Here is a 114415-nt window from a genome sequence, read left to right as displayed (position 1 = left end):
GGCGCTGGAGTTCCCGGACCTGGTGTCCCGGGTCGCCTGCCAGTCCCCGTCCTTCTGGTGGGCCCCCGGCGCCGCGGACCTCGCCGACCCGTTGGCCGGGCCGCTCGGGGGCGCCGTCGCGGCGCGCCTGCGCGAGCGCGTGGACCTGTCGGGGCTGCGGGTCGCCTTCGACGCGGGGGAACACGAGACGCGGATGCTCCCCCACTGCGCACGGGTCGAGACCCTGGCCGCCCAGGCCGGCGCGACCGTGCGCGTATCGCGCTCCCCGGCGGCCCACGACCGCGCGTCCTGGCGCCACGCCCTCCTCAGGGACGTCGCATGGGCTCTGGGTTGAGCCTGCCGGCCATCAACTCCGCCGGTAATATCTGAACTTGGGTTTCAGGGATTACTCGGAGGGGGTCCGGATGTGGGAGCTCGCGCGGTCGTGGGTCGAGGGGTGGGCCGTCTCCCGGCGGGTGGCGAGGCCGGTGGACGAGCCGTGGGGACTGAGCGTCCAGGTCGGGCTGCCGGAGCAGGCGGTCCGCCACGTCCTGCTCGATGCGGACGCCGGCACCGCCCGCGGGCTCGTCGGAGCGGTCACCGAACCGGCCACCTGCATCAAGGGCTTCCTGGAACCGGAGGTGATGGAACCGTGGTTCCCGGCCGAGTGGGAACCACTCGATCCCGGCTTCCTGATGGCCGTCGACCTGCGTCCGGCCGTCGTACGGGCGCCTGACGGCTACACCGTCGGCGCCGAGACCTCCGGCGGTGTCGTGAGCGTGCGCGTCCTGGCCCCCGGCGGGGAGCTCGCCGCGCGCGGGCAGATCGGTCTGGCGGGTGCCGCCTGCGTCTTCGACCAGATCATCACCGAGAAGGCCCACCGGCGCCTCGGGCTCGGAACGCTGGTGATGGGCGCACTCACCGCCGCGGCCGTCGACAACGGTGCGGCGGCCGGCACCCTGGGCGCGACCGTCCAGGGCCGGGCGCTCTACGAGACGCTCGGCTGGAAGGTCCTCGCACCGCTGACCGGATTCACCCGCACCCCCGTCGGCCCCTGAAACCGCCTATGCGATTTCCGGAGGATCACCGAGGATTCAGCCGTACCCGATCATCTTTCACGATCAAGGAATCTTCATGACATCGTCCCAGGCCAGCCGCCGTACCCTCCTGGCCGGATTCGTGGCCGCCGCCGCGGGCGCCCCGCTGCTGAACGCCTTCACCGCCGCACCGGCGTACGCCGCCGACTCCTACCTCTCCAACACCAGGCTGTACGCCGACCCCGCCAACGTGGAGGGCGTGGACTTCGCCCGCCGCTTCAAGCGCCACGAGATGCTCGACACCAGCAGAGCCACCACCCCGGGTCCCCGGCTGAGCACGGTCATGGCCATCCACGGCGGCGGGATCGAACCGGGCACCTCCGAGCTGTGCCTGGCCATCGCCGGGTACCGGCCCGACACCCTCGAACCGGCCGCCGCGGGCGCCCCGCTCCACGACTACTGGATGTTCGAGGGCCTGCGGTCCTCCGGCGCGGTGCCGGGCAACGGCGACCTCCACGTCACCTCCACCCACAACGACGACCCGGTGGCCCGCTCGCTGGCCGCCGGCAGCGCCAACGTACTCAGCCTGCACGGCTGCACGGCCGTCCAGGCCGGACTCCCGGCCGGCACCAAGGGCCTGGTCGTCGGCGGTGGCAACGGCCGCCTGCGCACGATCCTGGCCGACAAGCTGGACAGGGCGGGCTTCGTCGTCGCCCCGGGGGACCCCGAGCAGCTCAACGGGGACCTCCCCGAGAACATCTGCAACCGGACCCTGACCGGGGAGGGCGGCGGCCAGCTGGAGTTGACCTACGAACTCCGCAGGAGCCTGTTCGGCGACTTCGCCGGCGCCCCGAACGCGAGCAGCCCCACCAAGCGCGCCCAGAGCACCAACACCGACTTCTGGAAGTTCACCGACGCCTGCCGGGCCGCCCTGGCCCAGATGGAGTCCGAGCAGCTCGCCCGTGCCAGCATCTTCGACCGCCCCGCAGCGGGCTGATCCGCCCCTCATCTGGCCACCGCCAGGCAGTAGTTCCGGTCGGTGGCGAGCAGGTTGCGGTGGGTGTCCTCCGCCGTGATGACACCGTCGTCCAGGACCAGGACCCGGTCGGCGGCGTCCAGGAGGGCCGGGCTGCTCGTGATCACGAGGGTGGTCCGGCCCCGGCGCAGCCGCGCGATGTTGCGCGCGATGAGCTGTTCGGTGACGGCGTCGACGGCCGTCGTCGGATCGTGCAGGACGAGGACGTCGCTGTCCGCGGCCAGGGCCCGGGCCAGGGAGAGCCGTTGGCGCTGCCCGCCGGAGAGGTTCGCGCCGCGGTCGCGTACGGCGTAGTCGAGCCCCTCCCGGTGGAGGGCGACGACATCGGTCAGCATGGACGCCTCGACGGCCTCGGGGACCGTCCGGCTGCGGCCCGACGGGTCGATGTTCGTACGCAGCGTGCCCGCGAAGATCTCCGCGTCGTACGGGTTCACCAGCATGTGCTCGCGGACCGCCTCCACCGACAGCTCGGCGACCTCCTGCCCGCTGACGCGTACCGCTCCCTCGTACGCGTGGGGCGGGACCCGCACGGCCAGGACCGCGGCGAGGTCGGCGGCGGCGGACGGCTGGTAGGCGGCGATCGCCGTGAACCCGCCCGCCGGAACCTGGAACTTCAGGCCGCGCAGGGCCCCGTGGCGGATGCCGTCGATCTCCAGGCCGCCGCCCGCGGCCGGGCGCCGGGGCCCCGGGACCGAGACCGGTGGCGCCGTCAGCACCAGCGCCATCCGCTCGGCCGACGCCCGCGCCATCATCACGTACTTGGGCATGTCCGAGAACAGCTTGAGCGGTTCCATGATGAACTGCGCCAGGCCCACGGCCATGACGAGCTCGCCGATGGTGATACGGCCGTCGAAGGCCAGCCAGCCCGCCGTCAGGGTGACGGCGACGGCCAGGGCCGAGTTGAGGGCCATGGCCGTGCCCGCGTACGCGCCGTTCACCCCGGCCACGGTGACCGCCTGGCGCTTCGCCTCCGTGCTGACCTTCCGGTAGGACCCGAAGGCCGCGTGGTTGCCGCCGAAGCCGTGCAGCGGGCGCAGGCCGGTGATCAGGTCGGCCACCTTCGCCCCCGCCCGGGCCACCCGGGCCTGCTGTTCGCGCGTGCTGGAGCCGATCCGCCGGGACATCACCGACAGGATCGACAGGATCGCGACCGTGCCGACGATCACCAGCAGGCCGAGCCTGAGGTCCGCCAGCCCCAGCGCGACCGCGGCGACGAGCACCGCGACCAGCGAACTGATCAGCAGGGGCACCACCTCGATGATGTCGGCCGTCTGGTCGGCGTCCTCGGTGGCGATGGTCAGCACCTCGCCCGACTTGAGGTCGACGTCGCGGGCCACGGGCTGGAGGCCGCAGTCGGCGACCCGCACCCGCCAGCGGTGCGCCTCGGTGGTGTTGGCCTTCTGCAGGACGCGCATGCCGAAGCGCCACGACAGGGACACCGTCGTGATGATCACGGCCAGGGCGGCGATCGAGAGGACCAGGGCGCCGGGGCTGCGGTCGCGCATCGTGTGCTCGACGATCAGGCCGAGCGCGATGGGGAAGGCGGTCTCGCCGGCCTGGTACAGGCCCATGAGGACGGTGCCCCAGGCCATGGCGCCGGTGTTGCGGCGCAGGGCGGTGCGCAGGATGTCGGACCCCGAGCGGGGCCGCTGCGTGTCAGGAGTTGTCATCGAGGTGGCGGGCAATCGCTTCCGGGGTTCGCAGGGTGAACAGATCGCGGATCGTGATGACTGGACCGTACTCCCGGCGGAGCAGCCCGATCAGCCGCACCGCCAGCATGGAGTGTCCGCCGAGGGACACGAAATCGCTCACGGCGCTCACCTCGTCGTCGTCCAGGTCCAGCGCCTCGGCGAAGAACTCGCAGACGGCGCTCTCGGTCGCGGTCTGCGGGCCGCGCTCCCCGGCCGTGGTCAGCGCGCCCAGCGGCCGGGCCTCGGGCAGCGCCTTGGTGTCGGCCTTCCCGTTCACCGTCAGGGGGATGCCGTCGACCCGGGCGTAGTGCGTCGGGCGCAGGAAGTCCGGGAGCGCGGCGCCCACCTCTGCGGCCACCGTCGCCAGGTCTCCGCCACCGTCCAGTACGAGGTAGGCCGCCAGCCGGTACGCGCCGTCGACCTGGGGGTCGGGCTGGGCCACCGCGGCGACGAACCGGACCTGGGGGTGGGCCGCGAACGCGGCCTCCACCTCGCCCGGTTCGACGCGGTGTCCGCGGATCTTGACCTGCTGGTCGGTGCGGCCCAGGTACGCCAGATTGCCGTCGGGCCGCCGGGCCACCAGGTCGCCGGTGCGGTACATGCGCTCACCGGGCTCGCCGAACGGGCAGGCGACGAACCGGTGCGCGGTCTGGGCGGCCTGGCCGAGGTAGCCGCGCGCGATGCCGATGCCCGCCACGTACAGCTCGCCGGGGACCCCGTCCGGCAGGGGGCGCAGCCACGGGTCCAGCACGTACACGTCGGTGTTGTCGATGGCCACGCCCACCACCGGGTCCTCGCATTCGAAGGTGCCGACGCCGAGGGTGTTGATGGTGTACTCGGTGGGTCCGTACAGGTTGTAGCCGGCCGTGCCCTCCGTCTCGGCGAGCTGCTGCCACAGGGTGGGCGTGACGGCCTCGCCGCCCAGGAGGACGAGGGCGGGCCGCCGGTCCGGATCGTCGAGCAGGCCCTCGGCCACCAGTTGCCGGGCGTAGGTCGGGGTCACGTTGATGACGTCGATGGCCTGCCCGACGCAGTACTCGACCAGCCGGGGGGCGTCGCGGCGCAGTTCCTCGTCGCAGATGTGGACCTCGTGGCCGTCGGCGAGCCACAGCAGCTCCTCCCACGACATGTCGAAGGCGAAGGACACGGTGTGCGCGATCCGGAAGAGCCGGTGGCCGTGCTCCGCCAGCACCGGCTCGAAGATCCGGCGCCGGTGGTTGATCAGCATGTTGGTCAGGCCCGCGTACTCGGTCACCACGCCCTTGGGCCGGCCGGTCGAGCCGGAGGTGTAGATCGTGTACGCGGGGTGCCTCAGGCGGTGCGGGTCGTCGGGGGCGAAGGTCGTGAAGGGCGCTGCCTCGGGCAGGGGCCGGTCCAGCTCGATCAGGTCGCCGGGCAGCCGGGCGAGCCGGGGTGACACGGCGGCGACGGTGAGGATCACCTGCGGGCGGGCGTCCGCGACGATCGCGGCGATCCGCTCGTCGGGGTGGTCGAGCTCCAGCGGCACGTACGCCGCGCCCGTGCGCAGTACGGCGAACAGCGCCACGATCGAGTCGAGGGAGCGCGGGATCGCGAGGCCCACGGTGGTCTCGGGGCCGATGCCGCGCCCGGCGAGGACGCCGGCCACGGCGCGGCTGCGGTCGCGGAGTTCGGCGAAGGTCATGGTGAGCCCGTGGGCGACGAGCGCGGTCCGCCCGGGGTCGCGGTCCGCCGCCCGGTCGAACCGGTCGACGACGGTGTCCGTGCCGACGTCGGTGCGCTCGGCGGGGCGCGGCAGCGGCGCGAGGCCCCGCAGGGAGCCCACCGGTCCCGTGGCCCGGGCGAGGTCGTCGAGCAGGCGCAGGTAGTCGTCCAGGAGGCGCCGGGCCGCCGGGGTGTCGTGGTCGCGGTACTCCAGCTTGACCGTGAGCCGGTCGCCGGGGGTGACCACCCAGGTGTACGGGTAGTGCGTGGAGTCGTCGGCGCGTACGGCGGTGATGCCGTGCCGGGCGTTCATCTCGGCGAAGGCGTCCATGTCCAGGAAGTTCTGGAGCACGAACAGGTTGTCGAAGAGCGTGTCGTGTCCGGCGGCCCGCTGGATCTCGCCGAGCCCGATGTGCTCGTGCTCCATCGCCTCGACCCGGGCGGCCTGCACGGCCGACAGGTACGCGCGGACGGTGTCGCCCGGACGTGCCCGCGTCCACATGGGCACGGTGTTGAGCAGGACGCCGACGATGCCGGACAGGCCTTCGGCCTCGCGGCCGGAGACGGTGACGCCGAACACGGCGTCGCCGCGGCCCGTCCGGGCGCCCAGCAGGAGGCCGAAGGCGCCGGTCAGTACGGAGTTCAGGGTGACGCCGTGGGTGCGGGCGGCGTCCCGCAGCAGCCGCGACTGATCGGCGGTGAGTGTGTGCACGAGGGTGCGGGGCAGGCCGTCGGCGAGCGCCGGGGCCGGTCCCGCCAGCAGGGTCGGGCCGGGCAGGCCGGCCAGGTGTCCCGCCCAGAACCGTTCCGCCGTGGCCGGGTCCTGGGCGGCGAGGGCCCGGGCGTGGTCCTCGAAGCTCGGGGAGGCCGGGGCGGGCGCCGTCAACCCGCCCGCGACGGCGGCTTCGTAGGCGTCGAAGAGGTCGCGGAGCACGATCTCCCGGGACCAGCCGTCCCACAGCAGCAGGTGGTAGCTGAGCAGGAGGCCGTCGCGGCCGTCGGGCCGGCGCACGACGGTCAGCCTGATCAGCGGCGGCCGGCCCGTGTCGAACCCGGTGTCGCGGTCGCGGGCCAGCAGGTCGTCGACCTCCGCGTCCGTCGTGAGGTCGAGCGTGCGGACGCCGACGCGGCGGCCGGCCGCGAGGACCTGCACGGCGTTGCCGTCGTCGTCGGTGGTGAAGCCCGCGCCCACCGCCGGGTGGCGTGCGATCACCCACGCCATCGCCTCGGCCAGGGCGTCGGTGTCCAGGCGCCGGTCGAAGGTGAACCAGCTCTGCGCGACGTAGTGTCCGGCCGGTCCGGCCAGCTGGGCCTGGAAGAACAGGCCGCGCTGGAGCGGGGTGACCGGTGCGGTGCGCTCGGCGGTCGCGGAGGCCTGCGCGATGTGCTCCAGTGCGTCGCGCCAGTGCCCGGTGATCGCGTCGGGGACGCCTTCGGCGAGGGTGAAGACGGCGTGCAGGCTGCCGGTGGCGGCGTCCGTCCAGGCGTTGACCTCGACGGCGTAGGGGCTGCTCGCCGCCTCGTCGCCGCCGGTGATGTGCAGGGCCTGCGACTCGTCGCCCCGGCCGAGGTAGTTGAACAGCACCTGCGGGTGGGCGTCGAGCAGCGGGGCCGTCTGCGGGTCGAGGTGGCGCAGTCGTCCGTAGGCGAGGTGGGCCCGCTCGTCCGGCCGCCGTGCGGCGACCTCGCGGGCCGCCGCCACGGGGTCGGTGTGCGCGGTGAGCCGCACGGGCGCGATGGAGGTGAACCAGCCGACGGTACGGGTGTAGTCGTGGTGGGGCAGGACCGGGTCGCGGCCGTGCCGCTCCAGGTCGATCGCGAGGTCGGTGGGCGTGGGCTGGACGCGGGTCAGCGCGGTGCGCAGCGCGCCGCACAGCAGCTCGGTGAGGCCGACGCCGAGTGCGGCGGGCGCGGTGCGGGTGACGAGGTCGCCGATGTGGGGCGGGAGCACGACGGTGGTGTCGCGGAGTGCCCGGACGGCGGGCAGCAGCGGGGGCGCCTGGAGCGTGGTGATCCAGTGCCCGAGGCCGTCGTGGGCCGGGTGCCCGTCGTGGGCCGCCGGGTCGTCGCCGGGCGGGTGGGCCGACGGGTCCGTGAGGGCCCGCGCGTACGCGGCGTAGGAGGTGGTCGGCGGCGCCGGGGACGTCCCGCGCAGGGCCGCGTCCAGGTCGTCGAGCAGGATCAGCCAGGACACCGTGTCGACGGCGAGGTGGTGCACGGCGACCACGAGGGTGCGGGTCGCCTCCAGCCACGAGAACGCGATGACGTTCCCGGCCTCGGGATCGAGGCGTCCGGCGGCCTCGTCGGCGGCGGCCGCCGGGTCGGTGGTGTCCGCGCGTACGACGCTCACCCCGCGGGCGGGTTCGGTGCGCAGGGCCCACACGCCGTGCTCGATGCGCAGGCGCAGCCGCAGGGCCGGGTGGGCGGCCACGACGGCGTTCGCGGCGCGCTCGGCGTCGGCGAATCCGGTGCCCTCGGCCGCGGCCACCGCACGGGCCTGGGCGAACCGGGCGAGCGAGCCGCCCAGGCTGCGCAGGCGCAGGATGATCGGGGTCGGGGCCAGCGGGCCGTCCTCGGGGGCGGCGGGCGCGGGTGCGGGCGTCGCGGCCTGCGGTGGGCTCGTCGCCAGATGTGCGGCGAGGGCGCGCGGGGTCCGGAGCAGGAACACGTCCCGCGGCGCGATCGTGAGGCCGAGGGCCCGGGCCCGGTTGACGACGGTGATGGCGAGGATGCTGTCGCCGCCGGCCCGGAAGAAGTCGCAGTCGGCGTCCACGGCGGTACCGGGCAGCGTGTCGGTGAAGATGCCGACCAGTGCCGGGAGGGCGGTGTCGGGGGCCACCGCGGGCGCGCCGTGCTCCGCGGGCGCCGCACCGACCCGTCGGGCCTGGTCGGTCCGGTCGGCCTGTTCGGCCCGGTCGGTGAGGGCCTCGCGGTCCAGTTTGCCGTTGACCGTCAGGGGCAGGGCGTCGAGCGCCAGCACCCGGGCGGGCACCATGTGCGCGGGCAGTTTCGACGCCAGCGGGCCGGCGAGGTCGGCCGGCGGCCTGCCCACGACGTGCGCGACGAGGTGGTCGCCGCTGCCGGCCACGGTGACGGCCACGTCGACGACGCCGTCGAGTTCCCTGATGGCGGCCTCCACCTCGGCCGGCTCGATGCGGAAGCCCTTGAGCTGTACCTGGTCGTCGGCCCGGCCGGTGAACTCCAGCTCGCCGTCGAGCGTGCGGCGGGCGAGGTCGCCCGTGTGGTACATGCGGGAGCCGTCGCCCGCGAACGGGTCGGCCACGAACCGGCCGGCGGTGAGCCCCGGCCGGCCCAGGTAGCCGAGCGAGACCTGGTCGCCCGCGACGTAGATGGCGCCCACCCGGCCCGGCGGCACCGGCCGGAGCCGGTCGTCGAGGAGATAGGCGGCCAGGCCGCGGATGGGGCCGCCGATCGGGCTGGCGTCGCCGCCGTGGCGGAAGTCCTCGTCGGTCAGGACCCGGTGGGTGACGTGGACGGTGGTCTCGGTGATGCCGTACATGTTGACGAGCTCGGGCGCGGCGGTGCCGTGCCGCTCGACCCAGCCGCGCAGCCGCCCGAGGTCCAGCGCCTCACCGCCGAAGACGACCCGGCGCAGTGCGGGCAGCGGCTCGCCCGCGTGCCGGTCGGCCTCGATGAACTGGTAGAAGGCGGAAGGGGTCTGGTTGAGCACGGTGACCGCGCGTTCGCGCACGAGCCGGTGGAAGTCGACCGGGGAGCGGGTCAGCGCGTACTCGGGCACCAGCAGCTCGCCGCCGTGCACCAGGGCGCCCCACAGCTCCCAGACCGCGAAGTCGAAGGAGTACGAGTGGAATTGCACCCACACGTCGCGCGGGCCGAAGTCCATGGCGGGGCGGGTGTTGGCGAGCAGGGTCACCACGGCGGCGTGCGGGACGACGACGCCCTTGGGCCGGCCGGTGGAGCCGGAGGTGTAGATGACGTACGCGGGGTCGTGCGGGCCGGGAGCCGGCGCGGGGCCCGGCTCCCCGGTGGCCTGCGCAAGCGGCTCCTCCCCCTGGACGAGCACGCGGGCGGGCACGCCCGCCCGGGCCAGCAGCCGCGTGAAGCGGTCCCGCTGCTCGGGGGCGACGAGGACGGCCTGTGGAGCGGCGTCGGCGAGGACGTACTCCAGCCGGCCGTCCGGGTAGGCCAGGTCCAGTGGTACGTAGGCTCCGCCCGCGGTGACGACGGCCACCAGCGCGACGACCTGCTCCAGGGAGCGCGGCACGGCGACCGCGACGCGCTCTCCCGGTCCGACGCCGGCGGCGCGCAGGGTGGCGGCCAGTTCGTCGCGTGCCGCGGACAGTTCGCCGTAGGTCAGCGAGCGGGTCGCGCCGTCGAGGGCGCACTGGGTGACGGCGGTGGCCTCCGGGTCCCGGCGGGCGGCGGCGTCGAAGAGGGCACCGAGAGTGTCCGCGACGGTGGGGGTGGGGGTGGTCGGCGCGGTCCGGGCCGGGCGTCCGGCGTCGCCGGGTGCGAGGTCGTCGACCAGGGCGTCCGGCCTGGTGAGGAGGCCGGCGAGGGTGCGGGTGAAGGCCGACAGGATCGTGCGGGCGGTCGCCTCCCGCAGGAGTGCGCCGTCGTAGATCAGGTTGAAGCGGGGCCGGTCGTCGGAGGTGCGCTCCACCACGAGGGTCAGCGGGTAGTGCGGGGCCCCTTCGTTCACGATGCCCGTGATGAACAGCGAGTGGCCCGGTTCCCGCAGGGCGGCGGTGTCGGTCGCGACGTCGAAGACCACGAGGGTGTCGAACAGGGGGCCGGCGCCGGCGTGGCGGCTGATGCGCGCGAGCGAGACGTGCTGGTGCGGCAGGACGGCGCTCTGGTGCTCGCGCACCGCGGAGAGCAGGTCGCGGGCGGTGGTGGCGGCGGTCCACCGGGCGCGGACGGGGATGGTGTTGATGAAGAGGCCGACCATGTCCTCGATGCCGGGCACGTCGGCGTCGCGCCCGGACACCGTGGAGCCGAAGACGACGTCCCGGTCGTGCAGGAGGCCGCCGAGGGCCACCGCCCAGGCGCTGTGCACGGCGACGCTCAGGGGTGTCCCGGCCGAGCGGGCCGTTTCGTCGAGGTCGTCGTCGGGTTCCACGGCCGTGTCGGCGAACCGGTCGGACGGTGTGTGGCCTTCGGCGACCAGCGAGGGGCCGGGCAGGCCGGCGAGCTGTTCGCGCCACACCCGGTCGCTCTCGTCCTCGTCGTGCCCGGCGAGCCGGCGCACGTAGTCGGTGAAGCCGCCGACCGGGTGCACGGTGCCCGGAGCGTGGTATTCGGCGAGCAGCGCGCGAAGCATCGGCGGCACCGACCAGCCGTCGGCGATGATGTGGTGCACGGTCTGGACCAGGACGGTCCGGCCGGCTCCCGCACGGATGAGCGTGTACCGCATGAGGGGGCCGGTGGCCAGGTCGAATCCGGCGCGGCGGTCCCGTTCGGCGTGGTCGCTGATCTCCTCGTCGGTGATGCCGGGCCGGTCCAGGACGGTGAAGGGGGCCCGTACGCCGCTTTCCAGTACGGAGACCACGCGGCCGTCGGCGAGGGGGACGAAGCGGGCGGCGAGGTTGGGGAAGAGGACGAGCAGACGGGTGGCCGCGGCAGCGAGCCGGTCGGCGTCCACCTCGCCCTCCAGGGTCAGCAGCTGCTGCTCGACGTAGTTGCCCGCGGAGTCGTCGTCGAAGACGGAGTGGAAGTACAGGCCCTCCTGGAGCGGGGTCATCGGCAGGATGTCGCGCAGGGCGGGGCCGTCGAGTTCGTCGACGTCGGCCTGGGTGAGGGCGACCATGTCGAAGTCGCTGGGAGAGTGGCCGCCGGCGTCGAGCGCCGCGATCGCGGTCAGGGCCTGGCGGAAGTACGCGCCGATGGTCGCGACGTCCTCGTCCGTGAACAGTCCGTCGGGCCAGGAGATGGTCGTGACCAGTTCGTAGGCGCCGGTCGCGTCGGGTTCGGCGATGGCGTTGAACTCCAGGGCGCGCGGCAGGCGCATCCCCGGGTCGCGCCTCTCCCCCAACTGGCCGGTGGTGCCGCTGAGTTCCCAGTCGCCGGCGGATCCCGCGTCGAAGCGGCCGAGGTAGTTGAAGAGCACCTGGGGTGCGGGCGCGTCGAAGCGGGCGCCGGCCAGGTGGCGCAGGACGCCGTAGGAGAGGCCGCTCCGCGGGACGCGGGCGAGGTCTTCCTTCACGGACTTGAGGGCGGCGGCCAGGTAGGCGGGGTCGCCGAGGTCGGCTGCCGTGCCGGGGTCGACGGTGACCGGGAACAGCGTGGTGAACCAGCCGACGGTCCGGAAAAGTTCCGGTTCGAAGCCGGCGCCGTCCGCCACGAAGCGGGCTTCGCGGCCGTGGCCCTCCAGTTCGACGTGGGCGAAGGTCTGGTCCTGGCCGAGGTCGCGGCGCCGGCGGGCCAGCGTGACGGCGAGCGCGGTCAGCAGCACGTCGTTGATGCCCGCGTGGAACGCGGCGGGGACGCGGCCGAGCAGTGCGGCCGTGGTGTCGGGGCCGACCGAGACGGTCGTCGTCCGCTCCCGTGCGACGGTGTCGGCCGCGTCGAGCGGGCGCCGGCTCAGTGGTGCGTCCGCCCCGGGCAGGGCGCGCCGGAAGTGGGCGCGGTCGTCGTCGAACACGGCGTGTTCCAGCAACTGGGTCCAGCGGCGGAACGAGGTTCCCACCGGGGGCAGTTGGACCGGTGTGCCGGCGGCGTACTGCCGCCAGGCGGTGGCGAGGTCCTCCATCAGGATCCGCCAGGACACGCCGTCGACCACCACGTGGTGGGCGACGAGGACGAGCTGGCGGGCGTCGCGGCGCCACACGGCGCGCAGCATCGCTCCGGCCTCCGGGTCCAGAGCCTCCGTGGCGAGCGTGACGCACTCGTCGAGCGGCCGGTCGCTCTCCTGCCATCCGGCGGCGGTGCGGTCCCCGGGCGCCGGGACGTCGAAGCCCCAGCGGTCGTCGCGGACCAGCCGGGCGCGCAGCATGTCGTGGCGTGCGACGACGGCGGAGAGGATCGTGTCGAGCGCGACGGCGGTCAGGTCCGCGGGGGTGTTCAGCACCACGGACTGCACGAAGCCGTCGACCGCGTCGGTGGTCTCGCCGAGCCAGCGCACGATGGGTGAGCCGGTGACGGGCCCGGTCGCGATGTCGTCGTGGTCCTCGGCGGCGGCGTCGACGGGGCTCGCCACCGCGGCCAGCGAGCCGATCACGCTGTGGGTGAAGACCTGTCGCGGGGTGACGTGCAGGCCGGCCCTGCGCAGGGCGCCGAGCAGGGAGATGGCGAGCAGGCTGTCGCCGCCGAGCCGGAAGAAGTCCTGGTCGACGCCGACCCGGTCCAGCCGCAGCAGGGTCGCGACCGCCGCGCACACCAGGCGCTCGTTGTCGGTGGCGGGCAGGGCGAGCGGGCCGGTGGCGGACTCGGGCTCGGGCAGCGCGCCGCGGTCGAGCTTGCCGTTGGCGGTGAGCGGGAACTCGTCCAGGACGACGATGCGGGCGGGCACCATGTACTCCACCATGTGCCCGGCGGCCCAGTCCCGGACCTCCTCCGCCCGCAGGTCCGCGGCTCCGGCGGCCGGGATCACGTAGCCCACCAGGTAGGTGCCGCCGGCCGTGTTCTTCTTCGCGACGACGCAGCTGTGCCGTACGCGCGGGTGTTCGGCGAGGCCGGCCTCGACGTCCTCGATCTCCAGCCGCATGCCGCGGATCTTGATCTGGTTGTCGGCCCGGCCGAGGAAGTCCAGCGATCCGTCGGGCGCGTACCGGGCCAGGTCACCGGTCCGGTAGAGCCGGGAGCCGTCGTCGGCGAAGGGGTTGGCGACGAACCGGGAGGCCGTCAGGCCGGGGGCGCCGGCATATCCGCGGCCGAGCAGGAAGCCGCCCACGTACAGCTCGCCGCCGACGCCGACGGGGACCGGGCGCAGTTCGTCGTCGAGGACGTAGAGCTGGGTGTTGGGGTTGGCCCGGCCGATGGAGGTGGACAGGCGTTCCGCGGCGCCCCGGTAGATGACGTGGGAGACGCCGATCGTCGTCTCGGCCGGGCCGTAGCCGTGGTACATGGGTATGTCGAGCCGGGTGCGGAACCGCTCGTACAGTTCCGGGGTCAGCACCTCGCCGCCGCACCACACGTGCCGCAGGCTGTCGAGCCGGCCGGTGTCGCCCGCGATCTCCAGCAGCACGTCCAGCATGGAGGACACCAGGTACGTGAAGGTGACGCGCTGCTCGGCGATCACGCCGAGCAGGTGGTGCGGGTCGCGTTCGCCGCCGGGCCGCAGGACCACGAGCCTGCCGCCGGACACCAGCGGCAGGAAGATCTCGTTGATGGAGATGTCGAAGGAGAGCGGCGCCTTGAAGAGGGAGGCGTCGTCGTGGCCGAAGCCCAGGATCTCCTCGACCTGCCACAGCAGGCGCTCGCTGATCGCCTCGTGGCGGATCATCGCGCCCTTGGGCCGGCCGGTGGAACCAGAGGTGAAGATCACGTAGGCCAGGGCGTCGCCGGGGGTGGTGATGCCGGGGTCCCCGCCGGGGCGGGATCCGTGGCGCCAGTCGCCGAGGTCGACGGGCACGGCGGCGGGTTCCCCCGGAGGGTGTTCGCCCGAGCCGTTGAGCTGGAGCACGACGCCCGCGTCCTCGATGACGACGGCCCTGCGTGCGGCGGGCCACTGCGGGTCGAGGGGGACGAAGGCGGCGCCCGCCCGGAGCACGCCGAGCAGGCCGACGACCATGTCGGCGGAGCGGTCCAGTGAGATGCCGACGACCTGTTCGGCGGTGATGCCGCGTTCGACGAGGTGGTGGGCCAGCTGGCCGGAGAGCTCCGCGACCTGGCCGTACGTCAGAGAGCGGTGCTCGTCGACGACGGCGACGGCGTCGGGGCGGGTGCGGGCCTGCTCGCGGAACATCTCCACGACGGTCGGGCGGACCCGGTCCGCGCCGTTGTCGTTCCACTGGGCCAGGGTCTCGATGCGCGCCGCCACGCTGGACGGGGCGATGGTGCCGAGGGGCCGGTCGGGGAAGTCGGCCAGGTCGTCGAGCGCGAGCTGCGCCTCGGCCGGGGGGACGCCTTCGGGGAGGGCGATGGTGCGGGCGTCCGCACCGATCTCCCAGCCGGCCGCGCCGGCGCCGCCGTTGTCGACCCAGCCGAGGACGTCGGCGAAGAGGGTGGCGGGGGTGAGTTCCATGCCGTCGGGGCTGCGGCCCGTCGCCCAGTACGCCAGACCGATCGAGCACGCCGAGGCGATGGTCCGGTCGCAGTAGTCGCCCGTTCGCCGGCGCACTCCGGCCAGGCGCGTGGGAGAAAGCCGCACGAGACGAGCGGTCGGTTCCGTCATCGAAGACTCAACGCCCCTTCAGTGTCCGCGGGTCGCCCCACCCGGTTCCGGGTGGGGCCGGCCCAGGCCGTGTCCTAACTTCCCTCGCGCCATGCGCGCCACAGTTGCGCGTAGCGGCCGCCCAGGGCCACCAGTTCCTCGTGCGTGCCGTGCTCCACGACGCGGCCCGCGTCGAGCACGGCGATCCGGTCCGCCGCCATGGCCTGGGTCAGCCGGTGCGCGACGAACAGGGTCGTGCGGCCGGCGCACGCGGCGAGCACGGCCCGCTCCAGCTCGGCCGCGCCCTCGCTGCCCGCCTCGGCCGTGGACTCGTCGAGCACCACAACGGGCGAGCGGGCGAGTACCAGTCGGGCGAGTGCGATCTGGGCCACCTTGGTGACGTCCAGGCGCTCGCCGCCCTCGCCGACGAGGGTCTGCAGACCGTCGGGCAGGGCGTTCACCCAGCTCTCGGCGCCGACCGTGCGCAGGGCGTCCGCCAGCTCGGCGCCGGTCGCCTCCGGTGCGGCCAGCCGCAGGTCGTCGGCGAGCGGGCCGGAGAACACGTGCGTCTCCTGCGTCAGGATGCTGACCAGGGCGCGCGCGCCGGCCTCGTCCAGTCCGGCGAGGTCGGTCCCGCCGATGCGGACCGATCCGGCCTGCGGGGTCCCGATGCCCGCGATCAGTGCGGCCAGCGTCGATTTGCCGGCGCCCGTCGCCCCTACGAGGGCGAGCGAACCGCCGGCGGGGATGGCCAGGTCGACGTCCTGGAGAACCGGCTGCTCGGTGCCGGGATAGCTGAAGGTGAGGCCCTTGACGGTCACCGGGTACGGCACGTCTGCCGCCGGCGCGTCGGCCGGAACGCCGACCAGGCGGTCCTCGGTGTCCTCGCCGAGCACCCCGACCAGCCGGGTCAGGCTCGCGCCCGACTTCTGCGCCTCGTCGAAGGTGAACATGATGGAGCCCAGCGGGGTGAACAGCCGGTGGAAGAGCAGCGGGGCGGCGGAGACCTCGCCGAGGGTGGCGGCGTCGGCCTCCAGCAGGGCGTAGCCCACCACGATGATGAGGACGAGTCCGATGAACTCGGCGCGGTTCTCACGGCCGACGAACCGGCCGAAGAGCCGGAACACCTCGATGCCGAGTTCGCGGACCCGCCACGACTCGGTGGTGACCTTCTCGCGGACGGCGCCTTCCAGGCGGTAGGCGCGGACCGTGTCGATCCCGTTGAGTCCGCTGATCAGCGCCTGTGCACGGTCGGCCTGGACGGCCCGCTGCTGCTTGTACAGCGGGGCGGAGCGGGGCAGGTACCAGCGCAGGGCGAGCGCGTACGCGGGCAGCGCGCAGGCTCCCGCGAGGCCGAGCCGCCAGTCGAGGCCGAACATGCCGAGCGTGGCGATGACGACCAGCACGCCGGCCGAGAACACGGTGGGGACGGCCGTGCGGATGCCCCTGGACAGCACGGCGACGTCGTCGCCGACGCGGGACAGCACGTCTCCCCGGCCGACCTGTTCGATCCGGGCGCTCGGCATCCCCAGCACCGCCCGGACGGCGCCCTCGCGCAGCCGGGCGAGGAGGTCCGCGCCGAGCCGCCCGACCAGGTAGGTGGACAGGGCGGTGGCCGCCGCGCCGAGGAGCGCGGCGGCCACCATCAACACGCCCGTGGTGACGAGGATCGAGCGCGGTCCGCCCGCGACCACCCCGTCGACGACCCGGCCGAGCAGGAGCAGCGGGAGTACCTGGAGCGCCGCCCCGGCCACCGTCGTCAGGGCGGTGGCGGCCGTCAGCCAGGGCACCTCCCGGCAGTGCGCGACCACCCAGCGGGTGGCCTCGCGTCCGGTCGTGGTGCGCAGGGTGGCCGGGGCGACGAGCGTGTCCGTGGCGCTCACACTCAGCCGGCCGACTTGACGAGTTCGTCGATCGCGTAGGGCAGGGAGAGCAGGGTGCCCTGGGACATGGCCGCGCCGACGGCCGGGCCCTCGCTGTCCAGGAGGTAGGAGACCTTGCCGTTCTTGACCGCGTTCAGGTTGGTGAAGAGTTCGAACTTCTTCAGCGCCTCCTGGTCGGCCTTGTCGGCGATGACGAAGATGCGGTCGACGTCGACGAGGTCCATGCGCTCCGGGGAGAGCGTGGTGTAGAACTTGCCGTCGGCGATCTTGTCGATCTCGGTCTGGCCCTTGTAGCCGATGCCCGTCACCAGCCGGCCGCGCACGTCGGTAGTGGTGAAGGGGGCCACCGAGTCCTTGTACCAGGACAGCGCGACGGCGGTCTGGTTCGCGAAGTCGGGGTGCGCCTTCTTGGCCGCGTCGAGCTTGTCCTGGATGCCCTTGACCAGTTCGGTGCCCTTGGCCTCCTGGCCCAGGGCCTTGGCGATGTGGACGGCGTTGTCCTGCCAGGGGGCGCTGAACGGCTCCTTCTCGGCCTTGGTCCGGCCCACCGTCGGTGCGATCTTGGTGAGCTTGTCGTAGGCGGCCTGGTCGATCTCGGAGTAGACCGCGATGATCAGGTCCGGCCGCAGGGCGGCGATCTTCTCGTAGTTCGGGCCGGCGTCGCCGTTGTTCATGACGACCTCGGGGCGGGCGTCGCCCCACTTGTCCTTCGTCCAGGGCCACTGGGTGTTGATGTCGGGACTCGTGCCGGGCGGGTTGGGGTACTGGTCGACCATGCCCACCGGCTTGATGCCGAAGGCGAGGATGGCCTGGTCGTCGGTGTAGCCGACGGAGACGACCCGCTGGGGGGCCTTGTCGATCTTCGTGGATCCGAAGGCGTGCTCCACGGTGACCGGGAAGGTGCCGGCCGCGGCGGCCGGGGCGTCACCGCTCTTCTTGTCGGCCGGGTCCGCCGTGTCGGATCCGCATCCGGCCAGGAGGCCCACCCCGAGCGCGGTGGCGGACACCGCCGTCGCGACCCGCGCCCAGGGGTTCGTGACTGTCGTTCGATGGAGAAGCATCCGCAATCCCTTGCTTTCGTGCTGTCCATTGCACCCCCGGCCGAGGGCAGGCACACAGTATCGCCATCAAGTGAGGCTAGCCTAGCCTTACTTCAACCGTATCTTTGTCCATCTGTTCCGGCCGCACGTGGGCACGGCCGATGGGCACGATGAGGGGCCTGTCCCCCACCGGGTCCTCGATCACCTTGGCACGCAGTCCGAAGGCTTCGTGCAGCAGATCTGCGGTGATGACGTCGCGCGGGTGCCCCTGCGCCAGGATCGATCCCGCCTTCATCACGATGAGGTTGTCGCTGTAACGGATGGCCAGATTCAGGTCGTGCAGCACCAGGACCACCGTGCACCCTGACTCGTGGAGGTCGTCCACCAGATCGAGCACGTCGATGGCGTGCGCCAGGTCCAGGTACGTGGTCGGCTCGTCGAGCAGCAGCAGGTCGGTGCCCTGGGCCAGGGTCATGGAGATCCACACGCGCTGGCGCTGGCCGCCGGACAGCGCGTCGACGGGGCGGTCGGCCAGGTCGGACACCCCGGTCATGGCCAGCGCGCGCTCCACGACAGCGGCGTCGTCCGAGGACCACTGCCGCAGCCAGCTCTGGTGCGGATGCCGGCCCCTGGCGACCAGGTCGGCCACCGTGAGCCCCTCCGGGGCCACCGGGGCCTGCGGCAGCAGGCCGAGCTTCTTGGCCACGTCCCGGGTCCTGAGCCTGGCGATGTCGTCTCCGTCGAGGACGACGGACCCCTTGGTCGGCTTGAGCAGCCGCGACAGCGTCCGCAGCAGGGTCGACTTCCCGCAGCCGTTGGAGCCGATGATCGTGGTGATCACCCGCGGCGGGACGGCCACGTCGAGGTCGTCGATGACGACCCGGCCCCCGTACCCGACCGTGATTCCTCTGGCGGCCAGCCGTGCGGTGTCCCCGCCCCCGGCCGCGCTCCCGGTGACGTGCTGAGTGGCCACGGTTCCCCCTTGGTTCATGCCTGCCCGAACATGTGTCGATCAACGAAGATTGGCCCGCACCAGGAGGTAGACGAGGAAGGGGCCGCCGATCGCTGCGGTGACCACGCCGACGGGCAGGGTGATCGGCAGCGCCGTGCGCGCGACCAGGTCCGCGCCGATCAGCAGCAGGGCCCCGGTCATGCCCGAGGCGGCCATCGGCGGGGTCGGGCACCTCGTCAGGCGCATCGCCACCTGCGGCGCCACCAGCGCGACGAAGGAGACCGGCCCGGCCGCGCTCACCGCGACCCCGGCCAGCAGCACCGCGCACAGCAGCAGCACGGCGCGCACCACCGTGTAGCGCACGCCCAGGCCCGCGGCCACGTCGTCGCCGAGGTGCAGCGGCTTGAACTGGAACGCGAAGCACGCCACGACGACCGACAGGACGAGCGTGCACCAGAGCGCCACCCGTACGTCGTCCCAGGAGCGGTTGTCCAGCGAGCCGATCAGCCAGGCCTGCGCCCGGGCCACGTCCCTGATGTCGGCGGTCACCAGCAGCCAGGTCGTGACGGCCTCCATCACCGCGCTCACGGAGAGGCCGATGAGGATGAGCCGGAAGCCGTCGATCCCGCGGCGCCATGCCAGGACGTAGACGAGGAGCCCGGTGCCGAGACCACCCGCAAGGGCGGCCCCGGACAGCCCCACGGAGTTGACGACGGCGGTGGCGGTCCCGCCCGACACCGTCACCAGGAACACCGCGACCGCGCCGGCGCCCCAGGTGATCCCGAGGATGTCCGGGCTGGCCAGCGGGTTGCGCGCGACGGACTGGGTGATCGCCCCGGACATGCCCAGCGCGACGCCCACCACGCATCCGGCCAGGGCCCGGGGCATCCGCAGGTCCATGACCACGAACTCGTCGACCTGCTCGCCCCGGCCCAGGATCGTGGCGACCACCTGGGGCAGGCCGATGGGGAAGTCCCCGACGCCGATGGACAGGCAGAAGAGGAGGAACGTCGCCGCAGCCAGCAGGAGCGTGACGCAGACGAGCCACGGCCGCCAGACGAACGACACCCGGCCGAGCCTCACCCCGGGGGCCACCGACGGCTTCACCCGGGGCACGTTCACGTCGGTCGCGTCCATGCCCGTCACGTTCATGTCGGCCCCGTTCATGCGCTCTTGAACTTCCCGCGCCACACCATGACCGCGAAGAAGGGGGCGCCCAGGAGCGCCACGACGACACCCGCGTCCAGCTCGCCCGGCCGCACCAGCAGGCGCCCGGCGATGTCGCAGACCAGCAGGACGATGGCGCCGAGGAGACCCGCGTACGGCACCAGCCAGCGGTAGTCCGGCCCGGTCAGGTAGCGGGCCACGTGGGCCACCATGAGTCCGAGGAACGCGATGGAGCCGCATGCCGCCGTCGCGGCCCCCGCGAGCAGGGTGATGGCGATGATGCCGATGGTCCGGTGCAGGGCGATGTTGACTCCCAGGCCCCGGGCCACGTCGTCGCCCAGGTTGAGCAGGTTGATGGCGGGCAGTGTGGCCAGCGCCAGCAGCAGCCCGGCCGCGATGAAGGCGGTCACCGGCCAGATGACGCCGAATCCGACGCCGGCCACCGAGCCCGCGTTCCAGAAGCGCAGCGCGTTCAGCGACGCCTTGTCGGACAGTGCGACCGCCGTGGTCATGGCCGCGAGGAACACGGTGACCCCCTGTCCGGCCAGGGCCAGCGTCAACGGATTGCCGGCTCCGCGCCCGATGCTGGCCAGCCCGAACACCAGGACGCCGGCGACCGCCGCCCCGGCGAAGGCGAACCAGACGTACTGGAACGGGTTCGCGAAGCCGAAGACGGCGATCACCGAGACCACGGCGAACGAGGCGCCCGCGTTCACACCCAGCAGGCCGGTGTCGGCGATCGGGTTGCGCGTGTAGCCCTGGATCAGCGCCCCGCCGACCCCCAGCGCGACTCCGGCCACCGTGGCGAGCACCGTGCGGGGGACCCGTACGGTCTGCACGATGAGCCGGATCTCGGTGAGCCGGTGGTCGCCGCCGGGCCCGGCCGACAGCCCGTACCAGACCTCGGACGGGCTGAGCCCGCGCGCACCGACGCCCAACGACACCACCATCGCGGTCAGGAGGATCAACAGAAGCGTGGCCGAACCGACAACTCGCCTCTTGCGCGCCCGCGTTGTGCCCTGGGGCACGGGGCGTTCCACTGCAATCGTGCCCATGTCGCCGTACGTCATCCCTTCGGTCCACCGGTGGACTGGAGTCAGTGGAATCGGCGCCGGTCAGCGGGCGGCGGCGCTGCCGGTGCCCCCGGCGACCGTACGGGCCTCGTCGGAACCGGACTTGAGGCCGCGCCCGAGGAGCGAGTCCAGGATCTCGCCGACCCTGACGGCGGTGTTGGACAGCAGGGACGAGGTGATGCCGTGCGTGTGTTCCGTCCCGCCCTGCACGTAGATGCCGCAGCGCAGCGCGGAGTCGGTCGCGATGCGGTAGTCGCGCTCGACCCGGAGGCGGCCCGCCTCGTCGCGCAGGCACCGCTCGGCCGCCTCGCCGAGCAGGCCGAGCGGGTCGGCGGGGCGGTACCCGGTCGCGAAGACCACGACGTCCGCGTCCAGCCGGGTCTCCTCACCGGTGACGAGGGACTGCACGGTCGCGTGGACGCCCTCCGGGCTCTCCCGGACGTTCGTCAGCCGGGAGACGTTGAGGAAGCGGAGCCGCTCGGTGCCCAGGACCTTCTCCTGGTACATCTGCCGGTACAGGTCGTCGATCAGGTCGATGTCGACCACGGAGTAGTTGGTGTTGCCGTGGTAGTCCATGAGCCGGCGCTTGACGTCCTCCGGAGCGGCGAAGAACTCTCCCACGGCGTCCGGGTCGAAGATCCGGTTGGCGAAGCCGCTGTCGTCGGCGGGGCTGTACCCGTAGCGGGAGAAGACGGCGCACACCTCGGCGCCGGGGAAGCGGCGGTGCAGGTAGGCGACGTTCTCTGCGGCGCTCTGCCCGGCGCCGACGACGACGAAGCGCGAGGGGGCGGCGGCGTCCAGGCCGTCGACCTTCGTCAGCAGGTCGGAGTTGTGCCAGACGCGGTCGGTTCGCTCCACTCCGTCCGGCATGAAGGGGCGCAGGCCCGTGCCTATGACGACGTTGCGGGCCCGGTGGAGGGCGAGCCCCTCCCCGGAGCGGACGGTGACGTCCAGGTGCTCCACCACTCCGTCGCGGGCGACGGGCGTGACCCCGACGACCTCGTGGCCGTAGGAGGCCATGCCGTCGACCTTGTCCGCGGCCCATTCGAAGTAGTCGTGGAACTCGACGCGCAGCGGGAAGAGGTTCTTGTGGTTGATGAAGTCGATCAACCGCCCCTTGCTCTTGAGGTAGCACAGGAAGCTGAACTCGCTCGCCGGGTTCCGCAGCGTCACCAGGTCCTTGAGGAAGCTGACCTGCATCGTCGCGTCGTCGATGAGCATCCCGCGGTGCCAGCCGAAGCGTGGCTGCTGTTCGAAGAAGTGGGCGTTGATCGCTTCCCGTCCGCCGACGCGTAAGTTGTGCTCGCTGACCGCGATCGCCATGGCCACGTTGGACGGCCCGAAGCCGATTCCAATGAGATCGTGGACCACCGGGGCTTCGCCAGGACGAACCTGTGCCATGTCACTCCCATCCTGCGAGGGCGGCCGCCGCACCGTGGGGACGCGCGGCCGTCGGTCGGGCGACGCCGGGCCCGGAATGCGGGCATGCCGACGAACCCACGACCATGAGACTTAGGCAAGGCTAAGCTCATTACGAGGGCACTGTCGATAGACAAAACGGACGGTCACCCTTCCGGGTGATCTTCAACTGCCCTGCAAATACGGGCCATTGCACGCTTAGGCAAGCCTTGCTTTACTCGACATGACCAACCCCCTGCGATGAGGAGGAACCCCATGCGGGTCGTCATGTTCGGTTACCAGACCTGGGGGCACCGCACCCTGCAAGCCCTCCTGGACTCCGAGCACGACGTGGTCCTGGTCGTGACGCACCCCAAGAGCGAGCACGTCTACGAGAAGATCTGGAGCGACTCCGTCGCCGACCTCGCCGAGGAGCACGGGGTACCGGTCCTGCTCCGCAACCGCCCCGACGACGACGAGCTGTTGGCGCGCCTCAAGGAGGCCGACCCCGACATCATCGTGGCCAACAACTGGCGGACCTGGCTCCCCCCGCGCGTCTTCAACCTCCCGCGCCACGGCACCCTGAACGTGCACGACTCGCTGCTGCCGAAGTACGCCGGCTTCTCGCCCCTGATCTGGGCGCTGATCAACGGCGAGACCGAAGTGGGCGTCACCGCGCACATGATGAACGACGAGCTCGACGCCGGCGACATCGTGCGGCAGGAGGCCGTACCGGTGGGGCCGAAGGACACCGCGACCGACCTCTTCCACCGCACCGTCGACCTCATCGCGCCGGTCACGGTCGGCGCGCTCGACCTCATCGCCTCCGGGCAGCGGGAGTTCGTCCGCCAGGACCGCTCGCAGGCCAGCTTCTTCCACAAGCGCTCCGTCGAGGACAGCCGCATCGACTGGACCTGGTCCGCGCAGGAGCTTGACCGCCTGGTCCGCGCCCAGTCCGAGCCGTACCCCAGCGCCTTCACCTTCCACCGGGGCAGGCGGATCGAGGTGCTGGCCGCGTTCGTGTCGGAGGGACGCTACGGCGGCACGCCCGGCCGCGTCTTCTACCGCGAGGGCGACGGCGTGGTGATCGTCGCGGGCGCCGACGCCCGCTACGGCCGCAGCCACGGACTGGCCATCACCCGGGTGCGGACCGAGGACGGCCGCGAGCTGCCGGCGGCCGAGTACTTCACCTCCATGGGCGGGTACCTGACCGCGCGCCCCTGAGCGCCCGCTCCCCCGTCGCGCCGCCGCCCGCGTGCGGCCGGGCTCCGCTCAGCAGGCCGGCGGCACCGGGACCGGGCGCCGGCGGGGCCCGTCGTACGAGGCCAGCGGGCGGATCAGGGCGTTGCGGGCGAGCTGTTCGGTGATGTGGGCGGTCCAGCCCGTGACCCGGCTCATCACGAAGATCGGCGTGAACGCGGGGATGTCGGGGGCGGTACGGGTCACGTCGGGCCTCCGGTGGGTCAGGTCCCGGGCGGGAGGGTGAAGTCGAAGACGGCCGAGTCGAAGGCCGCGTACTGCTCGTAGCCGAGTACCTCGTACAGTCGTGAGCGGCTCTGCATCCGCTCCAGCAGCGGTTCCTGGGTGCCTTCGGCGGCGAGGGTGCGCAGGCCGTCCTCGACGGCGCCCATGGCCAGCCGGAAGAGGGTGACCGGGTAGAGGGCGATGTTGTAGCCGAGGTCCTCCAGGGTGCGGGTGTCCAGGAGGGGGCCCTTGCCGAACTCGGTCATGTTGGCGAGCAGGGGTACGTCGACCGCGTTGCGGAACGCCTCGAACTCGGCCTCGTCGGCGAGGGCTTCGGGAAAGATCGCGTCGGCCCCGGCGTCCACGTACGCCTTGGCCCGTCCGATCGCGGCGTCGAGCCCTTCCACAACGCGCGCGTCGGTGCGGGCCATCAGCAGGAAGTCGGGGTCCCGGCGGGCGTCCACGGCGGCGCGCAGGCGGCGGGTCATCTCCTCGCGCGGCACGACGCGCTTGCCGTCGAGGTGGCCGCAGCGCTTGGGGTTGACCTGGTCCTCCAGGTGGAGTCCGGCCAGGCCGGCGTCCTCCATCAGCTGGAGGGTGCGGGCGGCGTTCATCGGCTCGCCGAAACCGGTGTCGGCGTCGACGAGCGCGGGCAGGTCGGTGACGCGGGTGATCTGCCGGGCCCGGTCCGCGATCTCCGTCGCGGTGGTGAGGCCGATGTCGGGCAGGCCCAGGTCCGCGGCGAGGACGGCGCCGGAGAGGTAGACGGCGTCGAAGCCGGCGTCCTGGATCAGCCGGGCCGAGTACGGGTTCACGGCGCCGGGGATCCGCAGCAGGCGTCCCGAGGCGAGCGCCTCCCGGAAGGTGCGCCGCCGGTCCCCCGGCGTGGTGCGGGTGTGCAGCATCAGAACAGGCCCTTCGGGAGGGTGGCGTCGTACGCGGCGACCGCCGCGGTGTCCACGGCGGGGAAGAGGCCGTCCAGGCCGGCGGCGTCCAGGTCAGCGAGCCGGGTCGCCGTCTCCAGGAAGCGGTCCGCCTCCGCGGTGCCGACCACGCCTTCGGTGAGGGTGCGGAACTTGGCCGTGTAGCCGGACCGGTCGAACCGGGCGGCGCCGGCCGGGTGGGCGTCGGCGACGGCCAGCTCGTCCTCGACCACCGAGCCGTCCCTCAGGGTGATGACCGCGCGTGCGCCGAAGGCCCGGCGGTGCGGACGCAGCAGTGAGGTGACGGCGACCGAGGCGTTGTCGGTGATCCGGTTGACGGCCGTCGCGGCCGCCTCGGGGTCGAGGGCCGGGGCCTCCTGGGTACCGGTGGCGACGGTGGCGAGCTTCCAGGCGAGCTGTTCCTCGCGGGGCAGCCGGGCGGCGCTGGGGTGCACACGGACGTGGTGCTCGATCATCGAACTCCTCGTGGTGCGGGCGGTGGCGATGCGTAGGAATCTGTACCGAGCCTGCCCGTGCGCAACACGTCGGACCACCGCTCCACGCTGCGGAATCCGTACAGCGCCGGCGTGTGGATCTGTGAAATTCTGCGGATTCTGCGGATGGTATGTTCGCTGGCCTGTCGCTCCCGCGGGCGGCGGCAGGACGGAAGGCGGGCGGCCGCCTCCGTCGACCCCGACCGCCGCACGTACGTCCCCTACCCGGTGGACACCCCCGCCGGCTGAGGCCCACCGGCCGGCCGCGCGGGCCGCGGGCGCCGGGCGGAAGCGCCGTGGGGTGCGGCGGACACCACTGCGCCGCACCCCCGCTCACCGCACGCTGCCGGGCCCCTCAGCCCGGCGGCGGACCAGGGTCCCTCATCGGCCCTGGTCGTACGTGTGGAACCCGCGGCCGCTCTTGCGGCCCAGCAGTCCCGCCTGCACCATCCGCGACAGCAGCGGGGGCGGGGCGTAGAGGGGTTCCTTGAACTCGTCGTAGAGGGATTCCGCGATGGCGGCGACGGTGTCCAGGCCGATCAGGTCGGCGAGCCTGAGCGGTCCCATCGGGTGGGCGCAGCCCAGTTCCATGCCCGCGTCGACGTCGGGCGCGGTGGCGAAGCCGGACTCGGTCATGCGGATCGCCGAGAGGAGGTACGGGACCAGCAGGGCGTTGACGACGAAGCCGGCCCGGTCGGTGGAATGGACGACGGTCTTGCCCAGTGCGTCGCGGGCGAAGGCCTCCACCGCCTCGACGGTCTCCCGGGAGGTGTGGAGCGAGGAGACGACCTCCACGAGGGGGAGCACGGGGACGGGATTGAAGAAGTGCAGTCCCACGACCCGGTCGGCGCGGCCCGTGGCCATGCCCAGGCGCATGACCGGCAGGGAGGAGGTGTTGGTGGCGAGGACCGCCGCCGGATCTTCGACGATCTTGTCGAGGGCCGCGAAGGTCTCCGTCTTGACCCCGGCGTTCTCCGTGACGGCCTCGATGACCAGCTGCCGGTCGCCGAGTTCGTCGAGGCTGCCGGAGAAGACGAGCCTCGCGAGGGCGTCCTCGGCGGAGATCCGGTCCAGTTTGCCGCGCTGGACGGCTCGTTCGAGGGACACGGCGACCCGTTCGCGGGCCGCCAGGGCGGTGGTGGCGTCTGCCTCGCAGACGACGGTGTCGAGACCGGCGCGGGCGCAGACCTCGGCGATGCCGGCGCCCATCTGCCCGCCCCCCACGATGCCGACCCGGCGGATCGGGGCGGTCACGACGCCGCCCCCGCCCGGCGGACCAGGTGACGGCTGTAGGCGTCGGAGGTGAAGAAGGGCGGCAGGTCCCGTTCGAGAGCGGTCCGCTCCAGGACGGCCCGGGCCTGCGGCACCAGGGCGCCCGGCTGCTCCGCGGCGAACGCGGCGCACTCCTGGTCGAGGACGGCGAGCAGGTCCTCACGGGCCACGGTGCGGTGGCGCAGCCACTGCCACAGCTGGACCCGGGCGATCTCGGCGGTGGCGGCGTCCTCCATCAGCCCGTGCAGGGCCACGGCCCCGTGACCGCGCAGCCAGGCCTCGAAGTACCGCAGGGCGACGGTGACGTTGGCGCGGACGCCCTCCGGGGTGGGCGGGCCGCCGATCCGGCGGACCGCGAGCAGGTCCGCGGCGGCGACGTCGACGTCGTCGCGGGTACGGTCGAGCTGGTGCGGGCGGTCGCCGAGCACGAGGTCGAAGACCTGCCGGCAGACGGGGACCAGGCCGGGGTGGGCGACCCAGGAGCCGTCGAAGCCGTCCTCGGCCTCCCGTTCCTTGTCCAGCCGCACCTTCGCCAGGGCCGCCCCGTTGGCCTCGGGATCCTTGCTGGGGACGTGGGCGGCCATGCCGCCGATGGCGTGGGCGCCGCGCTTGTGGCAGGTCCTGACGAGCAGTTCGGTGTAGGCCCGCATGAAGGGGGCGGTCATGGTGACCTTCGCGCGGTCGGGGAGCTGGAAGTCGGTGCGGTGGCCGAAGGTCTTGATCAGGCTGAAGAGGTAGTCCCAACGCCCGGCGTTGAGCCCGGCGCTGTGCTCGCGCAGGGCGTGGAGGATCTCCTCCATCTCGAAAGCGGCGGTGATCGTCTCGATGAGGACCGTGGCGCGCACGGTGCCGCGCGCAATGCCGAGGAGCTCCTGGGCGAGGACGAAGACGTCGTTCCAGAGCCTGGCCTCCAGCGCGTTCTCCAGCTTGGGGAGGTAGAAGTACGGGCCGTGGCCGGCGTCGATCTGCCGCTGCGCGCAGTGGAAGAAGTAGAGGCCGAAGTCGACCAGCGAGGCGGAGACCGGGCGGCCCCCCACCCGCAGGTGCTCCTCCAGCAGGTGCCAGCCGCGGGGGCGGACCATGATGGTCGCCAGGTCCGTGCCGAGGCGGTATGACTTGCCGTCCCCGGTGGTGAAGTCGATGCGCCGCTCGATCGCGTCGAGCAGGTTGAGCTGGCCGCCGACGACGTTGTCCCAGGTGGGTGCGGTGGCGTCCTCGAAGTCGGCCATCCAGACGCGGGCGCCGGAGTTGAGCGCGTTGACCGTCATCCGCCGGTCGGGCGGGCCGGTGATCTCGACGCGGCGGTCGGTCAGGCCGGGGGCCGGGGGCGCCACCCGCCAGTCGGGGTCGGCCCGGACGGCGGCCGTGGCGATCGAGAAGTCCAGCGGGGTGCCCGAGACCAGGCGGTCCTTCCGGCGGCGCCGCTCCTTGAGGATCTCCAGCCGGCGGGGCTCGAAGGCCGCGTCGAGCCGGCCGATGAACTCCAGGGCCTCGGGGGTGAGGATCTCGCCGTGGCGTTCGCCCGGTGCCGCGAGGACCAGGACCCGGTGCGTGGTTGCGGTGGTGGACATGCGGTCTCCTGACGGAGGCGGGACGGGAGCGGAGGACGGGGAGCGCGGGGCCGGGGGCCGCAGCGGGGAGCCGGGAGCGGGAGCCGGGGGTCTTCCGGCTCCCGGGACCGGCTAGTGGAACTGCTCCTCCTCGGTGGAGCCGGCGAGGGCGGTGGTGGAGGAGGCGGGGTTGACGGCGGTGGAGACCAGGTCGAAGTAGCCGGTGCCGACCTCCCGCTGGTGCTTGACCGCGGTGAACCCGTGCTGCTGGGCGGCGAACTCGCGCTCCTGGAGGTCGACGTAGGCCGTCATGCCGTGGTCGGCGTAGCCGCGGGCCAGGTCGAACATGCCGTGGTTGAGGGAGTGGAAGCCGGCCAGGGTGATGAACTGGAACTTGTAGCCCATGGCGCCGAGTTCGCGCTGGAACTTGGCGATCTGGTCGTCGTCGAGGGCGGCCTTCCAGTTGAAGGAGGGCGAGCAGTTGTAGGCCAGCATCTTCCCGGGGAACTCCGCGTGGAGGGCCTCGGCGAACTCGCGGGCCTGGGCGAGGTCCGGGGTGCCGGTCTCCACCCAGATGAGGTCGGCGTACGGGGCGTAGGCGAGGCCGCGGGCGATGACGGGGGCCATGCCGTTCTCGACCCGGTAGAAGCCCTCCGCCGTGCGCTCCCCGGTGGCGAAGCGCGCGTCCCGCTCGTCGACGTCGCTCGTCAGCAGGTTGGCGGCCAGCGCGTCCGTCCGGGCGATGACCAGGGTCGGGGTGTCCGCGATGTCGGCGGCGAGTCGGGCCGCGTTGAGGGTGCGGACGTGCTGCGAGGTCGGAACGAGGACCTTGCCGCCGAGGTGGCCGCACTTCTTCTCGGAGGCGAGCTGGTCCTCGTAGTGGATGCCGGCCGCGCCCGCAGCGATCATCGCCTTGGTCAGCTCGAAGGCGTTGAGCGGGCCGCCGAAGCCGGCCTCGGCGTCCGCGACGATCGGCGCCAGCCAGTCCGTCGTGTCGCTGCCGCCCTCCGCGGTGGCGATCTGGTCGGCGCGCAGCAGGGCGTTGTTGATGCGGCGCACCACCTGCGGGACGGAGTTGACCGGGTACAGGCTCTGGTCGGGGTAGGTGTGGCCGGCCTGGTTGGCGTCGGCGGCCACCTGCCAGCCGGAGAGGTAGATCGCCTGGAGGCCCGCACGGACCTGCTGCACGGCCTGTCCGCCGGTCAGCGCGCCGAGGGCGTGGACGTAGTCCAGCTCGTGGAGCTGGCGCCACAGCCGCTCGGCGCCGCGCCGGGCCAGGGTGTGCTCCTCCCGGACGCTGCCGGAGAGCCGCACCACGTCCTCGGCCGTGTAGGTGCGCTCGATGCCCGCCCATCGCGGGTCGCGGGCCCAGCGCTGCTCGAGCTGCTGTGCCGCTGCCGTGGTCGCCTTCGCCTCTGCCATGACCGTCACCGTCTCCGTGAGTCGCTTGATCTGCCAATGCTGTTGCCGGGCGCGGCAGAGCATGGGCACTGTGTGCCTGGATCTTGGGTCGCGGCCGCCGGACCCCACCGTGGGTGGAGCTGAGCAATGCGCCGGGCGGTCACGTCCGGACTGCCGGGATCTCCGACATCAGGGCGTGAATCGTGTCCCGACCGTCCGTCTCGACCGCCGGGGTCCGGCGGGCCGCAGGACGACTCTGGCACTGGCACCCAGTGCCATCAAGGAGTGCCGTTTGCCAAGTTCTGCGAATCTTCCGGCCCCCTTTTGCCACGTTTGCAAAGGTCGACGGCAGCACGATCGGGCGTAGTCTGGAGCCCGGCCGAGGGGCCGCACCAGGGGAGGACTGCGGGTGGGCAAGACGTACGCGGGGGCGCGCCTGCGGCGGCTGCGCGAGGAGCGCCGGATGAGCCAGGCGGAACTGGCCAGGGTCCTCGCCATCTCGCCCAGCTACCTCAACCAGATGGAGCACGACTCGCGCCCGCTCACCGTCCCGGTGCTGCTCCGGCTGACCGAGGCCTTCGGCGTCGACCCCGGCTTCTTCTCCGAGCGCGACACCGGCCGGCTCGTGGCCGACCTGCGCGAGGCCCTCGCCGGGGAGGTCGCCGAGGCCCGCGTCTCCCCCTCCGACCTGGCCGAGCTGGCCCAGCGGATGCCGGCCGTCGCGTCCGTGCTGCTGGACCTGGGCCGGCGCAGCCAACTCCTCGCGGAGCGGCTCGCGGAGACGGCGGACGGCAGGGACGGCGCCGGCGGCGCGGCGCCGCGCTCGCCCCACGAGGAGATCCGCGAGTTCTTCTACCGGAGGCAGAACTACCTCCACGACACCGACCTGGCCGCCGAGGGCCTGGCCCGGGAGATCGGCGTCCGGCAAGGCGACGTGCTCCGCGTGCTGTCGGACCGCCTCGCCGGCCGGCACGGGATCCGGCTCGCGGCCGGATCCGAGCGCCTCCACCACTTCGACGCGCAGGCGCGGGTCCTGCACCTGTCCGGGCGACTGCGGCCGGGCCAGCAGGCGTTCCGGATGGCCACCCAGCTCGCCCTGCTGGAGTACGGCGCGGAACTGGACCGGCTGGCGGCCGAGGACTTCCCTCAGGAGTCCCCCGCCCACGGCCTGGCCCGGATCGGCATCGCGAACTACTTCGCGGCCGCGCTGATCCTCCCGTACGGCGCCTTCCACACAGCCGCCGAGGAGTTCCGGTACGACATCGAGCGGCTCACCGACCACTTCGGTCTCGGCTACGAGACCGTCTGCCACCGCCTCAGCACCCTCCAACGCCCCAGGCTGCGCGGGGTTCCCTTCTCCTTCGTACGGGTCGACCGGGCGGGGAACATGTCCAAGCGGCAGTCCGCCACCGGATTCCACTTCTCCCGCGCGGGCGGCACCTGCCCGCTGTGGAACGTCTACGAGGCCTTCGTCGCGCCCGGCCGCATCCACGTCCAGGTCGCCGCCATGCCCGACGGGCAGCGGTACCTGTGGACCGCGCGCGCCGTGACCCGACACCGCGGCGGCTGGGGCGAACCCGGCAAGACCTTCGCGATCGGCCTCGGCTGCGAGATCCGGCACGCCTCCCGACTGGTCTACTCCGACGGCCTCGACCTCGACAACGTCTCCGCCGCCACGCCCATCGGCATGGGCTGCCGCCTGTGCGAACGGCTCGACTGCCCCCAGCGGGCGGTCCCGCCGCTCGGCCGCGCCCTGGCCGTCGACGAGAACAGCAGCACCTTCGTCCCCTACCCCGTGGTCCCCGAGAAGGGCTGAACCCCGGAGACCGTCGGAAGATCCGCCGGGAATCCGCGGGAACCGGGCGGGGACGGCATCCGACCACCTGCGCGGAACCGGCGGGGCGTCGACCCCGTGAGCGAATCCTCGGATCAGGGAATGTCGATGACCGAAGAACAGCAGTCCGCAGTCCAGGCGCCCTCGTCCACGGGGCGGTGGGGCCCTCCCCCGGCGCTGACCGGCTTCGTGGTTCTGCTCCTGGCGGTGTTCGCCCTCGCGTACGGCGTCGGGTCGGCGGCCGGTCCGGTCGCGCCCGGCATGCGCAGCACCGTCGGCGACGCCGGTCCCGCGGAGCCGGGCGGCGGCATGGGCGGCATGAACGGCGGTATGAACGGCGGCATGGGCGGCGGCATGGGCGGCATGAACGGCGGCGGTCGATGACGGCCGAGGGCGGCACGGTCGCCGGGGTGACCACCGACCTCGTCGTACGCGGCATGACCTGTGCGGCGTGCGTGAACCGGGTGGAGAAACGGCTGTCCCGGATCGACGGGGTGACGGCCTCGGTGAACCTGGCCACCGGAAGGGCCCGCGTCCACCACCCGGCGGACGTCACGGCCGAGGAACTCCTGGCGGCCGTCGAAAAGGCCGGGTACGAGACGGAGTTGGTGCCGCCGCCCGTGCCGCGAACCGCACGGCGGGCCACGACCGGCCCCGCCGGTCCGCCCGATCCGCCCGATCCGTCCGATCCGGACAACCCGGATGATCCGACGGGTCCGACGCGGGAGGAGGCCCGCAAGGACCGCGAACGCCTGCTGATCACCGCCCTGCTCTGCCTGCCGGTCCTCGTCCTGTCGATGGTCCCCGCCCTGCAGTTCCGCAACTGGCAGTGGCTGTGCCTCGTACTGGCCGCCCCCGTGGTCGTCTGGAGCGCCTGGCCCTTCCACCTGAAGGCGGCCCGCGGGCTGCGCCACTCGTCGGCCACCATGGACACCCTCGTCTCGCTCGGCGTCATCGCGTCCTTCGCCTGGTCCCTGTACGCGCTGTTCCTCGGCGGCGCGGGCGATCCCGGCATGCGGATGCCGTTCAGCCTCCTCCCCTCGGCCGGGACGGAGGTCGCGCACGTCTACCTCGAGGCGGCGGTCGCCGTCCCCCTCTTCGTACTGACCGGCCGCCATCTGGAGGCGCGGGCCCGGCGCGGCACGGGTGCGGCACTGCGCTCCCTGGCCGGTCTGGCCGCCAAGGACGTCACCGTGCGCGAGGACGGCAGGGAGCGGCTGCTGCCCATAGAGGAGCTGGTACCGGGCCAGGGGTTCGTCGTCCGGCCCGGGGAGCGGGTCGCCACCGACGGCGTCGTGGTCTCGGGCAGTTCGGCCCTGGACCTGTCACTGATCACCGGCGAGAGCGATCCCGTCGAGGTGGGCCCCGGCCGGGCGGTGGTGGGCGGCGCCGTCAACATGGGCGGGCTGCTCCTCGTACAGGCCACGGCGGTCGGCGCCGACACCCGGCTGGCCCGGATCACTCACCTGGTCACCGAGGCCCAGGCGGGCAAGGCACGGGCGCAGCGGCTGGCCGACAAGGTGGCGGGCGTCTTCGTCCCGGCCGTCCTGTCCCTGGCGGTCACCGTGCTCGGCTTCTGGCTGGGCGCCGGGGCCGATCCCCAGGCGGCGGTCACGGCTGCCGTCGCGATCCTCGTCGTGGCCTGCCCGTGCGCGCTGGGCCTGGCCACCCCCACCGCACTCATGGCCGCGACCGGCCGTGGCGCCCGCCTCGGCATCCTGGTGAAGGGGCCGCAGTCGCTGGAGGCCCTGCGGCACGTCGACGTGATCGTCCTGGACAAGACCGGCACCCTCACCACGGGCCACATGTCCGTCGTGCAGGTCACGGAGACCGCCGGCGGGATCGGCCTCGACGCGGCCGTCCGGCTGGCCGGGGCGGTGGAGCAGGGCTCCGAGCACCCGCTGGGCCGCGCTGTCGTCTCGTACGCGCAGCGAGCCGCGGCCCGGGGCCCGCTGCCGGGGGTCGCCGGCTTCCTGGCCGTCCCCGGCAGCGGTGTCACGGGCATCGTGGAGGGCCGCAGGGTGGAGGTGCGCACTCCGGGCGACGGCCTGCCCGCGTCGCTGGCGCAGGCGCTGGCCGAGGCGGAGGCCGCCGCGCTCACCCCGGTCCTGGTCCGGGTGGACGGCTTCGACGAGGCGCTCATCGCGCTGGGCGACGTGCTGCGGCCCGGCAGCTACCGGGCGGTCGACCGGCTGCGGCGCCTCGGCGTGGAGCCGGTCCTGGCCACCGGCGACCGGGAGGCCACCGCGCGGGCGGTCGCCCGCGAGCTCGGCATCACCGAGGTCCACGCCCACTGCAGCCCGGAGGGCAAGGCCGCGCTGGTACGGGAGTTGCGGGGCGGGGGCCGCCGGGTGGCCGTGATCGGCGACGGGGTCAACGACGCCGCGGCCCTGGCCGAGGCGGACCTCGGGATCGCCATGGGCAGCGGCACGGACGTGGCCATCGGGGCCGCCGACGTGACCCTCGTACGGGGTGACATCGAGGCGGTCGCCGACGCGGTCCGCCTGGCCCGCCGCACCCTGGCGACGATCCGGCTCAACCTGGTCTGGGCGTTCGGCTACAACGCGGTGACGGTCCCCCTGGCGGCCGTGGGCCTGCTGGGCCCGATGCTCGCCGCGGCCGCGATGTCCGCCAGCTCGGTCCTCGTGGTGGCCAACAGCCTGCGCCTGCGCAGCTGGCAGCCCGCGCCGAGGCGCCCGGGCTCCCCCGTCGGAAAGGCTTCGCGTTGATGGACGACCTCGTGCGGAAGGTGAACCGGTCGGTGGGCAGGACGGTGCGGCGGACGGTGGGCCGTGCCGCGGCCCGGACGGTGAAGGCGGCAGCGGAATTCCGCGGGCCGGGCCGCCGGAGCCTGCGCGACGGGCTGCTCGCGACCCTGGTTCCCGTAATGGCCTGCATGGCGATGCTGGTGGCGCTGACGGCCTGGACCAAGGCGGGGGCCGCGGGCACGCCGGCGCGGATCGACGTCGGCGTGGGGCAGGTCTTCCTCCCCTACGCCGGCAGGGAGCGCACCGCGGCCTTCTTCCGGATCGCCAACACCGGCGGATCCGACGACCAGCTGGTCTCGGTGACCTCGCCGGCCGCGGACGAGATCATGCTGAACCGGCACGAGCGCGTCGGCGAGGGCGGCGACGCGATGCGCGCCGTCGCCTCGGCGAACATCCCGGCCGGGTCCGTCGTGTACATGACGCCGAGCACCCTGGACCTGATGGTTCGGGTGAAGACCCGCCGGCAGGTGGGGGACGCCATCCCGTTCGTCCTGCACTTCCGCCGCAGCGGCCCGGTGGCGGCGGTGGCGTTCGTGGTGCGCCCCCGCAGCTGACCCGGCCGGGGCCCGCCCGCCCCCGGCTCCGGCCAGGACAGGGCGGCGGGCCGGGCTTAGCGTGGCAGGTGGCACGTCGGCCACCCGCCGGCGAACGGCGGACGTCACGGCAGGAGGGTCGGCCATGGGCACGGTGCACGAGGACGCGGAAGCCTACGAGGTGGTCTTCGCGGCCGCGGACGGGGTCGGGGAGGACGTCGTCCGGATGACCCGCACCAGCGCGGCGGGACCGGGTGGCCACCCGGTCTACGAGGACGCCTCCGGCATCGTCCGGGCGGAGATCAGCAGCGGCGGCGAGGTACGGGTGCTGGCGACGAGCGGAGGCCAGCAGCCGGCCCGGGTGCTGCGGGCCCGGGCGGTGACCTGACATACGCCCGCAATCGCAGCCGGTACCGCGTTGCGCCGTCCGGCCTACGCCGGCCACCGCATCGCGTGATTCCTCGCCCGCTTCGCCGCACCGCCGTGCGGCGCCGTCACGGCCGTCAGCACGGGACGCGGACGTGGATCGTCTTCCCTCCCGCCGCGTGGTGGCGGATCCCGACGTCGGTCCCCAGCCGGTTGACCAGGTGCCACCCCCAGCCGCCCTCGCCGCGCCGGCAGGGCGGCCGGGCCTGCGGCTCCGCACTGCTGGTGTCCGTGACCTCGATGTCGATCCCGTCCGACGCGAGGCGGACCTCCAGCATGCAGCCGCCGCGCGTATGGCGGACGGCGTTGGTGACGAGCTCGCTGATCAGCAGGAGCGCCGTGTCCAGCGCGAGGGGCGGGGGGAGCCCGTCGTCGTCCTCCTCCGTTCCGGCGAGGTGGGACCGGGCAGCGCGCCTGGCCTGCGCCGCGGCGCTCCGGCCGTGCAGGTCGAGGTGCAGCATCAGCTGGAGAGGCATGGACCCGCTCTCCTGAAACCATAGAGGATCTTCGCATTCCCGGACATCTCCGGTGTTGCGCTTGTGGTGTGCGCCTGCCCGGCCGGTCCGCCTTCACGCATACGGAACACCTACGGAACACCTCCGGACCCCTGCGTACGCACCCGAGCACGGTGCGTCATCGCTTCGGAGCCGGTTCGGCGGCCTGCGCGGACAGCGGGGTGGCGATGTCCTCCAGGGAGCGGCCCTCCGCCGCGACCGCGTAGAAGACGGCGACCAGGCCGGCCGCCACCATCAGCCCGGCACCGATGGAGAAGGCGAGGACCGCGTCGGAGACCACGCCGCTGGAGGTGAGCCCGGCGAAGATCAGCGGTCCGGAGATGCCGCCGGCCGCCGTGCCGATGGCGTAGAAGAAGGCGATCGACATCGCGCGGGTCTCCATCGGGAAGATCTCGCTGACGGTCAGGTACGCCGAACTCGCCCCGGCGGACGCGAAGAAGAGCACCACGCACCAGCAGGCGGTCATGGTCACGGCGGACAGCCGCCCGGCGCCGAAGAGCCATGCGGTCGCGAAGAGCAGCACGCCGGAGAGGATGTAGGTGCCCGCGATCATCGGCCGTCGGCCGAGCGTGTCGAACAGCCGGCCCAGGAAGAGCGGGCCGAGGAAGTTCCCGAAGGCCACGACGGCGAAGTAGTAGCCGGTCACGGAGCTGGAGACGTCGAAGAACGTGACCAGGATGGATCCGAAGCCGAAGGTGATCGCGTTGTAGAGGAAGGCCTGCCCGACGAAGAGGGACAGCCCGAGCGCGGCCCGGCGCGGGTAGGTGCGGAACACCGTCCGTGCGATCTCGCCGAAGCCGATGCTGCGCCGCACGGTGATGGTGATGGCCCGGTCGGGCTCGGGCAGCGGCCGTCCCGTCTCCGCCTCCACGCGGCGTTCGACGTCCGCGACCAGGTCCTCGGCCTCCTGTGTCCGGCCGTGGATGAACATCCAGCGCGGGCTCTCCGGTACGTGGCGCCGTACGAGCAGGATGACCAGGCCGAGAACGACCCCGAGGGCGAACGTCAGCCGCCAGCCCACCGACGGCGCGAAGAGCTCGGTGTTGAGGGCGACCACCGACAGCAGGGCTCCGGCGACGGCGCCGAGCCAGAAGCTGCCGTTGATGATCAGGTCGACGCGGCCGCGGTACTTGCTCGGGATCAGCTCGTCGATCGCCGAGTTGATGGCCGCGTACTCGCCCCCGATGCCGAAGCCGGTCAAGAAGCGGAAGAGGAAGAACCACCAGGCGGAGAAGGACAATGCGGTCAGGGCCGTCGCCCCGAGGTAGACGGCCAGCGTGATCAGGAAGAGCTTCTTGCGGCCGAAGAGATCGGTGAGCCGCCCGAAGAACAGGGCGCCGGAGCACGCGCCCGCCACGTAGAGCGCGGCCGCGAGACCTGTGACTTGGGCGTCGGTGATGGACAGGCCGCTGCCGTCCTCGGAGAGGCGGCTGGCGATGCTGCCGACGACGGTGACCTCCAGGCCGTCCAGGATCCAGACGGTGCCGAGCCCGATCACGATCATCCAGTGCCAGCGCGACCAGGGCAGCCGGTCCAATCGGGCGGGCACCTTCGTGGTGACGGTTTCCGCGGCCGGCCCCGAGGCCGATCCCGTGCTCGCCGACGCTCCTGTCCCGGACATGCCGGTCGTCTGCCCCCGCCGATCACGGCCAAACGAGTCCGTGCGGCAGCCGCCGGGCTATTCGGACGCGGCGAGGCGGGTCCTCTCCGACTCGTGCCGGGCGATCTGGAGTCCGACGGTGCCCACGGTGCAGTGGTGGAGGCCGACGGCTGCGAGGGGGAGCGAGAGCAGCAGCCAGGCAACGCTGTCGGCCACGTCCCGTTCGGCGGCGCACCGCGCGCCTTCGAGGTCGGCGTAGCTGCGCTTGCGGCCGGATTCGCCCGGGTCGTAGAAGACCCGCGAGGCACACTCCCGCCCGCTGCCGCTCCTGCCGTCGTCGAGGGTGAAGGGGACCAGCAGCAGGTATCCGACCCAGAGCCAGATGGCACCCGTGGCGATCAGGAGGAAGACTCCCACGGACTGCTTGCGGGAGGCCCGTTCCCGGAAGTCCTTCTCGTACACCTGCACCAGTGATGTCATGGGGCGAACCTAACCCACGGGGCCGGAGCCCCCGTGACCGGTTCACCGGGGGCCGAGCCGGGCCAACGCGGCGGCGGTCAGGGCGCGGACGGCGGCCGGCAGGGCGCCGCGGGCGTCCGGGGCGAAGTCCGGGGCGTGGTTGGCGGGGAGGGCCGCCATCTTCTCGGCCGCCGTCGAACCCGGGGCGCGGGACCAGGCGGCCGGGCCGGCCGTTCCCAGCATCCAGTAGCCCAGCCTGATGCCCCGCTCTCCGTGCACGTCCAGGCCGGCGTCGCCGAAGAGCGCGAAGTCCTCCGTCGCGAGCGAGGGCGGCCACATCACCACCCGCTCCGCCCCGAACTCGGCGGTGTGGGCCTGCCGTACGGCCGCCGTCAGCGCCGGATCCGGGTGGGTGACCGGGGAGTCGGAGAGCCGGACGATCTCCGGGTCCCGGGGGCAGGCCGCGGCGGCGCACTCCGCGCGCACGATCCGCTCCACGGCCGCGGCCGCCCGGGCCAGCGAGGCCTCGCTCACGGCCCGTACGGTGAGGGCCAGTTCGGCCCGGTCCGGGATCACGTTCGCCCGGTCCCCCGCCCTGAACGAGCCCACGGTCACCGCCACCTGGTCCGCCGGTGCCGCCTCCCGCGCCACCACCGTCTGGAGCCTGGTCACCACATGCGCGGCCGCCACCACCGGGTCCACGGCGAGGTGCGGGGCGCCCGCGTGCCCGCCACGGCCGTGCACCACCACCCGGAAAGTGACGCTGCCCGCCGTCATGGGCCCGTACCCGTGGGCGACCATCCCCGCCGGCAGCGGCGCCGCGTGCTGGGCCAGGACGTCGTCGGGCCGCCCGCACCGCCGGTAGAGGCCGTCGGCGAGCATCGCCCTGGCCCCTTCCAGCGTCTCCTCGGCCGGCTGCCCGGCCACGACGAGGGTGCCGCGCCAGGCCTGGGGCGCCCGCGCGAGCAGCAGGGCCGTGCCCGCCGCCGCGGCCAGGTGCAGATCGTGCCCGCAGGCGTGGGCCGCCTCGCCGTCGGCCGCGTACGGCAGTCCGGTCGTCTCCCGGACCGGCAGGGCGTCGAGTTCGGCCCGCAGCAGGACGGTGGGCCCGTCCCCGTTGCGCAGCACCCCGGCCACGCCGTGCCCGCCGATGCCCCGCGTGGTCGCGTACCCCGCCGCCTCCAGCCGGGCGGCGAAGCGGTCCGCCGTACGCCGCTCCTCCCCCGACAGCTCCGGGTCGCGGTGCAGTTCCAGGTAGAAGGTCGTCAGGTCGCGCAGGTGCGTGCCGAGTCGGGCGAGCGGCGCTGCGGGTGGTTCGGGGGCGTGGCCGGTCATGGAGCCATGATCGGGCGGCGGCCGGGAGGGGTCACGGCAGGGCGCTGACACGTCGTGACAGAGGAGTGTCAGCGGTACGGGGGGTCCGGTGACGGCGGCACCCGCTCTGATGGGTGCACGGCACGGCGCGCCCCGCCGCCGTCCCCTCACCAGAAGGAGTCACCATGGAGAAGTCCCCCCTCGCCTCGCTCGCGGACGAGATCCTGGAGCTGGAGTCCGAGACCTTCGAGATCTCCGACTACTCGGACGCCAGCGAGGTCGTGCTCGCGGGTTCCACGAGCTGCAGCTCCACCTCGACCTGTTCCTCGACCACCAGCACCACCTCCTGCTCCGCCTGACCCCTCGGGCCGCGGACACCCGGATGCCCCGGACCCCCACGTGCGGGGACCGGGGCATCCCCCGTCCGTGGCCGCTACGGGAAGGGGTGCGGGACCCTGCGGAGGTCGGCGTCGGCGAGGTCGGCCGTCCGCAGCCCCGCCCGCCGTGGCGCGGTGCGCAGCCGCGGCAGGTGGGGGGCGCGCTGCCTGGCCCAGCCGAAGTCGATCGGCAGGAGCCCCGGCACCACGGCGCAGACGGTGTGCAGTCCGATGCGCCGCTGCTCCGGGGTGGTCTGGTCGACGGCGATGACGTCGTGGCCGGCGCGCACCAACTCGTCCACGACGCACCTCAGGTCGTCGCGGAGGTCGCCGGTGCCGGGCCGTCCGCGGTCCGTCCAGGTCCGGTAGGCCTCGTCCATGCGGCGCACGGCGAGCGGCTCCCGGTAGGACCGCACGTGCTCGGCCATCGCCGGCAGCCCGTACAGCTGGGCGTGGTCCTTCAGGTGCAGCACCTTTCCGAAATCGGCTGCCATCGCCTCCAGTTCGCCGCGCCGTTCCTCGACCTGGCGGGGCAGGTGCGGGATGTAGGTGAGCACTTCCGACAGGGCGGCCTCCACCGCAGCCGCCGGGTCGAGCGCGGCGCCGGCGCCGAAGGAGAACAGTCCGGGGCCGCCGTCGCGCCGGACCGCGAGCCCGGTGACGACCGGGACCGCCAGGTCGACGCGGTTGTCGAAGGCGTGCACGTCGTAGCCCTGGAGCGCGGCCCGGTCGGCCATCGTGCGCACCGCGGTGCCCGGCACGCTCGCCAGGTCGATCTCGGCGAGCCGCAGTCCGCCGTACCAGGCGAGCAGGAACGCGTCCCGCTCCACGAGTTCGAGCAGTGCGCCGAGCAGCGCCTCCTCCGGGCAGCTGCCGATGGCGCAGCCGTTGGAGCACTCGAAGACGAAGTTGTCGGCGGCGACGCCGGCGCTGTAGTGCACCAGCCGGGCCGGGACCAGGACGGGCCGGTCGTCGCGCAGGGAGTGGCCGTACACCCACGGGATGGGCCGCTCGGGGTCGAAGGGGGACACGAGCGGGTCGTCGCGGTAGGTCTCGGGCGGGTAGAAGCCGCATTCGGCCGGGTCCAGCGCCCGCTCGCCCAGTTCCGCGTAACTGGCGGAGAGCAGGGTGCTCCCGGTGCGGCGGTGGGTGCCGGCGTAGCGTTCCAGCCCTTCCAGGTGGGCCAGGTCGCGGCTGGCGGCGAAGCTGTTGGCCTGCCCGCTCCACGTGACGTCCGTCAGCCCCGCGTACCCGCGCATGAAGACGCTCCCCGCGACCGGGGCGGTGGTGGGCGAGGTGACGTTCAGCCAGGTCCCGCCGCCGAGCACCCCGGTCACCGGGTTGGCCAGCGCCGCGTACGGCATCGGGTACGAGGAGGCGGCGCGCAGCCGCTGCGCCCCGGGGGCGGGTTTGGGCCTGGAGGCGGGTGCGAAGGGCCGCGGCGCGTCGGTGCCCCGCGGGCCGCAGTCGGGGCACAGCGGGTCGGCCAGCAGCGGGTACGTCCGGATGCGCAGCGTCTCCAGGTCCAGCCGGGACACCTGGGGCAGGGCCCGGTCGGCGTGCGCCCCGGCGGGCGCGGTGACCCGGCCGCCGTGGACGGCCTCGTGCAGCGCGTGCACCGCGTCGTGCGCGTACGGGGACAGCCGCGGCCATTCGGGGCCGGTGGGCGTGCCCGGCCGGATGCCGGTCTCCAGCGCGTCGCGCTCGCTGCGGCTGCGCAGCCGCTGGCGGCGCATGGCCAGGCACTGGCCGCACGCCGGTGCGCTGCCGTCGCCGCCCCACGGGCCGACGAGCACCTCCCGCGCGGTGAGGTGGACGGTGGCCCGCGGCCGGACCTCGGCGAACGGGTCGGCGGCGCGCTGTCCCAGGGCGTCGTGCACGCCGAGGGTCACCACGACGGCGCCGAGCGGCTCCAGCGTTCGGGCCAGGTGCCGTCGGGCGGCTTCGAGGGGCGTTTCGTCGGGGGCGGGCGGACGTGGCGGGCTCGTCGTCATGTCCGGTTGCTCCAGCGGAAGGTCTTGAGCCCGATCGCGCCGAAGACGACGGCGAAGCCGAGGAGCGCCGCGCAGCCGGTGCCGATGGCGGCGAGGGATCCGGTACCGGTGAGCGCACCGGTCGCGGCGTCGTTGAGGTAGCGCAGCGGCAGGACGCGGGAGACCGACTGCAGCCACGCCGGCATCATGTCGAGCGGCAGGAACGAGCCGGACAGGAACGCCATCGGCACCATCAGGCAGTTGGCGATGGCGGCGACGGCCTCCGGGGTGTTCGCGTAGGTGCCGACGATCACGCCGATGGCGAGGAAGGCGGTGATGCCCAGCACCAGGGCGGGCAGTACGAGCGGCCAGCGGCCGTCCAGGACCAGGCCGAAGCCGGGGAGCATGGCCACCGCCACGAACACCGCCGCCTGCACCACGCCCACGGCCAGCGCCAGTACGTACCGCGAGGCGAGCACGGTCGTCAGCGGGGTGGGCGTCAGCCGGATCAGCCTCAGCAGGTCGTCGCGCCGCCACTGCATGAGGGTGAAGGCGATGCCGAAGACGGCCGCGTTGGCGACGCCCCAGGACATCACGCCCGGCGCGATGTAGGAGATGTAGGGGCGGCCGGTCTCCTCGACGTCCTGCCCGCTGAAGATGAGGCCGAAGACGACCAGGAAGAGCAGCGGGAAGGCGAAGGTGAAGAAGAGGGTGGCCTTGTCCCGGACCTGGGCCCGGTAGCCGGCGGCGGTCAGGGCCGTGTACGCGCTCATGCCTGGTGCTCCGTCTGCGTGTGGGGGCCGGCCTGCGGGCCGATGTGCGCGGCGCCCGCGTCTGCGGCGCCGGTGAGTTCGAGGTAGACGTCCTCCAGCGTGGCCGTGCGGGTCATGACCCCGTCCAGCCCGGTGAGGGCGTCCACGGCCTGGAGCACCTTGCCGGGCGTCGCGGTCTCCAGGACGAGGGAGCCGCCCTGGAGGACGGCGCGGTCCACGCCGGGCAGCGCCGCGGCCTCCTCGACGGCGAGCCGGCCGGCGGGCAGCAGCAGGCGCGAGGGGGCGCCGGCCGCGGTGACCAGGCGGTGCGGCGAGTCGAGGGCGGCGATCCGGCCGCCGACGAGGATCGCCACGCGGTCGCACAGCGCCTCGGCCTCGTCGAGGTGGTGGGTGGTGTAGACGATCGTGCGGCCCTGGCTCTTGAGGGCGCGCAGCACCTCCCACAGGTCGCGCCGGGCCTGCGGGTCCAGGGCGGCCGTCGGCTCGTCGAGGAAGATCAGCTCCGGTTCGTGGACAAGTGCGGAGGCGATGGCCAGGCGCTGGCGCTGGCCGCCGGAGAGGTTCTCCACCAGGACGTCGCGCTGTTCGGTCAGCCCGACGCTCTCCAGGGTGCGGTCCGCGGCCGCCGGGTCGCGGCGGTACAGGCCGGCGACGGTTGCGAGGTGCTCGCGCGCGCTCTGCCGTACGAAGAAGGCCGAGGCCTGGGTCTGTACGCCCATGCGGGGCAGGAGTGCGGTGTTGCGGGGCCAGGGGCTCTGGCCGAGGACGGTGACCGTGCCGCCGTCTGCCTGACGCAGCCCCTCCATGATCTCGATGAGGGTGGTCTTGCCCGCTCCGTTGGGGCCGAGGAGCCCGAAGAACTCGCCGCGGCGCACGTCGAGGGAGACCCCGTCCACCGCCCTGCGGTCGCCGTAGCGTTTGTGGACGTCCTGGACGGCGATGGCCGGGGAGTCGGGCGGCTGGGTGCTGTCTGTCGTCATGGGTCGTGCGTCCCTTGTGTGTCTGTCGTGCGGTGTGTTCGGGCTGGGTGGGTTCAGGTGGTGGCGGCGTACCAGACGGCTCCCGTGAGGCCGGCCGCCAGCAGCAGGACGAGGACGGCGGAGCCGATGCCGTATCCGGCGTAGAGCCTCCTGGCGTGCGGCGGGTACGCGGCGGCGGCCGTCCGGTCGCGCATCCGAAGCCGGAGATACCCCGAACTGGCGGGTGCCAGCCGGGTGACGCGCAGACCGTGGCCGAGCATCGTGTAGCCGTCCAGCGGGGGCAGCGGGATCAGGTTGACGAGGGCCTGGGCACTGCCGAGGAGCAGCAGCGCGGCGAGCGTGCGCCGGGTGGGGTCGTCGCCCGCGGGCAGCGCCGCCCACCAGAGGCAGAACGGCAGCAGGAACAGCAGGTTGGCGAAGGCGCCCGCGGCGGCGACCGCCAGCTGGTGCCGGCGCCGCGCCAGGAAGCGGTAGTTGTCGACCGTGCAGTACATGATGGCCACGGGCAGCCGCCAGCGCAGCCCGATCTCGCCCACGGTCCCGCCGACGTGGCGGGCGGCCACCCCGTGCGCGAACTCGTGCAGGGCCGTGCTCAGCCACAGGAGGGTGGCCACGGCCAGCAGCGGCACCGGATGGCGCAGCAGCCACCGCAGGGCCGCGGCGAGTTCGCCGAAGGACGCGGCGAGCACGGTCTCCATGGCGAGGCAGCCCAGCAGCAGGAAGCCGAGCACCGCCGGGTGCAGGAGCGGGCGCAGTGCGCGGTGCAGCCGGGCCGTCGTGGCGTCGGCGTCGGCGACCAGCCGCAGGGTGCCGCTGAGCAGGCCGCCCCGGAGCGGCGGGCCGGACGGGGCGGGCGCGGGCGGCGGCGGACCGCCGGCGAGCAGCCGCCGGCTGCCGAGGAGGGCCAGCAGCTGCTGCCAGTTGCCCTCGCCGAGCCGCCGGCCGAAGGCCCGCCCGTACTCGGTGCCGATCTCCGCCAGGCTGCGGGTGCCGTCCAGCCGTGAGACGAGGAAGTGTTCCTTGGGTCCGATCTCGAACGAGGCTCCGGACACCGGGTCCTTGACCAGGTGGACGGTCGCCGGCCCGTCGAGGAGCGGCGGGGACAGCAGGACGTCGGGCCGCAGGGCGGGCCGGTGGTCCAGCAGCCCGCTCATGTGGCGACCGCCGTACCGTCGGCCGGGACCTCGCCCTCGCGCAGCACCCGCCCCAGCAGGTGTGCCAGGTAGGCCTCGTCGCGGATGGTGACGTGCAGCCGGTTGTTGGTCATGTGCATGTACGGGGAGAGCAGCAGGGGCAGGGCCTGCGCGGGATCCGTCACCCGTTCGTCGCGGGTGCCGTCCCAGGAGCGGAAGACCAGGTCGCCGGCGACGGACAGTGCCTCGGCGCGCTCGCGCAGCTCCTGGCAGTGCTGCGCCCACCCGGCGAGGAAGGCGGGGAGCCGGCCGGTCTCCCCGGAGGCGAGCGCGGCGCGCACGGCGGCGAAGCGGCGGCCGAGCCCGGGAGCGGTCTGCCCGTAGGTGCGGTCGTACTCCTCGGACCCGATGAACCCGGTGCCGGGAAAGGCCCGGTGCCAGAAGTCGTAGTAGCGGTCGAGGTATTGGGCGAGTTCGTCCCGGTCGGGCAGGAAGACGCCCGCCATGACCATCATCAACTGGGCGGAGGTGCCCAGCAGGACGGTGCGCAGGTGCAGGTTCATGCGGTGCAGCGCGTCGATGACGAGATCGCTCGAACGGGCGAAATGCCATTCGGCGAGTTCGATGCCGGCGGGGCCGCCGTACTTTCCGTACTCGGGCTCGTACGGCTCGCGGGAGCAGGAATTGTTCGGCCGCAGGTTCATCCGGCCGTCGGGTCCCATGAAGGCGCCCCGGTCGCCCTCCGGGAACTCGATGTCGAACAGCGTGTTGTAGAAATCGTTGAGGAATCCCGAGTCGACCTCGTAGAGGGCCGGACGGGCCGCCAGGAAGGCCGCCACGGCTTCCTCGGCGCGGCGCCGCACCTCGGGTTCCGCCTCCGGTGTGGCGGGGCGCAGCCGCAGCCGGACGTGCGGCCCCTCCAGCCAGTAGTTGATGAAGAAGTGACCGGCGAGCAGTCCGTCGGCGGTGAGTGCGGAGATCAGCGGCCGGACGCACTGCACCAGCAGGGGCTGGGGGTTGGCGGCGTAGAAGATGTGCAGGGCCTGCCAGGCGCCGCGGGTGTCGGCGCGGGCGCCGGTGGTGGACGGGGTCATCTCGGACATCGCGTGCCGCCTTCCTGGTCTTCCGGGTCTTCCGGGTCTTCCGGGTCTGCTTCGTGTCGGACGGTGGTGGTGAAGGTCTCGACGGCCAGCTCGGCGACGTGCGCGCCGCGCGCCGAGTGCACGTGCAGGCCTCCGGGGTCGGGGAGCATCTCCCGGAAGACGACCCGGTGGGCCGGGTCGCGCAGCAGGGTCTCGAAGGCCGCGAGCGACATCAGGCTCGCGAAGTCGACGTAGCTCGGTTTCGCCCCGGCCGCCGACGGGCCGGCCGACACGGTCGCGAACACCTGCTCCGGCAGGCCGTGGGTGCGGCGCCAGCGCTGCCAGTCGAGGAAGTGCCCGGCCTCCTGCGCCCCCCGGACGGGCAGGTCGCCGGCGGTGGTGGTCCAGCTGCGGCGGCTCAGCACGACGTCCCCGTGGACCACCCTGGGCCGGGCGGTCACGTTGTCGTGCGCGGCGCCCTCCGGCACGCCCGCCCACACGTCGAGCGGTGACATCGACGACGGGGACAGCAGCAGGAGCGTGCGCGGGACGGCGGGGAGCGCGAGGGGCACCAGGTAGCCGAGGTAGACGGGGATCACCTCGCGGCCCAGGCGGCGCGAACGCAGCACCACGCGCCCGGTGGCCGGCACGTGTTCGGCGTACAGGTCGTCCAGGTGCAGCCGGTGCTCCGGCGGGAGGGTGCCGCTCTCCCCGGGGCAGACGATCTCGTGGCCGGTCAGCCGGCCGTGCAGGTTGAGGTTGGTGGTGACCGGGCCGCCGGTGACCTCGGCGAGGACCGCTCCGGGCGGGGTGATCCGGTGGGCCGTGGCCCGCAGGGCGTCGGAGAGGTCCGTGCCCGCCCCGTCGTACGCGTGGGTGAAGCGGCTGAAGGGGAAGGACAGTCCGCCGTACGAGCGGTTCAGCACGGTCAGCGGGGTGCCGTCGGCGGGGTCGCGGCCGAGCTGGAGGTGGTGGCAGCGCGGCGCGAACCGCGGCGCGATCGTGCCCAGTTCGTCCGTGACGGCCGCGAGGTCCCCTTCACCGAGGCGCAGGACGGCGGCCGTGTCACGGCCGTTCGTGTCCTCGTACGCCGTCCAGGCCTCCCGCATCCGGCCGATGAAGGTGCGGCGCGCCGCGTCCAGGGCGCGGATGCCCGGCAGGCCCAGCCAGTTCTCCTCCGGGACGTACGCGCCGTGCTCGTCGAAGGGCTTTCGCCGGGCGGCGAACGACAGGTACTGGTCGAAGAAGTCCTCGTGGAAGTCGTGGACCAGCCCCAGGACGTCCTCGCAGCGGCCGCCGGCCCCGTACCGGGCGGTGAAGAACCCCTCGAAGGTGATCCGCTGGGCCAGCGTGAGGTCGAAGGCGGGCAGGATCCGCTCGACCGACCGCAGCGCGGTCCAGTCGCGCGGCGGGCAGGGCAGCTCGCGGCCGGCGCTCACGTCCTCGTACAGCAGGGTCTGCGGCAGGGCCGCGTCGGGTGCGCCGAGCTCCTCCTGGGCGCGGCGCAGGCCGCTGCGCAGCACCCGCAGCAGGTCGGCGCGTTCCGCGTGCCCGGCGGCCGGGTAGCCGGCCAGGGCGGCGGCGGGCGCTTCGAGCAGGGCGGCGAGCCGGTCGGCCCAGGGCCGCTCCAGCGAGCTCAGTGCCTGCCGGAAGGAGCGCAGCGGGTCGCTGCTGTGGACTTCGGTGTCGAGGCGGGGCACGTGCACCATGCCGAGCTGGAGGAGGGCGGAGACGTACGCCTCGCACTCCTCGGGGCCGGCGGCGTGCTCGGCCGCGAGCCAGTCGGTCAGTTCCCGGTGGCGCAGCTCGGGGCGTTCGGCGAACAGGCCGAGGAGCCGCTCCAGGGTGCCGCTGCGGCGCAGGTAGAACAGCCGGTCCTTGGCCGCGTCGAAGGTGACGGCGGCCGCGTCGTCGCCCGCCGTGACCGAGCGCCGTACATAGCGGATCCGGTCGTCCTCGTGTCCCCAGCCGGAGGCCAGGCGCAGCGGCAGGTCGCGGCGGCGCTCCGGGTCGGCCAGGATCAGCTCGGCGAGCCGGGCGAGGACGACGACGTTGAGCCGTACGTGGCTGCTCCACGCGTCGGACACCGCCACCCCGTCCGGCGCGCCCTCGCCTGCGGTGCCGGTGAAGCGTCCGGTGGCCACGGCGGTGAGGGTGCTGAACGGGCTCGTCTTGCAGGCCGTGCGGTACACGTACGACAGGACCGACCGTTCGGCCTTGCGGGCCCGCCCGTTCGGCACTCCGCCGGCGCGGGCGTATCCGTCGAGCTGCCCTTCGAGTACGGGTGAGGCCAGCAGGAGGCCGTTGCGCAGCCGCTCGTCGCCGACCAGGGCGCGCAGCGCGGTCCGGTTGCGGGCCAGGTCGGCGGTGAGCAGGGGCGGCCCCTCGGCCAGCAGTTTGTCCAGCAGGCGGCGCCGGTGCAGCCAGCCGGCGAGCTGCTCGGCGGCGGCCTCGTCCACGGCGGCGACCGCTTCGACGGCGGTCTCGGTGGAGGCGTCGGGCCGGGCGGGCAGCCGGTCGTTGTGGATCTGGCGGCGCAGCCGGAGCAGGGCGCGGCGCTGGGCCGCGCCCGGGCCGTCCGGCGCCGGGTCGGTGGCGCCGACGGCCGCATGCAGTACGTCTCCCAGCCGTTCGGCGCCCCGGCGCAGGCCGCTCTCGGCGCTGAGGACGTCCTCGGCCCAGCGGCGGGTGCCGTCGGCGCGCAGGGCGTCAACCGCGGACAGCGGGAGCCCCGCGACGCGCAGCATGAAGCGTTCGCCCGCTCGCCACTCGGTGGTGTTCGTCATTGCCGCTCCCTTCAGGCGATCTCGTGGCGGAAGTCGGCCGGCCGCGGGCGTTCGTGGCCCAGCAGCATGATCAGCAGGGGGGCCTCGTCGGTGCCGGTCAGCCCCAGTTCCTCGATGTACGAGATGTTGTCGAAGCCGAGGGCCACCCCGGCGCCCAGTCCGAAGGCCGCGGCCGTGGTGTAGAAGGTCTGGGCGACGGCTCCGACGGTGCCGCCCACGAGCCGGTAGCCGCGGTCTCCGACGCGGTCCAGTACGGCGGTGGTGCGGACGGTCGGGACGAGCACCGCGCCGGCCTGCTCCAGGTTGTAGTTGGAGAGGAAGTAGGTGCGCTGGAGGAAGGGGCCGGGCGGTCCCGCCTTGACCAGGCGCAGGGTGTGCGCGGCCGCGTCGTAGGCGTACGCGCCCGGCGCGATGCCCTCGACGTGGTTGACGAAGGCGTACAGCGAGGTGAGGCAGGGGCCGCCCGGGCGCTCGGCCTCGGTCCCGTAGCGGGTGGCGGCGCAGTCGGCCAGCGCGGCGGCGAGCTGCTCGGCGGCGACCGGGCGGGAGGCGTCGAAGCGGCCGAAGCTGCTGCGGCGTTCGCGCAGGGCGCGGGTGGTGGCCGCCGGCGGCACGGGCGGACGCGGCAGCGGCAGCGGCAGCGCGCCGCGGGGCGGGTGGGCGGCCGCGGCGTCCAGTGCTCCCGGCTCCGGGCGGTCGGCGGCCCGCCCCTCGGTGGCCCGGTGGACGCGCCGCAGGGTCTCGAACTCCAGCACGCGGCGGGAGCGTTCGACGTCCCGGTGGCGTGCGGTGGCGCCCGTCGCCCCGCCCTCGCCGGGTGTCCGCCCGCCCTCCCAGGTCAGCGGGACGACGGCGAAGACGCCCTCCTCCTCGGCGGCCACGCCCAGCAGCCGGGCCAGGCGCTCCTCGTCGAACCACAGCACCGGGTCGATCCGCAGCCCGTACTGCGCCGCCCACAGCCGCCAGGTCTGCACGAGCGCGCCCACGTCCATGCTGACGGCGTGGAAGGAGAAGCTGTTGTACTTGAAGGCGTTCTGCCAGTACTTGACGCCGAGGACGAGGTACTGCGTGGCCTGCCCTGCCGCGCCCGGGCCCGGGCCGAGGGCCTCCCGGACGTCGCCCGTGACGTCGCCCGTGAGCAGCCGGCGCAGACCGTGCTGGTGCGGCGCGTAGTGGTAGAGGCCGGGTGTCAGCGGCCCGCCGGGGCCGGCCGCCCAGTGGACGGCCACCGGGTAGAGGCCGCCGCCGGAGGCGGTGCCGCGCGACCAGTTCGCGTGGCGGTAGTGCGGCAGCGCCGCCAGGTCGGTGTTGGCCTGGACCGCGAGGCGCCGTCCGGTCAGCCCGTAGGAGTCCCTCAGCATCCCGGACAGCAGCGGCAGGGTGAATCCGGGCACGGGGTGCCGCGACGCCGTGGGCGGGGGCGTCACCGGCAGGGGGAGCGTCTCGGCGTCCGGGTGGAACTTGGCCTTGCGGGGCCGGTCGGCCCAGTCGGGGACGAAGTCGGCGGGCTCCATCGGCACCCGGCCGCGGTGCATGATCTCGTGGGCGTAGACATGGGCGTGGCCCATGGGTCCTCCTGCGTTCGGATCGGACGCCGGCGGTGGCCGGTCAGGGGAAGGGGTGGGGCGCCGGGTTGAGGTCGGCGGGCTCCAGCGGGCGCTCGCGCAGACCGGCGGCGAACAGGCCGGTCCGCATCCGCGGCATGCCGAGCGCCCGCTGCCGGGACCACCCGAAGTCGATGGGGAGCAGCCCGGGGACGAGCACGCTCACGGTGTGCAGTCCGAGGGCCCGCTGCTCGGGCATCGTCTGGTCGACGACCACGACGTCGAACCCCTCCGCGGCGACCGCCGACACGCACCGCTCCAGATCGGTGCGCACGTCGTCGGAGGCGGGCGCACCCCACCGGTCGGGCCACTCCAGCTCGGCGACGGTCCGCGGACGCTCGGTGCCGGGGCCGCGCAGCAGGAAGTCCGCGTGCGCGCCCATCTCCGGGACCCCGTAGACGAGCGGATGGTCGTGCAGCGCCGTGACCAGGTCGAAGTCGGCCGCCATGGCGCGCAGCCGGGCCTCGTCGCGTTCGGTGCGCCCGGGCAGGTTGACGGCGTCCGTGGCGATCTCGCAGAGCGCCGAGGCCAGGGCGGACTCCGGGTCGAGGCCGGCGCCGGCGCCGAAGCACATCCGGCCGGGTCCGCCGTCCAACCGTTCGGCGACCGCCGTCACGACGGGGACGGGGAAGGTGATCCGCGTGTCGAAGAAGCGGGCCCGGTAGCCGTACATCGCCAGCCGGTCGACCATCGCCCGCGTCGAGGGCCGGGAACTGCTCGCCGGGTCGATCTCGGGCAGGGGCTGGCGCCCGTACCAGGTGAGCAGGAAGGCGTCGCGCTCGATCACCTCCATCAGGCCGAAGTAGGCGGCCTCGGCCAGACTGCCGCCGGAGGCGCAGCCGTTGGAGCTCTCCTGCACGAACCGGTTCTCCAGGCCCGGGGCGTGGTAGTACGTCAGGATCTCCGGGACCAGGCGGGGCGTCCGGTCGCGCAGCGACCACCCCCACACCCAGGCGATCTCCCGGTCCGGGTCGAAGGGGCGCACGCGCGGGTTGTCCCGGTGGAAGGCCTCGCTGTAGAGGCCGACGTCCCGCGGGTCGACCGCGTCGGCGCCGAACCGGTTCAGCGAGCCGGTGACGCTCGTGGTCCGGGCGCGGGCCCGCATTCCGGCGTAGCGCTCCAGGCCCTCCAGGACCCCCACGTGCGCACTGCGTGCGAAGGAGTCCGTGTGGCCGCCCCAGAACGTCTCGCGCAGGTACGCGCCCGAGCGCATGGAGAAGCAGCCGATGGTCGCGGAGGTGGAGGTGGAGGAGACGTCCTGGACGAGGGAGGGCCCCAGCGCCCCGCACAGCGGGTTCGCGAAGGCGGCCACGTCGATCCCGTACGACTCGACGGGGCGGGTGCGGAACACCCCGGACCGGTGTTTCGGCGCGGGCGCCAGGTCGGGCACGGCAGCGGCGGCGGTGTCCTCCTGCGGGGTGGCGCAGACCGGGCACTCCGGGTCCGGGACCAGCGGATACCGGCGGACCCGGCCGGTCCTCAGGTCCAGCAGCAGGACGTCGGGGAAGACGCCGCCGGGCGCCGCGCCGCCGGGGCGGGGCTCCTGGGCGGCCGTGACCAGCGCGGCCAGGGTCCCGGCGGCGAAGGGGTGCGCGTACGGCCAGCTGCCCGCGGCCCGGGTGCCGCCGCCGAGTTCGAGGGCGTCCCGGAGCGCCACGGACCGTACCGCCTGCCAGCGGCGCTCCAGGCAGCGGGCGCAGCCGCCGGGTGGCCCGACGACCGCCTGGTGGCCGTACAGGTGCACCGGCACGGCCGCTCCGTCGGCGGGCTCGGGGACGGGCCGGGTGAAGGAGTCGCCGAGACCGAGGGCGGTGAGCGTGGTCCGGGGCCCGCCGAGCGCGGCGAGGTCGCGGTCCAGCTGCGCGGTGAAGCGGGCCGCCGCGTCGGGGCCGAGCGCGTCGGCGAGGCCGGGGCCGGCTGTCGGCTGATCAGTGGTCATCGCCCGGCTCCTGGGCGGTGGTCAGCAGCACTCTGGCGGTGTGGAGTCCGGCCGAGGCCAGGTCCGGAGTGCCGGTGGGGACGACGTAGGCGTCTCGGCCCGCCGCCCGCAGCCGGTCCAGCACCTCGGACCAGTCGGCGGCGGGCCGATCGGCGTCGGCGGAGCGGGCGTCCGGCGAGGTCGTGAGGGTGCGGGCGTCGAGGTCGGCCAGCAGGGGGTCACCGGTGTCGGCCGGTCCGCCGGGGGCGGCCTCGTCCCGCTCGAACTGCACGGCGCCCAGCAGGTCCCGCAGCGCGGCCGTCGTCGCCGTCCGGCGGTCGAGGCCGGCGCCCACGGCCCAGCGTTCCCCGGACCGGGCCAGCAGCACCCGGACGCCGGAGCGCGCGGCCTCGCCGAGGTCGAGGAGTTCGACGGCGAGTGCGAGCCGGTCCGCCGACCGCACGAGGAAGGCGAGTTCGGCGTCGTCGGTGTCGTCCGTCAGCGCCACCGGCACGGCCGCCGATCCGCGGACCGCGCGCAGCAGGGCGTCGTGGGCCAGGGCGGACAGCAGGCCCGCGGCCGCCGCGTCGGCGGGCGAGGGTCCGGCGCCGGCGCCGGCGCGGGTGCGCTCGAAGAGCCGGTCGCCGTTGTGCGGGCCGAAGGGGCGGACGGCGCCCGCCGGTACGAGGACGGGCTCCTTCGTGACGAGGGAGACGGCCCGCTGCCAGGCGGTGGCCGTGCCGGGCAGCCCGGAGGCGACGGTCAGCGACCCTTCCGCGACCGCTCCCCCGCCCTCGCTCCCGCTCCGGGTGGCGATGCCGTACGCGGGGACGACGTGCTCGGCGTAGACCACGGCCGCGGCGTCCAGTGCCCGCATCCTGGCCCCGGCGACGTGGTGGACGTCGAAGGCCGCGATCGCCCGGGGCCCCGTACGGCCGGTGCCGAACTCGACCGCGCTCAGCTTGAGCGGGATCTGGGTCAGCGGCTCGTCGGCGTAGCGCGTGAAGACGCCGGTGTACGGGCGGACGAGCGCGGAGCGCCGGTTCAGCTCCTCCACCAGGGCGTCCGCTGCGCGGGCGGTGTCCAGGGTGAGCAGGGCGGGGGCGGCGGTCGTGCCGGCCTCGGCCAGGTCCACGGGGTCCGCGGCCCGGCCCGCCTCCTGCGGGTCCGGGGCGCAGAACGGGCAGCGCGGGTGTGCGAGGAGCGGCTCGGCGGTCACGTCCAGGGAGGCCATGTCCTGCACGATCACCTGCCCGGCGGTCTCGGCGGGCAGGGCTCCGGAGGTGGTGCGGAAGACCTCGTAGCCCAGGAGGTTGCCGATCATCGCGGCCAGCGGCCGCCCCGGCTCCGGGCCGGCCGCGGCGGGCCCGCCGGGCAGGGCCAGGGTGCTCCACAGCTCGGCCGCGGCACCGCCGTCGCGGCCGGCGGCCGCGCCGAGCCGGAGCGCGGCGCAGGCCCAGCAGCCGGGGGTCCCCGACGTCATGAGCGGGCCGATCACGGCGTCGGCGCCGTACGACCAGGCCGGCAGGAGGGTGCGGCCGGCCGGGATGCCCGCGCGCAGCAGCGGCAGCAGACGGGCGGGCGCGGTGCGGCCGCCGGTGACGACCACCAGGTCGTAGTCGGACAGTTCGGCCCAGGACGGCTCGCGGCCCGGGTCCGTCGGCAGGGTGCGCAGCTGCGCCGGGCAGCCGTCGGCGACGGCCTCGGCCACCTCGGCGTCGAGCTCGGGCGCGCCGGACGCGCCGGACGCGCGAGTGGCCGGCGCGGGGGTGCGCAGGGCCGCCGTCACGCCGACGAGGGCGCTGCCGTTGCGTATCAGGCTCGACGCGCACCAGCGGGCGATGTCGTCGTCGCCCAGGACGGCCACGCGGGTGTCCCGGAAGCGCAGGAAGCGGGCTTCGGCGTCGTCGGAGTAGTGGTCGGCGTAGGCGATCTGCGGGGCGTACCTGCGGGCCACGTCGGGGTCGGGCGCCGGCTGCCCGGCGGCGGGGGCGGTGACGGGCCGGGCGAAGTCCCGCTCGTACAGGGTCCGGACGAGTTCACCGACCATCGCCTGCTGTGCTTCGCCGAGGCCCCGGCACAGGTCTGCGACCGAGTGCTCGCCGGTGAGGTGGGGGACGATCAGCGTCGCGAAGCGGTACGCGGACTTGGCCGTGAGTCGGAAGCCGCCGTCCGCGTTGTGGAACAGCACGCCGTCGGGAGTCTCGGTGAACAGCACGTCCCGGCGGATCCGGGGACGGGTCGCGGCAACGGCTCGGTAGCTGGCTTGGGCCATGGGAACACCCCTGGGTGCGGTCTGGGCGGGATCGGGGGATGAAGCGTGGTGCGGGGCTGGAAGCGTGGTGCGGGGGAGGAAGCCTGGTGCGGGGGGTGCGGCGGGAGGGCAGGTGCGGGCCGGGAGAGGTCAGCGAGGTCCGGCCGTGGCCGCCGTCTCGTGCGTGCGCACGCGCCAACGCGCGTAGATGCGGAGCAGATCGTGGAGGCGGTACGGGCCGGGCGGTCCGTCCTCCAACAGCCCTTCCTCCACGAGCTGTTCGAGTACCGATTCACTCTCCCCGGCCACCGGTTCCCCGGCCTCGGCGCGCTCCCCCAGCCGGAGGAACGCCTCCCGCAGGGCGGGGGCGAGCGCGTCGAGGGCCTGTCCCAGCACCTCGGGTACGGAGAGCCCGGCGTCCTCCGCGAGCGCCAGCCGCGCGGGGGGATCCTCCGCGAGCCAGGCCGCGCAGTCCGCGACGGACAGCCCGGGCCGGGTCAGGAGCCGTCCCGCGGCGATCCGCAGGGCGAGCGGGAAGTGGCCGCACACGGCAGCCAGTTCACGGGTCGCCGCGGGCTCGGCCGCGATGCGTTCGGCGCCGACGAGCCCGGCGAGCAGCGCGTACGCCTCGGCGGAGCGGAGCACGTCGAGGCGGTGCACGGCGCCGCCGTGGGTGGCGACGACCGCGGCCAGCTGGCGTCTGCTGGTCACGAGGACGGCGGCGTCCTCCGCCGCGGGCAGCAGCGGGAGCACCTGCCAGGCTCCGGCCGCGCCGTCCAGGACGATCAGCCGGCGGCCCGGGGCGGGCCCGGGTACGAGCCGCGCCGCCTCCTCGACGGCGACCGGGGTTCCGTCGGGCCGGGCCAGCTGGAGGGTGAACACGCCGCCCGGGAAGGCCTCCTGCACCTCGTGGGCGGTCTGGCGGGCGAGGGCGGACTTCCCGATGCCCGGCGCCCCCGAGACGACGACCATGCGCGGACCGTCGTCGGCGGTGAGCCGGGCGGCGATGGCCCTGCGGTCGGCGTCGCGTCCGGCGAAGGCGGGGACGGGAGGCACCGCCCGGGACGGCCGGGCCGCTGCGGTCGCACCGGCGGGCAGCGCGGCCGGCCCGGCCGCGGCCCCGACCGCGGCGCGCGCGGGCTCCGGCGGGGCCGGCGCGAGCTCCTCCGCGCGCAGGATGGCGAGCTCCAGGCGGCGCAGTCCCGGTCCCGGGTCGATGCCGAGTTCGTCCCGCAGCCGGTCGCGGACCATGCGGTACTCGGCGAGCGCTTCGGCCTGCCGTCCAGTGCGGTAGAGCGCCTCGACGAGCTGCTCGGTGAAGCGTTCGCGCACCGGGTGCCGGCGGGCGCTCTCGTACAGGTCGACCAGGACCTGATGGCAGTTCCCGGCGGCGAGTTCGAGGTCGCAGACACGTTCCAGCACCCTCAGCCGCTCCTGTTCGAGGGCGGGCACCGCGTCGTCGTGGAGCATGCGCGAGGCCACGTTGGCGAGGGGCTGCCCCTGCCAGAGGGTCAGCGCCTCGCGCAGCCGGTAGAGCTCCTCCCCCGGGCCGTCCGCCGATCCGGACCGGGCCGCGAGCGCGCGGAACTGGACGAGATCGAGGGTGTCGGTGTCGCAATGCATCCGGTAGCCGCCCGGAACGGCCTCGATGGTGGTGGCGGATATGCCGTACTTGGCGAACAGCCGGCGCAGCCTGAGGACGCACGTCTGCAGTGCGGCGCGGGCCGTGGCGGGCGGTTCTTCGTCCCATACGGCGCGCAGCAAGTAGGTGGTGGACACCACCGCGTTCGGGTGCAGCAGAAGTGCGGCGAGAAGACTGGTCGGCTTGGACGGTTTGAGAACGACGGTTTCCGGGCCGTGCGCAATGCTCAAAGGCCCCAAAAGCTGGAACCGGATGATTGATCCCCCGTGTCGGGACACGCATTCCCCCAATAGGGAGCGCGGCGGGGGCGGTGGTCTGCCGGTTCTTCAGGGCCGTCACACGCCGGAAATAGTCCGGACCAATCCCGAAGTCGCCGTCCGCCCCCCGTTGGGCGGTGAATAACTGGAACACTACATAACGGATCTTGTGGAAGTCGAGTCGGCGGAAGGCCCATTTCCTTCCCGCCGACCTTTTCTCCCTTCTCCGTAACCTGGGCGCTTCGCGGAGTTACCGCCGGTTCGTCAAAACCGTTAAGCCGTAAACGAATTACCGTGGGGGCGCCATCCAAGCACGATGTCGTGATCCAATTAAGGTGCATATCACGCCACTGATATGGCCGATCCGCACCCTTGTCACGGTCTCCGCGCCGGGGCTTTGCGGAAGCAGCGGTGCACCGGTGCACACATCGGCGGGCCCGGACGGGCAACGGGGCTGATCGGAGCCGACCCACGGTGACGAGGCGGCCGGCCGCGGGCACACGGCGGCGGCCGCTTCCGCTTCCGACTGCGCCCTTTTCCGAGAGGACACCCCCGTGTTCGGCATCGCCCGGGTCCACCGGGCCACCGGGCCACCGGGCCACCGGGCCACCGGGCCACCGGGCCACCGGGCCACCGGGCCACCGGGCGCAAGAAGATCATCCTTTCCGGTCTGTGGACCGAGGTCTGCCTGGTGCTGTCGGCGCTCTCCGCCCTCGCCGGGGATACGAGGTCAACGCGGCGCTGCTCGCCTTCCTCGGCTGAGCGGGTCCCGCTCCGGCGCGCCGGTGGCCGTCTCCCGCCCGGGAACGGCCGCCCGCGTGATCCTTGGCGCCGTACCGGCAGCCGCCCCCACTTCCCCCGAAGGAGCCCCACCATGTCGAGCCGCCCCGTCCTGGAGCCCGCCGCCCAGGCCTTCGCCGACGCCACCGCGAAGCCGCCGTTCCTCTACGAGATCCCCGTCGCCGACGGCCGCAAGGCCGTGGACGACGTCCAGAGCGGCGACGGCGTCGCCCTCCCGCCGGTGGACGAGGAATGGCTCACCGTCCCCGGCGGCCCCACCGGCGAGGTCCGCACCCGCGTCGTCCGCCCGAGCGGCGCCACCGGCCCGCTCCCCGTCATCCTCTACATCCACGGCGCGGGCTGGGTCTTCGGCAACGCCCACACCCACGACCGGCTGGTGCGCGAACTCGCGGTCGGCGCCGGGGCGGCCGTGGTCTTCCCCGAGTACGACCTCTCCCCCGAGGCCCGCTACCCCGTGGCCATCGAGCAGAACTACGCCGTCGCCCGGTGGATCACCACCGAGGGCGGCCGGCACGGCCTCGACGGCGGCCGCCTCGCCGTCGCCGGCGACTCGGTGGGCGGCAACATGAGCGCCGCCCTCACCCTGATGGCCAAGGAGCGCGGCGACGTCCGCCTCGTCCAGCAGGTCCTCTTCTACCCGGTGACGGACGCCTCCTTCGACAGCGAGTCCTACCTGCAGTTCGCCGAGGGGTACTTCCTGCGCCGCGACGCCATGCGCTGGTTCTGGGACCAGTACACGACCGACCCGGCCCAGCGCGCGGAAATCACCGCCTCCCCGCTGCGGGCCCGCCCCGAGCAGCTCACCGGACTGCCGCCGGCCCTGGTCATCACCGCCGAGGCCGACGTGCTGCGCGACGAGGGCGAGGCGTACGCCGCGAAACTGCGGGCGGCCGGGGTACCCGTCACGGCTCTGCGCGCGCTGGGCACCATCCATGACTTCGTCATGCTGAACGCCCTGCGCGAGACGGCGGCCGCGACCCTCGCCGTCGGACTCGCCGTCGACACCCTGCGCGACGCCCTGGCATGAGCGGCGCGCCCAGCATGCCCGTGGGCGGCATACGCCCGGCCCCGGAGCTCCACGACGGCTCCGCGGCCGACCTCGTCCTGCGCAACGCCAAGGTCTTCACGGGAGACCCCGCCCGGCCGGGGCCCGCGCCGTCTCCGTCAAGGACGGCCGGGTCCCGGCCCTCGGCGACGACGGCCACGGGCCGGCCGGGCCCGTCGGCCCCCGCCACCCGGGGGTCGTCGACGCGGACCGCGGTCTCCCGTTCGATCATGTCTGCGGCCCGACGAGCGGGGAACGCACCCCGAACCACTGCTCGGCGCCGAACTCCTCGAACCGCTCCACCTCGGTGAAGCCGAGCTTCGCAGCGAGGCGCATGGAGCGGTCGTTGGCGCTCTGGGTGCACAGCACCACGGGCTCGCCGGGACGGGCGTCGGCGAACCAGTCGAGGGCGGCAGCGCAGGCCTCCGCGGCGTAGCCGCGTCCCCAGGCCTGCGGCAGGAACGTGTAGCCGAGTTCGGCCTCCCCGGCCTCCGGACGGATGTGTCCCGGGCGGCCGGCGTCGCGCCGCATGAGCGTGATCATGCCGATCATCGCTCCGTCGAGTTCGGTCACGAAGGAGCCAGGGCGCCGGCCGGGCACCTCGGGCACGCGGCGCTCCAGCTCGTCGCGCGGCCGGGCGCCACCGAGGTGGGCGCCGACCTCCGCGGAGGCGAACAGCTCGATGAACGCCGGGCGGTCCCGGGCCTCGGACTCGCGGAGCACGAGCCGTTCGGTCCGTAACGGGGCAGGTGGCCAGTCGACCTGTTCGATTCCGATCATGGCGGGCAACCTACCTCAGGGGCCGGTCAGTCGGGCCAGGTGCCGGTGAGGCGCCGGACGGCCACGGCTCCGCCCCGGTCGATCGCCGCCTTGACCGCGGCGAACACGGCGCCCTGCAGGATCGCGGCGATGAGGATCTCCCGCCACGACCGGTCCTCGTCGGTGGCATTCGGTGCGTCGTCGTCGTGGCCCAGCCGCTTCCACACCTGCTTGAACGCGAGGCCGGCCAGCGCACCTCCGAGGGCGCCGAGGGCCATGCCCACGGGCTTGTACGCGACGGTCGAGGTCTTCACGGGTACCTCCTCCACGGGTCCGCGTCCGGTTCTTCCTCCCCTGCGCCTGCCCGCTCCTGCGCGCGGCTAACGCGTGCGGGGCAGGGTAGACGCGGAACCGGGCCGGCAGTCCGTGCCGGTCAGTACGCCGATCCTCGACGGAACGGAGTTTCGCCATGGCTGACGCAGTCGACGTCATCACCGAACTGACCGCGGACCACCGCGAGATGGACGAGACGTTCGACATCCTCGAACAGGCCGTCCCCGCGGCGGAACGCCAGACGGCGGCAGAGCGGCTGACGATCGAGCTCGTCCGGCACACGGTGGCCGAGGAGGAGCACCTCTATCCGACCCTCCGGAAGGTGCTCCCGGACGGGGATCTCATCGCGGACCGGGAGATCGCCGACCACGCCCGGATGGAGAAGATCCTCAAGGATCTCGAGGGGCTCGACGCCGACGGACCCCAGTTCGACCAGCTCGTCGCGGCGCTGAGGGCCGAGGTCACGGCGCACGTCTGGGACGAGGAGGAGAACCTCTTCCCGCGGCTGCGGGAGACCTGCGCACAGGAGGCCCTGGAGCGGATGGGCGACAGCGTCCGGCGCGCGAAGCTGCGTGCGCCCCGCTCCCCCGGGACGCCTCCGGCGACGGCCCCGGGCATGGGCCTCGTGGACCACGCCCGCGACCTCGTCACGGACCGCACCGGCACACGTTGAGGGGCCCGACTCACTCTCACGGTACGTGTTCGAACAATCACTCTGCATAACAAGGCCGTCACATCCTCTCTCCCCCCGGTGCCGCGTGCTCCGATGCGGCCTTACGGTCCAGGAAGCGCAGAAGGGGATCACCGCGGCCGATGTCCTGGACAGATGGCGACCACGGTGAACCCCTTTGCGTGCCCCCGTGCCCATACCAAGCAAGGAGGCTCCGTTCGAGCGTAGGACGTCACCCCCCGAAGGCACCACACCCCTCTGCCACAAGTGCACGAACCGTGACCTGTGGCGGGCCCGAGTGGCCGAGGGCGTACGGCTGTTCGCCTTGGCCACCTCGGTGGTGCTCGCCGTACTCGGAGTCGTCGCGGCCGTCGTCTCCGTCGGCCAGGGGGATTCGGACCTGGCCAAGACGACCTGCACGATCGCCGGAGTGGGGGTCGCGGCCGCCGCAGCGCTGCACCATACCGGCAGGCCGCGCTGACGGAGCATCGGAGGATGCCCGCACAGCCCGGCTGACCGACCTCGCGGGCCGCGATGCGTGAAGCAGCCCCGGCCGACCGGGGCGTCAGAGGGTGCGCTCACGCGGTCGCGGCCGGCGGCGGTGGGTTCATTCGCCGGTGATGGAGGGCGCCGGCGGGCGAACCGGGGCCTCGGGCCCGTGCGGGGCGGGGGCCGCGGCCGGGGCGGTGGTGGGGCGTTCGGTCCAGAACGTGCCGGACGCCGCACGGCGGGCGAGCATCAGGAGCACTCCGACCAGGCTCAGGCCGAGGGCGATGACCAGGGGCGGGCCCAAGCCGAACCAGGCGGCTCCGCCGGAGGAGTTGGCCGGGTCGGCCATGTCGGCCACCGCCTCCACGAGCAGCCAGGCCAGCATGCCCGCGCCGGCGAGCGGGCCGGCCCCGATGAGTAGGAACTCGCGCAGGCTCGCGGTGAGCCGGCGCCGGTGGTGGACCGCGCAGGCGACGCCGGTGAGGGCGTAGTAGAAGGCGATCAGCAGGGACAGGGCCGTCAGGGAGTCGGCGAGGGCGTTCTCGCTGATCCGGTGGATGAGCAGGTACCAGACGGTGGCCGTGCCGGCGACCCACCAGGTGCTGACGGCGGGGGTGCGGTAGCGGGGGTGGATCAGGCCGAACCGGCTCGGGAGGGCGTGCCGGCGGGCCATGGAGAGCGCGGTGCGCGACGCCGGGATGATCGTCGTCTGGGTCGAGGCGAGCGCCGAGGTGGCGACGGCCAGGAGGACGATCCAGTCCCAGCCGCCGAGGGCCTCGCGGGCCAGGGAGGCGAAGACGGCCTCCTCGTCGTCGGCGTGCGCAGCGAGGTAGCCGGTACCGGCGAAGGCGACGACCGCGAAGGCCACGGAAACATAGGTGGCCAGGAGGACGACGGTCGACCAGAGGCCGGCCCGCCCGGGCGCCGATGAGGGGTCCTTCGTCTCCTCGGTGAGGTTCACGGCGGACTCCCAGCCCCAGTACACGAAGACGCCGAGGAGCAGCCCGCCGGTCAGCGCCGTCCCGCCCGCCGCGAAGGGGTCGAGCCAGTCGGCGGCCGGCCGTACGGCGTCGAGCGAGGCGGTGCCCGCGTAGACCCGGTACAGAGCCACCCCGGCGAACACGAACAGGCAGACGGTCTGCAGCAGGACCAGGACGTTCTGCAGCCGGGCCGCCGCCTGCGTGTCCCGTACGCACAGCGCCGCCATCACCACGATCACGAGCACGGTCAGTGCCTGCCGGATCAGGGTGTCGCCCGCGAGGGTGTCCAGGCCGACGGCCAGCAGGCCGAAGTTCACGGCCACGTCGGCGAGCGAGCCGACGACCAGGACGCCGGTCATCGTGATCGCCCAGCCTCCGAGCCACCCGGCCGTGGGGCCCAGCGCACGCGTCACCCAGGAGAAGGTCGTGCCGCAGTCGGGATCGGCGCGGTTCAGGTAGTAGAAAGCGGATGCGATGAGAACCATCGGTACGAAGGACGCGAGCATCACCCCGGGAGCGTGGACGCCGACCAGCGCGACGATCGGCCCGATCACCGCGGCCAGGAAGTACGCCGGCGAGGTGGCGTTGAGCCCGATGGCGAGCGCGTCGACGAACCCGATCGCGTTCGGTCTGAGCGTGGCGGCCTGCGGCGTCCGCGGGGTGTCATCGACCATGGTCCCTCACTGGTGCGGTGTGAACGGGGCGTGAATGCGATGAGGAAACCCGTGCGCCGCCCGGAGGGTCAATGGTGTTGGCATAAGCCCCGCGGCTCCCTCCCCCGCTCCCACCCCGGCCCCCGTACCGGCTCCCGCTCAGGCCCCGTTGTCCGCCAGCTGCCGCTCCGCCGTGTCCAGCAGCATCTCCAGCGCGACCGGGTAGGCGCTGTGCGGCATGCGCGCGGCCAGCAGCCCGGCGGTGGCCGCGATGTTCGGGTACGCGTCCGCCGGCAGGCGGGCGTACGTCGACTCCCAGCGCTCCTCGTCCGACTCGCGCGCCTTGGCCGACAGGGCCAGGGGGCCCGCGTCGAGGGCCGCGAAGGCCAGGCTCTGGTCGACGTACGCGTGGTAGATCCGCACCGCGTCCTCGTCGCCGAACCCCGCACCGCGCAGGATGCCCAGGATCGCCTCGTCGGCCGCGATCTCGCGGGGCCGGCCGGTCACCCGGCTCGCGGTCAGCAGGGCGGCCTGCGGGTGGGCGAGGTAGGCGCCGTGGATGCGCAGCCCCAGGGCGCGGAGGTCGTCGCGCCACCGGCCGGTCGGGGACCAGCCGGCGAGCGCGCGGCCGATCAGCTCCTCGCCGATGGCGAGGGTGAGCCCGTCCATGCCCTCGAAGTACCGGTAGAGGGTGCTCGGGTCCGCGCCCAGGGCGGCGCCGAGCCGCCGGGCGGACAGGCCCGCGCTGCCGTGCTCGCGCACCATCCGCAGCGCCGTCTCGACGATCAGCCTCTCGGAGAGCACCGTGCCCTGCCGGGTCGGGCGTCGCCGCTTGCGGGCCTCCTCGGGGACCACGTCCTTCGCCATCGCCGCCCGCCTCCATAACGTCCCGGCCTTATGCCAACACCATTGACCTTAACTCGTGGCGCCCGGTTCCATCAGCCCCCTGAGGCGGACGCCTCACCGAGAGAGGACCAAGACATGCGTGTTCTGCTTGTGGGTGCCGGCGGTGTCGGGAGCGCGATCACCAAGATCGCCGCCCGCCGCGGCTTCTTCGACCACTTCGTCGTCGCCGACTACGACCTGGCCCGCGCGGAGGCCGCCGTCGCCGCCCTGGGCGCCGACGAGGAGCGGTTCAGCGCCTGCCGCGTCGACGCCTCCGACGAGGCGGCGGTGACCGGGCTGCTCACCGAGCACGGGTGCGACGTACTGATGAACGCCACCGACCCGCGCTTCGTGATGCCCCTGTTCGACGCGGCGCTGGCGGCGGGCAGCCACTACGTCGACATGGCCATGTCCCTCTCCCGCCCGCACCCGGACCACCCGCACAGCGAGTGCGGGGTCAAGCTCGGCGACGAGCAGTTCGAACAGGCCGCGGACTGGGAGAAGTCGGGCCGCCTGGCGCTCGTCGGCATGGGTGTCGAGCCCGGGCTGTCGGACGTCTTCGCCCGCTACGCAGCCGATGAACTCTTCGACGACATCGAGGAGATCGGCATCCGCGACGGAGCGAACCTGGCCGTCGAGGGATACGACTTCGCCCCGTCCTTCAACATCTGGACGACGATCGAGGAGTGCCTGAACCCGCCCGTCGTCTACGAGAGCGGGCGCGGCTGGTTCACCACGGAGCCGTTCAGCGAACCGGAGGTCTTCGACTTCCCCGAGGGCATCGGGCCGGTCGAGTGCGTCAACGTCGAGCACGAGGAGGTCCTCCTGGTGCCGCGCTGGGTCGGCGCCCGGCGCGTGACGTTCAAGTACGGCCTCGGCGACGACTTCATCGGCAAGCTCAAGACGCTGCACGCGCTGGGTCTGGACTCCACGGTCCGGGTCCCGGTCCGCGGCGAGGACGGCACCGAGGTACGGGTCTCGCCGCGCGACGTGGTCGCCGCCTGCCTGCCCGACCCGGCGACGCTCGGGGACCGGATGACGGGGAAGACCTGCGCCGGCACCTGGGTGAAGGGCACCAAGGACGGCAGGCCCCGCGAGGTGTACCTCTACCACGTGGTCGACAACCAGTGGTCCATGCGCGAATACGGCTCCCAGGCCGTCGTCTGGCAGACCGCCGTCAACCCGGTGGTGGCCCTCGAACTGATCGCTACCGGGGTGTGGTCCGGGGCCGGCGTCCTGGGCCCCGAGGCGCTGCCGCCGCTCCCGTTCCTCGACCTGCTGACGGCGTACGGCTCCCCCTGGGCGGTCCGCGAACAGCGCCCCGCCACCGCCCCGGGCCACTGACCGGACCGACCGGTGGAACCGAAATGATCTTCTTTGGCGTCATTGTCACCACGTGACCGTCGAGGGAGAGGAGAGGCGACGTGGAGCAGACCCGTCGTGCCGTACTGACTCTGGGAGCGGGGGTGGCGCTGACCGCGGTGCTGCCGGCGGGCGCGGCCCGTGCGGCGGCACCAGCCGCGTCCAGCGAGCGCGGTGGTGGCGGCGAGGCCGTCCGGCAGCTGCGCGCACTGGAGCGCGAGTACGGCGCATGGGTGGGGGCGTACGCCCGGGACACCGGTACGGGCCGGACGGTGCTGTACCGGGCCGACGAGCTGTTCCCCATGTGCTCGGTGTTCAAGACGCCGGCCGCGGCGGCCGTGATGCGGGACCTGGACCGTGACGGCGAGTTCCTCGCCCGGCGCATCCACTACACGCAGGAGGACGTCACCTCCGCGGGCGGCGGCTCGGTGACCGGGCTGCCTGCGAACGTCGCCGGCGGGCTGACGGTGGCCGAGCTGTGCTCGGCGGCCATCGCGCAGAGCGACAACTGCGCCGCGAACCTGCTGCTCCGCGAGCTGGGCGGGCCCACGGCCATCACCCGGTTCTGCCGTTCCGTCGGGGACCGCACGACGCGGCTCGACCGCTGGGAGCCGGAGCTGAACTCGGCCGAGCCCTCGCGGGTGACCGACACGACCAGTCCCCGGGCCATCGCCCGCACGTACGGGCGGCTCGTGCTCGGCGACGCACTCGCCCCGCGGCACCGGGAACTCCTGACGCGGTGGCTGGTGTCCAACACCACGAGCGGCGACCGGTTCCGCGCCGGCCTGCCGCGCGACTGGGTGGTCGGGGACAAGACGGGCGCCGGGTCGTACGGGACCAACAACAACGTGGGCATCGCCTGGCCTCCCGGACGGCCGCCCGTGGAGCTGGCCGTGCTGACCACCAAGGCGGACCCCGCCGCGCCGCGCGAGGACGCACTGGTCGCGAGGGCGGCCGGGGTGCTGGCGGCGGCGCTCACCTGACGGGCGCGGCCTCCGCCGCCGGGCACATCGGGGTCGAGCTCGCCATCACCGTCAACCAGGGCACACAGCAAGGATCTTGACGGTACCGTGCTGCTCCAGCGGGCTGACGTGGTGCCTACGAAGTGCCACGATGGTCCGTGCTTCAACAGTGTGCCCCTTCGGGACGCTACGAGAGCGGCGCCGGCGCGTCCCGGGGGCAGCCCTACCCCACGAAAGGGCGGACACCCCATGCGCGTCATACCGTTCGTTTGGCCTTTAGGCGGCGGCCGCGGCTCGGCCGCGGAGGACCAGGTGCGGCTCTACTACAGCCGCAAGACACAGGAAATCCTGCACAAGTACGGTCCGGGTCCACGCGTCCACTTCCACGTGGGGCTGTACCCGGACGGCCCACCGGACACCACCGTCCCCCAGAGCACGCTGCAACAGAGCCTGTTCGACTCGCAGGAGCGGATAGTCGACCACGCGGCCCGCACGTGGGGCGCGTACGAGGCACCTCCCCGGCGCCTGCTCGACATCGGCTGCGGACTGGGCGGCACCTCGCTCTACTGGGCGCAGGAGCACGGCGCGTCGGTCACCAGCCTGACCGTCACGCCGGAACACCTCCCGATCGTCCAGCACTTCGCCCGCAGCGCCGGGGTCGCGGAACGCGTGACTCCCGTACTGGCCGATGTGCACGACCTCGACGAGACCCGCGCGTACGACGCCGTCTACGCCAACGAGAGCAGCGGCTACACCGACCGGACCCGGCTGTTCGAGGTCGTCGCCAAGGCCCTTGAACCCGGCGGCTGGTTCGGGATCCAGGAGCACTTCGTGGGCGCGTCCGCGTGGCGGGAGTTCATGGACGGCTACTACAGAACCCGGCTCGGCCGGCACGGGGAGTACCTGGCCGCGGCCGAGGCGGCCGGCTTCGAGCTGGTGGAGGACGAGGACGTGACGGACGCGGTGGCGGAGTTCTGGGTGCAGTCCATGGCGTGGAACACCGCCGAACTCGACCGGTTGAGAGCGGACTCCCGTGCCGAGGCCGGCGCCTGGACCGGCGACCGGCTCGAGCAGTCGACGATCGCGCACAGCAAGTTCTTCCGGCTCTGGCGTGAGCACGCGGTGGAGACACGGCTGTTGCGCTTCCGGATCGGCGGTGGCCGATGACCGCGCCGCCCCGGCCCTCGCGCCTCGGCGCGGGCCTGCCGCCCTTCTACTGTCCCCTGCCGCGCGACCTCGTCCATCCCGACGCGAAGGAGGTGGAGGCCCGGGCGGTCGAGTGGCTCGACGCCTTCGGCGTGTACCCCGATCCGGTCGAGCGCGCCTGGGGACTCGCCACCCACAGTGCCGACTTCTCCTGCCGCATCATCCCCGAGGGGGCCGTGGAGGCCGTCCTGCTGTTCACCCAGTGGAACTACTGGGCCAACGCCGTGGACGACTGGCAGGATTCGGGCTCCGACGAGGTGGGGACGGCCGCGGTCGTCGAACACGGGGTGCGGCTGCTGCGGACCATCGAGGACCCCGGGGCGTCCGTGCTGCCCGACGGGCCCATGACCCGCGCACTGCAGGACCTGGTGGACCGTACCCACGCCATGCTCACCCCCTACGAGCTGCGCAGATTCGCCGAAGGGACGCGGGACTGGCTGCTCGGGGCGGCTTGGCGGGCCGCCCGGGCGGAGGCGGGGTCGATGCCGGGGCTGAACGACTTCGTCGCCATGGGGCCGCTGGCGAACGGCACGCGGTTCTCACTGACCTGGTCGGACGTCGCCCGCGGGGACCGGTTGCCGGCGGACGTCCTGTGCTCCCCCGCCCTGACGGCGCTGACGGACGCCGCGGGTTTCGTCGTCAGCGCGGACAACGACCTGTTCTCCTACGACAAGGACGACCACCTGGAGCCGCGCGAGATCAACCTCGTCAACGTGATCGCCCACCAGGAGGGATGCTCTCCGGCCGAGGCGGTCCCGCTCGCCGTGGCGCTGCGCGACCGGGTGATGGTCCTCTTCACCGGGCTGCGTGCGCGGCTTGAGGACGGCGCGGACGGCAGGGACGGCAGGGATGCCGGGGACGTCGAACTGCGCCGTCACCTCGCGGCGTTGGGCCACTACGTGGCCGGCTCCATCGCCTGGCAGACGCGGGCGCCGCGGTACGCCAGTCCGCGCAACCGGCACGAACTGCCGCTTGCGGATGCGGCGTTCGCGGTCCGGTACGCCGAGGAGCCGAGCGCTGCCGGAACCGAGCCGCCGGATCTGCCGGCCCTGGCGTCCTGGTGGCGGCAGCTGCGCGGCTGAGCGGAAGGTCCGAGGTCCCCGCCGGTGCGGCCGGGGACCTCGGACCTCGAACCTCGCTACGGGCTGTCTGCTCAGCGGCGGCCGAGCAGCCGGCGCCACCAGCTGACACCACGACGCCTGCGGCCGCCCGCGACCGGGGACGGCGGCGCCGTCGGCTGCGGCGGGATCACCGGATGGACGGGATGCCCGGCCGGCTGCTCCACCGGGAGCTGCGGAGCCTGGGCGGGCGCCGTCCGCGGGGCGAACCGTACCGGCAGCGACAGCAGGTGACGGGACATCAGTGTGCCGCGCCACTGGAGCTCGCTCGCGTCGACCGCCAGCTGGAGGTCCGGCAGCCGGTCCAGCAGGACCTCGATGCCGGTGTCCGCGATGGCGCGCCCGATGTCCTGGCCGGGGCACTCGTGCGGGCCGCTGCTGAACGCCAGGTGCGAGCGGTTGCCGTGGACGGACGCGGAGGGGTCGGGCCGGATCTGGGGGTCGGCGTTGCCCGCGGCCAGGCCGAGCAGGATCATGTCCCCGGCCTTCACCTGCTGGCCGCCGAGCACGGTGTCCCCGGTGGCCCAGCGCCCGATGATCGTGTTGATGGGAGGGTCGTCCCAGAGGACCTGCTCCAGCGCGTCGGGCAGGGTCATGTGGCCTCCGGAGAGGCTCGCCCGGAAGCGCGGGTCGGTCAGGACGGTGCGCAGGGTGTTGGCGATCAGGTTGGCGGTGGTCTCGTAGGCCGCGATCAGCACGACGCGCAGGTGCATGAGCACTTCGGTGTCGGTCAGGTCCGCGGGGTGCTCGATCAGCCAGGAGGCGAGGTCGCGGGCCGGCTTGGCCTTGCGCTCGACGACCAGGTTCTCCAGCGTGGTGGTGACGTAGCGGTCGCTCTGGAGGGCCGTCTCCGTCCCCTGGAGCATGTCGCGCGCCGCGTTGACCAGCAGCGGCCCGTGTTCGTCGGGTGCCCCGATGAGCTGGGTCATGACCAGCATGGGGAGCTGGTCGGAGAAGGCGGGCACCAGGTCGGCGTATCCCTCGGCCGTGATCTGGTCGACGAGCTGGTTGGCGAAGCGCGTCACGTAGCGGCGGATGCCGCGCTTGTCGAACCGCTCCAGGGACTCCACGACGGCCGAGCGCAGCCGCTCGTGGACCGGGCCGTCGGTGAAGTTGCACACCGGCACCCAGGAGACCATGGGGCCGAGCGGGGTGTCGGCCGGCACGCGGCCCTCTCTCATGTCCCGCCAGCCCCGGGGGTCTCGGGCGAACCGCGAGGAGGTTCGGGCGACATCCAGGTTCTCCCGGTGGCCGAGGACGAGCCACGCGGGGAGGTCCCCGCTCACGAGCACCGGGGCCACCGGCCCGTGCTCGGCACGCAGCTTCTCGTACAGGGCGAGGGGGTCCGCCTGGGCCTCCGCTCCGTGCAGGCGGTACAGGCCGCCGGCGGTCGCGGCGGAATGGGCGGGGCACCCGGGCGGTGGGGTGGGGGTGGTGGTCACATTGCCTCCTGGGTGGCTGCCTGGGAGTGCAGGTAGCGCATGAGGGTCAGCAGGACATCGCGGGACGAGTCCCGCCTTCTGGCGTCGCAGACGAGGATCGGGACGGCGGGTGGCAGGTCGAGGGCCTCGCGCAGCTCCTCCAGGGGGTGATCGGGAGCCCCGGGGAAGGAGTTGACGGCCACCACGAAGGGGACGCCGCGCTCCTCCAGCCGCCCGATGACGTCGAAGCTGATCTCCAGCCGCCGGGTGTCGAGGAGTACGACGGCTCCGAGCGCGCCTTCGAAGAGCCCGCGCCACAGGAACCAGAAGCGCTCCTGGCCGGGTGTTCCGAACAGGTACAGGACGAGTTCGTCGTTGATGCTGATGCGGCCGAAGTCCATGGCCACGGTGGTGGTGATCTTGCGGGCGACGCCCCAGGTGTCGTCGACGCCGACGCCGGCCCTGGTCATCGTCTCCTCGGTCGTCAGCGGTTTGATCTCGCTGACGGCACCGACCATCGTCGTCTTTCCCACGCCGAATCCGCCGACGACCACGACCTTCACGGCCGCCGCGGCCGACTGCGGCAGTATGTCCGCCTCACGCGGCCCGGCGGGCGGGTCAGAGCTTCTGAAGTCCATCGATCACTGCCTCGATCAGAGCAAGGTCGGGTAGCTGCGCGGCGGGAATGGGCGGGCGGACGTGCACGCGTTGGGCGGCCATCAGGTCTCCGACCAGCACGGTGACGACGCTCACGGGCAGGCCGACGTACGCGGCGATCTCGGCCACCGACAGCGGTGACTGGCACATCCGCAGGATGGATGCCTGCTCGGGCTGCATCTCGGGCCGGGGAGGCCCTTTGGCCACCACTAAGGTCACGAGGTCGAGCTGGACGGAGGTGGAGGGTCCACTGCGTCCGCCGGTGATGACGTAGAGCCGTTCGGGGCTGCTGTCCTCCCAGCTTGAGGGCGGCTCTTTCACGCGGGCTGCCCGTCGTGCCGGGGCGGGCTGCTCAGGTGGTCCCCCATTCGGGTCACCAGGTTGCGCATCTGCGCGCCCATCAGGCCCGCGTCGACGCCCTCGTCGGCGAGGACCGCGAGGTAGGAGCCGTCCCCGGCGGCCATCAGATAGAAGAAGCCGCCGTCCATCTCGATCACTACCAGCCGCATTCTGCCCTCGGAACTGGGCAGTTCGGCGGCCACCGCTCCGGCGAGGCTCTGCAGGCCGGCGCACGCGGCCGCCAGGCGGTCGGCCGTGTCCGTCTCGGCCCCGTACTGGGCCACGCAGAGCCCGTCCGCCGACAGCACGATCACGTGCCGCGTCTGCGGTACGCCGGCGGCCAGGTCCTTGAGCATCCAGTCCATACTGCTTCGCTGAGTCATCACTGTTCATGCCCCTTTGGTCGCTGAATCCGACGCGTCCTGGGCGCCCGACGCGTCCTGGCCGGGCTCACCCGACAGTCCGCTGTGGAACGCCTCCAGCCACATTCCGGGGCCGTTGTCGTCGGCCGGCTGCGGCCTCGCGGCCGGCCGGACTTCGGAGGTGGCGACACGGTCCTTCCGGCGCCGTTGCGGCAGGCCGGTCGCGGTACGTTCGGCGGTCGGCCCACCGTCGGCGGGCATCGGGCCGGTCATCGGGCCGGGCGCCGGAGCCGGCGTCGGCGTCGGCCGGGGCGCGGGGAAGCCGACCGACATGGCGTCGACCGGGTGCTCGCGCGGTGTGGCGGACACCGCCCTGGGCCCCGAGGAGGAGCCGATGCCGTGGGCGAGACCGGTCGCCGCCGACGCGGTGGTGATCAGGTGCTGCGGCACGATGACGACGGCGCGGACACCGCCGTACGCGGAGGAGCGCAGGGACACCTGGAACCCGTACGCCTGCGCGAGCCGGCCGACCACGGCCAGGCCCAGCCTCGGCGTCTCACCCAGGTCGTTGAGGTCGATCCCGGACTGCGCCTGCGCGAGCATCTTCTCGGCGCGGGCGCGGGCCTCCTCGCTCATGCTCAGTCCGCCGTCCTCGATCTCCACGGCGATGCCCGACTGCACCTCGACGGCGGTGAGGTGGACCCGGGTGTGCGGCGGGGAGTAGCGGGTGGCGTTGTCCAGCAGCTCGGCGAGGGTGTGGATCAGTGGTTCGACGACCGGGCCGACGACGGCGACCTCGGTGACCGAGTGGAGCTCGACCCGCTGGTAGTCGATGATCCTCGACATGGCGCCGCGCATGACGCTGTAGAGGGTGACCGCCCTGCTCCACTGCCGGCCGGGGCGCGCACCGCCGAGCACGGAGATGGAGTCGGCGAGCCTGCCGATGAGGGCGGTGCCGTGGTCCAGTCGCAGAAGGTCTCCGAACACGTCCGGGTTGCGGCCGTGCCGGTCCTCCATCTCGCGCATCTCGTGCGCCTGCTGGTGGACGATCGCCTGCACGCGGCGGGCGACGTTGACGAAGGCCCGCTGCGCCGAGTCGCGCAGGCTCTCCTCGTTGTCGACGGTGTCGATGGCGTGGGCCAGTACGGCCTGCAGGGCGGCTCTGAAGCGCGGGGTGAGGGCTGTGTCGTTGCCCCAGCGGTTGCCGTGTCCGGCGCGGCCGCCCAGGGAGGTGAGCACCTCCTCGGCCACCTCGCCCCGGCGCAGTCGCTCGATGGCCTCGGGGAGCACCACCGCGGAAAGGCGGGTCGCCTCGGTCTCCTGCCGGGCCAGGGTGTGCCGCAGTGCGGCGATCTCGGAGCCCCGGGCGGCGAGGGCGCGGCCGCGCCGCAGGGCTTCGACGAACACCGCGGCGGTGCACAGGCCGCCCGCGGCGATCAGGATGGTGCCGACCGGCTCGGAGGAGGAGACAAGCGCCCCGACCAGGCAGACGACGGCCAGGGACCCGACCGCGGGCAGCGCCCGGCTTGCTCCCGCCTCCGGGTGGGCTGTTTCGGGTGGAACGTCTCTTTGCTCCATCGGCGTCCTCGAATTATCGGAAAAGGGTGACCTTCTGACCGGTGGGCGGGAGCATAACTACGCCCAACTGCCCGCACGCGCGCTTTTGTTGGAGTTCATCGGACCGGAGGAACCGTTATGCGCCATCAATGGCGGCGAATTTCGGCCCGTGCGACGGACGGCCCGCGGAGGGCGGCGGCGTAAGGGGAGGTCGACGGCCCGCCGGCGCCTTGGCGGCACGGGCCTTCACCCCTGGATCCCCTCCGGCGCCGGCCGCGCCGCGCGGTCGCGAGGTGGCGGCGCGGACTGAAATGCGCTACGCGTGCGGCCGCGCCGGAGGAGTCACCGTATCGAGTGGTCAGGCTCCCGCATGTGCGGCGTCACCGCGGGGGGCCGCGAGGCCGGCGAGCAGGACCTCGAGGGCGAGGTCGGTGGCCTCGGACAGCGGGGTGTCCTCCAGGAGGGAGCCGACCGCCAGGGCCGCGAGGCCGTGCACGGTGGAGAAGGCGACCTGGGCGAGGCGGTCCGGCTCGCCCGCGCGCACGACACCCTCCTGCTGCGCGAGGGCGACGAGGCCTGCGGCGATGTGCAGGCTCTGGTGCCCGAGCTCGCGCAGTTCGGCGCTGGAGTCGTCGGCGTGCTTGGCCGTGAACATCAGGCTCAGCAGCGGGGCGTTCGCCACGGCGAAGGCGATGTAGGCGCGCCCCATTCCGGCGAGCCGGGCGGTGACGGGGCCGGGCTCGTCGACGGCGGCCCGCAGGGCTTCGTTGAGGCGGGTGAAGCCACCCACGGCGAGCGCGTCGAGCAGCGCCTGCCGGTCGCGGAAGTGGCGCCCCGGCGCGGCGTGGCTGACGCCGAGGTCCCGGGCGAGGGCGCGGAGGGACAGGCTGTCCGCCCCCGTCTCCGCGAGGACGGCTTCCGCGCGCGCCAGCAGGGCCTCTCGGAGGTTGCCGTGGTGGTAGGGCGAATCGGCGTCGGCCAAGGCGGCCTCCCCTCGCTCGATGTTGTCATTGACAACAATGTTTGCTCTGTCTACATTCAAATTATCGTCCATCGGCCGGAACACCGGAGCGGAGCGCCGACCATGTCTATGACATACCGCGGAACTACAGCCCTGATCACGGGGGCCAGCGCCGGCCTCGGCGTCGAGTTCGCCCGGCAGTGGGCCGAACGCGGAGCGGACGTCGTACTCGTCGCCCGCCGCGTCGAGCGGCTGGAGGAGATCGCGGCGGACCTTCGGGGCCGGTACGGGGTGCAGGCCCACGCGGTCGCCGCCGACCTGGCCCGGCCGGGCGCCGCGGCCGCACTGCACGCGGAGCTCGACGGGCTCGGGCTGCGCGTGCAGACCCTGGTCAACAACGCGGGTTTCGGCAGCCACGGCCCGTTCGCCGACCAGGACCCCGCCCGGATCAGCGAGATGATCCAGCTCAACGTGACGGCGCTGACGGAGCTGACCAGGCAGTTCCTCCCGGACCTGACGGCCGACGGACGGGGCGCCCTCGTCACCGTCGCCAGCGCGGCCGCCTACCAGCCGACCCCGGCGATGGCGGTGTACGGGGCCACCAAGGCGTTCGTCCTGAACTTCACCGAGGCCGTCGCCTACGAGACGCGCTCCTCCTCGCTGCGGGTGCTCGCCGTCTCGCCCGGCCCGGTCCGTACCGAGTTCTTCGACGTCGTCGGCAGTCAGGACGCGGCCGTCGGGCGGATGGCCACTGCCGAGCAGGTGGTCACGGCGGCCCGCCGGGCGCTGGAACGCGACAGGACGCCGCCCAGCATCGTCGTCGGCCTCGGCAACCGGCTCTCGGCGACGGCGTCCACGCTGGCGCCGCGCCGCCTGGCCCTGACGGTGGCGGGGCGGGCCCTCAAGGCCTGACCCCGACCCGACTCGTCCGGGCGGGCACGCCGGCGCACACTGGATCCGGACACCCCCGAGGCGCGGGGTGCCCGGATCCCGGGGGTGCGGGGAGGCACGACATGGTCATCAGTCACCACATCGGCGACGGAACGCTGCACGTGCGGATCCTGCACGAGCTGCACGTCACCGATCGGGCCGCGGCCGCCCTGCAGATCGAATCCCTCGTCCACGCCCACCGCCCTGCGCGGGTCACCGTCGAACTGCCGAGCCGCTCCCCCTCCCCCATGACCTTCAGCGCGCTGGCCCGCGCCCGGCGGATGTGCCAGAGCCTGGGGATCCCCCTGACCGCGACGGCGCCCGGCGAACAGGCGCCGCTGCCCCTCTTCGGCCACGAGACCGAAGCGGACGGCACGGCCAGCGGCTCCGTCGGCGCCCGGTGGCTGGAGCACGGAGCGCGCCACAACCACTGAGGTGGCCCCGGCGGCCCGACCGGCCCCGGACCGGGATCAGTTGAAGGGCTCCAGCGTCATGAAGGCCTCCTGGGGATTGCCCTCGTGCACCAGCGACTCGTGGGCGCCCACGTCGTCGAAGGCGAAGCCGTACGCCTTGCCGTCGGCCATCTGCGCGTGAATGATGCGCGAGTAGTGGTTGGTGACGGCGTCGCGGTAGAAGCCGTCGCCGTTCGCGTCGGGCTGGTTCGGGTTGGTCAGGAGCGTCGAGCGGTTGAAGCCCGCGCACAGGGTGCGGGAGATCGGGCCGCGGACGGTGTCGTTGGGGGCGTCGAGGAGCTTGTAGCAGCCGAAGACGCTGTCGGAGTCGGGCTTCTGGAAGCTGGTGACCACCGCGCCCGAGCCGTTGGTGAAGTTCATGACGTTGCCCGAGACCCGGCCGTAGTACTTGGTGCCCGGTTCGTGCGCGAACGGCGTCACGGTGAGGGTGGAGGAGGCGTACTTGCTCCAGACGCGGTTGATGTAGTCGTTCATCGCGCCGGCCGGGATGCCGCCCGCCTCGATGCCGTGGCCGGGGGACAGCGCCCGCAGCGGGGTCCCGTCGGAGCGGCTCTGGATCAGCCCGCCCCAGCCGGCCGAACGCAGCCCGCCGAAGACGGCGTTGTACCCGCCGGCCTTGAGGCGGCCGGTGTTCTTGACCGTGCCGTCGGCCGCCTTCGCGCCCACCGCGTACGGGGCCGAGAACATGTCGACCTGGGTGCTGTTGATCCACAGGCCTGCGTCGTTGAGCGTGTACTCGGACCAGTTGAACAGGATGTCGTGGTTGGGGTCGGAGGGGTTCTGCACGGCCGGCTGCACCAGGCCGCCGGTGGTGAGCCTGAAGACGAGCTTGCGCCCGACGGAGAAGTAGACGCGTCCGGAGAACTTGGGCATGCGGATCGTCTTGGTCTGCCCGTTGGCCGGGCCGGCGATCGACGCGTCCGGGGCGGGAGTGGGCGGGTTGCCTCCCGCGGGCCAGGGGTGGAAGGCACCGCTCGCGTCGGCCCAGCCCTGCCGGCCGGTCGTGAGCTGGGTGCCCAGGTTGTAGATGTAGACGGGCTCGCTGCGCCCGGAGTTGTTCTTGATGGTGAGCGGGATGGTGGCCGGTACGGCCTCGGCGGACGGCGGCGGGCCGAAGAACAGCACGCCGGCGCCGACCGACAGGGCCGCGACGCCGAACACCAGCACTCTCGACAAGCGGAACACTCTCTTCCTCCTTGCGTGGGGGGACCTGCCGATGGAGCGGTGGGCGAGGCAGGGATGGATTTATTGAAACGTGAGAGCGCTCTCAGAGTCTGATTGTGTTCAACTTCTGTCAATGCCCTTGACACGGCAGCCTGTTCGGGAGGGCTTCAGAAGGCGTATCGGATCCGCAGCCACGGCGCCTCGGCGGCGACGAGTCCGCGCATCGCCGCGACGGCCCCGGCCTTCACGTCGCCGCGGTAGCGGACGTTCCAGCTGCCGTTCTGCGAACGCTTCGGCTCCTGGAGGCGGGGCTGCCACAGGACGTCCTCCGCGCGGGGGTGCCAGCCCAGATTGAGGTCGTGCAGGTCCTTGTTGTGCGTCAGCATGATGACCTCGGCGGCCGCCTGCTCCTTGACCCGGGCGGGCAGCACGTCGTCCATCTGCCGGAGCAGCAGGGACCAGTCACGTTCCCAGCCGGGGCGCAGGACGACGGGCGAGAGGTTGAAGTGGACCTCGTAGCCCGCGTCCAGGAAGTCCCCGGCGGCGGCGATCCGGCTCTCCACCGGGCTGGTGCGGATGTCGAGCAGCCTGGAGTCGCCCGGCGGCATGAGGGAGAACCGTACGCGGGTACGGCCGCGGGGGTCCAGGAGGAGCAGGTCCGGGTTGACGAACTTGGTGGCGAAGGACGCCTTGGCGGCGGGCCACCGCGCGAAGGCGTGCACCAGGTCGGCCACGTTGTCGCTGATCAGGGCGTCGACGGAGCAGTCGCTGTTCTCACCGATGTCGTAGACCCAGGCGAGCGGATCGCACTGGTTGGCCTCGGGCTTGGGACCGAGGCGCGCGAGGTGCCGGGAGACGTGGGCGATGGTGCGCTCGATGTTGGTGAAGACGGTGACCGGGTTGGCGTAGCCCTTGCGGCGCGGGACGTAGCAGTAGGCGCAGGCCATGGCGCAGCCGTTGGCCGGCCCGGGGGCGATCCAGTCCGCGGAGCGGCCGTTGGGCCGGGCGGTGAGCGTCTTCTTCTCTCCCAGGACCAGCGTCTGCGTCTTGATCCGGACCCAGCGGTCGACGTTCCCCTCGTTGCCGTGGAGGTCGGGGATCCGCCAGTGGGAGTCGACCGGGACGATCTCGGCGTCGGGGTACCGGGCGAGGACCTGTCTGCCGCGCGGGGAGGCCGCGGCCGCGGGTTCGGCGAAGATCGTGCCCACGGACAGCAGCCGGCGCGCGGCGGGGCCGTCCCGGAACAGCGGGCCGGCGTTCCCCGGCGGACGGGACGCCCGCCCCGGGTCGATGTCCTCCAGGCCGAACAGGGCGTCTGCGCCGTCGTCCGGACCGCCCGCGGGTGGCTGGGCTCGCATGTCGGTCTCCTGCGCAATCACGGACCTTCCACTCTAGGCGAGCCGGCGGGGCAGGGGCGCCCGCCGCTCGCTGCGGCAGGTCGGGGCAGGCCCGGAGGGCTCGGCGGTGGGCGCGAGCCCGCGGGGTGTCGTGCGGAGCATCGACCGCCGGGGAACCCGGGGGTCCCCCCGGGTTCCCCGGACGGAGTCCGGGGAGAGGCGCGGTGCCGGGCGCCGCGAGCCCGGCATGACCGGCACGTCACCCCCTACGATGGGAGGCGTCGAATGCGCAGGTGGGGGCCCGGTAGGAGAGGACGCGGGTTGAATCGTTTCGCCCGGCTCGCCACGCGGTTGCTGGCGGTGCCGCTGGGACTGGTCTGGCTGGAGCCGGCCGGGGAGGCCGCGGGCGCGGTACCCGAGTGCTGGCCGGTCGGAGCGGAACCCGACCCGGCCGTTCCGGCCTGCTGTCGGCTGGTCGCGGAGGACGGAATGCCCCGCTTCCTGTCGCATGTCGGAGACGGTTCCGACGACAACGACGGCGGCGGAGACGCGGCCTTCGCGTTCGCCGGCGTCCCCCTCGTCGGCGGTTCGGGCGAGCTCCTGGGCGTCCTCGCCGTCACGGACCGCGCCCCCCGGCAGTGGAGCGAGGACGACGTACGGGACCTGTCGGACCTCGCCGCCGCCTGCAGTGCGCAGATGCGGATGCGGACCCGCTCCGAGACCGTCCGCCAGGCCCGCGAGGCAGCGGAGGGGGAGGCGACCCGCGCGCACGAGCTCCTCAACCGTTCCGAGCTGCTCCTGCGGGCTTCCGAGGACCTCGCCGACACCAGCGGACTGGACGACGTCCGGCGGCGGGTCGGGGACCTGGTCGGCGGGGACCTCAAACCGGCCGGTATCGACCTGGTGCTGGTGCGGCAGGGAATGCTCCACCACGTGACGGGTCCCGCCGACGACGGTGCCTCCGGCCCGCCGCCCGGGAGGCTCGCCGAGCCCTTCGGCCTCGGTTCGCACTGGCCGGTCGCGCGGGCGGTGCGCGAGCACCGGATGATCGTGGTCGACGGGCCGTCGCCGGCGGACGGGGCCGATGCCGCCCACAACCCCCCGGCCACCCCGTCCTTCGACGCCCTGCGCCTCGCGACCGCCGCCTGCGTGCCCCTGCGCGGAACGCACGGCATGCTCGGGGCCCTGGTCCTGGGGTGGGACGCCCCGTACGAGATCGGCGTGGACGAGCGGGCGGTACTGACCACGCTCGCCGGTTACACCGCCCAGGCCGTCGAACGCGCCCTCCACCTCGACGAACGCGTCACCGTGGCCCGCCAGCTCCAGCGGGCCATGCTCACCGAACTGCCCGACGCACCCGGCCTGGAGCTGTCCGCCCTCTACCGGCCCGCCGCCCGCGACGACATGGTCGGCGGTGACTGGTACGACGCCTACCCGCTGCCGGTGGCACCGGGCGGGGCCGCCGCGGGCGCGCTGTCGCTCACCGTCGGCGACATCACCGGGCACGACATGCGGGCGGCCGCGCTGATGGGCCAGGTCCGCAGCATGCTGCGCCAGGCCGACCACGACCATGCGGGCGAGGGCCCGGAGCAGTCGCTCTGCGCACTGGAACGGGCCTGCCGCCGTCTGAACCTGCCGGCCAGCGGCACGGCCCTCCACGCCCACCTCACCCCGGCGACCGACGGCCACTGGCAGCTGCGGTGGAGCAACGCGGGCCACCCGGCGCCGCTCGTGGTCACCGCGGACGGCGCGGTGGAGACCCTCGAACGGCACGACGTACTGCTGCACCACGCCCTGACGCCCGGGCCCCGTACCTGCGACAGCCGTTCACTGCCCCCGGGCAGCACCCTGCTGCTGTACACCGACGGGCTGGTCGAGGAGCGGGGAGCGGACATCGATGACAACGTCGACCGGCTCGCAGAGCGGCTCGCCGCGGCTCCCCCCGACCTCCCGCTGGACGCCCTGCTGCGGTCCCTCCTGGACTCCGTCGCCCCGCAGGACGCGCAGGACGACGCCGTTCTCTTCGCGGTACGCGTCGCCGCGTCCTGACCGGCCCGCCGTACGCCCGGTCGGGCGGGGGCCGGGAGGGTCAGTTCGAAGCGGCAGCCGCCGGGCACGTTGCGTACCTCGGCGTGCCCGGAATGGGCCTCGACGATGCCGCGGACGATGCCAGTTCACGCGGGCTGAAGGGCATGGTCACGTGGTCGTCCGCGCCCACCTCCAGACGCAGCCGGCGGCACACCTCCAGCCCGTCCACGCCCGGCAGCATCAGATCGAGGACGACCAGGTCGGGCCGGTGCCGGGCGGCGGCCTCCAGGGCGGACGGCCCGTCACCGCACCGCGGGGTACACCGCGGGGTACCCGCCACCGCCTGCCGGGACCTGACGCGGCGTCCGCCGCTTCCGGCGGCGGGACCGGTGCTGCGAGTCCTGGTGAGAGTGAGGGCGAGCAGCGCGGCTGCGGCGAGGAGGGCGACCAGGCCGGCGTACAGGTGGGCCGCCGTCCGCAGCCCGTAGGACTGCGTCAGGACGCCCGCGCCGACGGCCGGCAGGCTCATCGCGACGTACGAGAGCACGTAGTACGCGGCCAGGGTCGCACTCCGGTCCGGCTGCGGGACCCGGGCGAGCACCATGCGCATCGAGCCCTGCGCCACCGCTCCGAAGGCGACACCGGCGAGCAGGGCCGCCGCGAAGACGGCGGGCAGGCTGACCAGGTGCATCCCGGCCAGCGAGAGGGCCACGGCGGCGGGGACCGCGGCGCAGCCCAGGAGGGTGGCGGCGAGGGGGCGCAGGACGCGGGTCGTCCAGACCGTGACGGCCGCCGAGAGGCTCAGGGTGAAGAAGACCATGCCGCCGGCGGCCCGGGGGGCGCCCGGGGCCACGAGGTGGACGAAGGCCGGGCCGAGGGAGGAGTAGAAGCCGCCGAGTGCCCAGACGGCGACGACGCCGGCGCCGCTGATCAGGAAGGCCCGGCGGGCGGGCGGGGAGACGGCCACGCGCGGGCGCAGGGAACGCCACGCCCCGGGGTGCGGCCGGGTCGTCTCGGGGGAAAGGGCGATGGCGGCGGCCTGGAGGAGGAAAACGAGGGCCAGGGCGAGGTAGACGGTGACGGTGGGTCCGGGTGCGTAGCGGATGAGCAGGGTGGCCGCCAGGACTCCGGCCGCCATGCCGGCCGGCGGCGCGATGCTGTTGGTGAGGGCGGACCGGCCGGGGCGCCCCGGTGGGTCGAGGTCGACGAGGGCGGCTCCGGCCGCGCTGGTCGCGGCGCCGGTGGCGAGGCCCTGGAGCACGCGGGCCGCGACGAGGGTGTCGGCGCCGTCGGCGCCCGCGAGCGCCGCCATGGCGACGGCTTCCAGGGCGAGCGAGCCGACGAGGACGGGGCGCCGTCCGAGGTGGTCCGACAGGGCGCCCGTGGTGAGCAGAGCGGCCAGGAGGGCCAGGGCGTAGGCGCTGAAGACCACGGTCACGGACAGGGCGGACAGGCCCCACCGGTCCTGGTAGACGGGGTAGAGGGGGGTGGGTGCGCCGGAGGCGGCCAACAGCGTGATCAGAACGGATGCGTTGAGGGCGAACGGCGGGCGTTTCCCCGTCGACGACATCAGCAGCTCCTCCCTTAAAGCGGATGATTAGCTTTAAGTAGGCTAGCCCCCACTCACGCCTTAACGCAAATCATTCGCTTTAAAGCGCCCTGGGCGCCCCGTGAAGCAAGAACTTTGCTTTAAGCTGCTGACATGAGCCGCAAACCGATGGTCCGCCCCGGCGGCCGCAGCGCCCGGGTCCAGGAGGCGGTCCACACCGCGGTGCGCGAACTCCAGGCGGAGGTGGGCCGCCCGGAGTTGACCATTCCACTGATCGCGGCGCGCGCCGGCGTCACCCCGTCGACGGTCTACCGGCGCTGGGGCGACCTGCAGGAGCTGATGTCGGACGTAGCCGTGGAGAACCTGCGACCGGACACACCGCCGCAGGACCACGGCGACCTGGCCGCGGACCTGCGGAACTGGGCCGAGCAGTTCGTCGAGGAGATGGCGTCCCCGGTGGGCCGCGCCTACATCCGCGACGCCCTGCTCGGGGCCCCCGACGGCGACAACGCGGCGCGGTGCTCGCAGTACGCGGCGGAGCAGATCGACGTCATGCTCGCCCGTGCGGCGGAGCGCGGCGAGGACGCACCGGGGGTCGAGTCGGTCCTCGACAGGGTCGTGGCGCCCATGATGTACCGCATCCTCTTCCGCCCCGGAGACCCTGCAGCCCCCGGAGACCCCGGAGGCCTCACCGCCGAGTACGCGCGCGGGCTCGTACGGGACCTGCTGGACGGCCTCGGCGCGCCGCACTGACCGTCAGACCACGGCGTCCGCAGCCCGGCCGGGCACGGGTTCGAGCCGGTAGGCATCGCCGTCGGTGACCACCCGGCCGGCGGTCGGGGGCGGGAAGTGCGTACCGAGCAGCAGCCCGCCCGTGTCGGCGAGCGAGGCGAGCAGTGAGCGGCGGGTCGACTCGGCCCGCCCGGGGTCGATGTCGACGCAACTGCCGATCTCCGGACGCGCCAGTTGCACGGGGTGGTGGATGCAGTCTCCGGTGATCAGGGCCGTGGCGTCGCCGCTGGTCACCCGTACGGCCACGTGACCGGGCGTGTGGCCCGGGGCCGGCACCAGCTCCAGACCGGCGGCCACGGTGACCCCGCCGGCCGGTACGTCGACCGCTTCGAGCAGCCCCGCCTCGTCGACCGGGTGCACGGAGTCGCGGAACATGGCCGCCCGCGCCTCGTCCATCTCGTAGGCGGCCCAGAAGTCGTACTCCGCCTTCGAGGTGAGGTAGCGGGCGTTGGGGAAGGTGGGGACCCAAGTGCCGTGGACTTCGCGCGTGTTCCAGCCGACGTGGTCGGTGTGCAGGTGGGTCAGCAGCACCAGGTCGACGGACTCCGGCGGGAACCCCGCCCGCGCGAGGCGTTCGAGGTAGTCGGTACGCAGGTCGTGCCACGCCGGGTTCGCGCGCGCCTTGCCGTTGCCGATCCCGGTGTCGACGACGACGCGCAGCCCGTCCACGACCATCGCGAAGCTGTGGCTGTCCAGGCGCAGGACACCATCGCGGTCCGCGAAGTCGGGCCGCAGCCAGTCCCGTTCGGAGACGACCTCGGCGGTGGCGGCCGGCAGCAGCCACGGGCCGGTCTGCGGCGGCAGGGGGATCTCGTCGATGCGCCGGACGACGACGGAGCCGACCGTCCAGGACGGGGCGGCGACGGGCGGTGCTGTGTGCACGGGGGAAGCCTTCCTTCGTCTGCGGAGGGCAAGCGCCCACCTAAAAGCGATTGATTTGCTTTTAGGTACGCTATGCCCTGCCGCCAGCTAACGCAACCTGTTAGCTTTTAGGTGCGGTGGGGCGTCCACCGCCCCCTCCCCTTCAGCCCGTTGCAGGAAGGACACCCATGTCCGCCGATGCCCTCACCCCTCCGGAGGCGGCCCGCTGGGCCGCACGCTCCGGCCTCCCCCTGGCGCCCGAACGCCACGTGGAAGTGGCGGCCACCGCCGACCACATCCACTCCGTCGTGTCCCTCCTGAGGGAGCTGGACTTCGGGGACACGCCGCCGTCCGCCGCGTACCGTGCGGGAGAGGAGCAGGACCGTGCAACCGTATGAGCTGACCGTGGCCGGCGCCGCCGAGGCGATACGGACGCGCCGGGTGTCCCCGGTCGAGCTGGTGGACTCGGTGCTGGAGCGCATCGAACAGGTGCAGCCGCGCCTGGGCGCCTACGCCTCGGTGACGGCGGACCGTGCGCGCGACGCGGCGCGCCGCGCGACGGAAGAGATCGCCGGCGCCGGGGCCAGGGGCCCCCTCCACGGAATCCCCGCGGGCCTGAAGGACCTGATCGACGTCGCCGGGACGGCCACGTCGGCGAGTTCGCGGGTACGCGAGGGACACCGGGCGCCCGCCGACAGCACGGTCGCCGCGCGGCTCTCCGCGGCCGGCGCGGTGTTCGTCGGCAAGACCCACACCCATGAGTTCGCCTACGGCCTGACCACCCCTCAGACCGCCAACGCCTGGGACCTCGGCCGGGTGGCCGGCGGATCCAGCGGCGGATCGGCCGTCGCCGTGGCGGCGCGGGCGGCCACCTTCGCGCTGGGGACCGACACCGGCGGGTCGATCCGGGTGCCCGCCGCGCTGAACGGCGTGGTCGGTCTCAAGCCCACGTACGGGCTGGTCCCCCGGCACGGCGTGACCGCGCTGTCCTGGTCGCTCGACCACGTCGGACCGATCACCCGCACCGTGGAGGACGCCGCGCTGGTCCTGGGCGCCCTGGCCGGCCACGACCCGCGCGACCCCGCGTCCGTCGCGGCACCGCCCGCCGACCACCGGCCTGGCCCCGGTACCGACCTGACGGGGCTCCGGGTGGGCGTACCGGTCAACCACTACTTCGACCACGTGGACCCGCACGTGGAAGCCGCGGTACGGCGTGCGATCGCCCGGCTGGAGGAACTGGGCGCGCAGCTCGTCGACGTCGAGATCCCGATGACGCGCTACATCCGGGCGACCCACTGGGGGCTGATGGTGCCCGAGGCGTCGGCCTACCACGAGCGGACCCTGCGCGCGGTGCCCGACCTGTACTCGGCGGACGTACGCGTCCTGCTGGAGGCCGGCGAGCTGATGACCGCCGGGGACTACCTGCGCGCGCAGCGCGCCCGCACGCTCGTGCGGCGGGCGTGGCTGGACATGGCTGCCGCGGTCGACGTGATCGCCGCGCCCACCGTGCCCATGACCGCCGTCGGCGCCGGGCAGACGACCGTGACCTGGGGCGACGGCACGGTGGAAAGCGTGTCCGACGCCTACGTACGGCTGTCGGCCCCGGCGAACGTCACGGGCGTCCCCGCACTGACCGTCCCCGTCGGCCTGGACCCCCAGGGCCTCCCGATCGGCATGCAGCTCATGGGGAGGCCCTTCGACGAGGCGACGGTGCTGCGCGCGGGGCACGCGTACGAACGGACCGGCCCCGCCCGCGGACCGGCACCGGCGGTGTAGTGGCGGGCTCGCGTCAGGCGAGCTCGATGACGACGGCGCCGTACACGACGCAGGCGGCGGCCGGGAGCACGACAAGAGCGAGCCGGACGGCCGAGAACCACAGGGCGAGGGCGCGCGAACGCCCGGTCCCGGCCCGTGAGAGGAGGACGGTCGTCCCGGCCAGCGACCCGACCAGGAGGAGGGCCGCCAGGAAGAAGGCCAGGGCCCTGGGCGAGCCGGGCTCGGTGGCGGGGCCGTAGTCCTCCGTGATCCCGGGCAGGAGCAGCCCTACGGCACACAGCGCGAGGAATGCCAGGGTCGTGGCCAGGAAATCAAAGGCCAGAGTGACGGCCCAGCCGACGGGCAGCCGGCGGGTCGGGCGCAACATCCGGTTCACCGGGCGGCTCACAGCGGGGTCTTCGAGCCGAGGCCACCGGGTGTCCTCGGAACCCAGTCGGGCGCTCCCTGGTCCTCCTTCGGGTCCGGCTCGCGCATGGTCACGCGCCAGCCGCCCTCGCCCGTACGGCCGGTGATGCGTACCTGGAACACCTTGATCTGGGCGGTGTCGTGGAAGTACACGACGACGACCTGCCGCACGGACCCCTCGTCGTAGAACTCCGCGGTCACCTTCCCGCCGGCCCCCTGCCGGTAGGCCCGGATCCAGTTCTGTGCGGTCTTCTCGATCTCTTCCCTCGCACCTTTGTCGTCGGGGTCGGCCGCGAGCGACTCCAGTGCGCCTGGCCGGCCGTCGGCCAGCCGCCAGACCAGCTCCTGCGTGACCCGGAGGGAGTCGGACGTGGGATATCCGACCACGCCCAGCGGTGCGTGGCCGGAGTAGTCCGTCGCGTACTGCAGCCTGTCCTCATCGGCGCCGCAGGCGCTGAGCGCCCCCGCCGCCAGGACGGCGGCCAGCACGGCCCGCACGGACACGGTCACCCTCATTGCGCTCCTGTCGGACGGGTCACGGCGATCCCGAGGGGAGCAACGTACCTCCCTGACCAGGAAGTTCGTCCACCGAAACGGACAAGGAGGGACACATTTCACGACCCGGTGACGCACTTCACGCCATGGCCGGAACTCGGCTGCGTCGCGCAGGGCCGTGTGTGCCGCCGGACACGCGCGGGGCGGGGCGTCTACGGTGGGGCCATGCGGCTGCTGCTGACCTCGGACACCCACGTGCCCGCGCGGGCGAAGCGCCTGCCCGAGGAGCTGTTGACGGCGCTCGGCGCGGTCGATGTGGTGATCCACGCCGGGGACTGGACCGACGAGGCCACCCTCGACCTGCTGGAGTCGAGGTCGCGGCGCCTGGTCGCCGTGTACGGGAACAACGACGGACCGGCCCTGCGGCGCAGGCTGCCCGAGATCGCCCGTGCCGAACTCGGCGGACTGCGGTTCGCGGTCGTCCACGAGACCGGCCCGGCCCCCGGACGCGAGCGGCGCTGCGCCGCGCTCTTCCCCGACACGGACGTCCTGGTCTTCGGCCACAGCCACATCCCCTGGGACTCCACCGCCCCCGGTGGTCTGCGCCTGCTCAACCCCGGTTCCCCGACCGACCGCAGGCGCCGGCCCCACCACACGTACCTGACCCTCACCGCCGAGGGGGGCGCCCTGCACGACGTCGTCCTCCACCGGCTGCCCGGCTGACCTGTCGCCGAGCCGACCGGGTGTGCCCCGGCGGCGAGCGCGGGCGGCGCCCCCGGCGCGGGACTCAGGACGCCCCCGGGCCTCGGTGCAGGGAGTCCAGAACGGCCAGGTCGGCCGTCGTCAGACGCAGGGCGCCGGCGGCCACGTTGGCCGCGAGGTGCTCCGGGTCCCCCGTGCCGGGGATCGCCAGTACGTGCGGTCCCCGCTGCAGCGTCCAGGCCAGCCGGACCTGGGCCGCGCTCGCCCCGTGCGCCCGCGCGACCTCCAGCACCCCGGCGCTGTCGTCCCCGACGGCGCCCGCCTGCCGTCCGGAGCCGGCGATCGAGTAGAACGGCACGAACGCGACGCCCCGTTCACCGCAGGTGCGCAGGAACTCGTCCTGCTCGGGCTGTACGCCGATGCCGTACATGTTCTGCACGCACACCACCGGTGCGATGGCCAGGGCCTCGTCCAGGTGGTGGGGCCGGACGTTCGACAGCCCCAGGTGGCGGACGAGGCCGGCCTGCCGGAGTTCGGCCAGCGCTCCGAAGCGTTCGGCGATCGAGTCGGTGCCGACGATCCGGAGGTTCACCACGTCGAGGTGGTCGCGGCCCAGCTGCCGGAGGTTCTCCTCCACCTGGCCGCGCAGCTGTTCGGGCCGCGCGTGGGGCAGCCATTCACCCGAGGGGTCGCGGCCGGGCCCGACCTTGGTGGCGATCACCAGGTCCTCGGGGTACGGCGCCAGCGCGCGGCCGATCAGCTCGTTGGCGGAGCGCAGCGGCGAGAAGTAGAACGCCGCCGTGTCGATGTGGTTCACCCCGAGGTCCACCGCGCGGCGCAGCACCTCGACCGCCTGGCCGCGGTCGCGCGGGACGGCTCCGCCGACGAGGGCCTCGCCGTTCTGGGCCAGGCGCATCGCGCCGAAGCCGATCCGGTTGACCGTGCGGTCGCCGAGCTTCCAGGTGCCTGCTGCCGTGATCGTCTGTGAGGTCATGCACGGGATGTTCGGTGGCGGGTAGGCTGCCGGGCCATTGGTTAAGGCATGTGTGAATCCTCGGGGTGGCGGTGCGGGCGGAACTGGCGTTCTCGGTGGGCGATCTGGCGCGGATGCGGTTCGCCGTCTCACCGATGTGGGAGGTCGGGCCCAGCATGCGACTGCTCAGGTCGGGGCACGAACACCCCGTGCACCGGGCCTGGACGGCGCAGGTCCGGCCACGGCTGGCGGCCACGGGACTCGACCGGGGCCGGCTCGCCGAACTGGTGCCGCCCTCGGGGTACGTTCCCGACTTCCTCAATCCCGCGCCCGCAGGGCCGTCCCCCGCCTTCGAGGAAGAGCTCGCCGCGATCCGGGCCGCACCCGCCGACCGGGTCCGCGGGGAGCTCGACCGGCTGCGGGCCGAGCAGGGGCGTCTCGGCCCGGGGCTGAGCGGCCTGTACGACGACGTGCCACGCCTGCTGGAGCGGGTGGCGGAGGAGATCGAGGCCTACTGGACAGTGGCCCTGGCGCCCTACTGGGTGCGGATCCGGACGGTGCTCGACGCCGATGTCTTCCACCGGGCCCGACAGGTCGCCGAGCACGGCTCGGGCCGCCTCCTGGGCGAGCTGCACTCCTCGGTGAGCTGGGACGACAGCTCCCTCCGGCTGGCCGACCGCCGGGCGCCGCTGTCCCGGCAGTCGGCCGGCGCCGGCCTGCTGCTGATCCCCTCGGTCTTCACCGGGCCGGTCCCGTTCACCCGGCTGGCGCCGCCCGATCCGCCGCAACTGGCCTATCCGGCCCGCGGTATCGGCGCGCTGTGGGGACCCCGTGCCGTCCATCGGGGCGGGGGCGGCGCCCTGGCCCGCGTAGTCGGACGCTCGCGCGCCCTGCTGCTGGCCGAACTGGACTCGCCCGCCACCACGACCGAACTCGCGCGCCGCACGGGGCTGTCGGCGGCCGGGGTGTCCCAGTGCCTCACGGCGCTGCGCGACGCGGGTCTGGTCAGTGCCCACCGGGCCGGACGCTGCGTGCTGTACGCCCGCACGTCGGTGGCCGAGGCCCTCCTGACCGCCACTTCCGACGGCCCGCCGCCCGCCTCCTAGTACTGTGGCCGGTTCCGCGCCCTCCTCCTCCGCGTCGCGGGGCGGTCCGCTCCTGGATTCCCCTACGAATGCCCGCCGGTCGCGGCGGCCGTCCCTCGTGGAATCCACCGAGTCGTGCTTGACCTGAGAACCCGCGGCAACGTAACTTCGACCGCACCCCGCTCGTGAGCTGCTGGAAGGAGGCGAAACCGGATGTCGACCGTCTCCGCGCTGATTCGCCTCGCACACCAGATCGCCTGGGCTCCGGGTCGTGTAGCACACGGCTGCTGAGCAGCCCCTTCGTCGGCGTGCCCGATTGCGGCCCCGGCACCTTCTCATCTATGTCACCCCTTACGGCACGCCGTCGCGTGCCGATGTGTCGCGCTGCGGTACTGCGGTGTCCCCGGCTGCGACCACCGGAAGAGAAAGCTCCTGACATGGCGACTTGGACAGTCCGATCGACCGCGCGCCGAAATGAGGCCGTGCGATGGTAGCGGCGCGGATCACGGTCAATGGGAAAGAGAATCGGATCTCACCGGCACCGGCCCACACCACGGTGCTCGATTTCCTCCGCGAGCGGGGCCTGACCGGTACCAAGGAGGGCTGCGCCGAGGGTGAATGCGGCGCCTGTTCCGTCCTGGTGGCCCGTCCCGGGGTGGACAAGCCCACCGACTGGGTGGCGGTCAACGCCTGCCTGGTCCCGGTCGCGGCGCTCGACGGACAGGAGGTCGTCACCTCCGAGGGCCTGGCCACCGCCGACGCGCCCGGGACGCCGGCCGTGCTGCACCCCGTACAGGAGGAGATGGCAGTCCGCGGCGGCTCCCAATGCGGCTACTGCACACCGGGGTTCATCTGCAGCATGGCCTCCGAGTACTACCGGCCCGGCCGCTGCGCGCACGCCGGTCCCGCCGAGGACGGCTCCGGCTCCGGCTCCCGCTCCGAGCACGGTCCGAACGGTTTCGACCTGCACGCGCTGAGCGGGAACCTGTGCCGCTGTACCGGCTACCGCCCGATCCGCGACGCCGCCTACGCCGTCGGCATGCCCGCGGAGGACGATCCCCTGGCGCAGCGCCGCGAGCAGTCCCCGCCCGAACCGGCCGCCACCGCGTACACGCAGGACGACAGCGCGTTCCTGCGGCCGGGCACCCTGTCCGACGCGGTGCGGCTGCTGCGAGAGCGGCCCGACGCGGTGGTCGTCGCCGGCAGCACGGATTGGGGCGTCGAGGTCAACATCCGCTCCCGCCGGGCGAGCTGCGTGGTGGCGGTCGACCGGCTGCCCGAACTGCGCGCCCTGCACGTCGGATCCGGCCACATCGAGATCGGGGCGGCTCAGACCCTCACGGAGATCGAACGCCGTCTCGACGGCGCCGTCCCGCTGCTGGCGGAACTGTTCCCGCAGTTCGCCTCCCGTCTGATCCGCAACAGCGCCACCCTCGGCGGCAACCTGGGCACCGGATCCCCCATCGGCGACAGCCCGCCCGTACTGCTCGCGCTGGAGGCGTCGTTGGTGCTCGCCGACGCCGACGGCGAACGCGAGGTCCCCCTCTGCGACTACTTCACCGGCTACCGGCAGAGCGTGCGCCGCCCCGGCGAGCTGATCCGCGCGGTGCGCGTCCCGCTGCCGCTGTCACCGGTCACCGCCTTCCACAAGATCGCCAAGCGACGTTTCGACGACATCTCCAGCGTGGCGGTCGCCTTCGCGCTCGACATCGAGGACGGCACTGTCCGCAAGGCGCGCATCGGCCTGGGCGGCGTCGCCGCCACCCCGATCCGCGCCCTCGCGACCGAGGCCGCCCTGGAGGGCGAGCCCTGGACGGAGCAGACCGTCCAGGCCGCGGCCGGGGTGCTGCGGGCCGAGGGCACGCCGATGGACGACCACCGCGCCAGCGCCGGGTACCGCACCGCGATGCTCGGCCAGAGCCTGCTGAAGCTGTACGCGCGAACCACCGAGGCGGTGCCGTCATGAGCCATCTGTCCGAACGCCCCGAGAAGCCCGTCGTAGGCCTCCCGCTGCCGCACGAGAGCGCCGGCCTGCACGTCACCGGGGCCGCCCTCTACACCGACGACCTGGTCCACCGCACCAAGGGCGTCCTGCACGCCCACCCGGTCCAGGTGATGAAGGCCCACGGCACGATCACCGCGCTGCGCACCGGGCCCGCGCTCGCCGTGCCCGGTGTGGTCCGCGTACTGACCGGCGCCGACGTGCCGGGCGTCAACGACGCCGGCATGAAGCACGACGAACCGCTGTTCCCCGACACGGTCATGTTCCACGGCCACGCCGTCGCGTGGGTGCTCGCCGAGACCCTGGAGGCGGCCCGACTCGGTGCCGCGGCCGTCGAGGTGGAACTCGACGAGAAGCCCTCCGTGATCACGCTGCGGGAGGCGATGGCGGCCGGGAGCTTCCACGGCGCCCGGCCCGTGATGGAGACCGGCGACATCGATGCGGGCTTCGAGGACTCCGCGCACGTGTTCACGGGCGAGTTCCAGTTCTCCGACCAGGAACACTTCTATCTCGAGACGCACGCGGCCCTGGCCCACGTCGACGAGAACGGGCAGATGTTCGTCCAGAGCAGCACCCAGCACCCCTCGGAGACGCAGGAGATCGTCGCGCACGTGCTCGGCCTGCACAGCCACGAGGTGACCGTGCAGTGCCTGCGCATGGGCGGCGGCTTCGGCGGCAAGGAGATGCAGCCCCACGGGTTCGCGGCCATCGCCGCGCTCGGCGCCCGGCTGACCGGACGGCCGGTCCGGGTACGGCTCAACCGGACCCAGGACCTGACCATGTCCGGCAAGCGCCACGGCTTCCACGCCTCGTGGAGGATCGGCTTCGACGCCGAGGGCCGCATCCAGGCCCTCGACGCCACCCTGACCGCGGACGGCGGCTGGAGCCTGGACCTGTCCGAGCCCGTCGTGGCCCGCGCGCTCTGCCACATCGACAACACCTACTGGATCCCCAACGCGCGGGTCACCGGCCGCATCGCCAGGACCAACAAGGTCTCCAACACCGCCTTCCGCGGCTTCGGCGGACCGCAGGGCATGCTGGTGATCGAGGACATCATGGGCCGGTGTGCGCCCCTGCTCGGCCTCGATCCCATGGAGCTGCGCGAACGCAACTTCTACCGGCAGGGCCACTCGACGCCGTACGGACAGCGGGTCCTGCACCCCGAACGGATCTCCACCGTCTGGCGCCAGGTCCAGGGCGACGCCCGCATCGCCGACCGCCGGGCCGGGATCGCGGCCTTCAACGCCGCGCACCCGCACACCAAGCGGGCGCTCGCGATCACCGGGATCAAGTTCGGGATCTCCTTCAACCTCACCGCCTTCAACCAGGCCGGCGCGCTGGTGCTGGTCTACAAGGACGGCTCCGTCCTGATCAACCACGGCGGCACCGAGATGGGGCAGGGCCTGCACACGAAGATGCTGCAGGTGGCCGCGACCACGCTGGGCATTCCGCTGCACAAGGTGCGGCTGGCCCCGACCCGCACGGACAAGGTCCCCAACACCTCCGCCACCGCCGCCAGCGCCGGGGCCGACCTGAACGGCGCCGCGGTCAAGAACGCCTGCGAGCAGATCCGCGAGCGGCTGCTCCAGGTCGCCGGAAGCCAACTGGGTGCGAACGCCTCGGACGTGCGCATCGTCGACGGCGTCGCGCGCGTCGTCGGCAGCGACGGTGAACTGGCCTGGGACGACCTGGTGCGCACCGCGTACTTCCAGCGGGTCCAGCTGTCGGCGGCCGGCTTCTACCGGACCGAGGGCCTGCACTGGGACGCGAAGGTGTTCCAGGGTTCGCCGTTCAAGTACTTCTCCTACGGCGCCGCCGCGGCCGAGGTGGAGGTGGACGGGTTCACCGGCGCGTACCGGATCCGGCGGGTGGACATCGTGCACGATGTCGGCGACAGCCTCTCCCCCATGATCGACATCGGCCAGGTCGAGGGCGGCTTCGTGCAGGGCGCGGGCTGGCTGACGCTGGAGGACCTGCGGTGGGACGCCGGCGACGGCCCGAACCGCGGCCGGCTGCTGACCCAGGCGGCGAGCACCTACAAGCTGCCGAGCTTCTCGGAGATGCCCGAGGAGTTCAACGTCAGGCTGCTGGAGAACGCCACGGAGGAGGGCGCGGTCTACGGGTCCAAGGCGGTGGGCGAGCCCCCGCTGATGCTGGCCTTCTCGGTACGGGAGGCGCTGCGGCAGGCCGCAGCGGCCTTCGGGCCCGACGGGGTCAGCGTGGAGCTCGCCTCCCCGGCGACGCCCGAGGCCGTGTACTGGGCGGTGGAGTCGGCCCGCGCGGGCGGCACGCCGTACGGCGGGCGGACGCCCGGCGGCAGCGAGGTCCCCGCCGAGGCAAGCGCTCTGAGCAATGCCTGACATGGGCTGGGTGGCCGCGGTCGCGCGGTTGCGGGCACGCCGGGAACCCGGCGTGCTCGTGACCGTCGCGACCGTGCGCGGCCACGCGCCCCGCCGGGCCGGTGCCAAGCTCGTCGTGGGACGCACCGAGACCTGGGGGTCGATCGGCGGCGGGAACATCGAGGCCGTCGCCATCGACCGGGCGCGCGAGCTGAACGGCGCGGCCGATCCGGAGCCGGAACTGATGGAGTTCGCCCTCAACGACAAGGTCACCGGCCCGCACGGGGTGCAGTGCTGCGGGGGCTCCGTCACCGTGCTGCTCGAACCGCTGCCGGTGGTCGAGGCGGTGGCCGTCTTCGGCGTCGGGCACGTCGGCCTGGAGCTGGCGCGCATCCTGGCCCGCCACCACCTCGATCTGCACCTGGTCGACTCCCGCCCGGAGATGCTCACCGCCGAACGGCTCGGCGTGCTCGGGGACGCGGTGGCACAGATCCGGGTTCACCACACGCCGCTGCTTCCGGAGGAGGTGCTCGCGGAGCTGCCGCCCGGCGCCCACGTCCTGATCATGACCCACGATCACGCCGAGGACGCCGCGCTGTGCGACGCCGCCCTGCGCACGGCCGGCCTCGGCTCGATCGGTCTGATCGGCTCGTCGGCGAAATGGGCGCGGTTCCGGCAGCGCCTGGCCACCGAGGGCGGCCACGCCCCGGCCGCCATCGACCGGATCAAGACCCCGATCGGGATCCCGGGGATCACCGGCAAGGAACCGGCCGTCATCGCGGTGAGTGTGGCGGCGGACCTGCTCCGCACCTTCGAGCAGGACCGCCGCTGGTCCGTCCCGGACCCGGTGGCCGTGCCGGACCCGGTGGCCGTGCCGGACCCGGTGGCCGTCCCGGACCCGGTGGCCGCCGTTCCGTACCTGCCGGCGGCCGAGCCGGTGGCCGGGACGGCGGTCGGGACGGCGGTCGGCAACCAGTAGCCGCGGCGGCCCTCCGTACACGACGCCGGGACGCCGTCCGGATCTTTGTGGGTTCTGCCAGTACGGGCCTCCGCCCGGCCCCGTAGAGACTTCCGAACACAGGCCGCGGCAGGCTCCCCCTGGGACGGGGGTACGCGGCTCAAGCATGCCTGAACGGGGAGGACATCACCATGAGCGCACAGCAGCAGTACGACGAAATCGGCGAGGCCTACGAGGGGTTCAAGGGGCTGATCCTGGAACAGTACGTGGTGGTCCCGAGCTTCCTGGCGCTGGTCGGGGACGTGCGCGGCAGGTCGGTCATCGACCTGGCGTCCGGAACCGGCTTCTACAGCCGGGAGTTCAAGCGGCGCGGCGCCGCCGAGGTGCTCGGCATCGACGTCTCCGGCGAAATGATCTCTGTCGCGCAGCAGTTGGAGGACGCCGATCCGCTGGGCGTGCGCTACGAGGTCGGCGATGTGGCCGAACTGCGTCCCGTCGCCGAGCGCTTCGACATCGCCCTGGCCGTCCAGCTGCTCAACTACGCGGAGGACATCGCCACCACGGAGCGGATGTGCCGCGCTCTGCACCGCAGCCTGAAGCCCGGCGGCGAGCTCTTCCTGCTCAACCAGTCGCCCGACTTCCGCTTCGACGGTCCCGGCCCGGAGCGGTACGGCTTCCGCAGCGAGCTCACGGGGGTGGAGGTCGAGACCGGGCCGCAGGTGCGGACCACGGCGCTGCTCGACCCGCCGGTCTCGTTCACTGCCAACCGGCCGCGCCGCGACGTGTACGAGAAGTGCCTGCAGGCAGCCGGATTCGGCGAGTTGACGTGGGTGCCGCTGACGGTGTCGGAGGCCGGCGAGCGCGAGTTCGACGCGGAGTTCTGGGCGGACTTCCACGCCAACCCGCCGCTCGAGATGCTGCGCTGCCGCGCCTGACGGCCCGACCGGTCGGCGCGCGCGGCGCAGTCACCGCAGGAGCCGCCCGGCGAATGCGCGGGCGGCCGTCAGGTCGCCCGCGTCCGGCCGCCGCTTGTTGATGCCGCCGACCGGCCTGAACGGCGCCCACGTGTCGAAGGCGCGGCAGGTGAAGGTGGCTTCGACCGTGAGTCCCCTGCCCTCCAGGAGCCGGACGAGCGGCCGGGTGAACGGCGCGAACGGGAGCTCCGGCAGGCCGCTCGTGGCGAACACGAAGGCCCGCCCCGTCGACCTCGGCAGAGCGCGCACGAACGCGAGCAGGTCCGGGTGCATTGCTTGCGAGAACACGCCGGATCCGAAGCCCACCAGGTCGTGGTCCGACGGCTCCGCGACCGCCACGTCCTGCGGCGCGACCACGCGCGCGCCGAGCACCTCGGCCATCGCCTCCGCCACGCGCCGGGTATTGCCGTGGGACACGGACGTGCAGACGAGCAGGGTCTTCATGGGCTTCCCCTTCGGTCGTCGCCTTCACAGCAGAGACCGACCGGGCCAGCCGGATGTGACAGTCCCGCGCAGGGGACTTTCGGCAGTGCTCCCCGGCGGGTCGGCAGCCCGGGCGCAACCGGAGAGGCCGTGGTCCGCTCCGGCTGCCCGGTGACGGTTCAGGCGTAGCGCTCGAAGAGGGATTCGATGTAGCCCTCCAGCCGTTGCGTCAGGACGCCGGCCGTGAGATCGACGCGGCCCAGTTCCCGCCAGGGGACCCCGACCTTCTCCGCGTCGGGGGCGAAACCCAGCGCGTCCAGCAGCCGCCAGTAGAGGTGGGCGGCGCCGTCGTCCAGGCTTCCTCCCGCGGCGACGTAGCGGTCGGCGAAGCTCATGCCGGCGGGGACTCCGTGCAGCAGGGCGAGGGCCGTCGAGCAGTGGGCCACGTCCAGGTCGGCCGGCCCCCAGGAGGTCTCCACCCAGTCGACGACGCCACTGATCCGGAGATCGGCGCCGGTGCCCGTGAAGAGCACGTTGCCGGGATGGAAGTCACGGTGCAGGAACCGGCCCTGATGGGCCGGCGGCTCCCGGCGGATGACGTCGACCGCCCGCCTCCAGAGCTCGGTCCGCTCGGTGGCGGCGGGCGGGGTCACCCCTTCCGGAGAGGCCCAGGCCTGGTAGGTGCGGGGCCGTTGTGACGCGGTCACGGGCAGCCGGTGGATGCGCACGAGCTGTCGTGCGAGCAGTTCGGCACGGTCCTCGGCGCCCTGGTCGTCCATGCGCACGGTGCCGGGCAGGAGGGACATCAGCAGGGACGGGTGGTCGCAGTACTGCGCCGTCGCGTCCACCGCCGCGAGCGAGGCCGCGGGTACGTCCGTGCCCGCGAGCAGGCTCAGGATGGCCGCCTCGCGGTTCAGCAGGCCCTCCGCGTGCCGCGCGTAGAAGGGCTTGACGAAGGACCGCAGGACGAGGGAGCGCCGGCCGTCCGGACCGCAGAGGTCCAGGCGGCGCATCTGCGACGTCCAGCCGCCGCGCAGCCGCACGACCCTGTCGATGCGCTCCTCTCCCGGCAGCCCCTTCTCCACCCAGGAGCGCGTGGCGCTCCAGCCCTGACGGTCTGCATCCACCCCGGTGCTCCCGGTCCCCTCACCCATCGAGCCAGGCTATCCGCTCCGGCCGCCCGCTGCGGATGAGCTCGGTGTTCCGGCTCGGCCGGTTGGGGCTCATGCGCCGCGGTCGTCCTCGACGGTGACCTCGGCGGGCCAGGTGCCGTGGTCGATGAAGTACCCCACGGCGCGGGTGGCCACGTCGAAGGGGACGGTGTCCCGGTCGGCGTAGCCGTCGACCTGGCCGTTGGGCAGCGGGTAGCCGCCGGAGGTGCCCTCGGCGCGCGGATCCACGAGGTGCTCTCCCGGGTCGCCCTCCCCGTTCAGCAGTGCGACCATCGCGCGCTCGCCGTTGGTGACCACGTTCAAGAGCCGTCCCGCGTCGCTCTCGAACCAGGTGTCCAATGTCGCCCAGTCACGCCGGTGCCACAGCAGTCGTCCGGCCTCCGCACCGGAGTAGGCGTGGCCGGCAGACCCGTGCAGGTGCCAGCGGTTCGCAGCGTCGATCACGGTGCTCCTGCCTCGGTCCGGCGTACCCGAACGGCCGTATGCCAAGTGTGCAGCACGGGCGACGGAGAGCCGCCGTCCGGGTCCGGGACCGGACTTTGGTCCCGGCGTCCTCGGCGCAGGAGCGGCGCACCCCGCCGCCGAGGTCGCCACGTACGGCCTGTGGTGTTCCGAACGGACGCCGGATCCTCCACGTGTCGGCGACACCACTCTCGGCACCCCTCGGCCGGGCCGCGTGGCCGGCCGGCCGCTTCCTGCCGGACATGGCCGACTTCACGAGGCGCTGCGGGTCCGACGGCCTGCGTCCGGTCGCACTGCCGCGCCTGCGCCACGGCGGGACACGCCCTTGGACGGTGCCGCATGCGAACCGCGACGCTAGGACCTGGAGGCCCGTCCTGCCTGCTCCTCGCGGCCGTGCGAGAGCCGGCCGTGCAGGGCGGGACCGCCGACGGCCACCACGACGAACAGGATCACGGCGGTGATCAGTGCCGGTTCGGAGAACCACAGGCCGGCCGCCCAGTCGACGACCAGCGCGACGGCCACGAGGAGCACCTTCGCCGCCACCAGGCCGAGGAAGAGACCCCGGTCGAGCGGGGCCCTCCCGGTACGGGCGAGCCGACGGCCGACGAGCCGTCCGACCACGCTCACGCAGAGCACCACCAGGAGTACGCGCAGCGCGTGCTCCCACGCGGGAGTGTCCCCGCCGAAGGCCCACACCGCGCCCACGGCCGCGCCGGCGGCAGCGTAGGCGAACCGCTTGCGCGCGGACCCGGCCGTCGAGGGCCGTTCGCGAACAGGGCTCTGCCCGGCACACGCTCGGGCGCTGTAGACGGACATCTCTCGCCTTTCCTTGCAGGAAGTGAACAGAAAGCCTGAATAGCGACAAAACAACTTGCACTTCGAGTGTCATATGTTTGGGCGCGGCCGTCAAGCCCTCTGGGTGGCACCGCCCGGTGGCACGAGGTTTCCGCGGCGGAAAGCCCCTGGTAGCGGGCCTTCGGCGGGTAGCCCGCAGCACCGGAGGAGCGCGACCTTTGGCAGGCCCGACCGAGCACGGCCGGCCTCTCGGCGCCCGGGACGGCCGCGGGGGCGGCGCCGAGTGCGCCGGTCGACACGGTCGGGGTGGCGAGGGTGAGCGCGGCGGCCGGCACGCACCCGACCCGGTGGGCGGGGGCCGGGCGTCCCGGCCCGGCGGCCCGGGTGGGACCGCGTGGCCTTGCCGGCGCTCCGGGGCGGCCGCGACGGCGGCTCACCGCTCCTTTGCGTCGGGGTGGCGGTCGGCCACGCCCGGTCGTGCTGCGCGACCTCGACGCTCATGGCGCAGACCCGTCCGGTCCTGCGAGGAGCCGGCCCGCAGGACCCGGCCGGCTCCGTCAACCCGTCGGCTCCCGCAGGACCAGCGGCATCCGCAGCCGGTTGCGGCGGCGCTCCGCGGCGAGTGCGGCCTGGAGCGGGGACGGGGGAACCGCCAGGACCGGGCAGGGGGCGTGGGCGAGGCAGTAGCGGGCGACCGAGGGGCGCACGAGGCGGCGCAACGCGGCCCGGGAACCCGCGCCGACCACGAGGAGGTCCTCCGGGTCCCGGGCGACGTCGACGAGGGCCGCGCCCGGGGTTCCCCGTACGGTGAGGCCCTCGACGGGGACGCACGGCCACTCCACGCCGAAGGCCGCGTCGAGGGCTTCGCGCAGCCGGTCGGCGGCCGCCGACCGGTACTCCGTCAGGACGTCGGGCCCCCAGCCGTTGCGGCTTCCGAGTGCGCCGCCGGGCGACTGCCAGGCCAGGACGGCCAGCAGTTCCGCCCTGCGGACGCGGGCCTCGGCCGCCGCCCTGTGCAGTGCGGTCAGGCTGCCCGGGGTACCCGTCACACCGACCACGACTCTCGCCACGGCTTCCGTTCCCTTCTTCCGCTTGTGCCGGTTCACATGAAAGGGCTCCGGGGAGGATCCCGAGCGGCTGTTGACGGCTCCCTCACGCCGGGATCCGCAACCATGACGGCTTCCTGACGCCTCCCCTTCTCCGCCCCGGCCGTCAGCGATGCGTATGGACTCGGCCGGTCGCCGTAAGAGCCGCGTTACGGAGCGGACCCGGGCGGGGGGAGGCGGGGATAGCTTCGTTGCCGCGCCCCGGACCGCCTCCCCGCATCCGGGGCCCCATCCGCCACTCGTGGTTCCCCAGGGAGGGCCCCATGTGTCTGTTCCAGTACGACGACGACCCCGAGCCCGAAGAACGGGTCCCGGCCGGACCCCTCTACGTGCCCGTCCGGCCGGGTACCGCGGAGGTGGTGCTCCGGATGTTCCGCACCCCTCTGGGCGACCGCACCGCCGTCGGTTTCACCCGCCCCGACCTGCTGGCGGCGACGCTCGGCGCGGGGCACCCCTGGATCCGGCTGTCCGAGTCCGCGCTGCGCGCCCTGGCCGCACCGCTCGCCGGGTGCCGGCTCACGATCGACCCGACCCTCACCGCTCCCGCCGTCACCCCGGTGCCGGCGGGAGCGGCCGGCGTCGCGGCCAGCGCTCTCTGAGGGGGAAGTTCCGATGACCATTGCCGTTCTCTCCGAGGTCGCCACCGGCGCGGAGGATCTGTCCATCTGGCCCGCGTCCACGCGGCGGCTCCCGCACGGCGGCCTGGCCGTCGGCGGGGTGTCGCTGGCGGAGGTGGCCGACCGGTTCGAGACACCGGCCTACGTCCTGGACGAGGGGGAAGTGCGAGGGCGCTGCCGGACCTACCGGGACGCCTTCCCCGATGCAGACGTGCTGTACGCGGCGAAGGCGTTCCTGTCACGGGCCATGGTGCGCTGGGTACGGGAGGAAGGCCTCGGCCTGGACGTGTGCTCGGCCGGGGAACTGGAACTGGCCGTCACCGCGGGGTTCCCGCCCGAGCGGATCGTGCTGCACGGCAACGCCAAGTCGCCGCGCGACCTGGAGGCGGCGCTGCGCCTCGGCATCGGGCGGATCGTCATCGACGGCCCGTCGGAGATCGCCCGGATCGCGGCCGCTGTCGGCCCCGAGGGGCACCAGAGGGTCATGGTGCGGGTGGTGCCGGGGGTATCGGCCGGGGGCCACGACAAGATCCGTACGGGCACGGACGACCAGAAGTTCGGCCTGTCCCTCACCGACGGGGCCGCACAGCACGCCGTCGCGCGGATCCTGGGCCAGCCGCAGCTCGAACTGACCGGCCTGCACTGCCACATCGGCTCCCAGATCACCGAGGTGAAGCCGTACCTGGTGGCCCTGCGCCGGATGGTCGGGCTGATGGCCCGCATCCGCGACACGCACGGCGTCGTGCTGCCCGAGCTGGACATGGGCGGCGGCCACGGCATCGCCTACCGGCCCGGCGAACCCGCCCTCGACCTGACCGCGCTGGCCCGGCGGCTGCGCGCGGAACTCGTCGCGGGCTGCGCCGCGGCCCGGCTGACCGTACCGCGGCTCCTCGTCGAGCCCGGACGAGCCGTCGTCGGACCCGCCGGCGTCGCCCTGTACCGCGTGCTCGCCGTCAAGCACACCGGCGAGAAGGTGTTCGTCGCCGTCGACGGCGGCATGAGCGACAACCCGCGGCCCGCCCTGTACGGGGTGCGCTACGCGCCCCGCCTGATCGGCCGTGTCCCGACGGCCGGACCCCGTACGACCACGGTCGTCGGCCGGCACTGCGAGGCGGGCGACATCCTCGCGTCCGATGCGGAGCTGCCGGGCGACATCCACCCCGGCGACCTGCTCGCCGTACCGGTGGCCGGCGCCTACCAGCTGTCGATGGCCTCCGGCTACAACCTGGTCGGCCGCCCCGCGGTCGTCGCGGTCCACGAGGGCGCGGCCCGGGTTCTGGTCAGGCGCGAGACCTTGGACGACTTCCGCAGCCGGGACATCGGCGACTGACCTCCGGGACACGGCTCAGCGGGCGGCGAGCCGCTCCAGCAGGGCGGTGCTCCGCGCCAGCAACGCCCGCTCCTCATCGGTGAGTTCGGCCTCGATGGCCTGGGCGAGCCAGCCGGCTCTGCGACCGCGCTCGGCATCGAGGGCGGCCCGGCCCGCGTCCGACAGCTCGACCAGCGACTTGCGGCCGTCCGTGGGGTGCGGCCGGCGGGTGACCAGGTCCTGCTCCATGAGCAGCCCCACCGCCCGGGCCATCGACTGGGGGCGTACCCGCTGGTCGGCGGCGAGGTCGCTGGTGGTCAGGGGGCCGTTGCGGTCGAGCGCACCGAGCACGGCGGCCTGGCCCAGCGGGATGCGGTCCTCGTCCTTGACTCGCCGAACGAGCCTGCCCATCGCGATACGCAGTTCGGCGGCGATGGCGGCGGCTTCCGAGGTGGGCATAGGGCACTTTAACCCGTTGGTCAGCAAAGCTGTGCACCTGGTCTGTACAGCATTGCTGCGCAGCAATGCTGTACAGCAGAACTGAACAGCATTGCTGTATGGTTTGGGTCGTCGGGGCCGGCGCCAGCGCTGTCGCAGCCGGGGTCCCGGCACATGACAACGGGGAGGAACCACCATGTCCGCACATGCCGCCGGAAGCGTCGACGCCCGCATCGAGACCGTCACCGCCCGCCGGATCATCGACAGCCGGGGCAACCCCACCGTCGAGGTCGACGTCGTCCTGACGGACGGGTCCCTGGGGCGCGCGGCCGTCCCCTCCGGCGCCTCCACCGGCGCCCGGGAGGCCGTGGAACTGCGCGACGGGGACCCCGCGCGCTGGCACGGCAAGGGCGTGGACCGCGCGGTGGCCCACGTCAACGGGGAGATCGCGGCCGCCGTGCGCGGTCGGGACGCTGCGGACCAGGCGGGCCTCGACGCCGCACTGGTCGCGCTCGACGGCACGGCCGCGAAGTCCCGGCTCGGCGCGAACGCGATCCTCGGCGTCTCCCTCGCCGCCGCCAAGGCCGCGGCGGCGGCACACCGCCAGCCCCTCTACCGCTACCTCGGTGGTGCCGGCGCCGACCTCCTGCCGCTGCCGATGATGAACATCGTCAACGGCGGTGCCCACGCCGACAATCCGCTGGACTTCCAGGAGTTCATGATCGCGCCCGTGGGCGCGGACACCTTCGCCGAAGCCGTCCGCATGGGCAGCGAGGTCTTCCACACCCTGCGCCGCGACCTGCTGGCCGCCGGGCACTCCACGGGCGTCGGCGACGAGGGCGGCTTCGCACCGGCGCTGCGCACCGCCGAGGAGGCGCTCGACTTCGTGGTGGCGGCCGTCGAGCGCACCGGCTACCGCCCCGGTACGGACATCGGCCTGGTCATGGACCCGGCGTCGTCGGAGTTCTTCCGCGACGGGGTGTACGACTACGCGGGCGAGGGGGTGCGCCGCACCCCTTCCGAGCACGCCGACCACCTGGCGAAGCTCATCGACGCCTACCCGGTCGTCTCGATCGAGGACCCGATGGCGGAGAACGACTGGGACGGCTGGCGCGAGCTGACCGCCCGCGTCGGCGACCGCTGCCAGCTCACCGGCGACGACGTGTTCTGCACCGACGAGGCGCTGCTGCGCGAGGGCATCCGCACCGGCGTCGGGAACTCGGTCCTGATCAAGGTCAACCAGATCGGCACGCTGACCGAGGCGCTGGCCACGGTGGCCACGGCCCACCGGGCGGGCTGGACGGCCGTCATGTCGCACCGCTCGGGCGAGACGGAGGACACCACCATCGCGGATCTGGCGGTGGCGACCGGCTGCGGCCAGATCAAGACCGGCTCGCTCTCCCGCTCCGACCGCACGGCGAAGTACAACCAGCTCATCCGGATCGAGGAGGAACTGGGCGACGCGGCGCGCTTCGCAGGACGCTCCGCCCTGCGCCGGGCCTGAAGGGCGCACGGCCCCTCAGGGCCGGTAGACGATCTCGACGCCCATCGCGGCGATGATTCCCCAGACGCCGAGGCCGAGCAGCCACATGGCTTCGAGGGCGGCGCCGGCGGCGATGACGGTCAGGCCTAACGCCCCGAGGGCGCGTACGGTCCGGCGGATGCCGCGGTCGGGAAGCCAGTCGCTGGTCACGTGACGAGAATCCCGCCGGACCCCCGCGATGGCGAGGGTCCGGCGGGATTCCTGTCGTCGTCTTGATGCCGGTGCTTCAGCCGGCGTCGGCGGTGATGCGGAAGCGCAGCCGGCAGACGACCGCGTCGGTGTCCCGGCGGACGGCGTGGGCGACGACGGAGCCGCGCTGGTTCTGCAGCACCCGCTGCCAGAGGCGGGCGGGTTCGGTCTCCGGGATGAGGACGGTCACCTGGAGGTCCGGGCGGGCCCGCGCCAGTTCGCGTACGTAGCCGGAGACGGGTCGGCCGAGCGAGCGGGTGTCCGAGGGGAGTTCGACGAGTGTGACGCCTGGCTTCCACAGCTCCCAGTCGCGGCGGAGGGATTCGGCCGCCAACCGGTCCTCGGGGGCCGGGTGGGTGACGGTGACGGCGAGGACCTCGTCACCGAGCGAGCGGGCGGCGGTCAGTGCCTGGCAGGTGAGCCGGGACAGCCCGGAGACGGGGACGACGACCAGGGAGCGGGAGCGCCGGGGCGGCTGGGGGATGCGGCCGAGCTCCAGGCGTTCGCCGATCTCGGTGTACGCCCGGTGGACGCGGCCGAGTACGAGCACGATCAGCGGCAGGGCGAGGACGATCAGCCAGGCGCCCTCGGTGAACCTGGTCGCGGTGACGACGACCGCGCAGACGCCGGTCAGGAGCGCTCCGAAGCCGTTGAGGGCGGCGTCGAGACGGCACGGCCGCAGCGCCAGGGGCCTTGGCGGTATCCATACGGTTGCCGGCCCGGTCTTCACACGCTCCTGACGGAGTGGCCCGCCGTGAACCGGGCCGGTGTGTCCGACCAGGGACGACACAGCCGCGCGGGCGGTCGGCGTATGGGCGCCGTTAAGGGTTCGCCCACCCCCGTATGGGGGCCGTCAAGGGGTGCCGACACGTCGGCGGAGACGGGGTTGTCTGGTCATCGGCCGGATGGCCGATTCATTTCCACTCTCTTCATCAGGAGCTCACGGTGGCCGATCTGGCCTTCGTCGTCACCACGGTCGCGGTCTTCGCGCTGGTGGCCCTCATCGCCCGGGGGGTGACCAAGCTGTGAACGTCGAGAACATCGTCGGCCTCGTCGTGGCCGTCTCCCTGCTCGGTTACCTCGTCCTCGCCCTCGTGTACCCGGAGAGGTTCTGAGCACTGCCATGAGCCCCGTAACCGCTGGTGTGCTCCAGCTGCTCGCGCTGATCGCCGCGCTGGCCCTGGCCTACCGTCCGCTGGGCGACCACATGGCCCGCGTCTACTCCTCCGAGAAGCACTACAAGCCGGAGAAGTGGATCTACAGGGCCATCGGCGCCGATCCGTCGGCCGAGATGCGCTGGCCCGCCTACCTGCGCGCCGTCCTCGCCTTCTCCGCCGTGAGCGTCCTCTTCCTCTACCTGCTGCAGCGTCTGCAGGGCAGCCTGCCCGGCTCGCTCGGCTTCGTGTCGATCGACCCGGACCAGGCCTTCAACACGGCCGCGTCCTTCGTGGCGAACACGAACTGGCAGTCGTACTACGGCGAGCAGGCCATGGGCCACGTCGTACAGACCGGCGGCCTGGCCGTGCAGAACTTCGTCTCGGCCGCGGTCGGCATGGCCGTCGCGGTGGCCCTCGTACGGGGCTTCGCGCGCTCCCGTACCGGCGAGCTCGGCAACTTCTGGTCCGACCTGGTCCGCGGCACCGTCCGCATCCTGCTGCCGATCGCCGTGATCGGCGCACTCGTACTGGTGGCCTGCGGCGTCATCCAGAACTTCGCCGGGATCCACGAGGTCGGCCAGTTCACGGGCGGATCCCAGCAGTGGAACGGCGGCGCGGTCGCCTCGCAGGAGGTCATCAAGGAACTCGGCACGAACGGCGGCGGCTACTTCAACGCCAACTCCGCCCACCCCTTTGAGAACCCCACCCCGTTCTCAAACCTGTTCGAGATCTTCCTGATCCTCGTGATCCCCTTCGCGATGACTCGCACCTTCGGCAAGATGGTCGGCTCGGTCAAGCAGGGCTACGCGATCCTCGCGACGATGGGCATCATCTGGCTCGGCTTCACCGCGCTGATGATGTGGACCGAGTTCGCGCACCACGGCCCCGCCTTCGACGTCGCCGGCGGGGCGATGGAGGGCAAGGAGACCCGCTTCGGCATCGGCGGCTCCTCGATCTTCGCCGTGGCCACCACGCTGACGTCGACCGGCGCGGTGAACTCCTTCCACTCGTCCTACACCGGCTTCGGCGGCGGCATCACCATGCTGGGCATGCAGCTCGGCGAGATCGCGCCCGGAGGTGTCGGATCCGGCCTCTACGGCATGCTGATCATGGCGATCATCGCGGTGTTCATCGCCGGTCTGATGGTCGGCCGCACCCCCGAGTACCTGGGGAAGAAGATCGGCACCCGCGAGATCAAACTCGCCGCCTGCTACATCCTCATCACCCCCGCCCTGGTGCTGTGCTTCACCGCGGCCGCGATGACCCTGCCCACCCCGGGCAACTCCATGACGAACAGCGGGGCGCACGGCTTCTCGGAGATCCTCTACGCCTACACCTCCGGCGCCAACAACAACGGCTCGGCCTTCGCCGGCCTGAACGCCGACACCCAGTGGTTCAACAGCACCATCGGCATCGCCATGCTGCTCGGCCGCTTCCTGCCGATGGTCTTCGTCCTCGCGCTGGCCGGTTCGCTGGCCGAGCAGAAGCCCGTCCCCGAGACGGCGGGCACCCTGCGCACCGACAAGCCGCTCTACGCGGGCCTGCTCGTCGGCACGATCCTCATCATCACCGGTCTGACCTACTTCCCGGCCCTGGCGCTGGGTCCGCTCGCCGAAGGGCTCGCAGCATGAGCACCATCACTCCCACCAGGGCTCCGCACCAGGACGTGCCCACCGGCCACCAGCCGGACGGCGGACGCGTGGGCGGCGGCCTCTTCGACCCCAAGCAGCTGCTGAAGTCCTTCCCGGACGCGGTGCGCAAGCTCGACCCCCGCATCATGATCAAGTCCCCGGTCATGTTCGTGGTCCTGATCGGCTCGGTCGTCACCACCGTCCTGGCGGTCAAGGACCCGACGGACTGGTTCGGCTGGGCCATCACCGCCTGGCTGTGGCTGACCACGATCTTCGCCAACCTCGCGGAGGCCGTCGCCGAGGGCCGCGGCAAGGCCCAGGCCGACACCCTGCGCAAGGCCAAGACGGACTCCGTCGCCCGCCGCCTGACCAGTGACGGCAGAAACGAGGAACAGGTCCCCGGCACCGAACTGCGCATCGGCGACCTGGTCGTCTGCGAGGCCGGGGACGTCATCCCCGGCGACGGTGACGTCGTGGAGGGTGTCGCGTCCGTCGACGAGTCGGCCATCACCGGCGAGTCCGCGCCGGTCATCCGGGAGTCCGGCGGCGACCGCAGCGCGGTCACCGGCGGCACGAAGGTCCTCTCCGACCGAGTCGTCATCAAGATCACGACCAAGCCCGGCGAGACCTTCATCGACCGCATGATCGCCCTCGTCGAGGGCGCGGCACGGCAGAAGACACCCAATGAGATCGCGCTGAACATCCTCCTCGCGTCCCTCACGATCGTCTTCCTGCTCGCGGTCGTCACCCTCCAGCCGTTCGCGATCTACGCGGGCGCCGAACAGTCGATGATCGTGCTCACCGCGCTCCTGGTCTGCCTGATCCCCACCACCATCGGCGCGCTGCTGTCCGCGATCGGCATCGCCGGCATGGACCGCCTCGTCCAGCGCAACGTCCTCGCGATGAGCGGGCGTGCGGTCGAGGCGGCCGGCGACGTGTCCACGCTGCTCCTCGACAAGACGGGCACCATCACCCTCGGCAACCGTCAGGCCTCCGAGTTCATACCCGTCAAGGGCACGACAGAGGCCGAGCTGGCCGACGCCGCGCAGCTGTCGTCGCTGGCCGACGAGACCCCCGAGGGCCGCTCGATCGTGGTCCTGGCGAAGGAGAAGTACGGGTTGCGCGAACGCCACCAGGGTGAACTGGCCCAGGCCGAGTGGATCACGTTCACCGCCCAGACCCGCATGTCGGGCGTGGACGTGGACGGCAGGAAGACCCGCAAGGGCGCGGCCGGCTCCGTCATCACCTGGGTCAAGGAGCAGGGCGGCCGGGTCTCCGACGACGCCGACCTCCTCGGCAACCGCATCTCCGAGGCCGGCGGCACGCCGCTCCTGGTAGCGGTGGAGGACGAGAAGGGCGCCCGCGTCCTCGGTGTCATCCACCTCAAGGACGTGGTCAAGGAGGGCATGCGCGAGCGGTTCGACGAGCTGCGCCGCATGGGCATCAAAACGGTCATGATCACGGGCGACAACCCGCTCACCGCGAAGGCCATCGCCGAAGAGGCGGGCGTGGACGACTTCCTGGCGGAGGCGACGCCCGAGGACAAGATGGCCCTGATCAAGCGCGAGCAGGCGGGCGGCAAGCTCGTCGCGATGACGGGCGACGGCACCAACGACGCGCCGGCCCTGGCGCAGGCCGACGTCGGTGTGGCGATGAACACGGGCACCTCGGCCGCCAAGGAGGCCGGGAACATGGTGGACCTGGACTCCAACCCCACCAAGCTCATCGAGATCGTCGAGATCGGTAAGCAACTCCTCATCACACGGGGTGCGTTGACGACGTTCTCGATCGCCAACGACGTGGCGAAGTACTTCGCGATCATCCCCGCGATGTTCGCGGTCGTCCACCCGGGCCTGGACAAGCTCAACATCATGGGCCTGACCTCGCCGGAGTCGGCGATCCTCTCCGCCGTCATCTTCAACGCGCTGATCATCATCGCCCTGGTCCCGCTCGCCCTGAAGGGCGTGAGGTACCGGCCCACCAGCGCCGACAAGATGCTCCGCCGCAACCTCGGCCTGTATGGCGTGGGCGGTCTGATCGCCCCGTTCATCGGCATCAAGCTCATCGACGTCCTCATCTCCCTCATTCCCGGAATCGGTTGATCTGCGATGAACAACTCTGTGGGCAACACGGCCCGGCTGCTCGGCGCGGGCCTGCGGGCCCTGCTGGTCCTCACGGTGGTCTGCGGTGTGCTCTACCCGCTCGCCGTGACCGCGATCGCGCAGGCCCTGTTCAACGACAAGGCCAACGGCTCCGAGATCAAGGACGGGAGCGGCACCGTCGTCGGCTCCTCCCTCATCGGGCAGCGCTACGACCTGCCCAAGCAGAACCCCGACGACCCGGAGGAGGCGGCGAAGCCAGACCTCAGGTGGTTCCAGCCGCGCCCCTCGGGCGGCCTCGGCTCCAACAGCGTCAACACCCGGTACTCGCTGATTCTCTCCGGCGCGACCAACCGCTCCGCCGACGACGGCGCCGTGAACGGCCGCTGCACCGAGGACGCCGAGGAAGGCACCCTCTGCGCCCAGGTCGTCGCCGCCAAGGAAGCCGTCATCGCCGACAACTCCACCGCGGGCCACCAGGTCAGGCCCGAGGACGTCCCGGCCGACGCCGTCACCTCCTCCGGCTCCGGCCTCGACCCGAACATCTCCCCCGCCTACGCCGAACTCCAGGCGCACCGCGTCGCCGAGCGGAACGGCCTCACGGTCGCCCAGGTGGAGAAGCTGGTGGAGGACAGCACCCAGGGCCGCACCCTCGGCTTCATGGGCGAGCCGCGGGTCAACGTCCTCGAACTCAACACCGCCCTCAAGGCACTGGCCAAGAGCTGACGGCCGCCATGGCACGGGCCGTGGGCCGGCGCGGCGCGAACCCCTTCCGGGCCCGGCCGCCGGAAGGCGTCCCCGCGCCCCGCCGGCCCCGGCCGTGCCCGTGACACAAGGACCCGTGACACAAGGAAAGGCTGTGCACCGATGACCCGGGTGCTGGTGGTGGAGGACGACCCGCAGCTCGTCCGCGCGCTCAGGATCAACCTCCAGGCGCGCACGTTCGACGTGGAGGAGGCGTCCGACGGCAGTTCGGCCCTGCGGCTCGCGGCGAGCGGATCGTCGTAGGGCTGACCGGCGGCCCGGAGGGACGTACGCTCATCCGCCGGGCCGCACGGCTCGCCGAGAAGGGGCGGGCGGCGAGGTCCTGGCCGTCTACATCGCCCGCAGCGACGGGCTCACCTCCGCCTCCCCCAAGGAACTGGCCGTCCAGCGCACCCTGATCGAGGATCTCGGCGGCACCTTCCACCATGTCATAGGGGACGACGTCCCCGACTCGCTGCTGGAGTTCGCCCGCGGCTGCAACGCCACGCAGATCGTGCTCTCATCGTCGCCATCGTGATCTTCGTGGGTGTGGCCGTGTCCGTGGCGTCCGTGGTCGACTTGGCCGCCCGCCGCACCCACCAGGCCGCCAGGCTGCGCGCCGAGTCCGAGATCCTCTCCTTCCTCGCGGGCAGCGTCCTGCGCGGCGAGAACTCCCTCGACGCCCTCCTGGAACGCCTCCGCGAGACCTGCGCCATGCAGTCGGTGGCCCTGCTGGAGCGCACCGGCGAGGTCGACGCGTGGACCACGGCGGCGTCCGTCGGCCCCGGGCCGGTCGGCCGCCCCGAGGACCCCGACGTGGACCTGCCCATGGGCGACACCATGGCGCTGGCCCTCACCGGCCGGGTCCTCCCGGCCGCGGACCGCCGCGTGCTCGGCGCCTTCGCGGCCCAGGCCGCCGTCGTACTCGACCGCCAGCGGCTCGTGGACGAGGCGGGCAGGGCCAAGGAACTCGCCGAGGGGAACCGCATCCGCACCGCCCTGCTCGCCGCCGTCAGCCACGACCTGCGCACCCCGCTCGCCGGCATCAAGGCGTCCGTGACCTCGCTGCGTTCCGACGACGTCGAGTGGTCCGACGACGACAGGGCCGAGCTGCTCGAAGGCATCGAGGACGGCGCCGACCGCCTCGCGGCCCTCATCGGGAACCTCCTCGACATGTCCCGCCTGAACACCGGCACGGTCGTGCCGCTGATCCGGCTGACGGACCTCGACGAGGTCGTCCCGATGGCGCTGGGCGGAGTACCGGAGGACAGCGTCCTCCTGGACATCCCGGAAACGCTTCCGATGGTCGCCGTCGACCGCGGCCTCCTGGAGCGGGCCGTCGCCAACATCGTCGAGAACGCCGTCAAGTACAGCCCCGCCGGACAGCCCGTCCACGTGTCGGCCAGCGCCCTGGGGAGCCGTGTGGAGCTACGGGTGGTCGACCGCGGCCCCGGCGTCCCGGACGAGGCCAAGGACCGCATATTCGAGCCCTTCCAGCGCCACGGCGACGCCCCGCGCGGCGCCGGGGTCGGCCTCGGACTCGCCGTGGCCCGGGGCTTCATGGAAACCCTCGGCGGCACCCTGAACGCCGAGGACACCCCCGGCGGCGGACTCACCATGGTCCTCACCCTCCCCGTGACGAGCGGCACCGCGCCGGTTGCGCCGGAGCCCCCGGCCGCGGCGTTCACCTGACCCGTCCCGCGCCTCGACCGGTGGCTGTGACGCCTTCGTTGCGCCCGGGCGGGGTGCGGGCCGCCAGCAGTTCCAGGACGAGTTCCACGATGAGGTCGGGCTGTCCCACGAACGGGGAGTGGCCCGACTGCCACTCGCGCACGTCGGTGCAGCGCAAGGCCATCCTCCGCTGGAGGCGCGGGTCGATGGCCCGGTCCGATGCACAGACGACGTAGGTGGAGGGAGTGTCCTTCCAACTGCGGTGCTCCGGTACTCCCCGTCCGCAGCCCGGGGCCTGCGCCCGCAGGAGGCCGACCGCCCGGGCGGCGAGGGGTTCGGGGCAGTCGCCGTAGAGGGTGTCGACGGCCCGTTCGGGGTGCAGACCGGTCGAGCCGTCGGGCCCAGGAACCACCGCGGCCCGAAGCTGCGGGGACGCACCGCCCAGACCGGCCGCACTCTCGCCCGCATCCGGCACGAAGGCCGCCAGATAGACAAGGTGCCCCGCTCCGCGCACTCCGGTGATCACCGACCCTCCGTAGGAGTGGCCGAGCACGATCGGGGGCTCCGGCAGCACCTCGACGGCCGCCTGGACGGCGGCTGTGTCAGCGGACAAAGAGCCCCGGTGGAGTTCGGGAACGACGACCTCGGTTCCCGCGGTCCGCAATCGTTCCGCCAGCACCGCGAAGTGCTCGGGACGGTGATACAAGCCGTGAACGAGCACGACAGCGGCCAACTCGCCCGCCTCCTCGGATCGACACCGGGCCGGTCGGCCCAGCTCCACAGCATGCCCGGGCAGGAGCCGGGGGAAGAACAGCGGGAGGAGGGGTCAGGTCCTGTCGGCGGCTTTCTCGGCCTTTTCGGCCATGTCCTCCAGGACTGCCTTCGGGTCGCCTCCCGGCTCGACGGCGCGGCCGATGTTGCGCTTGATGGTGTCGCTCACCGTCACCCAGGACGGGTTGTTCACCGGGTAGAGCCGGGCCGTCCGCAGGGCGTTCAGGAAGTCCTCGTCGGTCCGGCTGAGCCCGCCGCCGGCCGGGGTCCGTGCGGCGGAGGCGGTGGCCGGCAGCAGGTGGTAGCGGCCCACGAAGTCCGACAGGTTCTTGTCCTGGTAGACGAACTCCAGGAACTTGCCTATCTCGGCGCGCTTGTCGTTCTGCTTGAAGGCCACCATCCAGTCGGCGACGCCGACCGTCGGCGGGCTTTCCCCGCTGCCCAGGGAGTCCGAGACCGGCATGGCGACGGTGCCGACGCCGATGCCCTTTGCCGCCGCCTCGTGGGCGAGCGACGGGTAGCCGTTGAGCATGCCGACCTCGCCCCGCAGGAAGGCGGCGAACGCGTCGGCGCGGTTCATCTCCGCCGGTGCGGTGGGCCCGACGAGGCCGGGGGTGACCAGGTTGTCCCTGACCCACTGCCAGGTCCGGATGTTCTTCTCGGAGTCCAGGCTGTAGCTGCCCCGCCCGTCGGCGTAGCCGCCGCCGTTGCTGAGCTCCCAGATCAGGGCCTCGGCGTGCGCCTCCTCGGGGCCCAGCGGCAGGGCGTACGGGTACTTCACCCCCTTGTCCTTGAGGGCTGTGGCGGCGGCCTTGAGGTCGGACCAGGTCTTGGGGGCCTCCTTCACGCCCGCCTTGGTGAACAGCGCCTCGTTGTAGAAGAGCAGGCGGCTGCTCGCGACGAAGGGCAGGCCGTAGAGGCGGTTGTCGAAGGTGCCCGCGTCGGCGAGCGGCTGGAGGAAGTTCGCCTCTGCGCCCACCGAGAGGAGCTCCTCGGCCGAGTACAGCTTCCCCTGGGCGGCGAAGTCCGAGTAGGAGCCCATGAGCGCCACGTCGGGTGCCTTGCCGGCCTTCACCATGCGGGAGACCTCGCGGTCGATGTCGGCCCACGGCAACAGCCGGACCTCGACCTTGATACCGGGATGGGCGTCGGTGAACGCGTCCGTCACCTTGTCCCAGTAGGCCTTGGAACTGTTGGCCGGGGTGTCGCCGTACTCGGCGGCCACCAGGCGGAGCGTGCCGCTGTCACCCGCGCCGCCGTCCGGGGCACCGCATCCGGAGAGTTGCGGCAGGAGGCCGAGTACGGCGGCGGTGGCGGCCGGCCCGAAGATCTTTCGTCGCACGAGCGTATTTCCCCTGATGTCGCGTGGATGTTGCCGCGCACGGTGCACCCTGCCGGGGCTGCCCTGCGCTCCAGTGGCCGGAATCATCTCCCGGGATTGGAGTGATTGATTCCGCTCTGACAGCAGGTGTGGCCGATGATCCAGCCGAGGGTGCGCCCGCTTGTTCGTTCCGACGAGGCTCCGGGCGGTCCGACGCGCGTAGAACGGGCCCGGGGCCGTTCGGCGGGATGGTGAAACGCTCCGTCGGCCCCCTTCGGGTGAGCGGGACGCGCGCCCGGCGCAGTCGGCGCCGGGCCCGGGTCGAGGATGCGCGCATGCGACTCTCCTCGACCGTGCCCCGCCGCGTCCTCCTTCCCTTCGTCGCCGCCGTCGCCCTGCTGGCCACCGGCGGCACCGCCGCGGTCACCGCCGCGGACGCCTGCGGTTCGATCATCACCGCGCCGCTGGCCCCGCCGGTCCGGGCGGACGATGCCTGCCCCAGCACGGATCCGGTCGTGTGCCGCATCCGCGTCATGCCCATGGACGAGAAGGTCGAGGCGCAGCGGACCCGGATCCGCTACCACGACCTGCTGGAGGCCATGCACCGCACCGAGGCCGACATGCGCCGAGCGGGCGCGTCCGACGAGGAGATCGCCCGGGAGCTCGTCGACATGCGCAACCAGGCGAAGGAGATCACTCGCGCGGGCATGTCCCCGGAGGAGGTCCGGATCCTGGAGGAGCGCAACATCGCCAAGTACGGCAACCCCCTCGGGCCCACCGCCGAACAGCTCTACGCGAAGTACGGCTCCTGGCAGAAGGTCACCGACGCTTCCATGCGCACCAGCTACGCCGTCGACCGCGAGCTCGCCCTGGAGTACCGCCCCTGCCCGGTCTGAACGGATCCCGCCGGAGCCTTGGTTGCGGCCCCGCCCCCAGAGCGTGCGCGTGGCGCGCAGGGGCGGGGCCGCGGCGTAGGGGCGTGCTCGGCGCTCGGCGCCGCCGGGGGCCGGTGTCATGATCATGGTTCACCCGGATTGCCCCGGGGTCCGTCGGCCTACCTGCGGAAATGGTCCCGGTGTTCATGGAGGAAGGCGTCGAGTGTCCGGGGCGGGCGGCCGAGGATGCGCGCGACGTCGTCGGTGGGGTATTCGGGTCGGGCGACGGCGAGTTGCTGGATCTCCGTCACATGGCCGGCGAGCCAGACGGGCATCTGCGCACGCCGGACGAGGTGGTCGCGCAGCTCGTCCGGGGCGAGATCCACGTAACGGACCCGATGCCCCGTCAATATGCTGAACCGATCGGCCAGTTCGGGGTGCGCAACAACCTCCGGACCCGTGAGGACGTGGCTGCCGCCCGCGATGTCGGGCCCGGTGAGCACGGCGGCGGCCGCATCGCCGATGTCGCGGCAGTCGACGTAGTTGCAGGGCGCCTCGCCCATGGCGCCGAGCATCACGCCCTGGGCGACGGCGGGGGCCATCCGCAGGAGGTTCTGCATGAACGCGTAGGGGCGCAGGACGGTGTGGCTCATCCCGAGCGTGCGCAGGTGTTCCTCCACGGCATGGTGTCCGCGGGAGACCGCGACCGGGGAATCGGGTTCGGCCGCGGGGGCGGAGATCTTGACGACGTGTCCGACGCCGGTCTGCGCGGCGATGTCGAGGACACGGGTTTCGAGCGCCACCTGCGCGGGGCCGTTCGCCATGGCGAGGAAGAGCCGGCTCGCGCCCTCGAAGGCGGTGCGCAGCGCGTCGGGGTCCGCGGCGTCGGCGTACCGGACCTCCAGGATCGGGCGGTGCGCGTCGGTGACGCCGGGTATCGGCCGGTGCGGGGTACGGGTGAGCGCGCGGACGGGTGCGCCGAGCGCGAGGAGGCTGTGGAGCAGGGCGTTGCCGGTCGCTCCGGTCGCTCCCATGACGACGATCATCGGGTGTCCTCTCTTGCCGGTGGGTCGGGGTGCCAGCGGGCGAAGGCGCTTCGCCAGCGGAGGGTGACGACGGCGGTGGCGAGCGCCGCGGACACGGGCAGGTCGATGCGCAGGCGCTCCGGTCGAAGGCCGGCGGGGGCGAGGCTGTGAGCGGGCAGCCACAGGGCGGCGCACCACCCCAGCAGCGCCGCCGCCCCGGTGGCGGCGACGACCAGTACGACGGCCACGACGACCCTCGGCAGGTCGGTGGTCCAGCGTCGGGGCCGGCCCCCGCTCCTCAGCCAGGCGCCGACCACGAGCGCCGCCAGGGCGGAGGTGCCCGCGATGGAGGTGACGGCGGCCGCGGCCAGATCCCGCTGCCCGGTGGCGACGGCGGCGGCGCCGGCCGTCAGCGCGGGGGCGGCGTAGGCGGTCAGCACCTCGCGCCACAGGGCGAACGGCCGGGGCGTCACACGGCTGCGGCCGGCCCTGTCCTTCGTTGCGGGCATGGTGGCCCTTTCTCGCTCGTGCCGGGAGGAACAAGCCCCGGCAATGTAATTAGTTGCCTAACTATCGGCCCGAGAAAAAGGCCCTGCCCGCCAGGGCGGGGCCGGACGGGCGGGTCAGTCGGCGGCCAGCGCCTCGCTGCCGCGCACCACACGGGCCAGCAGGTCCAGAAACACCGCACGCTCCTCGACGGAGAGCCCGCCCACCATCGCCTCCAGCCGCCCGAAATGGTCGGGCGCCATGTCGCGCAGGCGCTGCGCGCCCCGCGCCGTCAGGATGGCGACCGTCCCCCTGCCGTCCTCCGCGGACGGGCGCCGGGCGATCAGGCCGTCGCGTTCCAGGCCGTCCAGCAGGCCGGTGACCGTGGCCCTGGAGACGTCGAGGTCGGCGGCGAGGTGCGAGGGGGACTTCTCCCCGCCGTGGTCCTCGAGGTCGGCGAGCAGGCGGTAGCGGCCCGTCGACAGGCCGAACCTGGCGAAGTGCGCCTCGGCCGCCCGGCCGACCCGCGCACCCGCCGAGATCAGCCGCACCGCGACCAGCACCGCCTGCGGATCGGCGTCCAGGCCGTAGTGCTCGACCTGCCGCCTGGCCTGGTCCAGCGTGGGCGCCCGGCCGTCGGTCCCGTTCTCCGTCATGCAAGTAATATGGCACCTAATGACTTTGCTGTCCAGAGGTCGCGTCCATCAGGTCCGGCCGAACATTAAGGGCGGTTCAAGCGGCCCTTAAGGCCGCCTGAGGTCTCCGCGCCGATCGAGGGCGCCACCGCGAGCGCACCCGCCCGCATCGCCCCGGGCGACGCACCTTCCACCTGGGACTTCGCACGCGCTCGCCGGGCCTCGAACCCTCCGCGGCACGGGCGCGAGAGCACGCGAACCGTCCTCACCACCGGATTTGTAATGCGGCGACAAGAACCGAACCCGTGCGTGACCTCGGGCGTATGCAGGACGAGGGAGACAGCGTCCATCGGATCGAGGAGTGTCCATGTCCCGGAAACGAACGATGAGTTCCATGAAGAAGCTCGTGCTCTCCGTCACCACGGGAACCCTGGTGACCGGAGGGGTCATCGCCACGGTGGCGACCGGCAACGCCTCCACCCCCGACGTCGTGTGCCCGGGGTCGACGGTGACGCTGTCGGGCGAAGCCGGTCCGCCGGCGGCCACCAGCGGAACCTTCCCCGTCGGAACAAAGCTGAAGGTCACCAACCTCGACAACGGCCAAGCCACGACCGTCACCGTCAACGGCCCCTCCGGCAGCTGCGTCCTCCTCAACAACGCAGCCTTCGACAAGGTCCGAGAACCCGGAAAGAACCTCATCCGACGAGCACGCGTCGAACGCGTGGGCGGCGGCGATGCACCGGCCACGGCGGCAAGCCCTCCCCCCGCGGCGGCGAACCCCTCCGCCGCGGCGGGCGCCCAGGCACCGCCCGCCACCGGCGAGGTGGTGTGCCCGGGGTCGACGGTGACCCTGTCGGGCGAAGCCGGTCCGCCGGCGGCCACCAGCGGAACCTTCCCCGTCGGAACAAAGCTGAAGGTCACCAACCTCGACAACGGCCAAGCCACGACCGTCACCGTCAACGGCCCCTCCGGCAGCT

Annotated in this window: 91 protein-coding genes and 8 pseudogenes (1 of these 99 cut by a window edge); 41 read left to right on the top strand and 58 right to left on the bottom strand. The window is 73.1% G+C overall.

Features of this window, described 5'->3' with window-relative positions; translation table 11 throughout:
* The 3 genes from E6U81_RS00505 to E6U81_RS00495 all read left to right on the top strand — a co-directional run.
* Positions 1 to 334: the 3' end of an alpha/beta hydrolase-fold protein gene (locus E6U81_RS00505; protein ID WP_136228029.1), read on the top strand. Its footprint begins 761 nt before the window's first position; the window shows 334 of its 1095 coding nt (coding positions 762-1095); its start codon lies beyond the left edge, outside the window; it ends in the stop codon at positions 332 to 334.
* A gap of 37 nt (positions 335 to 371) precedes the next feature.
* Positions 372 to 1037, top strand: a complete 666-nt coding sequence (locus tag E6U81_RS00500; protein ID WP_240803537.1) for a GNAT family N-acetyltransferase — start codon at positions 372 to 374, stop codon at positions 1035 to 1037.
* Positions 1038 to 1113: 76 nt separating this feature from the next.
* The gene (locus E6U81_RS00495) at positions 1114 to 2013 is read left to right on the top strand and encodes a poly-gamma-glutamate hydrolase family protein (RefSeq protein WP_136228028.1); all 900 of its coding nucleotides are present in this window, start codon (positions 1114 to 1116) and stop codon (positions 2011 to 2013) included.
* An 8-nt stretch (positions 2014 to 2021) separates the two neighbouring features.
* Here the strand turns inward: E6U81_RS00495 and E6U81_RS00490 are convergent, their stop codons facing one another.
* The 8 genes from E6U81_RS00490 to E6U81_RS00455 form a co-directional block, all read right to left on the bottom strand.
* Positions 2022 to 3722 carry an ABC transporter ATP-binding protein gene (locus E6U81_RS00490; RefSeq protein WP_136228027.1) on the bottom strand — a complete coding sequence of 567 codons (1701 nt, stop codon included), beginning with the start codon at positions 3720 to 3722 and terminating at the stop codon, positions 2022 to 2024.
* Positions 3709 to 14742 carry a non-ribosomal peptide synthetase gene (locus E6U81_RS00485; RefSeq protein ID WP_136228026.1) on the bottom strand — a complete coding sequence of 3678 codons (11034 nt, stop codon included), beginning with the start codon at positions 14740 to 14742 and terminating at the stop codon, positions 3709 to 3711. The genes E6U81_RS00490 and E6U81_RS00485 overlap by 14 nt, the downstream gene beginning before the upstream one ends.
* 74 nt (positions 14743 to 14816) lie before the next feature.
* Positions 14817 to 16604 (bottom strand): ABC transporter ATP-binding protein, encoded by a 1788-nt coding sequence (locus E6U81_RS00480; protein WP_136228025.1) that lies wholly within the window; start codon positions 16602 to 16604, stop codon positions 14817 to 14819.
* Positions 16605 to 16606: 2 nt separating this feature from the next.
* Positions 16607 to 17665: an iron-siderophore ABC transporter substrate-binding protein gene (locus E6U81_RS00475; protein ID WP_136228024.1), complete on the bottom strand. Its 1059-nt coding sequence runs from the start codon at positions 17663 to 17665 to the stop codon at positions 16607 to 16609.
* A gap of 76 nt (positions 17666 to 17741) precedes the next feature.
* Positions 17742 to 18617, bottom strand: coding sequence for an ABC transporter ATP-binding protein (locus tag E6U81_RS00470; protein WP_136228023.1), 876 nt, complete (start codon positions 18615 to 18617; stop codon positions 17742 to 17744).
* A gap of 39 nt (positions 18618 to 18656) precedes the next feature.
* Positions 18657 to 19763 (bottom strand): iron chelate uptake ABC transporter family permease subunit, encoded by a 1107-nt coding sequence (locus tag E6U81_RS00465; RefSeq protein ID WP_136228022.1) that lies wholly within the window; start codon positions 19761 to 19763, stop codon positions 18657 to 18659.
* A complete protein-coding gene (locus E6U81_RS00460; protein WP_136228021.1) occupies positions 19760 to 20818 on the bottom strand; it encodes an iron ABC transporter permease in 1059 nt (352 codons plus the stop codon). The genes E6U81_RS00465 and E6U81_RS00460 overlap by 4 nt, the downstream gene beginning before the upstream one ends.
* 60 nt (positions 20819 to 20878) lie before the next feature.
* Positions 20879 to 22237, bottom strand: coding sequence for a lysine N(6)-hydroxylase/L-ornithine N(5)-oxygenase family protein (locus E6U81_RS00455; protein WP_136228020.1), 1359 nt, complete (start codon positions 22235 to 22237; stop codon positions 20879 to 20881).
* Positions 22238 to 22510: 273 nt separating this feature from the next.
* On the opposite strand from E6U81_RS00455, the gene E6U81_RS00450 reads away from it, so the two are divergent.
* Positions 22511 to 23458: a methionyl-tRNA formyltransferase gene (locus E6U81_RS00450; RefSeq protein ID WP_136228019.1), complete on the top strand. Its 948-nt coding sequence runs from the start codon at positions 22511 to 22513 to the stop codon at positions 23456 to 23458.
* Positions 23459 to 23506: 48 nt separating this feature from the next.
* Here the strand turns inward: E6U81_RS00450 and E6U81_RS00445 are convergent.
* The 6 genes and pseudogenes from E6U81_RS00445 to aceA all read right to left on the bottom strand — a co-directional run.
* Positions 23507 to 23662: pseudogene (locus E6U81_RS00445) on the bottom strand (citrate/2-methylcitrate synthase); the annotation flags it as partial.
* Between the two features lie 35 nt (positions 23663 to 23697).
* A complete protein-coding gene (prpB, locus tag E6U81_RS00440; protein ID WP_136228018.1) occupies positions 23698 to 24603 on the bottom strand; it encodes a methylisocitrate lyase in 906 nt (301 codons plus the stop codon).
* Positions 24603 to 24908, bottom strand: a pseudogene (locus E6U81_RS00435) (MmgE/PrpD family protein); the annotation flags it as partial. The gene prpB and the pseudogene E6U81_RS00435, both read right to left, overlap by 1 nt.
* Before the next feature lie 588 nt (positions 24909 to 25496).
* Entirely contained in the window at positions 25497 to 26369 is an 873-nt protein-coding gene (locus tag E6U81_RS00430; RefSeq protein ID WP_136228017.1) for a 3-hydroxybutyryl-CoA dehydrogenase, read from the bottom strand.
* Positions 26366 to 27958 (bottom strand): malate synthase A, encoded by a 1593-nt coding sequence (gene aceB, locus E6U81_RS00425; RefSeq protein ID WP_136228016.1) that lies wholly within the window; start codon positions 27956 to 27958, stop codon positions 26366 to 26368. The genes E6U81_RS00430 and aceB overlap by 4 nt, the downstream gene beginning before the upstream one ends.
* Positions 27959 to 28069: 111 nt before the next feature.
* Positions 28070 to 29359, bottom strand: coding sequence for an isocitrate lyase (gene aceA, locus E6U81_RS00420; protein WP_136228015.1), 1290 nt, complete (start codon positions 29357 to 29359; stop codon positions 28070 to 28072).
* 388 nt (positions 29360 to 29747) lie between these two features.
* On the opposite strand from aceA, the gene E6U81_RS00415 reads away from it, so the two are divergent.
* The 5 genes from E6U81_RS00415 (at position 29748) to E6U81_RS00395 (ending at position 34861) form a co-directional block, all read left to right on the top strand.
* A complete protein-coding gene (locus E6U81_RS00415; protein ID WP_136228014.1) occupies positions 29748 to 31154 on the top strand; it encodes a short-chain fatty acyl-CoA regulator family protein in 1407 nt (468 codons plus the stop codon).
* Positions 31155 to 31280: 126 nt separating this feature from the next.
* The gene (locus tag E6U81_RS00410; RefSeq protein ID WP_136228013.1) at positions 31281 to 31556 is read left to right on the top strand and encodes a hypothetical protein; all 276 of its coding nucleotides are present in this window, start codon (positions 31281 to 31283) and stop codon (positions 31554 to 31556) included.
* A complete protein-coding gene (locus E6U81_RS00405; RefSeq protein ID WP_136228012.1) occupies positions 31553 to 33901 on the top strand; it encodes a heavy metal translocating P-type ATPase in 2349 nt (782 codons plus the stop codon). Before E6U81_RS00410 ends, E6U81_RS00405 begins: the two co-directional genes overlap by 4 nt.
* On the top strand, positions 33901 to 34494 hold the full coding sequence (locus E6U81_RS00400) for a copper chaperone PCu(A)C (protein ID WP_136228011.1): 594 nt from the start codon (positions 33901 to 33903) through the stop codon (positions 34492 to 34494). The genes E6U81_RS00405 and E6U81_RS00400 overlap by 1 nt, the downstream gene beginning before the upstream one ends.
* 124 nt (positions 34495 to 34618) lie before the next feature.
* Positions 34619 to 34861, top strand: coding sequence for a DUF6296 family protein (locus E6U81_RS00395; RefSeq protein ID WP_136228010.1), 243 nt, complete (start codon positions 34619 to 34621; stop codon positions 34859 to 34861).
* A 115-nt stretch (positions 34862 to 34976) separates the two neighbouring features.
* Here E6U81_RS00395 and E6U81_RS00390 read toward each other — a convergent pair whose 3' ends face one another.
* The 4 genes from E6U81_RS00390 to E6U81_RS00375 all read right to left on the bottom strand — a co-directional run bounded on the left by E6U81_RS00390 (position 34977) and on the right by E6U81_RS00375 (position 38808).
* Positions 34977 to 35375: an ATP-binding protein gene (locus E6U81_RS00390; RefSeq protein WP_136228009.1), complete on the bottom strand. Its 399-nt coding sequence runs from the start codon at positions 35373 to 35375 to the stop codon at positions 34977 to 34979.
* 157 nt (positions 35376 to 35532) lie between these two features.
* Entirely contained in the window at positions 35533 to 37035 is a 1503-nt protein-coding gene (locus tag E6U81_RS00385) for an MFS transporter (protein WP_136228008.1), read from the bottom strand.
* 57 nt (positions 37036 to 37092) lie between these two features.
* Positions 37093 to 37494 carry a hypothetical protein gene (locus tag E6U81_RS00380; protein ID WP_136228007.1) on the bottom strand — a complete coding sequence of 134 codons (402 nt, stop codon included), beginning with the start codon at positions 37492 to 37494 and terminating at the stop codon, positions 37093 to 37095.
* Positions 37495 to 37536: 42 nt separating this feature from the next.
* Complete coding sequence (locus tag E6U81_RS00375; RefSeq protein WP_136228006.1) at positions 37537 to 38808, bottom strand: amidohydrolase; 1272 nt, start codon at positions 38806 to 38808, stop codon at positions 37537 to 37539.
* A 164-nt stretch (positions 38809 to 38972) separates the two neighbouring features.
* Between E6U81_RS00375 and E6U81_RS00370 the strand changes: the two genes are divergently transcribed.
* Positions 38973 to 39146 carry a thiazolylpeptide-type bacteriocin gene (locus tag E6U81_RS00370; RefSeq protein ID WP_007268044.1) on the top strand — a complete coding sequence of 58 codons (174 nt, stop codon included), beginning with the start codon at positions 38973 to 38975 and terminating at the stop codon, positions 39144 to 39146.
* Between the two features lie 74 nt (positions 39147 to 39220).
* On the opposite strand, the gene E6U81_RS00365 is transcribed toward E6U81_RS00370, so the two are convergent.
* From E6U81_RS00365 to E6U81_RS00320, 10 genes are all read right to left on the bottom strand, one after another.
* Positions 39221 to 41158 carry a TOMM precursor leader peptide-binding protein gene (locus E6U81_RS00365; RefSeq protein WP_136228005.1) on the bottom strand — a complete coding sequence of 646 codons (1938 nt, stop codon included), beginning with the start codon at positions 41156 to 41158 and terminating at the stop codon, positions 39221 to 39223.
* Positions 41155 to 41910, bottom strand: a complete 756-nt coding sequence (locus E6U81_RS00360; RefSeq protein WP_136228004.1) for an ABC transporter permease — start codon at positions 41908 to 41910, stop codon at positions 41155 to 41157. The genes E6U81_RS00365 and E6U81_RS00360 overlap by 4 nt, the downstream gene beginning before the upstream one ends.
* Positions 41907 to 42890, bottom strand: coding sequence for an ABC transporter ATP-binding protein (locus E6U81_RS00355; RefSeq protein WP_136228003.1), 984 nt, complete (start codon positions 42888 to 42890; stop codon positions 41907 to 41909). The genes E6U81_RS00360 and E6U81_RS00355 overlap by 4 nt, the downstream gene beginning before the upstream one ends.
* A gap of 53 nt (positions 42891 to 42943) precedes the next feature.
* Positions 42944 to 44044, bottom strand: a complete 1101-nt coding sequence (locus E6U81_RS00350; protein ID WP_136228002.1) for a peptidase M50 — start codon at positions 44042 to 44044, stop codon at positions 42944 to 42946.
* The gene (locus E6U81_RS00345; protein ID WP_136228001.1) at positions 44041 to 45126 is read right to left on the bottom strand and encodes a lantibiotic dehydratase C-terminal domain-containing protein; all 1086 of its coding nucleotides are present in this window, start codon (positions 45124 to 45126) and stop codon (positions 44041 to 44043) included. Before E6U81_RS00345 ends, E6U81_RS00350 begins: the two co-directional genes overlap by 4 nt.
* Positions 45114 to 47891 carry a lantibiotic dehydratase gene (locus E6U81_RS00340; RefSeq protein WP_136228000.1) on the bottom strand — a complete coding sequence of 926 codons (2778 nt, stop codon included), beginning with the start codon at positions 47889 to 47891 and terminating at the stop codon, positions 45114 to 45116. Before E6U81_RS00340 ends, E6U81_RS00345 begins: the two co-directional genes overlap by 13 nt.
* A gap of 11 nt (positions 47892 to 47902) precedes the next feature.
* The gene (locus E6U81_RS00335; protein WP_136227999.1) at positions 47903 to 49459 is read right to left on the bottom strand and encodes a SagB family peptide dehydrogenase; all 1557 of its coding nucleotides are present in this window, start codon (positions 49457 to 49459) and stop codon (positions 47903 to 47905) included.
* Positions 49460 to 49499: 40 nt separating this feature from the next.
* Positions 49500 to 51434: a TOMM precursor leader peptide-binding protein gene (locus E6U81_RS00330; protein ID WP_136227998.1), complete on the bottom strand. Its 1935-nt coding sequence runs from the start codon at positions 51432 to 51434 to the stop codon at positions 49500 to 49502.
* Positions 51424 to 53688 (bottom strand): TOMM precursor leader peptide-binding protein, encoded by a 2265-nt coding sequence (locus E6U81_RS00325; RefSeq protein WP_136227997.1) that lies wholly within the window; start codon positions 53686 to 53688, stop codon positions 51424 to 51426. Before E6U81_RS00325 ends, E6U81_RS00330 begins: the two co-directional genes overlap by 11 nt.
* 129 nt (positions 53689 to 53817) lie before the next feature.
* Complete coding sequence (locus E6U81_RS00320) at positions 53818 to 55539, bottom strand: BTAD domain-containing putative transcriptional regulator (protein ID WP_136227996.1); 1722 nt, start codon at positions 55537 to 55539, stop codon at positions 53818 to 53820.
* Positions 55540 to 56440: 901 nt separating this feature from the next.
* Between E6U81_RS00320 and E6U81_RS00315 the strand changes: the two genes are divergently transcribed.
* A complete protein-coding gene (locus E6U81_RS00315) occupies positions 56441 to 57394 on the top strand; it encodes an alpha/beta hydrolase (RefSeq protein ID WP_136227995.1) in 954 nt (317 codons plus the stop codon).
* 246 nt (positions 57395 to 57640) lie between these two features.
* Here the strand turns inward: E6U81_RS00315 and E6U81_RS00305 are convergent, their stop codons facing one another.
* Both E6U81_RS00305 and E6U81_RS00300 read right to left on the bottom strand, forming a co-directional pair.
* Complete coding sequence (locus E6U81_RS00305) at positions 57641 to 58192, bottom strand: GNAT family N-acetyltransferase (protein ID WP_136227994.1); 552 nt, start codon at positions 58190 to 58192, stop codon at positions 57641 to 57643.
* Between the two features lie 26 nt (positions 58193 to 58218).
* Positions 58219 to 58485 (bottom strand): DUF4235 domain-containing protein, encoded by a 267-nt coding sequence (locus tag E6U81_RS00300; protein ID WP_136227993.1) that lies wholly within the window; start codon positions 58483 to 58485, stop codon positions 58219 to 58221.
* Between the two features lie 155 nt (positions 58486 to 58640).
* Here E6U81_RS00300 and E6U81_RS00295 point away from each other — a divergent pair, with 155 nt between their 5' ends.
* Entirely contained in the window at positions 58641 to 59177 is a 537-nt protein-coding gene (locus tag E6U81_RS00295; RefSeq protein WP_136227992.1) for a hemerythrin domain-containing protein, read from the top strand.
* 295 nt (positions 59178 to 59472) lie between these two features.
* Complete coding sequence (locus tag E6U81_RS00290; protein WP_136227991.1) at positions 59473 to 59655, top strand: hypothetical protein; 183 nt, start codon at positions 59473 to 59475, stop codon at positions 59653 to 59655.
* A gap of 126 nt (positions 59656 to 59781) precedes the next feature.
* Here E6U81_RS00290 and E6U81_RS00285 read toward each other — a convergent pair whose 3' ends face one another.
* Positions 59782 to 61317, bottom strand: coding sequence for an APC family permease (locus tag E6U81_RS00285; protein WP_136227990.1), 1536 nt, complete (start codon positions 61315 to 61317; stop codon positions 59782 to 59784).
* Between the two features lie 138 nt (positions 61318 to 61455).
* Entirely contained in the window at positions 61456 to 62163 is a 708-nt protein-coding gene (locus E6U81_RS00280; protein WP_136227989.1) for a TetR family transcriptional regulator, read from the bottom strand.
* Positions 62164 to 62277: 114 nt separating this feature from the next.
* On the opposite strand from E6U81_RS00280, the gene E6U81_RS00275 reads away from it, so the two are divergent.
* From E6U81_RS00275 to E6U81_RS00260, 4 genes are all read left to right on the top strand, one after another.
* The gene (locus E6U81_RS00275) at positions 62278 to 63525 is read left to right on the top strand and encodes a saccharopine dehydrogenase C-terminal domain-containing protein (protein ID WP_136227988.1); all 1248 of its coding nucleotides are present in this window, start codon (positions 62278 to 62280) and stop codon (positions 63523 to 63525) included.
* An 80-nt stretch (positions 63526 to 63605) separates the two neighbouring features.
* Positions 63606 to 64526: a class A beta-lactamase gene (gene bla / locus E6U81_RS00270; RefSeq protein ID WP_136227987.1), complete on the top strand. Its 921-nt coding sequence runs from the start codon at positions 63606 to 63608 to the stop codon at positions 64524 to 64526.
* A gap of 228 nt (positions 64527 to 64754) precedes the next feature.
* Positions 64755 to 65672, top strand: coding sequence for a methyltransferase domain-containing protein (locus E6U81_RS00265; protein WP_136227986.1), 918 nt, complete (start codon positions 64755 to 64757; stop codon positions 65670 to 65672).
* Entirely contained in the window at positions 65669 to 66793 is a 1125-nt protein-coding gene (locus E6U81_RS00260; protein WP_240803536.1) for a hypothetical protein, read from the top strand. Before E6U81_RS00265 ends, E6U81_RS00260 begins: the two co-directional genes overlap by 4 nt.
* Before the next feature lie 71 nt (positions 66794 to 66864).
* Here E6U81_RS00260 and E6U81_RS00255 read toward each other — a convergent pair whose 3' ends face one another.
* From E6U81_RS00255 to E6U81_RS00230, 6 genes are all read right to left on the bottom strand, one after another.
* Positions 66865 to 68271 (bottom strand): cytochrome P450, encoded by a 1407-nt coding sequence (locus E6U81_RS00255; protein ID WP_240803535.1) that lies wholly within the window; start codon positions 68269 to 68271, stop codon positions 66865 to 66867.
* Complete coding sequence (locus E6U81_RS00250) at positions 68268 to 68888, bottom strand: ATP/GTP-binding protein (RefSeq protein ID WP_136227985.1); 621 nt, start codon at positions 68886 to 68888, stop codon at positions 68268 to 68270. Before E6U81_RS00250 ends, E6U81_RS00255 begins: the two co-directional genes overlap by 4 nt.
* The gene (locus E6U81_RS00245; RefSeq protein ID WP_136227984.1) at positions 68869 to 69228 is read right to left on the bottom strand and encodes a DUF742 domain-containing protein; all 360 of its coding nucleotides are present in this window, start codon (positions 69226 to 69228) and stop codon (positions 68869 to 68871) included. The genes E6U81_RS00250 and E6U81_RS00245 overlap by 20 nt, the downstream gene beginning before the upstream one ends.
* Positions 69225 to 69629 carry a roadblock/LC7 domain-containing protein gene (locus tag E6U81_RS00240; RefSeq protein ID WP_030031532.1) on the bottom strand — a complete coding sequence of 135 codons (405 nt, stop codon included), beginning with the start codon at positions 69627 to 69629 and terminating at the stop codon, positions 69225 to 69227. The genes E6U81_RS00245 and E6U81_RS00240 overlap by 4 nt, the downstream gene beginning before the upstream one ends.
* A gap of 6 nt (positions 69630 to 69635) precedes the next feature.
* Complete coding sequence (locus E6U81_RS00235) at positions 69636 to 71186, bottom strand: ATP-binding protein (RefSeq protein ID WP_136227983.1); 1551 nt, start codon at positions 71184 to 71186, stop codon at positions 69636 to 69638.
* 337 nt (positions 71187 to 71523) lie between these two features.
* Positions 71524 to 72147: a TetR/AcrR family transcriptional regulator gene (locus E6U81_RS00230; RefSeq protein ID WP_168714512.1), complete on the bottom strand. Its 624-nt coding sequence runs from the start codon at positions 72145 to 72147 to the stop codon at positions 71524 to 71526.
* 102 nt (positions 72148 to 72249) lie between these two features.
* On the opposite strand from E6U81_RS00230, the gene E6U81_RS00225 reads away from it, so the two are divergent.
* Together E6U81_RS00225 and E6U81_RS40365 are read left to right on the top strand one after the other, a co-directional pair.
* Positions 72250 to 73038: an SDR family oxidoreductase gene (locus E6U81_RS00225; RefSeq protein WP_136227981.1), complete on the top strand. Its 789-nt coding sequence runs from the start codon at positions 72250 to 72252 to the stop codon at positions 73036 to 73038.
* Positions 73039 to 73139: 101 nt separating this feature from the next.
* Entirely contained in the window at positions 73140 to 73490 is a 351-nt protein-coding gene (locus tag E6U81_RS40365) for a hypothetical protein (RefSeq protein WP_206309802.1), read from the top strand.
* A gap of 36 nt (positions 73491 to 73526) precedes the next feature.
* Here the strand turns inward: E6U81_RS40365 and E6U81_RS00215 are convergent, their stop codons facing one another.
* Both E6U81_RS00215 and E6U81_RS00210 read right to left on the bottom strand, forming a co-directional pair.
* Positions 73527 to 74672: a glycoside hydrolase family 64 protein gene (locus tag E6U81_RS00215; protein WP_240803588.1), complete on the bottom strand. Its 1146-nt coding sequence runs from the start codon at positions 74670 to 74672 to the stop codon at positions 73527 to 73529.
* A 188-nt stretch (positions 74673 to 74860) separates the two neighbouring features.
* Positions 74861 to 76051 (bottom strand): spore photoproduct lyase family protein, encoded by a 1191-nt coding sequence (locus tag E6U81_RS00210; RefSeq protein ID WP_136227979.1) that lies wholly within the window; start codon positions 76049 to 76051, stop codon positions 74861 to 74863.
* A 300-nt stretch (positions 76052 to 76351) separates the two neighbouring features.
* Here E6U81_RS00210 and E6U81_RS00200 point away from each other — a divergent pair, with 300 nt between their 5' ends.
* Positions 76352 to 78079 (top strand): SpoIIE family protein phosphatase, encoded by a 1728-nt coding sequence (locus E6U81_RS00200; RefSeq protein WP_168714511.1) that lies wholly within the window; start codon positions 76352 to 76354, stop codon positions 78077 to 78079.
* A 187-nt stretch (positions 78080 to 78266) separates the two neighbouring features.
* Here E6U81_RS00200 and E6U81_RS41605 read toward each other — a convergent pair.
* Positions 78267 to 79628: pseudogene (locus E6U81_RS41605) on the bottom strand (MFS transporter); the annotation flags it as partial.
* A 132-nt stretch (positions 79629 to 79760) separates the two neighbouring features.
* Here E6U81_RS41605 and E6U81_RS00185 point away from each other — a divergent pair.
* Positions 79761 to 80360: a TetR/AcrR family transcriptional regulator gene (locus tag E6U81_RS00185; protein ID WP_136227976.1), complete on the top strand. Its 600-nt coding sequence runs from the start codon at positions 79761 to 79763 to the stop codon at positions 80358 to 80360.
* A gap of 3 nt (positions 80361 to 80363) precedes the next feature.
* On the opposite strand, the gene E6U81_RS00180 is transcribed toward E6U81_RS00185, so the two are convergent.
* Positions 80364 to 81281 carry an MBL fold metallo-hydrolase gene (locus E6U81_RS00180; RefSeq protein ID WP_136227975.1) on the bottom strand — a complete coding sequence of 306 codons (918 nt, stop codon included), beginning with the start codon at positions 81279 to 81281 and terminating at the stop codon, positions 80364 to 80366.
* A gap of 167 nt (positions 81282 to 81448) precedes the next feature.
* Between E6U81_RS00180 and E6U81_RS00175 the strand changes: the two genes are divergently transcribed.
* Together E6U81_RS00175 and E6U81_RS00170 are read left to right on the top strand one after the other, a co-directional pair.
* The gene (locus E6U81_RS00175) at positions 81449 to 81658 is read left to right on the top strand and encodes a hypothetical protein (RefSeq protein ID WP_136227974.1); all 210 of its coding nucleotides are present in this window, start codon (positions 81449 to 81451) and stop codon (positions 81656 to 81658) included.
* Positions 81645 to 83036, top strand: coding sequence for an amidase (locus tag E6U81_RS00170; protein ID WP_136227973.1), 1392 nt, complete (start codon positions 81645 to 81647; stop codon positions 83034 to 83036). The genes E6U81_RS00175 and E6U81_RS00170 overlap by 14 nt, the downstream gene beginning before the upstream one ends.
* Positions 83037 to 83049: 13 nt before the next feature.
* On the opposite strand, the gene E6U81_RS00165 is transcribed toward E6U81_RS00170, so the two are convergent.
* On the bottom strand, positions 83050 to 83403 hold the full coding sequence (locus E6U81_RS00165; RefSeq protein ID WP_136227972.1) for a hypothetical protein: 354 nt from the start codon (positions 83401 to 83403) through the stop codon (positions 83050 to 83052).
* Between the two features lie 17 nt (positions 83404 to 83420).
* Complete coding sequence (locus E6U81_RS00160) at positions 83421 to 83951, bottom strand: hypothetical protein (RefSeq protein WP_136227971.1); 531 nt, start codon at positions 83949 to 83951, stop codon at positions 83421 to 83423.
* A gap of 210 nt (positions 83952 to 84161) precedes the next feature.
* Between E6U81_RS00160 and E6U81_RS00155 the strand changes: the two genes are divergently transcribed.
* Complete coding sequence (locus E6U81_RS00155; protein ID WP_136227970.1) at positions 84162 to 84659, top strand: metallophosphoesterase; 498 nt, start codon at positions 84162 to 84164, stop codon at positions 84657 to 84659.
* Between the two features lie 64 nt (positions 84660 to 84723).
* Here E6U81_RS00155 and E6U81_RS00150 read toward each other — a convergent pair whose 3' ends face one another.
* A complete protein-coding gene (locus tag E6U81_RS00150) occupies positions 84724 to 85632 on the bottom strand; it encodes an aldo/keto reductase (protein ID WP_136227969.1) in 909 nt (302 codons plus the stop codon).
* 71 nt (positions 85633 to 85703) lie between these two features.
* Between E6U81_RS00150 and E6U81_RS00145 the strand changes: the two genes are divergently transcribed.
* From E6U81_RS00145 to E6U81_RS00125, 5 genes and pseudogenes are all read left to right on the top strand, one after another.
* A complete protein-coding gene (locus E6U81_RS00145) occupies positions 85704 to 86717 on the top strand; it encodes an ArsR family transcriptional regulator (protein WP_240803587.1) in 1014 nt (337 codons plus the stop codon).
* Between the two features lie 466 nt (positions 86718 to 87183).
* On the top strand, positions 87184 to 88662 hold the full coding sequence (locus E6U81_RS00140; protein WP_136227968.1) for an FAD binding domain-containing protein: 1479 nt from the start codon (positions 87184 to 87186) through the stop codon (positions 88660 to 88662).
* A complete protein-coding gene (gene xdhB / locus E6U81_RS00135; protein ID WP_136227967.1) occupies positions 88659 to 91058 on the top strand; it encodes a xanthine dehydrogenase molybdopterin binding subunit in 2400 nt (799 codons plus the stop codon). The genes E6U81_RS00140 and xdhB overlap by 4 nt, the downstream gene beginning before the upstream one ends.
* Before the next feature lies 1 nt (position 91059).
* Positions 91060 to 91860: pseudogene (gene xdhC, locus E6U81_RS00130) on the top strand (xanthine dehydrogenase accessory protein XdhC); the annotation flags it as partial.
* Between the two features lie 326 nt (positions 91861 to 92186).
* On the top strand, positions 92187 to 92930 hold the full coding sequence (locus tag E6U81_RS00125; RefSeq protein ID WP_136227966.1) for a class I SAM-dependent methyltransferase: 744 nt from the start codon (positions 92187 to 92189) through the stop codon (positions 92928 to 92930).
* Positions 92931 to 92960: 30 nt separating this feature from the next.
* Here the strand turns inward: E6U81_RS00125 and E6U81_RS00120 are convergent, their stop codons facing one another.
* The 5 genes from E6U81_RS00120 to E6U81_RS00100 form a co-directional block, all read right to left on the bottom strand.
* Positions 92961 to 93413 (bottom strand): flavodoxin family protein, encoded by a 453-nt coding sequence (locus tag E6U81_RS00120; protein ID WP_136227965.1) that lies wholly within the window; start codon positions 93411 to 93413, stop codon positions 92961 to 92963.
* A gap of 158 nt (positions 93414 to 93571) precedes the next feature.
* Complete coding sequence (locus tag E6U81_RS00115) at positions 93572 to 94546, bottom strand: aminoglycoside phosphotransferase family protein (protein WP_136227964.1); 975 nt, start codon at positions 94544 to 94546, stop codon at positions 93572 to 93574.
* Positions 94547 to 94615: 69 nt separating this feature from the next.
* The gene (locus E6U81_RS00110; protein ID WP_136227963.1) at positions 94616 to 95008 is read right to left on the bottom strand and encodes a hypothetical protein; all 393 of its coding nucleotides are present in this window, start codon (positions 95006 to 95008) and stop codon (positions 94616 to 94618) included.
* A 372-nt stretch (positions 95009 to 95380) separates the two neighbouring features.
* Positions 95381 to 95842 (bottom strand): hypothetical protein, encoded by a 462-nt coding sequence (locus tag E6U81_RS00105; protein WP_136227962.1) that lies wholly within the window; start codon positions 95840 to 95842, stop codon positions 95381 to 95383.
* 536 nt (positions 95843 to 96378) lie between these two features.
* The gene (locus tag E6U81_RS00100) at positions 96379 to 96891 is read right to left on the bottom strand and encodes a universal stress protein (protein WP_240803534.1); all 513 of its coding nucleotides are present in this window, start codon (positions 96889 to 96891) and stop codon (positions 96379 to 96381) included.
* Positions 96892 to 97190: 299 nt separating this feature from the next.
* On the opposite strand from E6U81_RS00100, the gene E6U81_RS00095 reads away from it, so the two are divergent.
* On the top strand, positions 97191 to 97526 hold the full coding sequence (locus tag E6U81_RS00095; RefSeq protein WP_136227961.1) for an SAV_915 family protein: 336 nt from the start codon (positions 97191 to 97193) through the stop codon (positions 97524 to 97526).
* Positions 97527 to 97539: 13 nt separating this feature from the next.
* Positions 97540 to 98874: a diaminopimelate decarboxylase gene (lysA, locus tag E6U81_RS00090; RefSeq protein ID WP_136227960.1), complete on the top strand. Its 1335-nt coding sequence runs from the start codon at positions 97540 to 97542 to the stop codon at positions 98872 to 98874.
* Between the two features lie 15 nt (positions 98875 to 98889).
* Here the strand turns inward: lysA and E6U81_RS00085 are convergent, their stop codons facing one another.
* Positions 98890 to 99312 carry a MarR family transcriptional regulator gene (locus E6U81_RS00085; protein ID WP_136227959.1) on the bottom strand — a complete coding sequence of 141 codons (423 nt, stop codon included), beginning with the start codon at positions 99310 to 99312 and terminating at the stop codon, positions 98890 to 98892.
* A gap of 175 nt (positions 99313 to 99487) precedes the next feature.
* Here E6U81_RS00085 and eno point away from each other — a divergent pair, with 175 nt between their 5' ends.
* The gene (gene eno, locus E6U81_RS00080) at positions 99488 to 100795 is read left to right on the top strand and encodes a phosphopyruvate hydratase (RefSeq protein ID WP_136227958.1); all 1308 of its coding nucleotides are present in this window, start codon (positions 99488 to 99490) and stop codon (positions 100793 to 100795) included.
* Between the two features lie 15 nt (positions 100796 to 100810).
* Here the strand turns inward: eno and E6U81_RS39555 are convergent, their stop codons facing one another.
* Together E6U81_RS39555 and E6U81_RS00075 are read right to left on the bottom strand one after the other, a co-directional pair.
* Entirely contained in the window at positions 100811 to 100984 is a 174-nt protein-coding gene (locus tag E6U81_RS39555; RefSeq protein WP_168714510.1) for a hypothetical protein, read from the bottom strand.
* Positions 100985 to 101060: 76 nt separating this feature from the next.
* Positions 101061 to 101684: pseudogene (locus E6U81_RS00075) on the bottom strand (amino acid permease); the annotation flags it as partial.
* 182 nt (positions 101685 to 101866) lie between these two features.
* Here E6U81_RS00075 and E6U81_RS00070 point away from each other — a divergent pair.
* The 7 genes and pseudogenes from E6U81_RS00070 to E6U81_RS00040 form a co-directional block, all read left to right on the top strand.
* Positions 101867 to 102052, top strand: coding sequence for a hypothetical protein (locus tag E6U81_RS00070; protein WP_136227957.1), 186 nt, complete (start codon positions 101867 to 101869; stop codon positions 102050 to 102052).
* A complete protein-coding gene (gene kdpF, locus E6U81_RS00065) occupies positions 102049 to 102138 on the top strand; it encodes a K(+)-transporting ATPase subunit F (protein ID WP_136227956.1) in 90 nt (29 codons plus the stop codon). The genes E6U81_RS00070 and kdpF overlap by 4 nt, the downstream gene beginning before the upstream one ends.
* An 8-nt stretch (positions 102139 to 102146) precedes the next feature.
* A complete protein-coding gene (gene kdpA / locus E6U81_RS00060) occupies positions 102147 to 103811 on the top strand; it encodes a potassium-transporting ATPase subunit KdpA (RefSeq protein WP_136227955.1) in 1665 nt (554 codons plus the stop codon).
* Entirely contained in the window at positions 103808 to 105913 is a 2106-nt protein-coding gene (gene kdpB / locus E6U81_RS00055; protein WP_136227954.1) for a potassium-transporting ATPase subunit KdpB, read from the top strand. Before kdpA ends, kdpB begins: the two co-directional genes overlap by 4 nt.
* A gap of 6 nt (positions 105914 to 105919) precedes the next feature.
* Positions 105920 to 106636, top strand: a complete 717-nt coding sequence (locus E6U81_RS00050) for a potassium-transporting ATPase subunit C (RefSeq protein WP_136227953.1) — start codon at positions 105920 to 105922, stop codon at positions 106634 to 106636.
* 141 nt (positions 106637 to 106777) lie between these two features.
* Positions 106778 to 106903, top strand: a pseudogene (locus E6U81_RS00045) (DNA-binding response regulator); the annotation flags it as partial.
* A pseudogene (locus tag E6U81_RS00040) lies at positions 106903 to 108346 on the top strand (ATP-binding protein); the annotation flags it as partial. The pseudogenes E6U81_RS00045 and E6U81_RS00040, both read left to right, overlap by 1 nt.
* Here the strand turns inward: E6U81_RS00040 and E6U81_RS00035 are convergent.
* Positions 108339 to 109058, bottom strand: coding sequence for an alpha/beta hydrolase (locus E6U81_RS00035; protein WP_136227952.1), 720 nt, complete (start codon positions 109056 to 109058; stop codon positions 108339 to 108341). The pseudogene E6U81_RS00040 and the gene E6U81_RS00035 sit on opposite strands and share 8 nt — an antisense overlap.
* Before the next feature lie 93 nt (positions 109059 to 109151).
* Positions 109152 to 110438 carry an extracellular solute-binding protein gene (locus E6U81_RS00030; protein ID WP_240803533.1) on the bottom strand — a complete coding sequence of 429 codons (1287 nt, stop codon included), beginning with the start codon at positions 110436 to 110438 and terminating at the stop codon, positions 109152 to 109154.
* 314 nt (positions 110439 to 110752) lie between these two features.
* Between E6U81_RS00030 and E6U81_RS00025 the strand changes: the two genes are divergently transcribed.
* The gene (locus tag E6U81_RS00025; protein WP_136227950.1) at positions 110753 to 111313 is read left to right on the top strand and encodes a hypothetical protein; all 561 of its coding nucleotides are present in this window, start codon (positions 110753 to 110755) and stop codon (positions 111311 to 111313) included.
* A 158-nt stretch (positions 111314 to 111471) separates the two neighbouring features.
* On the opposite strand, the gene E6U81_RS00020 is transcribed toward E6U81_RS00025, so the two are convergent.
* The 3 genes from E6U81_RS00020 to E6U81_RS00010 all read right to left on the bottom strand — a co-directional run bounded on the left by E6U81_RS00020 (position 111472) and on the right by E6U81_RS00010 (position 113459).
* Positions 111472 to 112326: an NmrA family NAD(P)-binding protein gene (locus tag E6U81_RS00020; RefSeq protein WP_346766115.1), complete on the bottom strand. Its 855-nt coding sequence runs from the start codon at positions 112324 to 112326 to the stop codon at positions 111472 to 111474.
* Between the two features lie 8 nt (positions 112327 to 112334).
* Positions 112335 to 112826 carry a hypothetical protein gene (locus tag E6U81_RS00015; protein WP_136227948.1) on the bottom strand — a complete coding sequence of 164 codons (492 nt, stop codon included), beginning with the start codon at positions 112824 to 112826 and terminating at the stop codon, positions 112335 to 112337.
* Positions 112827 to 112940: 114 nt separating this feature from the next.
* Entirely contained in the window at positions 112941 to 113459 is a 519-nt protein-coding gene (locus E6U81_RS00010) for a MarR family transcriptional regulator (RefSeq protein WP_136227947.1), read from the bottom strand.
* Between the two features lie 445 nt (positions 113460 to 113904).
* Here E6U81_RS00010 and E6U81_RS40690 point away from each other — a divergent pair.
* A pseudogene (locus tag E6U81_RS40690) lies at positions 113905 to 114165 on the top strand (hypothetical protein); the annotation flags it as partial.
* Positions 114166 to 114415 lie beyond the last annotated feature (250 nt).

The sequence above is a fragment of the Streptomyces sp. A0592 genome (genome assembly GCF_004795115.1).
In the GTDB taxonomy this organism is placed as follows: domain Bacteria; phylum Actinomycetota; class Actinomycetes; order Streptomycetales; family Streptomycetaceae; genus Streptomyces; species Streptomyces erythrochromogenes.
The sequence above is the reverse complement of the archived record's forward strand: the minus strand, read 5'-3'. Positions and strand labels throughout refer to the sequence as shown.

Excerpts from the sequence above, each read along its gene's own strand:
- E6U81_RS00495 (WP_136228028.1), top strand. The coding sequence starts at position 1,114 with ATGACATCGTCCCAGGCCAGCCGCCGTACCCTCCTGGCCGGATTCGTG.
- E6U81_RS00490 (WP_136228027.1), bottom strand. The coding sequence starts at position 3,722 with ATGACAACTCCTGACACGCAGCGGCCCCGCTCGGGGTCCGACATCCTG.
- E6U81_RS00485 (WP_136228026.1), bottom strand. The coding sequence starts at position 14,742 with ATGACGGAACCGACCGCTCGTCTCGTGCGGCTTTCTCCCACGCGCCTG.
- E6U81_RS00475 (WP_136228024.1), bottom strand. The coding sequence starts at position 17,665 with ATGCTTCTCCATCGAACGACAGTCACGAACCCCTGGGCGCGGGTCGCG.
- E6U81_RS00465 (WP_136228022.1), bottom strand. The coding sequence starts at position 19,763 with ATGAACGGGGCCGACATGAACGTGACGGGCATGGACGCGACCGACGTG.
- E6U81_RS00460 (WP_136228021.1), bottom strand. The coding sequence starts at position 20,818 with ATGGGCACGATTGCAGTGGAACGCCCCGTGCCCCAGGGCACAACGCGG.
- E6U81_RS00455 (WP_136228020.1), bottom strand. The coding sequence starts at position 22,237 with ATGGCACAGGTTCGTCCTGGCGAAGCCCCGGTGGTCCACGATCTCATT.
- E6U81_RS00450 (WP_136228019.1), top strand. The coding sequence starts at position 22,511 with ATGCGGGTCGTCATGTTCGGTTACCAGACCTGGGGGCACCGCACCCTG.
- prpB (WP_136228018.1), bottom strand. The coding sequence starts at position 24,603 with ATGCTGCACACCCGCACCACGCCGGGGGACCGGCGGCGCACCTTCCGG.
- aceB (WP_136228016.1), bottom strand. The coding sequence starts at position 27,958 with ATGTCCACCACCGCAACCACGCACCGGGTCCTGGTCCTCGCGGCACCG.
- aceA (WP_136228015.1), bottom strand. The coding sequence starts at position 29,359 with ATGGCAGAGGCGAAGGCGACCACGGCAGCGGCACAGCAGCTCGAGCAG.
- E6U81_RS00410 (WP_136228013.1), top strand. The coding sequence starts at position 31,281 with ATGACCGAAGAACAGCAGTCCGCAGTCCAGGCGCCCTCGTCCACGGGG.
- E6U81_RS00405 (WP_136228012.1), top strand. The coding sequence starts at position 31,553 with ATGACGGCCGAGGGCGGCACGGTCGCCGGGGTGACCACCGACCTCGTC.
- E6U81_RS00400 (WP_136228011.1), top strand. The coding sequence starts at position 33,901 with ATGGACGACCTCGTGCGGAAGGTGAACCGGTCGGTGGGCAGGACGGTG.
- E6U81_RS00395 (WP_136228010.1), top strand. The coding sequence starts at position 34,619 with ATGGGCACGGTGCACGAGGACGCGGAAGCCTACGAGGTGGTCTTCGCG.
- E6U81_RS00390 (WP_136228009.1), bottom strand. The coding sequence starts at position 35,375 with ATGCCTCTCCAGCTGATGCTGCACCTCGACCTGCACGGCCGGAGCGCC.
- E6U81_RS00385 (WP_136228008.1), bottom strand. The coding sequence starts at position 37,035 with ATGTCCGGGACAGGAGCGTCGGCGAGCACGGGATCGGCCTCGGGGCCG.
- E6U81_RS00380 (WP_136228007.1), bottom strand. The coding sequence starts at position 37,494 with ATGACATCACTGGTGCAGGTGTACGAGAAGGACTTCCGGGAACGGGCC.
- E6U81_RS00375 (WP_136228006.1), bottom strand. The coding sequence starts at position 38,808 with ATGACCGGCCACGCCCCCGAACCACCCGCAGCGCCGCTCGCCCGACTC.
- E6U81_RS00370 (WP_007268044.1), top strand. The coding sequence starts at position 38,973 with ATGGAGAAGTCCCCCCTCGCCTCGCTCGCGGACGAGATCCTGGAGCTG.
- E6U81_RS00365 (WP_136228005.1), bottom strand. The coding sequence starts at position 41,158 with ATGACGACGAGCCCGCCACGTCCGCCCGCCCCCGACGAAACGCCCCTC.
- E6U81_RS00360 (WP_136228004.1), bottom strand. The coding sequence starts at position 41,910 with ATGAGCGCGTACACGGCCCTGACCGCCGCCGGCTACCGGGCCCAGGTC.
- E6U81_RS00355 (WP_136228003.1), bottom strand. The coding sequence starts at position 42,890 with ATGACGACAGACAGCACCCAGCCGCCCGACTCCCCGGCCATCGCCGTC.
- E6U81_RS00350 (WP_136228002.1), bottom strand. The coding sequence starts at position 44,044 with ATGAGCGGGCTGCTGGACCACCGGCCCGCCCTGCGGCCCGACGTCCTG.
- E6U81_RS00345 (WP_136228001.1), bottom strand. The coding sequence starts at position 45,126 with ATGTCCGAGATGACCCCGTCCACCACCGGCGCCCGCGCCGACACCCGC.
- E6U81_RS00340 (WP_136228000.1), bottom strand. The coding sequence starts at position 47,891 with ATGACGAACACCACCGAGTGGCGAGCGGGCGAACGCTTCATGCTGCGC.
- E6U81_RS00335 (WP_136227999.1), bottom strand. The coding sequence starts at position 49,459 with ATGGGCCACGCCCATGTCTACGCCCACGAGATCATGCACCGCGGCCGG.
- E6U81_RS00330 (WP_136227998.1), bottom strand. The coding sequence starts at position 51,434 with ATGACCACTGATCAGCCGACAGCCGGCCCCGGCCTCGCCGACGCGCTC.
- E6U81_RS00325 (WP_136227997.1), bottom strand. The coding sequence starts at position 53,688 with ATGGCCCAAGCCAGCTACCGAGCCGTTGCCGCGACCCGTCCCCGGATC.
- E6U81_RS00315 (WP_136227995.1), top strand. The coding sequence starts at position 56,441 with ATGTCGAGCCGCCCCGTCCTGGAGCCCGCCGCCCAGGCCTTCGCCGAC.
- E6U81_RS00305 (WP_136227994.1), bottom strand. The coding sequence starts at position 58,192 with ATGATCGGAATCGAACAGGTCGACTGGCCACCTGCCCCGTTACGGACC.
- E6U81_RS00295 (WP_136227992.1), top strand. The coding sequence starts at position 58,641 with ATGGCTGACGCAGTCGACGTCATCACCGAACTGACCGCGGACCACCGC.
- E6U81_RS00285 (WP_136227990.1), bottom strand. The coding sequence starts at position 61,317 with ATGGTCGATGACACCCCGCGGACGCCGCAGGCCGCCACGCTCAGACCG.
- E6U81_RS00280 (WP_136227989.1), bottom strand. The coding sequence starts at position 62,163 with ATGGCGAAGGACGTGGTCCCCGAGGAGGCCCGCAAGCGGCGACGCCCG.
- E6U81_RS00275 (WP_136227988.1), top strand. The coding sequence starts at position 62,278 with ATGCGTGTTCTGCTTGTGGGTGCCGGCGGTGTCGGGAGCGCGATCACC.
- E6U81_RS00265 (WP_136227986.1), top strand. The coding sequence starts at position 64,755 with ATGCGCGTCATACCGTTCGTTTGGCCTTTAGGCGGCGGCCGCGGCTCG.
- E6U81_RS00260 (WP_240803536.1), top strand. The coding sequence starts at position 65,669 with ATGACCGCGCCGCCCCGGCCCTCGCGCCTCGGCGCGGGCCTGCCGCCC.
- E6U81_RS00250 (WP_136227985.1), bottom strand. The coding sequence starts at position 68,888 with ATGGACTTCAGAAGCTCTGACCCGCCCGCCGGGCCGCGTGAGGCGGAC.
- E6U81_RS00240 (WP_030031532.1), bottom strand. The coding sequence starts at position 69,629 with ATGACTCAGCGAAGCAGTATGGACTGGATGCTCAAGGACCTGGCCGCC.
- E6U81_RS00235 (WP_136227983.1), bottom strand. The coding sequence starts at position 71,186 with ATGGAGCAAAGAGACGTTCCACCCGAAACAGCCCACCCGGAGGCGGGA.
- E6U81_RS00225 (WP_136227981.1), top strand. The coding sequence starts at position 72,250 with ATGTCTATGACATACCGCGGAACTACAGCCCTGATCACGGGGGCCAGC.
- E6U81_RS40365 (WP_206309802.1), top strand. The coding sequence starts at position 73,140 with ATGGTCATCAGTCACCACATCGGCGACGGAACGCTGCACGTGCGGATC.
- E6U81_RS00210 (WP_136227979.1), bottom strand. The coding sequence starts at position 76,051 with ATGCGAGCCCAGCCACCCGCGGGCGGTCCGGACGACGGCGCAGACGCC.
- E6U81_RS00185 (WP_136227976.1), top strand. The coding sequence starts at position 79,761 with ATGAGCCGCAAACCGATGGTCCGCCCCGGCGGCCGCAGCGCCCGGGTC.
- E6U81_RS00175 (WP_136227974.1), top strand. The coding sequence starts at position 81,449 with ATGTCCGCCGATGCCCTCACCCCTCCGGAGGCGGCCCGCTGGGCCGCA.
- E6U81_RS00165 (WP_136227972.1), bottom strand. The coding sequence starts at position 83,403 with ATGTTGCGCCCGACCCGCCGGCTGCCCGTCGGCTGGGCCGTCACTCTG.
- E6U81_RS00155 (WP_136227970.1), top strand. The coding sequence starts at position 84,162 with ATGCGGCTGCTGCTGACCTCGGACACCCACGTGCCCGCGCGGGCGAAG.
- E6U81_RS00150 (WP_136227969.1), bottom strand. The coding sequence starts at position 85,632 with ATGACCTCACAGACGATCACGGCAGCAGGCACCTGGAAGCTCGGCGAC.
- E6U81_RS00140 (WP_136227968.1), top strand. The coding sequence starts at position 87,184 with ATGGTAGCGGCGCGGATCACGGTCAATGGGAAAGAGAATCGGATCTCA.
- xdhB (WP_136227967.1), top strand. The coding sequence starts at position 88,659 with ATGAGCCATCTGTCCGAACGCCCCGAGAAGCCCGTCGTAGGCCTCCCG.
- E6U81_RS00125 (WP_136227966.1), top strand. The coding sequence starts at position 92,187 with ATGAGCGCACAGCAGCAGTACGACGAAATCGGCGAGGCCTACGAGGGG.
- E6U81_RS00120 (WP_136227965.1), bottom strand. The coding sequence starts at position 93,413 with ATGAAGACCCTGCTCGTCTGCACGTCCGTGTCCCACGGCAATACCCGG.
- E6U81_RS00115 (WP_136227964.1), bottom strand. The coding sequence starts at position 94,546 with ATGGGTGAGGGGACCGGGAGCACCGGGGTGGATGCAGACCGTCAGGGC.
- E6U81_RS00105 (WP_136227962.1), bottom strand. The coding sequence starts at position 95,842 with ATGTCCGTCTACAGCGCCCGAGCGTGTGCCGGGCAGAGCCCTGTTCGC.
- E6U81_RS00095 (WP_136227961.1), top strand. The coding sequence starts at position 97,191 with ATGTGTCTGTTCCAGTACGACGACGACCCCGAGCCCGAAGAACGGGTC.
- lysA (WP_136227960.1), top strand. The coding sequence starts at position 97,540 with ATGACCATTGCCGTTCTCTCCGAGGTCGCCACCGGCGCGGAGGATCTG.
- E6U81_RS00085 (WP_136227959.1), bottom strand. The coding sequence starts at position 99,312 with ATGCCCACCTCGGAAGCCGCCGCCATCGCCGCCGAACTGCGTATCGCG.
- eno (WP_136227958.1), top strand. The coding sequence starts at position 99,488 with ATGTCCGCACATGCCGCCGGAAGCGTCGACGCCCGCATCGAGACCGTC.
- E6U81_RS00070 (WP_136227957.1), top strand. The coding sequence starts at position 101,867 with ATGGGGGCCGTCAAGGGGTGCCGACACGTCGGCGGAGACGGGGTTGTC.
- kdpA (WP_136227955.1), top strand. The coding sequence starts at position 102,147 with ATGAGCCCCGTAACCGCTGGTGTGCTCCAGCTGCTCGCGCTGATCGCC.
- kdpB (WP_136227954.1), top strand. The coding sequence starts at position 103,808 with ATGAGCACCATCACTCCCACCAGGGCTCCGCACCAGGACGTGCCCACC.
- E6U81_RS00050 (WP_136227953.1), top strand. The coding sequence starts at position 105,920 with ATGAACAACTCTGTGGGCAACACGGCCCGGCTGCTCGGCGCGGGCCTG.
- E6U81_RS00025 (WP_136227950.1), top strand. The coding sequence starts at position 110,753 with ATGCGACTCTCCTCGACCGTGCCCCGCCGCGTCCTCCTTCCCTTCGTC.
- E6U81_RS00020 (WP_346766115.1), bottom strand. The coding sequence starts at position 112,326 with ATGGGAGCGACCGGAGCGACCGGCAACGCCCTGCTCCACAGCCTCCTC.
- E6U81_RS00015 (WP_136227948.1), bottom strand. The coding sequence starts at position 112,826 with ATGCCCGCAACGAAGGACAGGGCCGGCCGCAGCCGTGTGACGCCCCGG.
- E6U81_RS00010 (WP_136227947.1), bottom strand. The coding sequence starts at position 113,459 with ATGACGGAGAACGGGACCGACGGCCGGGCGCCCACGCTGGACCAGGCC.